This window comes from Mesorhizobium sp. CNPSo 4671 (assembly GCF_057784245.1).
In genome coordinates, this window is sequence record NZ_JBWLUW010000011.1 from 224151 (window position 1) to 338901 (window position 114751).

General features: G+C 64.2%; 107 protein-coding genes (2 of these 107 only partly in view). 49 read left to right on the plus strand and 58 right to left on the minus strand.

From position 1 onward, the window contains the following. Both AC04SF_RS27630 and AC04SF_RS27635 read right to left on the minus strand, forming a co-directional pair. Window positions 1-310: the 5' portion of a YciI family protein gene (locus AC04SF_RS27630; protein WP_488480352.1), read on the minus strand. The gene continues 65 nt to the left of window position 1, outside the view; only the first 310 of its 375 coding nucleotides appear in the window; its start codon is at window positions 308-310; its stop codon lies beyond the left edge, outside the window. A gap of 152 nt (window positions 311-462) precedes the next feature. After that, a complete protein-coding gene (locus AC04SF_RS27635) occupies window positions 463-1647 on the minus strand; it encodes a pyridoxal phosphate-dependent aminotransferase (protein WP_488480353.1) in 1185 nt (394 codons plus the stop codon). Window positions 1648-1730: 83 nt separating this feature from the next. On the opposite strand from AC04SF_RS27635, the gene AC04SF_RS27640 reads away from it, so the two are divergent. The 4 genes from AC04SF_RS27640 to denD all read left to right on the plus strand — a co-directional run bounded on the left by AC04SF_RS27640 (window position 1731) and on the right by denD (window position 4727). Further along, complete coding sequence (locus AC04SF_RS27640; RefSeq protein WP_096457841.1) at window positions 1731-2417, plus strand: GNAT family N-acetyltransferase; 687 nt, start codon at window positions 1731-1733, stop codon at window positions 2415-2417. 32 nt (window positions 2418-2449) lie between these two features. Next, window positions 2450-3445, plus strand: coding sequence for a cation diffusion facilitator family transporter (locus AC04SF_RS27645; RefSeq protein ID WP_488480354.1), 996 nt, complete (start codon window positions 2450-2452; stop codon window positions 3443-3445). A gap of 82 nt (window positions 3446-3527) precedes the next feature. After that, window positions 3528-3740 carry a hypothetical protein gene (locus tag AC04SF_RS27650; protein ID WP_140772773.1) on the plus strand — a complete coding sequence of 71 codons (213 nt, stop codon included), beginning with the start codon at window positions 3528-3530 and terminating at the stop codon, window positions 3738-3740. 12 nt (window positions 3741-3752) lie between these two features. After that, window positions 3753-4727 carry a D-erythronate dehydrogenase gene (gene denD / locus AC04SF_RS27655; protein ID WP_488480355.1) on the plus strand — a complete coding sequence of 325 codons (975 nt, stop codon included), beginning with the start codon at window positions 3753-3755 and terminating at the stop codon, window positions 4725-4727. 200 nt (window positions 4728-4927) lie between these two features. Here denD and AC04SF_RS27660 read toward each other — a convergent pair whose 3' ends face one another. From AC04SF_RS27660 to AC04SF_RS27675, 4 genes are all read right to left on the minus strand, one after another. Beyond that, the gene (locus AC04SF_RS27660) at window positions 4928-6157 is read right to left on the minus strand and encodes a nickel/cobalt transporter (RefSeq protein ID WP_488480356.1); all 1230 of its coding nucleotides are present in this window, start codon (window positions 6155-6157) and stop codon (window positions 4928-4930) included. Then, complete coding sequence (locus tag AC04SF_RS27665) at window positions 6154-6822, minus strand: DUF1007 family protein (RefSeq protein WP_488480357.1); 669 nt, start codon at window positions 6820-6822, stop codon at window positions 6154-6156. Before AC04SF_RS27665 ends, AC04SF_RS27660 begins: the two co-directional genes overlap by 4 nt. Before the next feature lie 142 nt (window positions 6823-6964). After that, complete coding sequence (locus tag AC04SF_RS27670) at window positions 6965-7864, minus strand: LysR family transcriptional regulator (protein ID WP_096449883.1); 900 nt, start codon at window positions 7862-7864, stop codon at window positions 6965-6967. A 3-nt stretch (window positions 7865-7867) separates the two neighbouring features. Continuing rightward, window positions 7868-9064, minus strand: coding sequence for an amidase (locus AC04SF_RS27675; RefSeq protein WP_488480358.1), 1197 nt, complete (start codon window positions 9062-9064; stop codon window positions 7868-7870). Between the two features lie 543 nt (window positions 9065-9607). On the opposite strand from AC04SF_RS27675, the gene odc2 reads away from it, so the two are divergent. Together odc2 and AC04SF_RS27685 are read left to right on the plus strand one after the other, a co-directional pair. Beyond that, window positions 9608-10741, plus strand: coding sequence for an ornithine/lysine decarboxylase (gene odc2, locus AC04SF_RS27680; RefSeq protein ID WP_010911321.1), 1134 nt, complete (start codon window positions 9608-9610; stop codon window positions 10739-10741). A gap of 98 nt (window positions 10742-10839) precedes the next feature. Next, complete coding sequence (locus AC04SF_RS27685) at window positions 10840-11412, plus strand: GNAT family N-acetyltransferase (protein ID WP_488480359.1); 573 nt, start codon at window positions 10840-10842, stop codon at window positions 11410-11412. On the opposite strand, the gene AC04SF_RS27690 is transcribed toward AC04SF_RS27685, so the two are convergent. The 5 genes from AC04SF_RS27690 to AC04SF_RS27710 form a co-directional block, all read right to left on the minus strand. Next, window positions 11380-12195, minus strand: coding sequence for a hypothetical protein (locus AC04SF_RS27690; protein ID WP_488480360.1), 816 nt, complete (start codon window positions 12193-12195; stop codon window positions 11380-11382). The two genes, AC04SF_RS27685 and AC04SF_RS27690, sit on opposite strands and share 33 nt — an antisense overlap. 283 nt (window positions 12196-12478) lie before the next feature. After that, window positions 12479-12763, minus strand: a complete 285-nt coding sequence (locus tag AC04SF_RS27695; RefSeq protein WP_019861010.1) for an SCP2 sterol-binding domain-containing protein — start codon at window positions 12761-12763, stop codon at window positions 12479-12481. Between the two features lie 195 nt (window positions 12764-12958). After that, a complete protein-coding gene (locus AC04SF_RS27700; RefSeq protein ID WP_488480361.1) occupies window positions 12959-13495 on the minus strand; it encodes a hypothetical protein in 537 nt (178 codons plus the stop codon). A 130-nt stretch (window positions 13496-13625) separates the two neighbouring features. Continuing rightward, window positions 13626-14051, minus strand: coding sequence for a hypothetical protein (locus tag AC04SF_RS27705; protein ID WP_096449872.1), 426 nt, complete (start codon window positions 14049-14051; stop codon window positions 13626-13628). 13 nt (window positions 14052-14064) lie between these two features. After that, window positions 14065-14676: a rod-binding protein gene (locus AC04SF_RS27710; protein WP_488480362.1), complete on the minus strand. Its 612-nt coding sequence runs from the start codon at window positions 14674-14676 to the stop codon at window positions 14065-14067. A 223-nt stretch (window positions 14677-14899) separates the two neighbouring features. On the opposite strand from AC04SF_RS27710, the gene greA reads away from it, so the two are divergent. Next, the gene (gene greA / locus AC04SF_RS27715; RefSeq protein ID WP_488480363.1) at window positions 14900-15382 is read left to right on the plus strand and encodes a transcription elongation factor GreA; all 483 of its coding nucleotides are present in this window, start codon (window positions 14900-14902) and stop codon (window positions 15380-15382) included. Between the two features lie 209 nt (window positions 15383-15591). On the opposite strand, the gene AC04SF_RS27720 is transcribed toward greA, so the two are convergent. Genes AC04SF_RS27720 through flhA form a run of 3 tightly spaced genes read right to left on the minus strand, consistent with a single transcriptional unit; the run spans window position 15592 to window position 18814 of the window. After that, the gene (locus AC04SF_RS27720; RefSeq protein ID WP_488480364.1) at window positions 15592-15975 is read right to left on the minus strand and encodes a hypothetical protein; all 384 of its coding nucleotides are present in this window, start codon (window positions 15973-15975) and stop codon (window positions 15592-15594) included. A 2-nt stretch (window positions 15976-15977) separates the two neighbouring features. Further along, window positions 15978-16730, minus strand: a complete 753-nt coding sequence (fliR, locus tag AC04SF_RS27725; protein WP_095199361.1) for a flagellar biosynthetic protein FliR — start codon at window positions 16728-16730, stop codon at window positions 15978-15980. Further along, window positions 16727-18814, minus strand: a complete 2088-nt coding sequence (gene flhA, locus AC04SF_RS27730; protein ID WP_202352809.1) for a flagellar biosynthesis protein FlhA — start codon at window positions 18812-18814, stop codon at window positions 16727-16729. Before flhA ends, fliR begins: the two co-directional genes overlap by 4 nt. A 117-nt stretch (window positions 18815-18931) precedes the next feature. Between flhA and AC04SF_RS27735 the strand changes: the two genes are divergently transcribed. The 9 genes from AC04SF_RS27735 to AC04SF_RS27775 all read left to right on the plus strand — a co-directional run bounded on the left by AC04SF_RS27735 (window position 18932) and on the right by AC04SF_RS27775 (window position 28353). Then, window positions 18932-19231 (plus strand): putative quinol monooxygenase, encoded by a 300-nt coding sequence (locus AC04SF_RS27735; RefSeq protein ID WP_488480365.1) that lies wholly within the window; start codon window positions 18932-18934, stop codon window positions 19229-19231. Window positions 19232-19944: 713 nt separating this feature from the next. Further along, window positions 19945-21726, plus strand: coding sequence for a chloride channel protein (locus AC04SF_RS27740; RefSeq protein WP_488480366.1), 1782 nt, complete (start codon window positions 19945-19947; stop codon window positions 21724-21726). A 168-nt stretch (window positions 21727-21894) separates the two neighbouring features. Next, window positions 21895-22554 carry a helix-turn-helix domain-containing protein gene (locus tag AC04SF_RS27745; protein WP_488480367.1) on the plus strand — a complete coding sequence of 220 codons (660 nt, stop codon included), beginning with the start codon at window positions 21895-21897 and terminating at the stop codon, window positions 22552-22554. A gap of 42 nt (window positions 22555-22596) precedes the next feature. Then, window positions 22597-23673 carry an extracellular solute-binding protein gene (locus AC04SF_RS27750; protein WP_488480368.1) on the plus strand — a complete coding sequence of 359 codons (1077 nt, stop codon included), beginning with the start codon at window positions 22597-22599 and terminating at the stop codon, window positions 23671-23673. A 22-nt stretch (window positions 23674-23695) separates the two neighbouring features. Beyond that, window positions 23696-24568 carry an ABC transporter permease gene (locus AC04SF_RS27755; RefSeq protein WP_488480369.1) on the plus strand — a complete coding sequence of 291 codons (873 nt, stop codon included), beginning with the start codon at window positions 23696-23698 and terminating at the stop codon, window positions 24566-24568. Further along, window positions 24568-25365 (plus strand): ABC transporter permease, encoded by a 798-nt coding sequence (locus AC04SF_RS27760; protein WP_488480370.1) that lies wholly within the window; start codon window positions 24568-24570, stop codon window positions 25363-25365. Before AC04SF_RS27755 ends, AC04SF_RS27760 begins: the two co-directional genes overlap by 1 nt. Continuing rightward, on the plus strand, window positions 25362-26477 hold the full coding sequence (locus AC04SF_RS27765; protein ID WP_488480371.1) for an ABC transporter ATP-binding protein: 1116 nt from the start codon (window positions 25362-25364) through the stop codon (window positions 26475-26477). The genes AC04SF_RS27760 and AC04SF_RS27765 overlap by 4 nt, the downstream gene beginning before the upstream one ends. Before the next feature lie 27 nt (window positions 26478-26504). After that, on the plus strand, window positions 26505-27890 hold the full coding sequence (locus AC04SF_RS27770; RefSeq protein ID WP_488480372.1) for an NAD(P)/FAD-dependent oxidoreductase: 1386 nt from the start codon (window positions 26505-26507) through the stop codon (window positions 27888-27890). Window positions 27891-27984: 94 nt separating this feature from the next. Then, window positions 27985-28353, plus strand: coding sequence for a cupin domain-containing protein (locus AC04SF_RS27775; protein WP_488480373.1), 369 nt, complete (start codon window positions 27985-27987; stop codon window positions 28351-28353). 24 nt (window positions 28354-28377) lie between these two features. Here AC04SF_RS27775 and AC04SF_RS27780 read toward each other — a convergent pair whose 3' ends face one another. From AC04SF_RS27780 to AC04SF_RS27935, 32 genes are all read right to left on the minus strand, one after another. After that, the gene (locus AC04SF_RS27780; RefSeq protein WP_096449845.1) at window positions 28378-30021 is read right to left on the minus strand and encodes an MFS transporter; all 1644 of its coding nucleotides are present in this window, start codon (window positions 30019-30021) and stop codon (window positions 28378-28380) included. A gap of 163 nt (window positions 30022-30184) precedes the next feature. After that, the gene (gene asnB / locus AC04SF_RS27785) at window positions 30185-32053 is read right to left on the minus strand and encodes an asparagine synthase (glutamine-hydrolyzing) (RefSeq protein ID WP_488480374.1); all 1869 of its coding nucleotides are present in this window, start codon (window positions 32051-32053) and stop codon (window positions 30185-30187) included. A gap of 176 nt (window positions 32054-32229) precedes the next feature. Then, the gene (gene fliQ / locus AC04SF_RS27790) at window positions 32230-32496 is read right to left on the minus strand and encodes a flagellar biosynthesis protein FliQ (RefSeq protein WP_023770466.1); all 267 of its coding nucleotides are present in this window, start codon (window positions 32494-32496) and stop codon (window positions 32230-32232) included. Window positions 32497-32509: 13 nt separating this feature from the next. Next, the gene (gene flgD, locus AC04SF_RS27795) at window positions 32510-32917 is read right to left on the minus strand and encodes a flagellar hook assembly protein FlgD (protein WP_202352822.1); all 408 of its coding nucleotides are present in this window, start codon (window positions 32915-32917) and stop codon (window positions 32510-32512) included. After that, window positions 32917-33360, minus strand: coding sequence for a flagellar biosynthesis repressor FlbT (gene flbT, locus AC04SF_RS27800; protein ID WP_096449841.1), 444 nt, complete (start codon window positions 33358-33360; stop codon window positions 32917-32919). Before flbT ends, flgD begins: the two co-directional genes overlap by 1 nt. Further along, window positions 33357-33704, minus strand: a complete 348-nt coding sequence (gene flaF, locus AC04SF_RS27805) for a flagellar biosynthesis regulator FlaF (RefSeq protein WP_095199346.1) — start codon at window positions 33702-33704, stop codon at window positions 33357-33359. Before flaF ends, flbT begins: the two co-directional genes overlap by 4 nt. 29 nt (window positions 33705-33733) lie before the next feature. Beyond that, window positions 33734-34777: a flagellar hook-associated family protein gene (locus tag AC04SF_RS27810; RefSeq protein WP_488480375.1), complete on the minus strand. Its 1044-nt coding sequence runs from the start codon at window positions 34775-34777 to the stop codon at window positions 33734-33736. A gap of 3 nt (window positions 34778-34780) precedes the next feature. Further along, complete coding sequence (flgK, locus tag AC04SF_RS27815; protein ID WP_488480376.1) at window positions 34781-36235, minus strand: flagellar hook-associated protein FlgK; 1455 nt, start codon at window positions 36233-36235, stop codon at window positions 34781-34783. 27 nt (window positions 36236-36262) lie between these two features. Continuing rightward, a complete protein-coding gene (locus tag AC04SF_RS27820; RefSeq protein ID WP_202352824.1) occupies window positions 36263-37522 on the minus strand; it encodes a flagellar hook protein FlgE in 1260 nt (419 codons plus the stop codon). A 79-nt stretch (window positions 37523-37601) separates the two neighbouring features. Further along, a complete protein-coding gene (locus tag AC04SF_RS27825; protein WP_488480377.1) occupies window positions 37602-38270 on the minus strand; it encodes a response regulator transcription factor in 669 nt (222 codons plus the stop codon). A 224-nt stretch (window positions 38271-38494) separates the two neighbouring features. Continuing rightward, window positions 38495-39082, minus strand: a complete 588-nt coding sequence (locus tag AC04SF_RS27830) for a transglycosylase SLT domain-containing protein (protein WP_488480469.1) — start codon at window positions 39080-39082, stop codon at window positions 38495-38497. Continuing rightward, window positions 39012-40385: a flagellar hook-length control protein FliK gene (gene fliK / locus AC04SF_RS27835; RefSeq protein WP_488480378.1), complete on the minus strand. Its 1374-nt coding sequence runs from the start codon at window positions 40383-40385 to the stop codon at window positions 39012-39014. The genes AC04SF_RS27830 and fliK overlap by 71 nt, the downstream gene beginning before the upstream one ends. Continuing rightward, window positions 40382-41752, minus strand: a complete 1371-nt coding sequence (locus AC04SF_RS27840) for a chemotaxis protein MotC (protein WP_488480379.1) — start codon at window positions 41750-41752, stop codon at window positions 40382-40384. The genes fliK and AC04SF_RS27840 overlap by 4 nt, the downstream gene beginning before the upstream one ends. Beyond that, a complete protein-coding gene (locus AC04SF_RS27845) occupies window positions 41749-43125 on the minus strand; it encodes a MotB family protein (RefSeq protein WP_488480380.1) in 1377 nt (458 codons plus the stop codon). Before AC04SF_RS27845 ends, AC04SF_RS27840 begins: the two co-directional genes overlap by 4 nt. After that, on the minus strand, window positions 43122-43742 hold the full coding sequence (locus tag AC04SF_RS27850) for a hypothetical protein (RefSeq protein ID WP_096449830.1): 621 nt from the start codon (window positions 43740-43742) through the stop codon (window positions 43122-43124). The genes AC04SF_RS27845 and AC04SF_RS27850 overlap by 4 nt, the downstream gene beginning before the upstream one ends. 3 nt (window positions 43743-43745) lie before the next feature. Continuing rightward, on the minus strand, window positions 43746-45266 hold the full coding sequence (gene fliF, locus AC04SF_RS27855) for a flagellar basal-body MS-ring/collar protein FliF (RefSeq protein ID WP_488480381.1): 1521 nt from the start codon (window positions 45264-45266) through the stop codon (window positions 43746-43748). 131 nt (window positions 45267-45397) lie between these two features. Next, a complete protein-coding gene (locus tag AC04SF_RS27860; protein ID WP_488480382.1) occupies window positions 45398-46468 on the minus strand; it encodes a flagellin N-terminal helical domain-containing protein in 1071 nt (356 codons plus the stop codon). A 277-nt stretch (window positions 46469-46745) separates the two neighbouring features. Continuing rightward, entirely contained in the window at window positions 46746-47738 is a 993-nt protein-coding gene (locus AC04SF_RS27865; RefSeq protein WP_096449824.1) for a flagellin N-terminal helical domain-containing protein, read from the minus strand. 245 nt (window positions 47739-47983) lie between these two features. Further along, entirely contained in the window at window positions 47984-48715 is a 732-nt protein-coding gene (fliP, locus tag AC04SF_RS27870) for a flagellar type III secretion system pore protein FliP (RefSeq protein ID WP_095199335.1), read from the minus strand. Beyond that, the gene (locus AC04SF_RS27875; protein WP_095199334.1) at window positions 48712-49206 is read right to left on the minus strand and encodes a flagellar basal body-associated FliL family protein; all 495 of its coding nucleotides are present in this window, start codon (window positions 49204-49206) and stop codon (window positions 48712-48714) included. The genes fliP and AC04SF_RS27875 overlap by 4 nt, the downstream gene beginning before the upstream one ends. A 20-nt stretch (window positions 49207-49226) precedes the next feature. Then, window positions 49227-49934, minus strand: coding sequence for a flagellar basal body L-ring protein FlgH (gene flgH / locus AC04SF_RS27880; protein ID WP_488480383.1), 708 nt, complete (start codon window positions 49932-49934; stop codon window positions 49227-49229). Continuing rightward, window positions 49931-50512 carry a MotE family protein gene (locus AC04SF_RS27885; RefSeq protein ID WP_488480384.1) on the minus strand — a complete coding sequence of 194 codons (582 nt, stop codon included), beginning with the start codon at window positions 50510-50512 and terminating at the stop codon, window positions 49931-49933. The genes flgH and AC04SF_RS27885 overlap by 4 nt, the downstream gene beginning before the upstream one ends. Before the next feature lie 3 nt (window positions 50513-50515). Further along, window positions 50516-51757, minus strand: coding sequence for a flagellar basal body P-ring protein FlgI (locus AC04SF_RS27890; RefSeq protein ID WP_095199332.1), 1242 nt, complete (start codon window positions 51755-51757; stop codon window positions 50516-50518). Beyond that, window positions 51754-52278 (minus strand): flagellar basal body P-ring formation chaperone FlgA, encoded by a 525-nt coding sequence (gene flgA, locus AC04SF_RS27895; RefSeq protein WP_488480385.1) that lies wholly within the window; start codon window positions 52276-52278, stop codon window positions 51754-51756. The genes AC04SF_RS27890 and flgA overlap by 4 nt, the downstream gene beginning before the upstream one ends. A gap of 6 nt (window positions 52279-52284) precedes the next feature. Next, window positions 52285-53073 (minus strand): flagellar basal-body rod protein FlgG, encoded by a 789-nt coding sequence (gene flgG / locus AC04SF_RS27900; protein WP_096449814.1) that lies wholly within the window; start codon window positions 53071-53073, stop codon window positions 52285-52287. 11 nt (window positions 53074-53084) lie between these two features. Further along, complete coding sequence (gene fliE / locus AC04SF_RS27905) at window positions 53085-53408, minus strand: flagellar hook-basal body complex protein FliE (RefSeq protein WP_172224748.1); 324 nt, start codon at window positions 53406-53408, stop codon at window positions 53085-53087. After that, the gene (flgC, locus tag AC04SF_RS27910) at window positions 53405-53821 is read right to left on the minus strand and encodes a flagellar basal body rod protein FlgC (RefSeq protein WP_027045477.1); all 417 of its coding nucleotides are present in this window, start codon (window positions 53819-53821) and stop codon (window positions 53405-53407) included. The genes fliE and flgC overlap by 4 nt, the downstream gene beginning before the upstream one ends. Before the next feature lies 1 nt (window position 53822). Further along, entirely contained in the window at window positions 53823-54203 is a 381-nt protein-coding gene (gene flgB, locus AC04SF_RS27915; RefSeq protein ID WP_096449812.1) for a flagellar basal body rod protein FlgB, read from the minus strand. A gap of 86 nt (window positions 54204-54289) precedes the next feature. Next, complete coding sequence (locus AC04SF_RS27920; protein WP_488480386.1) at window positions 54290-55126, minus strand: hypothetical protein; 837 nt, start codon at window positions 55124-55126, stop codon at window positions 54290-54292. Continuing rightward, window positions 55107-56507, minus strand: a complete 1401-nt coding sequence (gene fliI, locus AC04SF_RS27925) for a flagellar protein export ATPase FliI (protein ID WP_488480387.1) — start codon at window positions 56505-56507, stop codon at window positions 55107-55109. The genes AC04SF_RS27920 and fliI overlap by 20 nt, the downstream gene beginning before the upstream one ends. Window position 56508: 1 nt before the next feature. Beyond that, window positions 56509-57234, minus strand: a complete 726-nt coding sequence (gene flgF / locus AC04SF_RS27930) for a flagellar basal-body rod protein FlgF (RefSeq protein WP_096449806.1) — start codon at window positions 57232-57234, stop codon at window positions 56509-56511. 2 nt (window positions 57235-57236) lie between these two features. Continuing rightward, window positions 57237-58364, minus strand: coding sequence for a DUF1217 domain-containing protein (locus tag AC04SF_RS27935; RefSeq protein ID WP_488480388.1), 1128 nt, complete (start codon window positions 58362-58364; stop codon window positions 57237-57239). A gap of 156 nt (window positions 58365-58520) precedes the next feature. Between AC04SF_RS27935 and motA the strand changes: the two genes are divergently transcribed. The 6 genes from motA to AC04SF_RS27965 are packed head-to-tail and all read left to right on the plus strand — an operon-like array spanning window position 58521 to window position 63354. Beyond that, window positions 58521-59396 carry a flagellar motor stator protein MotA gene (gene motA / locus AC04SF_RS27940; protein ID WP_488480389.1) on the plus strand — a complete coding sequence of 292 codons (876 nt, stop codon included), beginning with the start codon at window positions 58521-58523 and terminating at the stop codon, window positions 59394-59396. A 32-nt stretch (window positions 59397-59428) separates the two neighbouring features. After that, entirely contained in the window at window positions 59429-60376 is a 948-nt protein-coding gene (locus tag AC04SF_RS27945) for a FliM/FliN family flagellar motor switch protein (protein ID WP_488480470.1), read from the plus strand. Between the two features lie 17 nt (window positions 60377-60393). After that, window positions 60394-60780: a flagellar motor switch protein FliN gene (gene fliN / locus AC04SF_RS27950; protein ID WP_015315922.1), complete on the plus strand. Its 387-nt coding sequence runs from the start codon at window positions 60394-60396 to the stop codon at window positions 60778-60780. 46 nt (window positions 60781-60826) lie between these two features. Then, window positions 60827-61837 (plus strand): flagellar motor switch protein FliG, encoded by a 1011-nt coding sequence (locus tag AC04SF_RS27955; RefSeq protein WP_488480390.1) that lies wholly within the window; start codon window positions 60827-60829, stop codon window positions 61835-61837. A 3-nt stretch (window positions 61838-61840) separates the two neighbouring features. Next, on the plus strand, window positions 61841-62923 hold the full coding sequence (flhB, locus tag AC04SF_RS27960; protein WP_488480391.1) for a flagellar biosynthesis protein FlhB: 1083 nt from the start codon (window positions 61841-61843) through the stop codon (window positions 62921-62923). Beyond that, window positions 62920-63354, plus strand: coding sequence for a hypothetical protein (locus tag AC04SF_RS27965; protein ID WP_488480392.1), 435 nt, complete (start codon window positions 62920-62922; stop codon window positions 63352-63354). Before flhB ends, AC04SF_RS27965 begins: the two co-directional genes overlap by 4 nt. A gap of 144 nt (window positions 63355-63498) precedes the next feature. Here the strand turns inward: AC04SF_RS27965 and AC04SF_RS27970 are convergent, their stop codons facing one another. Together AC04SF_RS27970 and AC04SF_RS27975 are read right to left on the minus strand one after the other, a co-directional pair. Next, window positions 63499-64269 carry a helix-turn-helix transcriptional regulator gene (locus tag AC04SF_RS27970; RefSeq protein WP_096449796.1) on the minus strand — a complete coding sequence of 257 codons (771 nt, stop codon included), beginning with the start codon at window positions 64267-64269 and terminating at the stop codon, window positions 63499-63501. Then, complete coding sequence (locus AC04SF_RS27975) at window positions 64266-64976, minus strand: helix-turn-helix transcriptional regulator (protein ID WP_096449794.1); 711 nt, start codon at window positions 64974-64976, stop codon at window positions 64266-64268. Before AC04SF_RS27975 ends, AC04SF_RS27970 begins: the two co-directional genes overlap by 4 nt. A gap of 506 nt (window positions 64977-65482) precedes the next feature. Here AC04SF_RS27975 and AC04SF_RS27980 point away from each other — a divergent pair. After that, window positions 65483-66676: a TMEM43 family protein gene (locus AC04SF_RS27980; protein WP_488480393.1), complete on the plus strand. Its 1194-nt coding sequence runs from the start codon at window positions 65483-65485 to the stop codon at window positions 66674-66676. A 65-nt stretch (window positions 66677-66741) separates the two neighbouring features. On the opposite strand, the gene AC04SF_RS27985 is transcribed toward AC04SF_RS27980, so the two are convergent. After that, the gene (locus AC04SF_RS27985; RefSeq protein ID WP_488480394.1) at window positions 66742-67773 is read right to left on the minus strand and encodes a histone deacetylase family protein; all 1032 of its coding nucleotides are present in this window, start codon (window positions 67771-67773) and stop codon (window positions 66742-66744) included. Between the two features lie 23 nt (window positions 67774-67796). After that, window positions 67797-68450 (minus strand): TetR/AcrR family transcriptional regulator, encoded by a 654-nt coding sequence (locus AC04SF_RS27990; protein ID WP_488480395.1) that lies wholly within the window; start codon window positions 68448-68450, stop codon window positions 67797-67799. Window positions 68451-68709: 259 nt separating this feature from the next. Here AC04SF_RS27990 and AC04SF_RS27995 point away from each other — a divergent pair, with 259 nt between their 5' ends. The 8 genes from AC04SF_RS27995 to AC04SF_RS28030 all read left to right on the plus strand — a co-directional run bounded on the left by AC04SF_RS27995 (window position 68710) and on the right by AC04SF_RS28030 (window position 79340). Further along, on the plus strand, window positions 68710-70404 hold the full coding sequence (locus tag AC04SF_RS27995; RefSeq protein ID WP_488480396.1) for an amidohydrolase: 1695 nt from the start codon (window positions 68710-68712) through the stop codon (window positions 70402-70404). 139 nt (window positions 70405-70543) lie between these two features. Further along, entirely contained in the window at window positions 70544-71638 is a 1095-nt protein-coding gene (locus tag AC04SF_RS28000; protein WP_096449784.1) for an ABC transporter ATP-binding protein, read from the plus strand. Next, the gene (locus AC04SF_RS28005) at window positions 71638-72558 is read left to right on the plus strand and encodes an ABC transporter permease (RefSeq protein WP_096449782.1); all 921 of its coding nucleotides are present in this window, start codon (window positions 71638-71640) and stop codon (window positions 72556-72558) included. Before AC04SF_RS28000 ends, AC04SF_RS28005 begins: the two co-directional genes overlap by 1 nt. Then, window positions 72551-73351 (plus strand): ABC transporter permease, encoded by an 801-nt coding sequence (locus AC04SF_RS28010; RefSeq protein WP_095199313.1) that lies wholly within the window; start codon window positions 72551-72553, stop codon window positions 73349-73351. The genes AC04SF_RS28005 and AC04SF_RS28010 overlap by 8 nt, the downstream gene beginning before the upstream one ends. Window positions 73352-73374: 23 nt before the next feature. After that, a complete protein-coding gene (locus AC04SF_RS28015; RefSeq protein ID WP_096449780.1) occupies window positions 73375-74409 on the plus strand; it encodes an ABC transporter substrate-binding protein in 1035 nt (344 codons plus the stop codon). 63 nt (window positions 74410-74472) lie between these two features. Next, window positions 74473-75669 carry a serine hydrolase domain-containing protein gene (locus AC04SF_RS28020; protein ID WP_488480397.1) on the plus strand — a complete coding sequence of 399 codons (1197 nt, stop codon included), beginning with the start codon at window positions 74473-74475 and terminating at the stop codon, window positions 75667-75669. A 35-nt stretch (window positions 75670-75704) separates the two neighbouring features. Continuing rightward, the gene (locus AC04SF_RS28025) at window positions 75705-76886 is read left to right on the plus strand and encodes a serine hydrolase domain-containing protein (RefSeq protein WP_488480398.1); all 1182 of its coding nucleotides are present in this window, start codon (window positions 75705-75707) and stop codon (window positions 76884-76886) included. Window positions 76887-77015: 129 nt separating this feature from the next. Further along, entirely contained in the window at window positions 77016-79340 is a 2325-nt protein-coding gene (locus AC04SF_RS28030) for a Tex family protein (RefSeq protein ID WP_488480399.1), read from the plus strand. Here the strand turns inward: AC04SF_RS28030 and AC04SF_RS28035 are convergent, their stop codons facing one another. Beyond that, window positions 79341-80252: a LysR family transcriptional regulator gene (locus tag AC04SF_RS28035; protein WP_488480400.1), complete on the minus strand. Its 912-nt coding sequence runs from the start codon at window positions 80250-80252 to the stop codon at window positions 79341-79343. 102 nt (window positions 80253-80354) lie between these two features. Between AC04SF_RS28035 and AC04SF_RS28040 the strand changes: the two genes are divergently transcribed. The 9 genes from AC04SF_RS28040 (at window position 80355) to amaB (ending at window position 94390) form a co-directional block, all read left to right on the plus strand. Further along, window positions 80355-81551, plus strand: a complete 1197-nt coding sequence (locus AC04SF_RS28040; RefSeq protein ID WP_488480401.1) for an acyl-CoA dehydrogenase — start codon at window positions 80355-80357, stop codon at window positions 81549-81551. 372 nt (window positions 81552-81923) lie between these two features. After that, window positions 81924-85283 carry a transglutaminase family protein gene (locus tag AC04SF_RS28045; RefSeq protein WP_488480402.1) on the plus strand — a complete coding sequence of 1120 codons (3360 nt, stop codon included), beginning with the start codon at window positions 81924-81926 and terminating at the stop codon, window positions 85281-85283. A 6-nt stretch (window positions 85284-85289) separates the two neighbouring features. Then, window positions 85290-87701 carry a circularly permuted type 2 ATP-grasp protein gene (locus AC04SF_RS28050; protein ID WP_488480403.1) on the plus strand — a complete coding sequence of 804 codons (2412 nt, stop codon included), beginning with the start codon at window positions 85290-85292 and terminating at the stop codon, window positions 87699-87701. 130 nt (window positions 87702-87831) lie between these two features. Next, window positions 87832-88716 carry a transglutaminase family protein gene (locus tag AC04SF_RS28055; protein ID WP_488480404.1) on the plus strand — a complete coding sequence of 295 codons (885 nt, stop codon included), beginning with the start codon at window positions 87832-87834 and terminating at the stop codon, window positions 88714-88716. A gap of 101 nt (window positions 88717-88817) precedes the next feature. Then, window positions 88818-89756, plus strand: coding sequence for a glycosyltransferase family 2 protein (locus AC04SF_RS28060; protein ID WP_488480405.1), 939 nt, complete (start codon window positions 88818-88820; stop codon window positions 89754-89756). A 102-nt stretch (window positions 89757-89858) separates the two neighbouring features. Next, window positions 89859-90950, plus strand: coding sequence for a DNA topoisomerase IB (locus tag AC04SF_RS28065; protein WP_488480406.1), 1092 nt, complete (start codon window positions 89859-89861; stop codon window positions 90948-90950). Window positions 90951-91048: 98 nt separating this feature from the next. Beyond that, on the plus strand, window positions 91049-91423 hold the full coding sequence (locus tag AC04SF_RS28070; RefSeq protein ID WP_095199302.1) for a YciI family protein: 375 nt from the start codon (window positions 91049-91051) through the stop codon (window positions 91421-91423). Continuing rightward, window positions 91420-92694, plus strand: a complete 1275-nt coding sequence (locus AC04SF_RS28075; RefSeq protein ID WP_096449758.1) for an RNA polymerase sigma factor — start codon at window positions 91420-91422, stop codon at window positions 92692-92694. The genes AC04SF_RS28070 and AC04SF_RS28075 overlap by 4 nt, the downstream gene beginning before the upstream one ends. Window positions 92695-92875: 181 nt before the next feature. Continuing rightward, complete coding sequence (gene amaB / locus AC04SF_RS28080) at window positions 92876-94390, plus strand: L-piperidine-6-carboxylate dehydrogenase (RefSeq protein ID WP_488480407.1); 1515 nt, start codon at window positions 92876-92878, stop codon at window positions 94388-94390. Between the two features lie 402 nt (window positions 94391-94792). On the opposite strand, the gene AC04SF_RS28085 is transcribed toward amaB, so the two are convergent. The 7 genes from AC04SF_RS28085 to AC04SF_RS28115 all read right to left on the minus strand — a co-directional run bounded on the left by AC04SF_RS28085 (window position 94793) and on the right by AC04SF_RS28115 (window position 106390). Beyond that, on the minus strand, window positions 94793-95659 hold the full coding sequence (locus AC04SF_RS28085; protein WP_488480408.1) for a hypothetical protein: 867 nt from the start codon (window positions 95657-95659) through the stop codon (window positions 94793-94795). Window positions 95660-95846: 187 nt separating this feature from the next. Further along, window positions 95847-96761 (minus strand): hypothetical protein, encoded by a 915-nt coding sequence (locus tag AC04SF_RS28090; protein WP_488480409.1) that lies wholly within the window; start codon window positions 96759-96761, stop codon window positions 95847-95849. Window positions 96762-97261: 500 nt separating this feature from the next. Then, window positions 97262-97636, minus strand: coding sequence for a hypothetical protein (locus AC04SF_RS28095; RefSeq protein WP_488480410.1), 375 nt, complete (start codon window positions 97634-97636; stop codon window positions 97262-97264). Window positions 97637-97658: 22 nt separating this feature from the next. Continuing rightward, window positions 97659-100943: an efflux RND transporter permease subunit gene (locus AC04SF_RS28100; protein WP_488480411.1), complete on the minus strand. Its 3285-nt coding sequence runs from the start codon at window positions 100941-100943 to the stop codon at window positions 97659-97661. Continuing rightward, window positions 100940-104074: an MdtB/MuxB family multidrug efflux RND transporter permease subunit gene (locus tag AC04SF_RS28105; protein WP_488480412.1), complete on the minus strand. Its 3135-nt coding sequence runs from the start codon at window positions 104072-104074 to the stop codon at window positions 100940-100942. Before AC04SF_RS28105 ends, AC04SF_RS28100 begins: the two co-directional genes overlap by 4 nt. Further along, window positions 104071-105489, minus strand: a complete 1419-nt coding sequence (locus AC04SF_RS28110) for an efflux RND transporter periplasmic adaptor subunit (protein WP_488480413.1) — start codon at window positions 105487-105489, stop codon at window positions 104071-104073. Before AC04SF_RS28110 ends, AC04SF_RS28105 begins: the two co-directional genes overlap by 4 nt. Before the next feature lie 142 nt (window positions 105490-105631). After that, window positions 105632-106390, minus strand: a complete 759-nt coding sequence (locus tag AC04SF_RS28115; protein ID WP_488480414.1) for an SDR family NAD(P)-dependent oxidoreductase — start codon at window positions 106388-106390, stop codon at window positions 105632-105634. A 154-nt stretch (window positions 106391-106544) separates the two neighbouring features. On the opposite strand from AC04SF_RS28115, the gene AC04SF_RS28120 reads away from it, so the two are divergent. The 9 genes from AC04SF_RS28120 to AC04SF_RS28160 form a co-directional block, all read left to right on the plus strand. After that, window positions 106545-107954, plus strand: coding sequence for an aldehyde dehydrogenase family protein (locus AC04SF_RS28120; RefSeq protein WP_488480415.1), 1410 nt, complete (start codon window positions 106545-106547; stop codon window positions 107952-107954). Between the two features lie 16 nt (window positions 107955-107970). After that, window positions 107971-108774 (plus strand): N-formylglutamate amidohydrolase, encoded by an 804-nt coding sequence (locus tag AC04SF_RS28125; protein WP_488480416.1) that lies wholly within the window; start codon window positions 107971-107973, stop codon window positions 108772-108774. 71 nt (window positions 108775-108845) lie between these two features. Next, window positions 108846-109430 (plus strand): helix-turn-helix domain-containing protein, encoded by a 585-nt coding sequence (locus AC04SF_RS28130; protein ID WP_488480417.1) that lies wholly within the window; start codon window positions 108846-108848, stop codon window positions 109428-109430. Window positions 109431-109588: 158 nt separating this feature from the next. Further along, window positions 109589-110314 (plus strand): ABC transporter ATP-binding protein, encoded by a 726-nt coding sequence (locus AC04SF_RS28135; RefSeq protein ID WP_488480418.1) that lies wholly within the window; start codon window positions 109589-109591, stop codon window positions 110312-110314. Between the two features lie 42 nt (window positions 110315-110356). Continuing rightward, entirely contained in the window at window positions 110357-111511 is a 1155-nt protein-coding gene (locus tag AC04SF_RS28140) for an ABC transporter substrate-binding protein (RefSeq protein ID WP_488480419.1), read from the plus strand. Between the two features lie 46 nt (window positions 111512-111557). Further along, on the plus strand, window positions 111558-112262 hold the full coding sequence (locus tag AC04SF_RS28145) for an ABC transporter ATP-binding protein (protein WP_488480420.1): 705 nt from the start codon (window positions 111558-111560) through the stop codon (window positions 112260-112262). 8 nt (window positions 112263-112270) lie between these two features. Next, window positions 112271-113170 carry a branched-chain amino acid ABC transporter permease gene (locus tag AC04SF_RS28150; protein ID WP_488480421.1) on the plus strand — a complete coding sequence of 300 codons (900 nt, stop codon included), beginning with the start codon at window positions 112271-112273 and terminating at the stop codon, window positions 113168-113170. Window positions 113171-113219: 49 nt separating this feature from the next. After that, window positions 113220-114305 carry a branched-chain amino acid ABC transporter permease gene (locus AC04SF_RS28155; RefSeq protein WP_488480422.1) on the plus strand — a complete coding sequence of 362 codons (1086 nt, stop codon included), beginning with the start codon at window positions 113220-113222 and terminating at the stop codon, window positions 114303-114305. A gap of 33 nt (window positions 114306-114338) precedes the next feature. After that, window positions 114339-114751, plus strand: the start of a protein-coding gene (locus tag AC04SF_RS28160; RefSeq protein WP_488480423.1) for a glutamine synthetase family protein. The gene runs 982 nt beyond the window's last position; the window shows 413 of its 1395 coding nt (coding positions 1-413); the start codon lies at window positions 114339-114341; its stop codon lies beyond the right edge, outside the window.

Here is a 114751-nt window from a genome sequence, read left to right on the forward strand (position 1 = left end):
TCGGATTGACGCGGCGAAGGTCGCGGGCGATGGCGATAGCCTCGTCCCGCGTGGCGCAGTCGACGACATAGAAGCCGAGCAACTGTTCCTTGGTCTCGGCGAAAGGACCGTCGATGATCACGCCATCGCCCGGGCCGCGCAAGGTGATGGCATCCTGCGTCGCCCCAAGACGCGCGGACGGTCCAAGCGTGCCGTCCTCATGAAGCCGGGTGTTGATCTTCAGGAGCTCAGCCATCAGTGCCGCATCTTCCTGCGGCGTCAGCGCCTTGATCGCATCTTCCACGTGATAGGCAAGAATTGCATAGAACATGTAAGGCACCCGCTTCGATCCTGATCCAGGGAAGCGTAGCCGTTCCCGACATGCACGCCCAGCCCTGGCCATGCGTCTCCGGACGGCTCATGACATCATCATTGCCGCCAGCCGCAATCTTCCGGAAAGAGGTCACCGGCCCGTTTTGAAACTCACTTGGCGAGGAACGCCCCGATCCGTTCCAGCGCGCGCAAGATGTTCTCCTCGGAGTTGGCGTAGGAGAGCCTGACATAGCCTTCGCCGAGAATGCCGAAATCAGGGCCGCCGATCAGCGCCACGCCGGCCTCGTCGAGCAGTGCCGAGGCGAGCTTCTTTGCCTTCCAGCCGGTCTTCGAGACATTGGGGAAGGCGTAGAACGCGCCCTTGGGGGTGATGCAGGAAATATTGGGCAGGGCGTTCAGACCCTCGACCACGACCTTCCTGCGGCGGTCGAAGGCGCGCATCATGGTGTCGACGTCGTCCTGCGGACCGTCGATGGCCGCGATACCGGCGAACTGGCTCGGCGCGTTGACGCAGGACCAGCAATTGACCGCCAGCTTGCGTACCTTGTCGTAGAGATGGGCGCCCTTGTCGCCGTTCGGCCAGATCGACCAGCCCATGCGCCAGCCGGTCATCGCCCAGGTCTTGGACCAGCCATTGAGCACGATCAGCCGGTCGCGGATCTCGGGATAGCCGAGCAGCGAGCAATGCGTCTCGCCGTCATAGGTCATGACGTCGTAGATCTCGTCGGAGAGGATCGCGACATCAGGGTGCTTCTCCAGCCCCTTGACCAGCTTTTCGATCTCGGCGCGCGGCGTCACACCGCCGGTCGGATTGGCCGGCGAGTTGAGGATCAAGAGCCTGGTCTTGGAGGTGATCAGCGCCAGCGTCTCCTCGGCCGAGAAGGCAAAGCCGTTCTCCTCGCGCATCGGCACCGGAATGGGGGCAGCACCGGTGAACTCGATCATGGAACGATAGATGGGAAAGCCGGGATCGGGATAGAGGATCTCGGCGCCGGGTTCGCCGAACATCAGGATCGCCGCAAACATGGTCGGCTTGCCGCCGGGCAGGATCATCACTGTCTCAGGCGACACTTCGACGCCGGTTGTGGTCAGCGTGCGCCGCACCACCGCCTCGCGCGTTGCCAGCAGCCCGTTGGCCGGCGTGTAGCCATGGTGGCCGTCACGCAGCGCCTTGATCGCGGCTTCGACGATGTGCTGCGGTGTCTTGAAGTCGGGTTGGCCGATGCCGAGATTGACGATGTCGCTGCCCTGTTGGGCGAGCGCCGTCGCCCGCGCCAGCACCGCGAAGGCATTTTCCTCGCCGAGACGGTCGAAGGCCGAAATCGTGTGGAGCATTTTTCCCGTCCGTGTGGTTCTTACTGTGGGGTTGCGTTTTTGTGAGCTTCGGCCCGCAAAAGTCAAACGGATTGGAGTGTTTGGTGTCGGAAAATCTCGCGAATTGGCAGCCGCGCCCGCGACCGGAGCGCAAGGCGATCGACGGCCGCTATGTCAGGCTTGAACCGCTGAGCGCCGCAAAGCACGGTGACGGGCTCTATGAGGCGTCTTCCGTGTCCGATGTCGGCGGCCGCTTCGCCTGGCTGCCCGACTATCCGCCGGAAACCCGCGCAGCCTTCCAGCCATGGCTGGACAAGGTGGAGGCCAGCGAGGATCCGCTGTTCTTCGCCATCATCGACAAGGCCAGCGGCAAGGTCGCCGGGCGCCAGACCCTGATGCGCATCGATCCCGCTTACGGCGTCATCGAGATCGGCAACATCTATTGGGGGCCGCTCATCTCGCGCAAGCCGGCGGCGACGGAAGCGCAGTTCCTGTTCATGAAATACATCTTCGACGAACTCGGCTACCGCCGCTACGAATGGAAATGCAACAACCGCAACGAGCCGTCGAAGCGGGCCGCCGAACGGTTCGGCTTCAAGTTCGAGGGCATTTTCCGCCAGCACCTGATCGTCAAGGGTGAAAACCGCGATACCGCATGGTATTCGATCATCGACAAGGAATGGCCGGCCCTGCGCAAGGCCTATGAAGCGTGGCTCGACCCCGCCAATTTCGACGACGCCGGTCAGCAGAAGCGACGGCTCGAGGATTGTCGCGCGGAATTCGGCGCTTAAGTCCGGCTTGGGGCGCATGACAGGAGCTGCCATTGGCGGACACCCACGACCATAGCGGGCATGATCACAATGGGCACGATCACGGCGCCGGCCATGTGCATGGTTCGACCGACAAGAAACGCGTGCTGATCGCCGCCTGCCTGACGGCGGGCTTCATGGTGGCGGAAGCGCTTGGCGGCCTCTTCACCGGGTCGCTGGCGCTGCTGGCCGATGCCGGCCACATGCTCGCCGACGCCATCGCGCTCAGCCTTGCCTGGTATGCCTTCCATCTTGCCGGACGTCCGGCGACCGGCCAGCTCACCTACGGTTTCGGCCGGGTCAAGACGCTGGTCGCCTACACCAACGGCATCGCCATCTTCGTCATCGCACTGTGGATCATCTACGAGGCCTGGGGGCGCCTGCTCACGCCGACGCCGGTGCTGGGCGGACCAATGCTGGTGGTGGCGATCCTCGGCCTGCTGGTCAATATCGGCTCCTTCCTGGTGCTGCATGGCGGCGACCGCGAGAGCCTCAACATGCGCGGCGCCATCCTGCATGTGTTGGGCGACTTGCTCGGCTCCGCGGCGGCGATCGTGGCTGCAGTGGTTATCCTGGTGACCGGCTGGACGCCGATCGACCCGATCCTGTCGGTGCTGGTCTCGCTGCTGATCCTGTCGACGGCGTGGTCGCTGATGCGCGCCGCCGCCCATGTGCTGCTCGAGGGCGTGCCGCCAAGCCTCGACCGGGATCTGGTTGCCAAGGACCTGGAAACGACGATCGCGGGCGTGCGTGAAGTGCACCACATGCATGTCTGGTCGCTAGATGGGTCAAGCAATATGGCGACGCTGCATGCCTGCCTCGATGAGGGCGTCGATGCGTATCAGGCGGTCAGCGCCATCAAGAAGCGGCTTGCCAGCGAGCACGGCATCAGCCATGCCACCGTGGAACCGGAATTCGGCCAATGCGCCGACGAGGCCGACGAACATGAACATGAACATGAACATGAGCATGAGCATGATGCGGCCCCGCATCACAGCCACCATCACTAAGCCCGGTCGATAACCGGCCCTGCCTCAGGAGTTGCATAGCTTTGAAAGCCAGCTTGACGAATGCCCGCTGCCCCGGTGCTGCGTGATGGACCGCGACACCAGGAACGCCGCTATCGCCGCGCTGTGGATCATGCTGCTGTTCGGCATTGCCGCTTTCTATCTGCCGACGGTGATGCTGGCACTCGGCAGTTTTTCGACCGTGCTCGCCGGCATCTTCGGCATTGTCTTCGTGCTGGCGTTTTTCCTCGTGTTCTGGCTGCGCGCGCGCAGCCAGCGCAAAAATCAGGGCAAGTAAGGGATATCTGACATGCGCATTCTGATCACTGGCGCCGCAGGCATGGTTGGCCGCAAGCTCATCGCCCGGCTGGCCAAGGACGGCACGTTGCGCGGCGAAAAGATCACCGCGCTCGATCTGCACGACATCGTGCCGCCGCAGGCGCCGGCCATGGACGGCGTCAGCATCAGCACCCATACCGGCGACCTTGCCGAGACAGGTGCCGCAGAGAGCCTGGTCGCGTCGCGGCCGGATGTCGTCTTCCATCTCGCGGGCATCGTGTCGGGCGAGGCGGAGGCCAATTTCGATCTCGGCTACCGCGTCAATCTCGACGGCACGCGCGCTTTGTTCGATGCCATTCGGCTGGCGGGCTTTGCGCCGCGCGTCGTCTTCACCTCGTCGATCGCCGTGTTCGGCGCGCCGTTCCCGGACGTCATCCCGGACGAGTTCCATCCGACGCCGCTGACCTCCTACGGCACGCAGAAGCAGATGAGCGAGGCGCTGCTCGCCGATTATTCCAGGCGCGGCTTCTTCGACGGCATCGGCATCCGCTTGCCGACGATCTGCGTGCGGCCCGGCAAGCCGAACAAGGCGGCCTCCGGCTTCTTCTCCGGCATCATCCGCGAGCCGTTGAGCGGGCAAGAAGCGATCCTGCCGGTGCCGCGCTCGGTCGTGCACACCCATGCCAGCCCGCGCTCGGCGGTGAATTTCCTGATCCATGCGGCAGGGATCGACGGTGCTGCCGTCGGTCCGCGCCGCAACCTGACGATGCCCGGTGTCGCCGTCACCGTCGGTGAGCAGATCGAGGCGCTGGAGCGCATTGCCGGAGCGAAGACGGCGGGACTGATCCGCGAGGTGCCGGACGAAACGATCTGGGCGATCGTCAAGGGCTGGCCGACCCGCTTCGAGGCGCGGAGGTCACGGGAGCTCGGCTTCAGCGCCGAGAAGAGTTTCGACGAGATCATCCGCGCCCATATCGAGGATGAGCTGGGCGGCAAGGTGTATTGATATTCAGGTGATGCCGGCCTGCGAACAGCTGATACCTGCGCTTCCCCGTTCTACTGCGTCGCAGTAGAACTGTGCTCACGTACTTTAAGTACGCTCCGCTCCGGTTCTCGGCATCAACCTAGTCTGGTCGCTTCGCGCCCGTCTTCGACTCCGGCACGGCCTGACCTGAATCTCAACACACCTTCGGGTGCCACTTATAGTCAAACGCTGCCCGTCAAACTCGCCGACAGCAGCAGCAATCCGAACAGGAAGACGAAGGCGGCGCCGCCGATCTCGACGATCGAGTGGATGCGGTTGCCCATGTGGCCGTCGCCGGCGAAATATACCGCCCAGTTCTTGGCGGTCACGGCAAGCGTTGCCAGCGCCGAGACGGTGATGGCGGTGCCCAGCGACATGGCCAGCACCGACAGCAGGCCGCCGAGCCAGAGCCCGTTGAGCAGGGCGAAGCTCAGCACGATCAGCGCGCCGGAGCAGGGGCGGATGCCGACGGCGGCCACCGCCGACCAGGCGGTGCGCCAGTCGAAGCGGTCGCCCGACAGCAGCGCCGGATCGGGTGCATGCGAGTGGCCGCAGGTTTCGCAGACCTCGCCCGCCGCGTGATCGTGATGTGCATGGTCATGATGCACATGATCGTGCGCGCCGTGGTCATGATCATGGTCATGGGCGCCATGGCCGTGATGGTCGTGCGAATGGTCGTGGTCATGCCCGTGCAGCGCGTGCGAATGGGCATGCGCCGAATGGCTGTGCGCGGCATGCGAATGGCCGGCGTGGGAATGACTCGCGTGAGAGTGGCCGGCATGCGAGTGGCCACCATGCGAGTGACCAGCGTGCGCCGCCGACAGGCTGTAAGCCGGCGCCCTGCCGAACAGGCGCAGGATGGATGGGCCGAGCTTGCGCCAGAGCAGCCAGGCGCCGAACAGGGTGACGAGGGCAAAGCTCATGATCTCCATGAACCAGGCCGCGTCGGTCATCGAGATGGTGGTGCCGCGCAGGACGAAATAGGCGAGCAGCATCACCGCGATCGCCGTCAGGCCCTGGAGCAGGGCCGAGACGAAGGACAACAGGACACCGCGCCGCAGCGCCACTTCATTGGCCACCATGTAGGACGAGATCACCGCTTTGCCGTGGCCGGGGCCGGCGGCATGGAAAATGCCATAGGCGAAGGACAGGCCGATGAGCACCCACAGCTTGCTGTTGTCCTCGCGCATCGCCTTCATCGCCGTCGCCAACGCGCGATAGAATTCCTGCTGTCTGAGGTTGATCCACATCAGGATGTGGGCGAACGGACCGGTGGTGGGCGCCATGCCGTCATTGACGCCGATGCCGAGCGAACTCTGGGCGTGCGCGACGTCAGTAAAATGCATCGCGGCAAAGGCGAGGGCCAACAGGCCGAATGCCAAACGCAGGGACGGTTTCGTCACCGGTTTCATCCTTCTGGCTGACAGGTCAGTTCGAGCTTGGTGGCAAAGATCTTGCTCATGTCGGTGCCCGTCGGGTCGTTGAAGAAGGCATCCGTCAGGGTCTTCTGGTTTTCCTTGATGGCCTCGTCCGGATCCGGACGGATCACCTTGCTGGTGCAATTCGACGGCAGGCCTGCAACCGTGATGTTGGAATCTTCGGTGAAGTCGATCGCCGTGTAGAAAGTCGGATCATAGACGCCGATGTCGATCGTTCCGGTCAGCTTGATCGGAACCTTGGGCTCGGACTCGAACAGGATGATCAGCTGGTCGTTGTCGAAATTGGCCATCAGATGCGGAGGCGGCACCATCGTCACATCCTTGCCGTTCTGCGTGACGAGCTGGAAATAGTTGAATTCGGCCAGAGAGGCATGAACCGTGTCGGCGACCTCCTTCAGCTCCTTGTCGTCAAGCTTCAGGTCGGAGTTCTTGTCGAACTCCATCATCACCGTACTCGAAAACAGGTCGTCGAAACGCCAGAGATGGCGCAGCGCTTTCACACTTTGGTGATCCGGGGACAGGATCACGTCGAGGCGGGCCTCGGCGAAGACGTGCGGATGCACGTAAGCCGGTCGCGTGGCGGCAAAGATCGCTGCCAGGGCCGAAGCCAATATGATGGCGTGCCGTTTGAGCTGCATTCCCGATCGCGATTCCCTTGGCTTTGGAGAGAAACCGAAAGTTACCAGAAAGGGGGCGAAATTGGGACCGCTCGTGCGCGTCACCCAAAAGTGCGCTGCGGTTCGGGACTATGCCGAGCAGGCAACAAGAGCCGGAGGCAGGTCAAGCGACCTCACGCGTCCTGAACCATTGCACCAGGAAGTCGACGAAAACGCGGACCTTGGCCGGCAGATAGCGGCGGTGCGGATAGACGGCAAAGATGCCGCCGCCGGACAGGATGCGGTCGTCGAGCACCGTCACCAGCTGACCGCTCTTGAGATCGGGCGCGGCGATGAAATCCGGCAGGATGCAAAATCCGAGCCCTGACAAGGCGGCGGCGCGCGCCGCCATCGGGCTGTTGACCTCGATCGGGCCCGACACGGCGACGCTCAGCTGATCATTGTTGTCGCCCTTGAACGCCCAGTTGTTCAGCCCGCGGCCATTGGTGTCGACGATGCAGGGCATGTGGCCGAGATCCTGCGGCCGCGTCGGCATGCCATGCTTGGCGATCAGCTCGGGCGAGGCACAGAGCCTTATCGAAAACGGCGCCAGGCGTCTCGCGATCAGCGACGAATTCTCCAGGCGCGAGATGCGCACTGCGAGGTCGAAGCCTTCCTCGACCAGGTCGACGAAGCGGTCGTCGAGCTGGATGTCGAGCACGATGTCGGGATGCTGCTTGGCGAAGTCGATCAGCGACTGGCCGATCGGTGCGTCGGCGAAAGTGCGTGGCGCTGACAGTTTGATCCGGCCGCGCACGTCGCCGGAGGATTCGCGCACGGCGTCCGCCAGGCTGTCGACCTCGCGCACGATCTCCGAGGCGCGCCGGTAATAGGTGTGGCCCGCCTCGGTCATCGAGAACTGGCGCGTGGTGCGGTTGAGCAGCAGCGCGCCGAGTTCGTCCTCCAGTTCGCGCACATATTTCGACAGCAGCGCCTTGGAACGGCCGATCTTGCGCGCCGCCGCCGAAAAGCCCTCGGCCTCGACGACGTCGATGAAGGCGCGCATGCGGGTCAGTGTGTCCATGGTTCAGGCCCTTTGTGCTGCGTCGAGAAGTTTTCGGCCGAGCCGTATCAGGGCAATGTCGCTGCCGGAAGGGCCAAGCAGCGACAGGCCGAACGGAGCGCCGGCGACCGAGCCGATGGGCAAGGTTATCTGTGGAAAGCCGGAGAGGCCGGCCAGGCACAGAAGATGCAGCGCCCGCTCGCGATAGGCCTGGAACTGCTCCGGCGTCGAGTCGACATAGGGCGCCGGGCCGGGCACCGTCGGCAGGACAAGGAAGCCGTCCTTGCCGAGCAGGGCGCCGAGTTCGCCGCGGAAGGTCAGGCGGCGCACTTTTTCGGCCTGCACTGTCCGGTCATCGACGGCACGGCCAAAGCCGAAACGCTCCTCGACCCCGGGTCCAAGGTCGCGCTCGCCGCTGATGATCCAGTCGCCATGCACGCCCCAGGCTTCCCTGGCCTGCAGCCGGCGAAAGCACCAGTAGAGTTCATCAGGGGAAGAGCTGAAGCGCATGGTTGACGTCGCCGGCGTGCCGAAAACCGCGCTCGCCAGTCCCTTCATGCCGGCATATTCGGCAATCGCGGGGCGGGCGACCATCTCGTCCAGCCAAGGGAGCGATATCGGGCGGTCCAGGGAATGCTGGTGCGGGTCGCGGCCAAGCAGCAGTTTGCCGACCGTCTCGTAGGTCTCGATGTCGTCGGCGAACCAGCCGAACGTGTCGAAGCTCGGCGCCAGCTTCATCGTGCCATCGAGCGAGATGCGGCCATGCGTGGTGCGCAGCCCGATCAGTCCGCAAAAGCTTGCCGGCGCGCGGATCGAGCCGCCGGTGTCGGAGCCGGTGGCGATGTCGGCCAGCCTGCCCGCCACCGCCGCCGCCGATCCGGATGACGAGCCGCCGGTGACGCGGTCGGGGGCCGCCGGGTTCACTGGAAACGGAAAATGCGCGTTCTGGCCAAACAGCGCGAAGGCCAGTTCGTCGGTCTGCGTCTTGCCGGCAAAGCGCGCGCCGGCATCGAGAATCGTCTGCACGGCGGGCGCGGTGCGCGAGGCGGCATGGCTTTCGGCGAATTTCCTGGAATTGCCGCAGCCGGTGCGGTAGCCGGCGACGTCGTAAATGTCCTTGACGGCCAGCCGCAGGCCGGCGAGCGGGCCGAGCTCGGCATGAGCCACCGGCATCTGGCGCAGATCGAGAAAGGCGTTGTAGGGGCCGTGCGTGCCTGTCATCGTTCGATATCCGGATACGGTCCTCCCAACATTGTTCGATGCCAGAAATTTTACAACCTTGGATACGATTTTTATTGATTGTGACGGCAACCAGCCATATATCGCGCTTGCCCAAAGTCGCACGTGCCTGTGGGTGTCCGCCGATCCTCGAATGGTGAGGGAAATCGGTAAGGTAACTGGAGCCAACCCCTCCAGTCGGTCTAGCGGCCAACCGCAAGCCCGAGGACACCTTGAAGCAACGACGGTGCGGGCCTTTCTGGTTCTCTGCCGGTTGTCCAAAGACCGGGGTTACTGAAGAGGCACACCTTCATTGCCGGCAGTGCGGAACGGGGTTCTCCCAATCCAAGCCAAGGCAGACAAAGCGGACCGAAGCCGGGCAAGGCCAAGGTTCATCGCCGCGAGACGGCGTTTCATGGTTCCGGGGTCTCCACCGGCTGGTTCCATGGAATTTTCGTCCCGCCTTTGTTTGACCGCGTGTTCGCGAGGCCGACAGCCCGCGTCCGCACCCTTGTGCGCGCCGAAAGGCGTGTTTGGAGAAACCCGATGGCTACCCAGCGCATCCTCGACTTCCTCGCCACCCGACGTCCGTCCGGCCCCTGCCTCGTCGTCGACCTCGATGTCGTGCGCGACAATTTCCGCGCCTTCGAGAAGGCGCTGCCCGATTCCAAGATCTACTATGCGGTGAAAGCAAACCCGGCGCCGGAAATCCTGCGCCTCCTTGCTGCGATGGGCTCGTCCTTCGACACCGCTTCCGTTGCCGAAGTCGAGATGGCGATGGACGCGGGTGCGCCCGCGGACCGCATCTCCTTCGGCAACACCATCAAGAAGGAGCGTGACATTGCACGCGCCTACCAGCTCGGCATTCGCCTGTTCGCGGTCGATTGCGTCGAGGAGGTCGAGAAGATCGCCCGCGTCGCTCCCGGTGCGCGCGTGTTCTGCCGCGTGCTGACCGATGGCGAGGGCGCCGAATGGCCGCTGTCGCGCAAGTTCGGCTGCGTGCCTGCCATGGCCGTCGACGTGCTGCGCCATGCCAAGGGCCTTGGCCTCGACGCCTATGGCGTGTCGTTCCATGTCGGCTCGCAGCAGACCGACCTGACCGCCTGGGACCGTGCGCTCGCCGACGCCAAGAAGGTGTTCGCGACGCTCGCCGAGGAAGGCATCGTCTTGAAGATGGTCAACATGGGTGGCGGTTTCCCGACGCGCTATTTGCGTGACGTGCCGGCGGCCCAGGCCTATGGCCAGGCGATCTTCTCGGCGCTGCGCAAGCATTTCGGCAATGCCATTCCGGAAACCATCATCGAGCCGGGTCGTGGCATGGTCGGCAATGCCGGCGTCATCAAGTCGGAAGTCGTGCTGATCTCGAAGAAGGCCGACAATGACAATGTGCGCTGGGTGTTTCTTGACATCGGCAAGTTCGGCGGTCTGGCCGAGACCATGGACGAGGCGATCCGCTATCCCCTCGTCACCCGCCATGACGGCTCGGAGACCGCGCCTTGCGTGCTCGCCGGTCCGACCTGCGATTCGGCCGACGTGATGTACGAGAAGACGCCGTATCCGCTGCCTCTGTCGCTGACCATCGGCGACGAGGTGCTGATCGAAGGCACCGGTGCCTACACGACCACCTACTCCGCGGTCGCGTTCAACGGCTTCGAGCCTCTCCGATCCTACGTGATCTGACGGTTCGGAAGAACCGATCAGATCATCCCAGGTGGGCGCCTGTCGCCCGCCCGGGTTCGCTTGTGGAACAGATCTCCGCTCGTGAAGGGATCGCGGAAATGGAAATGTCAGTTGAAATCGTAGCTCATGCGCCGGCCTTCGTCATGGTCGCCGAAACCGTTGCCGACGTCGTGGCACGCGAAGCCTTGCTCGATCGCGCCATGGGGCCGATGCGGCGGAGAAAATCGTCGGAGAAGCTGCGGCGCGGCCGCCGGCCCTCGGAAGGCCTGGCCTTCGTCGCGCGCGATGCGTCGGGCGGCGTTGCCGGTACGGTGCGGCTGTGGGATGTCAGGTTGGGCGAGGGCGGTTCGGCGGCGCTGCTGCTCGGCCCGCTCGCCGTCGATCCGTCGCTCAAGAACGCCGGCATCGGCTCGGCGCTGATGCGCCATGCCATTGCCGAGGCGGCGCGTCTCGGCCACGCGGCAATCCTGCTGGTCGGCGATGCGCCCTATTACGGACGCTTCGGCTTCTCCGCCGACAAGACGGGCCGGCTGGCGATGCCAGGCCCCTATGAGCGGCACCGCCTGCTGGCGCTGGAACTGGTGGACGGCGCGCTCGATGGCGTGCATGGCACGCTCAAGGCTTCCGGCCGCAAGCTGTCAGTTCCAGCCGAAGTGCAACGCGCTGGCTGAAACCAGCGCGGCGTACTCGGTCGCGACGGCACCCAGTGCTGTCACCGCCGGCGAACCGGCGCCTCCGAGACGGGCCAGATAGTCCTCGCCCTTGGGGGCCTTGTCCCAGTCGTTGCCGATGAAGCGGGCCGCTGCCGTGCCGGAATCCGATACTTCCGGCGCCGGCGGCCCGAACGCGGCTGCCGTGCGGTTGAGCCCATCCAGAAACGCGGCATTGTCGAGGCCGCTATAGGGCTTGCCGTTACCGTCCACGACATTGAGGAAGATCTGCTCGTCGCCAAAGGCGGTGTAACCGCCACCCAGGCCTTTTTCCACGGCATCGGCTTTTTCGAAGAAACGCTGTGCCACGGTGGCGTCGAGCGTATCCTGGGGGAAACGGACGGTGACGAAGCCAGTGCTGCCGCTGCTCTCGTCCAGTCGGGAGACGAGCACGCTGTGCTGGTGGAAAATGTAGCCGAAGGCAGCGGCCAGACGATCGGCGGTCGCGTCGTCGAGCGCGGCCTCGGTCTGCAGCGATGCGTTGGTCTTAAGGAGGTAGCCACCCGGTGTGACTTCCGTCTCAAGCACGGCCGGATCGACGCCTATGCTGGCGACAATCTTGGGCACGATTTTCTCAAGCACCTCAGCCGAAAACGCAGCCCGTTCAGCGTAGCCGGCCGTCTTCAGCTTTGGCAGGTCGAAGCCGAGGGAAGGTGTGGCCTCGTAGGAAATCAGGACACGTTCATCGGCGGCCGCGGCCGCCGTCACCGAAACCAGGGCAGCGATTAGCACCGCACGCGCCACTGCTTGAACACTATGGAAATTCATTACCGACCTCGCTGCTTTGCCGCTCTTCTGGAGCCGAGGTCAGACTAAATGGATGATTTCGCAATCAAAGGTATGAGCGGCTTGCGGTTCTCCGCCGCATGAACGTTTCGTGCCAAGATTGCCGGAGCCCGTGGAACGAAAGTGCCGTCTTGAAGACGGTGTTCCGATAAGGCCAAGCGCGTCCAAATGATGATGCGACGCGCTTCGGCCCTGTCTGATTTCATGTCTGTCCAAGCCGCCATACGGCTTGCGACAGCCATCAGCCGATCAGCTGGCTGAGCGCCATGGCCACCGTCATGTCGCCTTCGACTTTGATCTTGCCGGTCATGAACGCCATGGTCGGGTTCAGGTCGCCAGCGATCAGCGAGTCGAGATCGTCGAGCGAGAGCTTGATGGTGCAGTCGGTGGGGGCATCGGTGTTCGAAACGGTCGCGCCGTCGATGACGATGACGCCGTCGCCGCCGGTGTCGAACTTCACGGAACGATCGAACCCGCTGCTGGCCACGCGCGACTTGATCTTCTCGGCAATCTCCTGAACGCTCACGCTGTTCTCCCTGTCTCGTTGCACTTGTCTGGTTGCATCTGTCGCGGAGGGCATTTCCGACCGGCCGAAGCCCATGCTGCCTCTGAGGCGAATACAATCGCTGGCGCATATAGCTTTGGATTGACGTTTACGTCAACGCGAATTGCGGCGACTGGTTCCTATCGCCGCACCAGGCAATTTGTCGGGCACCGGTGGTCAGTGAGCCGGTGGCGCATCCGCTTCGGCCGGCTTGGCCGCCTCGGGCGCCGCGGTGGTGGCATCCTGCCGCCGGCGCAGCCAGTTGTCGCGGATCTCGTCCTTGCTCAGGAAATTGACCTGATCGATCAGAACCTCATGCACCAGGGTTGAGCCGACGCGGGCGTTGACGGTGTCGCGGATCGCGGCGCGGAAGGCATCGAGGTCGATCGTCGCCTTCTTGGTGAAGTCGATCTGGGGATTGGAATAGAGGTAGCTGTAGACCTGATCGGTGATGAGCGCCTCGGCCGGAATCGACAGTTTCTTTATCTGCTCCGGCTCGACGGTGTAGACGAGCTTGGCCAGGAAATAGCCACCGATCTTGGAGTCGCGGATCAGCGGCACCGAAATGACGTCGGTCTTGACATAATCCAGCCCGCCCAGCATCGGCTTGGGCTTCTCGCCGACGCCGCTTTCGCCGGCGGCCTGGAACGAATAGAACACCGCGCCGAGCGTGGCGGCGCAGACCCAGACCGCGATGGCGATGACCTTGATCATTCAGAACCCGAGCCCGACATCATCGCGCGCTAGAGCCTGTTCCATCCCGATTCAATCGGGATGGGGCTCTATCCCTTTGTTTGCGCATGATCTTTTCCAAAAACCGGCATCCACTTTTCGGGATCATGCTCTAACCCTTCATCCGGCCGAATTCGCCGGCGGAGTAGGTGCCGTCGGTTTCGGCGCGCTGGATGGCGCTGCGCAGCAGGCTGGCAACCTCGTTGACGGCGCTCAGATGCGCCAGGATCGCCGCCTCGTTCTTCGCCAGTTTCTGGCGTAGCCGGGTCAGGCCTTCGCGGTGCTGTTCGAGGAAATCGGCTTCGCTGCCGCCCTTCATGGCGCGAGTCAGTTCGTAGAGATAGCGGCTCTTGCGGGCGTTCGACGCCTTGAGGTCGTAGCCGGTATCGCGGCGGATGCCGGCGGTCTCTTCCTCGACCACCTCCTCGATGCGGCCGATGATGGCGGCAAGGTTTCCCGGCCGCGCGAACGGTATAGGAGCCTCCGACGCGGTGGTGCGCGCCGGCAGGTTGGCGGTGAATTCGGAAGAGTCGGCCATGGCGTTTCCCAGTCTAGATCTTGATGTCTGTTTTTATGGTTGTCTCGTCGCCGGTCATCGACCTGGCGGCCTTGCGCTGCAATTCCTGGACGAGCGAGGTGGACAGACGGGTTTGCTGATCGATCTCGGTCTTCTCCGGTCCGTTCGAGACCGGGCCGATCGGCACCTTGCGCTTGCCGTCCATATAGTGGTCGGCGAGCAGCGACTTGGCGATGCCGATGCCGCCGCGCTCGGCCATGACGTCGGCGACGCGCTCGGCGAGCTGCGATTTCCACATGTCGCCGGCGAGACCCGTGCCATAGACGCCCTCGGTGTCCTTGGGCAGCATATTCTGGATGAAGGTCTGCAGGACCATCGCCTCGAACTTCTTGAATTTCTTGGCCGGGTCGGCTGTCGCCGCCGCTTTGTCTGCCGTGGCGCGCGACAGGATCGAGCCGGCATCGACGGATGCCGCGGTATCGACCGAGAACGTGCCCGCCGCACCGCCCGCGCGCTTGGTCAGCGCGGCGCGGGCAGCCTCGATATCGATCGGATCGGCAGCTCGGGCGACATCCATCACGATGTCGCTGGGTGGAGAAATTGCCAAGAAAGTCCGCCTTTTGCCGGTTTTCCTTAGCCAGACCATGCCTCAACAAGCTTGTGGCAGGCTTGCGGGGAGGGGGAGGAATGCGGGGTGGGATCGGATATTCGCTTTGCGCCGTAAGGGTATGTGCCGAGGGGGCCGGTCTGGTGTTCAGGCCACTGCCGACAAATCCGCTTCTGCCAAAGCCTGCTGTTAAATTCTTGCAGCTTTATTGTCGGCCATGGGTTATCCGATTGCTGACAATGTTCCATACGGAGTCCGATCATTGAGCGTAGCATTTGCCAAGGAGGAGAGTGCCGAGGCCGCGTCGGAAACCATCCTGCCGGCTCGCCCCATCTCCGATCGGATCAACCTCGTTACGGAGGTGGGCTTCAAGATGCTGCTGGATGAGTTGGCTCGCGCCCAGCAGGCGCTCGAGGCCGCCAACATGCTGGGAGATGTCAACGAAAGGCGACGGCAGTCGGCCGTTCCGATTCGAGATACGCGCTACTATGCCGAGCGCGTCCGTTCGGCCCAGCTTATGCCTGCGCCAACGTCCAACGAAGTGATCGCCTTCGGCCACACCGTCACCTTCGAGCGTGATGATGGCCGCTCCCAGACCTTCCGCATCGTCGGCGAGGATGAGGCCAACCCGACTCAATCTTCCATATCGCACGGGTCGCCAGTTGCGATCGCGCTGATTGGCAAAACCGTTGGCGATGTCGTCCATGTAGGACAGCGTGAACTTGAGATCCTGTCCATTTCCTAAGTTGGACAGGGTGGTGAGACGATGCACGGGATTCGAGTTGTCGGCAGCCAGACAACAGCGGGGCCGGCTGTTGTCACTGGGTTCAACATCCAGTCGCGCATGGAACCCATTCTTGTTGGCGTCCAAATCGCGGGTGATGGGCGCGAACCAGTCATGCGCACTTCACCTAGGATGCCCCACTGAGGTTCATAACCAGAACACCCCCGCAGCTACTCTTCGTTCCGCTTCTGCGCGATCAGATCCAGCCGTTCGCGGTCGGAGCGTTCGCGTTCGTCGCGGTTGCGCACGTCCTTGTAGGCGCGTTCGACCATGTTGGTGCGCGCGTTCGCGGTGGCGATGAGCCCGGCCTCTTGCCTGGCGCTTTCCAGGCTCTTCTCCTGGCGCACCACCGCCTGGGCGATGCGGCGGTGATAGAGGTCGGGGAACAGGCCGGACAGCGAATTGTCCTGGTCGAAATGGCCGATCAATTCGCGGGCTTCGGCTTCCGCCGCGTTTGCCGCCGCGAGGAAGGTGGCGTGGCGGGTCTCGTGCAGCGCCTTTAGCTGTTCCTGCACCTTGACCAGTTTCTTCAGGCGGTCCTTGCGTGTGGTCATCGCTACCTCGCCAAAGTCAGGTCGACGAAGCCGTCGACGAACAGCGTCAGCATGGTGCCGATGGCGAAATAGAAGATGATCATGCCGCCGGCGATGACGAAGGGCTGGGAGATGAAATAGATCGGGATCTGCGGGGTCAGCTTGTTGACGAAGCCGATCGTCAGATTGACCAGAATGGCATAGGCGACGAACGGGCTGCCGAGACGGATGACCAGGAAGAAGGTATCCGACACGGTGTCGGTGATGTCGACGAGGGCCGCCTGCGGGTTGAAGAAGACGTTGACCGGCGCCACCGTGTAGGACGCCACCAGGGCGCGCACGATCTCGTGGTCGAAGTCGAAGACGAACAGCATCAGCAGCGCCGAAAACGAGATGATGGCGGCAAGGGCGGCCTGGGGTTCCGGCTCTTCGATCGCCGGTCCGCCGGAGCCGCCATAGCCGATCAGCATGGCGATCGCCGATCCCATGAAGCGTAGTGCCTCCATGTAGAGCCTGGTCATGGCGCCGATCAGCCCGCCGACCAGGAGTTCCGAGATGATCATCGGCACCAGGATCTGCGGGCGGGGATCGACGAAGGGAATGATGCGGTCCCACAGGAAGGCGAGCAGGCCGCCTGTGGCGGCGACCGCCACGAACAGCCTAACCTGCACCGGCACGCGAGCGCTGGACAGGCCAGGCATCAGCATGAAGCAGGCGCCGATGCGGCAGAAGGCGAGGAACGCCGCGATGACGACGCTCTGCGAGAGAACGCTCACGATATGGTCCCGAGCACCCTGATCTCGACGCCCTTGGCGATTTCGACATGGGAGAGCACCGGCAGCGTGGTGAACAAGCGCTCGATGATCATGCGCACATAGGGGCGGGCGTCGGGCGCCGTGACGAGGACGAAGCGCTCGCCGGCCTCGAGGAATTTCTTGATCGCCTTGGTGGCGTCCTGGCCGAATTCCTCGAGCTGGCGCGGATCGATGTCGAATTCGCGCACCTCGCCCTTGGCGTCGCGCTTGAGGCTTTGATGGAAGGCGAGATCCCAGCGGTTGCCGAGGCGCAGCACCTTGAGCACGCCGCCTTCCGAGAGGTCGCCGCAGATCTGCTGGGCCATGCGGATGCGGACATGTTCGACGATCTGCTCGGTGCGGCGCACATGCGGCGCGATCTCGGCGATGGCTTCGATGATCAGATGCAAATTGCGGATCGAGACGCGCTCGGCGAGCAGCAGTTTCAGCACCGCCTGCAGGCCGGGATAGGAGATGTGGGTGGTGCAGATCTCGTCGGCGAGCTTGCGGTATTCCTGGTCCTGGCGTTCGAGCAGCGCCTTCATGTCCTTGTAGGACAGAAGCTGCGGCAGGTTGTTGCGGATCACCTCGGAGAGATGGGTGAGCAGCACCGACATGTTGTCGGCGAAAGTGTAGTTCTCGCGCTTCAGATCCTCGGCGAAGGTTTCCATGACGGAATAGGCGCGCATGCCGAAGGCCGGCTCGCGGATCTCTTCGCCGGGGATTTCGGGCACCTCGCGGTTGCCGAGCAGCACCATGATCTCGCCGACGCGCATCGAATATTCGGCAACCACCGTGCCATGCACCTTGATCTGGTAGCTCTTCGGCGGGATGGCGAAATCGTCGGCAACGCGCACTTCCGGCACGACGAAGCCGTATTGCTGGGCGAATTTCTTGCGCATCTTGCCCATGCGGAAGACCAGCTCCTGATGGGACACCAGCAGCCGGGTGGACAGCTGCTTGCCGATCAGGAGTTCGATCTCGGCGGTGGCAAGCGAGGCCTTGACCGAGTTCTTCTCTTCCTCGGCCTTGGTCGCCTTTTCCTGGGTCTTCAGTGCCTCGGCAGCGGCGAGGACGCGGTTGGCGCGCAGCGGAATGATGTAGCCGAGGCCGGCCATGCCGCCGGCCAGTGCAAAGAAGGGGAACAGCGGCAGGCCGGGCATCAGGCCGAGCAGCACCAGCAGCGCCGCCGCCACGTAAAGCGCGCGCGGATGGGCGCCGAGCTGGCCGAACACGGCCTGGTTGGTCGAGCCGCGGGTGCCGCCCTTGGAAACCAGCAGGCCGGCGGCGAGCGAGACGATCAGCGCCGGAATCTGGGTGACGAGGCCGTCGCCGACCGACAGCTTGATGAACACATCGGCGGCCTCGCCCATGCCCATGCCGTGCCTGATGTAGCCGATGGCGATACCGCCGACGATGTTGATGGCGGTGATGATGAGGCCGGCGATGGCGTCGCCGCGCACGAATTTCGAGGCACCGTCCATCGAACCGAAGAACGAGCTTTCTTCTTCCAGTTCGCGGCGGCGCAATTGCGCGGTCTTGTCGTCGATCATGCCGGCGGAGAGATCGGCGTCGATCGACATCTGCTTGCCGGGGATGGCGTCGAGGGTGAAGCGGGCGCCGACTTCGGCGATACGCGTGGCGCCCTTGGTGATGACGATGAAGTTCACCACGATCAGGATCATGAAGACGATGAGGCCGATGACGAAGTCGCTGGCCATCACCAGCTTGGAGAAGCCTGCAATGACATAACCGGCGGCGTGCGTGCCCTCATTGCCATGCGACAGGATCATGCGCGTGGTGGCGATGTTGAGGGATAGCCGCAGCATGGTGGCGATGAGCAGCACGGTCGGGAAGGAGGAGAAATCGAGCGGCCGCTGGATCCACAGCGCCACCATCAGGATCAGCACCGAGAGCGCGATCGAGAAGGCGAGGCCGATGTCGATGAGAAAGGCCGGGATCGGCAGGAACAGCACGGCCAGGATGATGACGATGCCGAGCGCGAAGAAGACGTCGCGGCCATTCTTGGCCACCGCGCCGGGCTGGATGCTTTCGCTGATCGCCATTGAAGTCCTCGAACCATAGACTGTCGCGCATAGGACAGCCCGGCGAGGGTAGCTGGCCAAGCTTGCGCGAGGGTGGGAGAGTGGCCGAACTGAATACCTCGCAACAAAGGAAACCCCATGCTCTTGATCATCGGCACCATCCGCTTGCCGCCTGGCAGCTTCAAGGAGGCAAGGCCCGTGATGGAGCGTATGATCTCTGGCAGCCGCGCCGAAGACGGCTGCCTCGAATATTCCTATGCCCGGGATGTGCTCGATGACGGACTGATCCGGGTCACCGAGGTGTGGCGCGACAAGGCGGCGCTCGATGCGCATTTCCGCTCGCCGCACATCGCTGCATGGCGCTCAAGCTGGCCGGCGCTTGGCATCGGCGAGCGCAATCTTGTGCTCTATGAAGCCGGCGAACCCACGCCGACCTGATCAGCGGCTTCGGGTCCGCCGAGCCGCCCGGTGCTTCCACAAACCACAGCGAAGTCTACAGCCGCCGACTTGGCGCGGTGCCCATCAGATTGATCCCGCCGCGCTCCAAATGCTAAGAAGGCCTAGCAGGCATTGACCTGTCTGCAGGACCAACCTCCGCCATCGGTATCGTGGCAATCTTCATAGCTGCCGTAACACATATTCGTTGAATTACGGTACCAGGGATAACCGCCTGGGCAGCAGACGTCCTGCTGCGCGAGCTGAAGAAATTCTTCTGTCGGCCGGCTCTGTTGTTCCGCATTGCCACCGAGCAAAACAGACCTGGAGTATGAAATATCCTGCTTAACTGGCAGATCTATGCTTGAGATGCTCATTGCAGACGAACTCAAAAAAATCGTGCAAGCAGCTAACGAAAAGAACCCCCGCCCACTCATGTTCTCCTCCTTGAGGGAAATAGAGACGGACCCAAATACCACTTTTCATGCGGTGCGTCGATTGCGCGGGCAAACTGGAGCAAGGGCTGCGAATCCGTCGTCCGACTTTCGGGTGGCCGACTGACTTATGCCTTCTACGCTCGGGGATTGATCGAAAGAAGCCCTCTGAACCGTTCGAAAACGATCCTCACATCGGGCAGCCTGCATGGCGGTTGCCATGCAGTATCCCTGGGCGTATCAGCCTTCTCACGTCCCATTTGATATCGCCGAGCCGCCCGGGTGCTTTCCAGAAACCAGCCACAAGTCTACGCCCGCCGGCTGCGCGCGGTGCTTCTGAGATCCATTCCTCTGCTCGAGGCGCGCGGCATCGCCGTGGTCATCCTGGCCGGCGTCGTCGGCGTCATGGCGGGCATACTGGTGACCGCGATGAGCCAGATCGTGCAGGATTTGCATGGGCTGCTGTTCGGCGTTCAGCCCGGCGGCCGGCTGTCGGGCATGTTCTCGCTCGCCAATCCGGTGCAGGCGCTGATACCGGCGATCGGCGGCGCCCTGCTCGGGTTGACGGTGATCTGGCTGCGGTTGCGTAAATTCCGCACTCCGGTCGATCCGATCGAAGCCAACGCGCTCTATGGCGGGCGCATGTCGCTGACCGACACACTCATCATCGCCGGCCAGACGATGATCTCCAGCGGTTTCGGCGCCTCGGTCGGACTTGAAGCCGGCTATACACAGGTCGGCTCCGGCCTGGCATCGCGGCTGGCGCGCATCTTCAGGCTGCGCCGCAATGATGTCCGCATCCTGGTAGGCTGCGGCGCGGCCGGCGCCATCGCCGCCGCCTTCGACGCGCCGCTGACCGGCGCCTTCTACGGTTTCGAGCTGGTCATCGGCATCTACTCGGTCGCCAATGTCGCGCCGGTCATGACCGCTGCGATCTCGGCCTCGCTGACGGCGGAAATGTTTGGCGGCGTGCCGTTTCCGCTCGAGCTTTCAGGGCTGCCGCAACTGACCCCCAGCCAGTACGTGCCGTTCCTGCTGCTCGGGCTGCTGGGCGGCGCCGCCTCGATTGCCATCATGCAGCTGGTGACGCTGATCGAACGTGGTTTCAACAGGCTCTCGGTCGATGCCTCGCTGCGCCCCGTCATTGGCGGCGTCATCGTCGGCCTGCTGGGGCTGATCACGCCGCAGGTCCTGTCCAGCGGCCATGGCGCGCTGCACCGCGAATTCGCCATGAACTATGGTTTGACCGTGGTGGCGAGCGTCTTCGTGCTCAAGCTCGCGGCGTCAGCCATCTCGCTGGGCTCGGGCTTTCGCGGGGGCCTGTTCTTCGCGTCGCTGTTCCTCGGCGCGCTGCTCGGCAAGGCGTTCGCCGGCGTGATGGCGCTGGTCTCGCCGGCGACCGGCATCGACCCCTCGGTTGCCGCCGTCGTCGGCATGACCTCGCTTGCCGTCGGTGTCGTCGGCGGTCCGCTGACCATGACATTCCTGGCGCTGGAATCGACCCGCGACCTAACGCTCACCGGCGTCGTGCTGGCCGCCTCGATCATGGCGGCGATCCTGGTGCGCGAAACCTTCGGCTATTCGTTCTCGACCTGGCGCTTCCATCTGCGCGGCGAGACGATCCGTAGCGCCCACGATGTCGGCTGGATGCGCAGCCTCACCGTCGGCTCGATGATGCGCAAGGACATCAAGACCATCGATGCCTCGACGACGCTGGCGGATTTCCGCAAGCAAATCCCGCTCGGCTCGGCCCAGCGGGTCATCGCCGTCGACCCGGGCGATGAATATGTCGGCGTGCTGATCGTGGCCGAACTGCACAGCGATCCTGCCGGAGATGAGGTGCTGGTGCGCGATCTTGCCCAGTACAAGGATGCCGTCCTGGTGCCCAGCATGAACGTGCAGACCGCCGCCGAGACGTTCCAGCGCGCCGGCGCCGAGGAACTGGCGGTCGTCGAGGATTTCACCGACCACATCGTGCTCGGTCTGCTGACCGAGGGCCATCTGATGCGGCGCTATGCCGAGGAGCTCGAGAAGGCGCGCCGGGACCTCTCGGGCGAAGGGTAGGGGATTCTCCTCCACGTTCCCTTGTCGACCGGCAGGCACGGCCTGCTCCATGGACACACCCTCTGAGTTGAGCAAGCCGCCCGGATATTGGCGCGCTCCTGGCCCATGCGCGGCTTGCCAGATGTACAGTGGTACTGTACAGAATGTTAAGTGCGGTGAGGAGACGGCATGCGCAAGGGGTCCGACAAGGCTTCGATAAAGACGGTCGACGCACCGGCCGCGACCCATGCGCATCAGGTGCTGGGCATGCGCCTCAAGAGCCTTCGCCTCGCTCGCAGGCTGTCCTTGCGGGAGCTTGCGGAGGCGACCGGAACGAGCGCCAGTTTCATCAGCCAGCTCGAACGCGGCCTGACCGGGGCCAGCACCGCCTCGCTCAACCAGATGGCTTCGGCACTCGGCGTCAGCGTCGCCATGCTGTTCGAGGAAAGCACGGCACAAAACCATGGCGTCCTGAGGCGAAGCGAGCGGCCGAGCCTGCCGCCCAGCGACGGCTGCCGCAAGATGCTGTTGTCACGGCCGCCGCTGAGCGACATGGAAGTCTATGTCGGGGAATTCGACATTGGCGGCTCGACCGGGCCCGATCGCTACACCCATGGCGACGCGCACGAGATGCTCGTCGTGCTGCGCGGGGTCGTCGAGGTCTCGCTCGGCGAGGCGCGCCATGTGCTCGAGGAGGGCGACAGCATCGAATACACGACATCGACACCGCACCGCTCAGAGAACATCGGCAGTGGCCGAGCCGAAGTGATGTGGATCATCGCGCCGCCGACCTCGGTGCGCGCCGAGCTCGATCAATACACGGCCTGGAAACCGCTCGCGGCCAGGTAGGTTCGATCCAAAAACGCGGGCATGAATGGGAGAGTTAGTGTGATGTTTAAATCGAGATTTGCAGGCCTTGGCGCCATTCTGGCGCTTGGCGTTGTGGCCGGCGCGGCCTTTGCGCAGGAGAAGCCGGTGGCGGGCGAGGTGAAGGAAGGTTCGCTCAAGGGCAAGACGCTGACGTTCGTCTCCTATGGCGGCATCTACCAGGACGGCCAGGCGGCGGCGCTGAAGGAGTTCGTCGACAAGTCCGGCGTCAAGCTGCTCAATGACGGACCGACCGAGATCGCCAAGCTGCAGGCGCAGGTCGAGTCCGGTAATGTCACTTGGGACGTCGTCGATACCGACGACCTGCCGCCTTACGTCTATTGCGGCAAGCTGTTCCAGAAGCTGGATCTGACGAAGCTCGACGTCTCGAAAATCCCGGAAGGCCAGGTCGGCGAATGCTCGGTGCCGGCGATGAACTACGGCGTCGTGCTGATGTACAACAAGGAGAAGTATAAGGATAATCCGCCCAAGAGCTGGGCCGACTTCTTCGACACGGCAAAGTTCCCGGGCGTGCGCGGAATCGACGGCTCCGGCAGCCCGACGGGCGGCTTGCTAGAACAGGCGCTCAAGGTTGCCGGCGGCGACCCGAAGGCAATGACGGTGGCAGATATCGACAAGGCCATCGATGTGGTCCGCAAGCTCGGCCCCGATACCATCTTTTGGAAGACAGGTGCTGAATCGCAGCAGCTGGCGGAATCGGGCGAAGCCGACATGCTGATGATGTGGACCGGCCGCGCCATGACCGCGGTCAAGAACGGCGCCAAATACGCGCCGGCCTGGCAGGACTGGCTGGTGGTGATGGACCAGATGACGATCCCCGTCGGCGTCAAGGATACGGACGCGTCCTACGCGCTGATCAATGCCTATCTCGGCAAGCACGCACAGGAAGTCCTGGCGGAGAAGACATCCTACACGCCGATCAACAACGAGGCGCAGCCCAAGGTCGACGCTTCCGTCGCCGCCTTTCTGACCAACACGCCGGATCGCCAGAAGCAGGGCTACAAGCAGAATTTCAAGTTCTGGGTCCCGAACTTCGCGGTGGCGCAGGAGAAGTGGTCGGCGCTGATGGCCGGCAACTGAACCAGCGAATGAGAGGCAGATCGTGAGCGCGTCTGAGCTTCCCCCCCAACCCGCCGCCGATGCGCGGCCGGGACGGGCATGGCGGCCGTTCGCGCTCACGGCGCCGGCGCTGATCCTGCTTGTCGCGGTGATCGGCTATCCGCTGTTCACAATCGTTGTGCGCAGCCTGTCGGAGCCGGAATGGGGCGTGCAGAACTACGTCTGGTTCTTCGGCGCGCCCATCAATCTCACGGTACTACAGCGCACTTTCACCATCTCGGCCTGGGTGACGATCGTCTGCGTGATCTGCGCTTATCCCTATGCCTATCTGATGACCGCCGTCGGGCCGCGCGTGCGGCTCGTCCTTGTGCTCTGCGTACTCATCCCGTTCTGGGTGAGCGGGGTGGTGCGCACGCTCTCCTGGGTCATCCTGCTGCAGGACTCGGGCGTCATCAATTCGCTGCTGAGGTCGGCCGGTTTCGACGGCATAAGGCTGATCCGGACCCAGACCGGCGTGGTGATCGGCATGGCGCAGGTGCTTCTGCCCTTCATGATCCTGCCGCTCTATTCGGTAATGAAGGGCATCGACCTCAGGCTGATGCGGGCTGCGCAAAGCCTGGGTGCACGACCTTCGCGCGCGTTCTTCACCGTCTACCTGCCGCTGTCGCTGCCCGGCGTCTATGCCGGCGCCATCATCGTCTTCATCCTGGCGCTGGGCTTCTACATCACGCCGGCGCTGCTCGGCGGACCGCGCTCGACCATGTTGTCGACGCTGGTGCAGACGCAGGTGCTCAGCCTGCTGCAATGGGGTCGCGGCGGCGCCATGGGCGTGGTGCTGCTCGTCACCACCTTTGTGCTTCTGGCGCTTGCAGCACCCGTGATGCGTTCGCGGTACCGGGAAGCGGGGCGGCGCTGATGGAGATCAAGCCGCTCACCCGTGTGATCCTCGGCCTCGTCTGCCTGCTGGTGGCGATATGGCTGGTGGCGCCGACGCTGGTCGTCGTGCCGATGTCGTTCAACGAGAACAAGTCGCTCGCCTTTCCGCCGCAAGGCTTCTCCTGGCAGTGGTACCAGAACTTCTTCACCAATCCGGACTGGTCGTCGAGCTTCCTCAACTCGCTGAAGGTCGCCTCGGTGGTGGCGGTGCTGGCGACGGCGCTCGGTACGCTCGCGGCGTTCGGCCTCGACCGCATGAAGGCCGGGCCGGCCAATCTGTTGCGGATGCTGATGCTGACGCCGATGGTGGTGCCGGGCGTGGTGCTGGCCATCGGCATCTATGCCGTCTATCTCGATACCCACCTGGTCGGCACGCTGCTAGGCTTCGTGCTCGCCCACACCATCCTGGCGCTGCCCTTCGTGCTGATCGCGGTCTCGGCCAGCCTCGAAGTGTTCGACAGGCGCCTCGAGACGGCGGCGGCGAGCCTCGGCGCCGGAGCGCTGACCGCGTTCCGCACGGTGACGCTGCCGTTGATCCTGCCCGGCATCCTGTCCGGCCTGCTCTTTGCCTTCGCCACTTCGTTCGACGAGATCGTGGTGTCGCTGTTCATCACCAACCCCTATCTCAAGACCTTGCCGGTGCAGATCTTCTCCTCGATCACGCGCGATGCCGATCCGACGGTGGCCGCGGTCGGCACCATCCTGTTGTTCGCCACGACACTCCTGATCGGCGGCGGCATGCTTCTCCTTGGTCGCGAGCGGAAAGGACGTCAATGAACCCGAAAGCGGAAAATCGGGGCGCCGCGATCGACCTCGCCACCGTCAGCAAGGCCTATGGGACGTTCAAGGCGCTGGACGGTGTGTCGCTGCGCATCGAGCCCGGCGAGTTCATGACGCTGCTTGGCCCCAGCGGCTCGGGCAAGACGACGACGCTCAACGTGATTGCCGGCTTCACCGACGTAACCAGCGGCAGCCTGTTGGTCGGCGAGAAAAGCGTCGTCGGCGTGCCGGCGCACAAGCGCAACATCGGCGTGGTGTTCCAGCACTACGCGCTGTTCCCGCATATGAGCGTCGGCCGCAACGTCGCCTATCCGTTGACGCTGCGCGGCGTCGACCAGGCCACACGGCAAGCGCGCGTGGCCAGAGCGCTCGACATGGTCAAGATGGGCGACTTCGCGCATCGCTATCCCAGCGAGCTGTCGGGCGGCCAGCAGCAGCGGGTGGCGCTGGCCCGCGCCATCGTCTTCGACCCGCCGCTGCTATTGATGGACGAGCCGCTCGGCGCGCTCGACAAGAAGCTGCGCGAATGGCTGCAGCTCGAGATCAAGCGCATCCATCGCGAGCTCGGCACCACCTTCGTCTATGTGACGCACGACCAGGAAGAGGCGCTGGTTCTGTCGGATCGCATCGCCGTGTTCAATCGCGGGCGCATCGAGCAGGTCGGCACCGGCCGCCAGCTCTATGACGAACCGGCGACGCTGTTCGTCGGCCGCTTCATCGGCGACTCCACCGTGTTGCGTGGCGAGGCGCGAAGCGATGGCACGAGCACCGCGCTTACCATAGCCGGCGAGACGGTAACGGCATCGACGCGCATCAACGGGGATGCCAGGCCGGTGATGCTGCTGCGTCCCGAAAAGCTCGCCATCCGCCGACCCGGCCAAAATGCTGCCGATGGCGCCAACCGTCTGTCGGGGACGATCGCCGAGGCCATCTATCTCGGCTCGGAATCGAAATATGAAGTGAAGTTGGCCGATGGCTCCGCCGCAATCGTGCGCTCACCGCTGACCGGCGAAAGTTTTGGCCTGGGCGAACCAGTGGAGCTTTGCTTTCACGGTGCCGACGCCAAGCTGCTGGCCGACGACAGCACCGCCGACACCACGCTCACCTGATCCCGCTCCCCATCTGAAAGTCATCCCATGCAAGCCATGCGCAACGGCGACATATCGTTCTGGTATGCGGATATAGGAGGGGTTCCCACGCCCCGGCCGCCCTTATCAGGCGATATCGAGGTCGATGTCGCGATCGTCGGCGCCGGCTATACCGGGCTGTGGACCGCCTATTATCTGAAGAAGGCAAGGCCCTCGCTGCGCATCGCGCTGATCGAGCGAAAGTTTGCCGGCTTCGGCGCTTCGGGCCGCAATGGCGGCTGGCTGTCGGGTGGGTTCTCGTGGTCGCGTGAAAAATATCTCAAGACCTCGACCCGGCAAGGTGTCAGCGCCATGCAGGCGGCGATGGCGGGCTGCGTCGACGAGGTGATCAGGGTGGCGACAGAGGAGGGGATCGATGCCGATATCCGCCGCGTCGACAATCTGACGGTGGCCACCAACCCCGCGCAGCTCGAACGCGCGCGCGAAGAGTTTGAAACGATCCGCGCCTGGGATGTCGATCCGGACCGCGTCGAACTGCTGGATCAGGCGGCGACGCGGGCACGCATCAACATCCGCAATGTCATGGGTGGCTTCGTCGTCCACGGCCAGGCGCGGGTGCAGCCGGCCAAGCTGGTGCGCGGGCTTGCCGCCGCCGTCGAACGGCTGGGCGTGCCGATCTACGAACAGACGACGGTGACGGCCATCGCCAAGGGCAGCGTGACCACCGACCGCGGCATGGTGCGGGCGGAAACCATCATCCGCGCGACGGAGGGTTTTACAGCAGGCATCCCCGGCGAGGAACGGACCTGGCTGGCGCTCAACAGCGCGCAGATCGTCACCGAGCCGCTGTCGGAGGCGCTTTGGCGCCAGATCGGCTGGGAGGGTCACGAGCTTCTCGGCAACGCCGCCCACGCCTATTGCTATGCCCAGCGCACGCGCGAGGGGCGCATCACCATGGGTGGGCGCGGCGTGCCCTATCGCTACGGGTCGCGCACCGACGTCAACGGGCAGACGCAGCAGGCCACGATCGACCAGCTGCATCAGATCCTGACGACGTTGTTGCCGCAGACGGCGAACTGCCGCATCGAGCACGCCTGGTGCGGCGTGCTCGGCGTGCCGCGCGACTGGTGCACGACCGTCGGCCTCGATCCCGCGACCCGCATCGGCTGGGCCGGCGGCTATGTCGGGCTTGGCGTGTCGAGCTCCAATCTTTCGGGGCGCACGCTCGCCGACCTGATCCTTGGCCAGGACACGGAGTTGACGCGCCTGCCCTGGGTCAATCGCAAGGTCAGGCCATGGGAGCCGGAGCCGTTCCGGTGGCTCGGCGTGCATTCGATGTACCAGCTTTATCGCATCGCTGACGGGCGCGAGGCCGCCGGGCTTGCGCATACATCGAAACTGGCCGCGCTCGCCGACAGCATCACGGGCCACTGAAGCGGTTCAGCGTTCGCTGAACCGCTTCAGCAATTTGTCTTTACGCAATTCCGGACGGAAACCGCTGGACACTTTTCCTGGAATTGCTTTGTTCATGGAGACCAGTTTGATCGACCTTTCGACCTTCCACGACCTCGCCAAGGCCGATATCGGCGCGTTCTCGCCCAAGCCGACTTCCATCGAGGGAAATCAGGTGGAGGCGGTGCGCTCGTTCTTCCAGTCGCCGGACGGAACCGTCGATATCGGCATTTGGGAGTGCACGCCCGGCCGCTTCACTGCTGATCGCACCGGCTCGTCGGAGATATGCCATATCATCTCGGGGCGGGTGGAGGTGAGCCGCGCCGACGGCGAGATGCGCGAACTGGGGCCGGGCGACCTTCTCGTGCTGCCGCAGGGATGGAAGGGCGAATGGCGCATCCGCGAGACTACGCGCAAGCTCTACATGATCCAGTCGGCCGGCTGACAGCCTGCTATCAGCCAGACAGAATCAGTGCTCGATCGGCCCCTTGGCCATCACCAGCGCGGTGCCGGCGGTGGTCGGGCGCTCGATGACGCGGCGCACGCGCGGCGGTTCGTCGCCGCTGTGCAGCGCCCGCAAGCGATCACCGACCATGGCGTCGGCATGGGTGATGCGGCCGTTGTGCCTGACATATTCGAGCCAGGTCGGCGTGTGGTAGTGCTCGATCCAGATCGTCGGATTTTCGAGATCGCGCGCCAGCGTCCAATTGCGGGCGCCGTCGCGGCGGCGGATGCGGCCGCGCTCGGCCATGGTGGCGAGGAATTCCGCCTCGTCCTCGTGGCGGATGATGTATTCGATCATAATGGCGATGGGACCGCTGCGCGGCTTCAAGTCGAGCGCGAGATGCGGTTCCTTGAAGCGGTTGAGCGGGTCGAGGTTCAGCACCTGCTGCTGCGGCAGCGGCAGTAGTAGGCCGATGGCGCCGCCGGCCAGCATGGTGATGGCGGCGGCGATCAGCGCCGTCTCAGCGCCATGGGCATCGGCGACGACGCCCCAGATCCAGCTGCCGAGCGCGATGCCGCCGAAGGTGGCGGTCTGGTAGACCGACAGCACCCGGCCGACCACCCAGCGCGGCGTCGCCATCTGCACCGTGACGTTGAAGTGCGAGAGCGCGATCACCCAGCAGGCACCGCCGACCAGCAGGCCGAGCGAGGTCTGCCAGGCGTGATGGCTGAGCGCGGCATTGAAGGCGCAGACGGCGAAGCCGGCGAAGGCGCAGCGCACCATCGTCTCGCTGGACAGCAGTTGCCGCAGCCGCACACTGATCAGTGCTCCGCCGACGGCGCCGATGCCGAAGGAACCAAGCATGATGCCATAGGTCAAGGCGTCGCCCTTGACGACGTCGCGCGCGACGAGCGGCAGCAGCGCCAGCACGGCGCCGGCGCTGAAGCCGAAGGCCGCGCCCCGGACCAGCACCTTGCCGATATTGGGCGACATGGCGACATAGCGCAGGCCGGCCCCCATGGCCGCGCCCAGCGATTCGCGCGGCAAGGTCGATGCCGGCACGTCGCGCTTCCAGCGCGCCATCACGATGATGAGGCCGATATAGCTGACCGCGTTCGCCGCGAAGGCGGCCGCGGCACCGGCAGCCGCGACGATGATGCCGCCGATCGCCGGGCCGACGCTGCGTGTCAGGTTGAAACCCATGGAGTTCAGCGCAACGGCCGCGGGCACCTTGTTGCGGGGCACCATGTCGCCGACGGACGCCTGCCAGGACGGGCTGTTGAGCGCGGTGCCGCTGTCGATCAGGAAAGTGAAGGCGAGCAGCGTCCAGGGCGTGAGCAGATTGTAGTAGGTGAATACGGTCAGAAGCAGCGAAACGACCAGCATGAAGGTCTGCGCGACCAGCATCACCTTGCGTCGGTCGAAGCTGTCGGCGATGGCGCCGGCGACAAGCGCGAACAGCATGATCGGCAGAGTGGTCGAGGCCTGGACCAGGGCGACCTGATAGGGCGAAGTGGCGATCGTCGTCATCATCCAGGCGGCGCCGACGCCCTGGATCAGGCCACCGAAATTGGAAACGAGACTTGCGGCCCAGACGGCGCGGAAAATGCCATGCCGGAACGGCGCCAGCGCCGAAACGCCTTCGCTATCCGGTTTCTCGTCAATCATGGATGGGTTCCTGCCTCGGCGTGCTGATCCTTGCGGTTTCTCCGCATCGTTTGCCGAAACTATGGCATCGCGCCGCAAAGGGCGAACGTCATGCGCACAAGATCATGGTCCAACGAGGGGATAGAGGAGGGCCACGCCGGTATTGGCCCTGCGGGACATGGTTTCAGCGCGCGTCGTTGACCGCTACATGCAGCGCTTCGGTGAGGTGGCCGGTGGTCTGGCCGTCGGCGTGCAGGCGAAGGAAAAGCTCCATGCCGACCAGCCGCAGCCGCGACGGCTGGTCGCGCTTTGCCAGGTCGATCAGGTCCTCGACGGAAGCGGCCGGCCATTTCATGACATCGCGCAGCAAGCCTGCGCGCAGCAGACCCTCTGTGCCCGCTGTGAAGTTGGCCGATACCTGGAAGCCGTTCTTGCGAGCCGTCACGTTCTGAAGCGGAATGTGTCGTTCCGCGACTTTCTTCAAAAGCCATTTTCCTTGGCTATGGCGGTATTTGTGCCGCCTCGGCAGATGGATGGCGAAGCCGATCAGCCGGTTTTCAAGGAACGGCACCCTGAGCTCCACCGAAGCCGCCATACTGAGCCGGTCATGCCTGTTCAACAGGTCCTGCAAATGCGCATACAGGTCGTGAAGGCAGCAGCCCAGGAAGGCACGGTCGCTGAGGGATGCGACCGGTTCGAGCCGGTCGAAGATCTTGGTCTGAAGGAAATTCAATTCCGGCGACAGTGCCCTGAGCACGATGTTGCGGTCCCAGACATGGCCGCCGGCTATCGATGTCCGGAAGGGGGCATGGCGCTGGCGCTCGAACCTGCGGGCAAGCCGGGCCTTGGAGCGAAACAGCCGTCCCGGCCATGACCAGGGCCGCCACGGCCGCATGCTGGCTTCCTGCCAGTCGTAGCCACCAAAGAGCTCGTCGGCGCCTTCACCGGTCAACAGCACCTTGATGCCGTCGGCCCGGCATTGCTCGGCAAGCGCCAGCAGGCAGGCATGGCTTGCGTGCCAGCCATCGCTTTCCAGGTGCCAGATGGTCCTTGGCCAGAGTTCGAGGAACCGGTCCTTGTCGACGGGCACTCTGTTCAGCGGCACACCGGCATGGCGGGCGGTGCGTGCGGCGGCGTCGGCTTCGCTGTGACCCAGGCGCGGGTCGATGACATAGGCTGTCATTTCCGGCCGGAACCGTTTTGCCAGTGTCGTGACGAGACCGGAATCAACGCCGCCGCTGCAAGCCGCGGCCAGGCTGGTATCGGCAATGCAGTGCAGCCCGACACTGTCTTCGATCAGCGCTTCCAGCGACGCCATGTGTTCGGCGTCGGTGGCGGTGTCGCCGGCGATGCGGGCGGCGTCGAGTACATCGAGGACATGCCAGAAACAGCGCTTCTCGATGCCGGCGTCGGTGATCTTCCACAGGCCCGCCGGCGGCAGCCGCTCTATGCCCGCGAACAGGCTGGAACTGGAGTCGCGGCTCTGCCAAGCCAGCCGCAAGGTGATCTCGCGCGCATCGATGGCCCGTGCGACGCCGTCACAGGCAAGGATCGCCTTGTCTTCGGAGGCGAAGAGGATCCGCTCACTCGTCTCGGCCACCGACATCGGCTTGATGCCAAGGCGATCGCGCGCCAGCCAGAGCGTGGTGGCCCGTGCGTCGAAATAGGCCAAGGAAAACATGCCGTCGAACAGCGGAATGGCCTTGTCCGGCCCCCAGTGGTGCAAGGCTTCGAGGACCACTTCGGCATCCGAGACCGTACGGAACCGCCTGCCTTCAGCCTCAAGTGTCGTGCGCAGCGCCCGGTAATTGTAGACCTCGCCATTGTAGACCAGCACGCCTTGGCCACAGGCGGTGAGCATAGGCTCGCGCGCCTGCGCCGAGAGATCGATGATCGACAGCCGCCGGTGACCGAGCGCCAGCCGGCTGTCGTTCCAGCTGGCATGGTCGTCGGGGCCGCGATGCGCCAGTGCCTGCATCATGCGGCCGACATCGGCGAGATCGCCGCCGCCGATCGGGTTCCGCTTACGCCAGACGCCGGCTATGCCGCACATGGTCCGCCGGTCGGTCTGGGTTGGTTCAGGGGATTTCGACAGGCCATTGGGACAGAAGGATCGCCTGGCCGGGAGTGGCCTGCACGGCAATCTAGCCGGAACCGGGTCAACCGCAAGCGGGCCGCTGGTTTCGGGCAATTCCGGATGGAAGCCGCCGCACGCTCCCTCGCAGGGTGTCAGAATCCGTTCTGGATGCGCTCGAAGATGACGTTGGTGAAGGCCGAGATCTGGCCGCCGATGAACGGACCGGTCAGCGCCACCACCAACATGATGGCGACGATCTTCGGCACGAAGGTCAAGGTGATTTCCTGGATCTGCGTCAGCGCCTGGATGAGGGCGATACCGATGCCGACCGCCATGGCGACCAGCACCACCGGAGCGGACGCGGTCAGAACCGTCCACACCGCGTACTGGACGATGTCGAGTGCGTCGGCCTCGTTCATGTCAGAGGTTGGCCTAGCTTGCCGGCTTGATCGACACGCCTGCGCCGACGGGGACCTGCGTACCATCCTGCAGCACCGCGATCAGTCCGCTGCTGGAGAGCGTCACCGAAGCCACTGTACCGCTGGTCTTGCCATCGGCCGAGGTGATGTTGCGGCCGATAATCGCGTCGGCCTGCGACAACGCCGACGATGACATGATCTGGTCGAGCTTGGTGTTGGTCTGCACCGATTGCTCGACCTGCGAGAAGGTGGCGAGCTGGGCGACGTACTGCGTCGAATCCATCGGCTTGGTCGGATCCTGGTTCTTCATCTCGGCGATCAGAAGCTTCAGGAAGGACTGGTAGTCGACAGCGGTCTTGGAGGTCGACGTGGTGGTCGAATTGGCGCCAACCGGTATCGTCGTCGTCATGTCCACGGTCATTAGTAGCGTGCTCCCACGGCCAGTGGGCGCGGCGCGCCCGGAACATCGTCATTGCCGCCAAGCGCGCGGCGTTCGAGAGGATAGAGCGAACGGATCGCCTTCAAGGCCTCGTAGATATGATCCTCGCCGACCATGCGGTCGATCTGCTTCAGTGCACTGCAGATCTCGGCGTCCTCGAAACTGGCAATGAGCAGCGGCAGCGAGCGGCGGAACATTTCGCGGGCCTCATCGGCGCCAGCGGGATTGATCAGCATGACCTGCACGATGAAGTAGAGCTGCCTGAGCGGCGTCGATGCCTGGTCGGCCTGGATCACATGGCTTTCGAGCAGGAACTGCACGTCGTTCATCAGTTCAATGGTGACCTTGCGGTCGACGCGGATGACGGCGCCATTGATGTAGATCTTCTCGTTGGGCTTCAGCGATATCTTCAGCGTGTTGCTCATTGAATGCCGTCGCGGATGATCTGGGACACTTCGATCAGCCCTTCGAAATTGTTGGTGCGGCCCTGGCGGATGTCCTCCGCCTCGCGCAGCAGCCACAGGCCGATGGAAATCAGGTTGGCGCGCAATTCCTTGGGAAGCGCATTGTCGCTGGAGCCGAGATCCTCGACGAAGACGGTCCAGACGCGGTTGGTGAAATTCAGCGCCTCCACGGCCTCCATCGAATCCTGGCCGGCCGCGGCGGCGGCCGCCAGCATGTCGATCGAGCGGGTCAGGAGTTCGCGCTCACGGTCCTTGGCGTCTGAGACGGAGGTGCTTTGGACGTCGGCGTAGGAGAATTGGTACATCGTCGGCTCTACCGTTCCGCTGGGAGTTTTCAGGTCAGGTAATTCAACAGGCTGAGTTGCTGCAGGCGCGCTGTCAGAGCGAAGGACGTCTCGATATGCTGCGTCAGGTCCGCGACCTTGGTGGCGGCCGTGGCCGGATCGACGGCTTCGAGATCGAGGATATGGCGTTCGAACAGGTCGATCTGCGTCTTCATGCGGTCGCTGGCATCGGAGACGCGCTTCTGCACGATACCGGTTTCGGACTGAACCTGGGCGATGCCGCTCAGCGCCTCGCCGACCAGTGTCTGCGAGTGGCTGACGATGCTGTCCTTCGCCGCCTGGCTGATGTTGGTGGACATCAGGCTGGAGACCATTGCGGCGGCCATTGCAAGCTTCTTGATGCCGTCGCCGTTGGCGCTGGTCGACGTCTCGGTGGTTTCGTTGAGCGCGATGCGGCTGACGATCTGCTGGTCGGTGGCGTTCGACATGTTGGTCTGCCAGCCCGTGCCGAGGAACTGAGGCGTGACATAGTTGGTGATGAAATCGTCCATCTGGGCGGTGGTGATGTTGGCTGCGGCCGGATCACTGGGCGTGAAGCCGAATTTGGCGACGAAGGAGGCGTCGAAGGCGGCCTTGGCCGGTGAGCCGGCGGCGGTGAAATCGTTGATCGGCTTGACGTCGGTGTTGGTGCCGGCAAACAGATATTCGCCGTTGACGCTGGTGTTGAGGATCGAGGTGAGCTGCTGGATGGTCGTCTGGCCGGTCGATTGGGTCAGGCTGTCGGAGTTGTCGCCCGACGACGCGGTGGTCAGGGCGGACAGGAAGGTCTGCGCCACGCCGGAGAGCTGGCCGAGCGAGGTCTGGGTCGACGCAAGCCTTGCGGTGACCAGCCCGTTGGAATCGACGATGACGTTCAGCCGGTCGAGGTCGCGCTGGAAGGTGACGGACTGGGCGGTGCGTCCACCCAGTGCCAGGCCGACATCGGCGACCTTGCCGGTCGAGGATTCTTTCGTGGCTTTGACGAGGTCGGCCTGCATGCGCATCTGTTGATAGCGCATGGCGTTGGTGAGGGCGGCCGAGGAGACTGAGGTCATGGATTATCCCACCGCGTTCAACAGGGCCGTCATCATGTCGTCGACGGTCTTCATCATCCGGGCCGATGCCTGATAGGTATGTTCGAGGTCGAGCATCAGCGACATTTCCTGGTCGACATTGACGCCGGTCGCATTGGACAGCGCCTCGGAACTGCGCTGTGCCAGCGCTTCCTTGGCATCCGCGGCGGTCGAAGCCTGCTGGCGCATGCCCTGCAGCCAGCCGATCGAATTGGCGGCGTAGTCGGAAACGCTGGACGTTGCCGAAATCCCGGCGGCGGGGTCGAACGTCATCGGCTGGTCGAGCCGATCGCCGTAGGCAACAAGAAGGTTGGAATAGGAAGCGCCGCCGGTGGTGTTTGCGACGTAGGCAGCGCCGTTGGCGCCGCCGTCGCGCAGCAATGTCGGATTGCCGCCAGCGCTCGGATCCATCGCCGCGTTGATGCTGATCGTGCCGGCCAAGCCATTGACCAGCGTGCCCGCGGCCGGCACCGCCGGCGCGCCGGACCAGGTGAACAGGCCGGCGGCGTTGGGCATCGCGGGCGCGGTCTCTGCAAAGGCCGTGATCAGGCCGCGCGCGGTCTCGTCGAGCTGGCTCTGCATGGTCGAGGCGACGCCGTCGCGCAACTGCAGCAGGCCGGCGAGCTTGCCGCTGGCGGTGGTGTTGCCGCCGCTTCCCGCCGAGACCGGCACGTTGTCGATATAGACGGTGTTGCCGGCGGCTCCGGCGGCATAGCCAGCCGATGGCGTGAAGCTCACCGTGCGCGGTATCGTCTCGAACAGCGTGGTGCCGTCACCGGTGGTGATGACCATGTCATTGTCGCCACGCGTGAAGGTCGATATCGGAACGTAGTCCGCGATCTTCTTCAGCAGCGCGTCGCGCTGGTCGAGCGCGTCGGAAACATCGGTGCCGGAACGGGTGCCGGAAATGACCGCCTGGTTGGCGTCCTGGAACTGGCCGAGCAGCGAGTTGAGGTCCTTGACCGCCGTGTCGATCTGGCCGTCGGTCTGGGTTCGGAAATCCTGAATGGCCTGGGAGCCTTCGTTCAGGGAGCGCACGACCTGCTTGGCCGCGTCGATGACGCTGGAGCCGAGATTCTGGTTGGACGGCGAGGTGGCGTAGAGCTGCAGCGCCTGCTGCAGATTGGCGATGGCCGTCGAGGGCGAGGAGGCGTTGTCTACGCCGTTGACCGACACGTCCAGCTGATCCATGCCGCTGTAGAGCGCGTTCTGGCCGCTATAGGCCGACAAGGCGCTGAGATTCTGCCGGAACAGCAGGTCGTTGGTGACGCGCTGGATATCAATTGAACGCGCGCCGGGCGCCGTGCTGGTGACGACGCCGATGCGGCGCGCATAGTCCGGATTGGAGGCGTCAGAGACGTTGCGCGTGACGACGCTGGTCTGACGCGCGGTACTCATAAGCGCCGATTGGGCGATGCTCAATGCGGAAGATAACGACATGCTGGTCTTTCACGGGCCAGGCCCGGTTTATCTCTTCAGGTTGACAAGGACGTCCATCAGGTCGGAACCGGTCTGGAAGACTTTCGAATTGGCGGTGTAGCTGCGCTGCGCCGCGATCATGTCGGTCAATTCCTCGGCGATATCGACATTGGAATTTTCGAGCGCGCCGGAGATGATCGAACCGGCCTTGCCTTCATTGGCAAAGCCGACACGGACCGCGCCGGATTCGGTGCCTTGCGCGTAGACGTTGCCGGGGAGCGCCTTGAGCTGGTCCGGGCTCTGCACGTCGGCCAGCGGGATCTTGTAGAGCGGCTTGGTGGACCCGTCCTTGTACTGGGCGTAGATGGTGCCATCCTTGCTGATCTGCACCTTGTCGATGGTGCTCGGCGCGTTGCCGTTGACTTGCGCGTCGGTAACGGTGAAGCCGGTGCCGAGCTGGGTCAGTGTCGACAGGTCGAGGTTGAGGCTGGCGCCGCCCGGCACGGTAAAGGTAACGCCGGTGGTGGCGCCGGTCAGCTTGCCGGTGGTGGTGTCGAAGGTCAGGTTGGCCGTGCCGAGTGAGCCGCCGGCGGCGTAGGGGAACGATGTTCCGGCCGTGGCCTTCGACTGATCGAAGACCGACACTTCCCAGGTGCCGGTGCCGGTGTTGGTGAAATAGACGTCGAGCAGCTTCTTGTTGCCGAGATTGTCGTAGGCAACCATCGACGATTTCGAGGTGTATTGCGCGCCTGCCGAATTGGTGGAGGGCAGGTTGGCGGCGACGACCGGTGTCGCACCCGCCGGCAGATTGCCGCTGAAACTACCCGTGGTGCTCGGGGTCGCGGTCAATCCCTGGTCGGAGATGACAACCGGCTCCAGGCCTTCGAAACCGTTCACCGTCGCCGCCGGCACGCCATTGGCGAAGCTGTAGGCCATCAGCTGGAAGCCGGCCGCGTTGACCAGCCTGCCCTGTGCATCGGGAACGAAGGCGCCGGCACGGGTCAGGAAAGGAGTGCCGCTCGGGTCCTGGACGACGAAGAAGCCGTCACCGCTGACGGCGAGGTCGGAGACAGAGGTGGTGTATTGCAGCACGCCCGGATCGCTGACCGCCTGGCGGATCGTCGTGGTGACGCCGCCGGAATTGTAGGCGCCGCCCGTCGACGGCATGATCAGCGTCGAGAACTCGGCGGAGGATCGCTTGTAGCCGGTGGTGTCGGAATTGGCGATGTTGTCCGCTGTTGTCGACAGGCGGTTGGCCTGGGCGTTCATGCCGGAAACGCCGGTCCGCATCATTCCGTAGAGGCTCATCGAGATGTCTCCGCAATATCCATGCCACTGGCAGCGAGGCTACGCGTCCTGTCTTGCGCGAGGCTGGCGCGGTGCTGCATCAGAAGACGAGCCGGTAGCCGAGGAAGCGTTTGGAATCGATCGGGTCTGTGCCCAGCTTCTCGCGCAGTTTCTTGCGCAATTTGCTGATGTGGCTTTCCACCACGTTCTCTTCGACCTCTTCGTCGAAAATGCCGTAGATGGCGTTGAAGACCTGGGTCTTGGTGACGCGGCGGCCGCGGTTGCTCGCCAGATATTCGAGGATGCGGCGCTCGCGGCGCGGTAAGGGCAGCGGCTGGCCGTCGATCTCGGGGTCGCGGCCGTCCATGAAGATGCGCATGGCGCCGATCTCGGTGTAGGCAACATCCTCATGGGCGCGACGGCGGATGGCGGTGATGCGGGCCAGGATCTCGCGGATGTGGACCGGTTTGCGGATGACATCGTCGACGCCGCTCTCGAACAACCGCAGCGTGTTTTCCAGGGAATGCTGCTCGCTGAGCGCAATGACCGGAGCGCCGGTGCGGTCTCGGATCTGCCGCGGAGAGATGGCGCCGTCACGGCAGTCGCCGATCAGGAAGGCGCGCACCGAACGCAGATCGATGTCGGCGGCCGAGTTCACCCACTCGCCGAATTCGCCGGGCGCGAAGCCTGCGCAGGCGACGCCCTCGCGATCAAAAAGTGAATTGTATCCCTCAGTTACGAGCTCTCGCTCGTCAACGATCACGATCATCGGCCCCGCCTTCCGAATCAGCACATCTGCCCCGTGGAGAAAGGCGTAACCGCTGGCGAGAATCCTGAACAACCGTCATTTCTTGTAACTAGTTTCTTGGGAGTCTGGAATCGCGCCGGTTGCATTAGCGTGCAACCAGATATGCTTGGCGTGGCAAGTTCTGGGCAAGTCGAACCGGTAACCCCAGAGCAGCGCGGTGGGCGTATTAGAAGCAGAAAATACGCTTACGGGTTGCAGAAGGCGCGGGCGTTGGTTGTCCACTTGCCGAAACCGGTGGCGACCATGTTGGCAATCACCCGGCAGACATAGACCTTCTGCGCCGGGTCGTTGTCGGGACCGGCATGATAGCGGGCGACGGCCATTGACCAGGTTTCGTGGCGGGCATGGAGGCTGGCCAGGAAGCGCGCCGCGTAGTCGACGTTCTGGCGCGGGTCGAGCATATCCTCGACGCTGCGGAAATGCGCGGAATGATAGTGATGGTTGATCTGCATGCAGCCCAGATCGATCAGCGTCTTGCCCTCGCGCTGCGCATTGGCGAAGGTGGCAAGCGCTTCGGCCCGGCTCTTTGGGAAGACCGCTTTTCCTTCTATATTCAATGCATTAGGCTGAAGGCTGCCTTTGTTGCCGGTCTCGGTCAGGCCGACGGCATAAAGGATGCCGGCGGGCACGCCATAGCGATCGGCGGCGCGCAGGATCTCGGGCTCGCAGGGATTGGTGGCGGCAGCCGCGGCGTTGGCGAGGCTAGATAAACATATCGCCGCCAGCGCGCTCGCGAGAAGGCGAAGCGGCGCGGCCGAGTGCTTGCGCGTCATCATGGTTGCCCCTTGCGAACTGTTGGCCTGGTTGCTGACCGCCGGCTCCGCCGTTGCCGCCGCTGGAGTTCCCGGGCTGAAAGGCAGACTGCTCGCGGCCAGGTGCAGTGGTGAGAGTGGCGGTTGCATCCGTCCGGGTTGTAGCCGGAACAGCGACTGACGGTTGCATGATGGTGACCTTATCGACCTCGAAGCCCAGCCCGCGCAGCGACTTGACGATTGCTTCGCTGTCGCTGGAAAGCCGGCGGTAGGCGTCGTGTGTTTCGGGCTTGAGTTCAATCGAGAGTTGTTCTCCGGAGAGGCGAAGATGGGCCGTGACCATGCCCAGTTCGGCCGGGTGAAGTTCGATCTTCAACACATGTGTCGGAACGGCAACAGAGCCGGCCAGCTGGCTGGCCGCGGCGGCTGTCGAAAACGCCTGCTGAGGGCTAACATCGGCCGCTACGGCATTGATTACGTTGAGTGCTGCCTGACTGATCGGCGCCTGCGGCGGGGCAGGGAAGCTGCGCTCGGAAACCACGTCGACGCGCGGCTGCGCCGACAGCTGTTTTCCTGGCTCCGACCGCAGCGAGGACTGGACGTCGGCGATGGATTTCAGCTGCGGCGCCGCCTGCTTCGGTTCAACGCCCGGCACCTCGGCGGCCGCCGTCTCGGGTAGCAGGCTGGCGGCGATTGCATTGTCACGCCGTGGCGCGCCAGTGCCGGCGCTTGCGTCGCGGGCGGACTCAAGCGTCGTCAGCGGTCCGTCGACGAGCGAGACCCGCTCGGGCTTCGGCATCGGTTCGAGGTCGTCCTGCCCAGCGGCGGATATCGCCCGATAGGCCTTCGGCAGGACCTGCCCGCTGAGCGCCGGTTCCTGTCCGGCCTCGCTTGCATCGGCTGACTTGGCCGATGTCGAGAAATGGCGCAGATCATGAAACGCCATCAGCAGAGGCAAATGGTCGTCGAGCGGCGTTGCGCCGGCGTCGGTCGCCGGCGTTTCGGTATCGGTGTCCTCGTCCGCCCCAACGTCCTTGCCGTCCTTCGTGGACTTCGCAGCCGTCGATCCGGTCGGCGTGGTCCTGCCTTTGCCGGGCGGCAGCGGTTCGTCCTCGCCTGCCTGTGCCGCAAGACCGGCGGCTAGCTTGCTCCAACGCGCATCGCGCCCGCCGGCCTCGGTGGCCGGCTGCTTTTCCGCCTGGCTGGCGCCGTCATGCACCAGCCTGCCGAAACCGGCATCATCCTTCTTGCCGGGCGTAGCCGGCTGCTCCGCCGTGCGTGCGGCGGTAAATCCTGGCAGGGCCGGGCCGAGGCTGGGGGTCATTTCGGGGCGGCTCCAAGCATCTGGTCGATCAGGTCGAGCTGTCGACGGGTTTTCATCATGGCGGCGTCGGTCGGATCGGTGGTGTCGGGACCGGCAGAGCTTGCCGGCGCCGATGCCGGCAGGACCGCCGCCGAATCGGCTGAAGGCGCCGGCGCATTCGGGGCAGCGGCCGCAGTCCCACCGGACGGCGCGACGGCAGGCTGTTCGGCGACGGCACCCTCAACGGGCGGCAATCCGGCCTCGTCGGCGGCCTGCGCGGCGGCGACCTCGGGTTTGAGCTGCGGCGCAGCGTCGGCAGGCGCGGGACTTGCGGCTGGAAGGGAAGCAGGCGGCGCCACCACCTCACCGGCGATGGCCTGGGCGGCATCGAGCAGGGCACGGTCACCGTCCGACAGCTTGCTGCGGTCGATCTTGCCGAGCTTGGTGCGCACGTCCTCGATCGTGTCCGAAGTCACCGTGGACAGGCTGGAGTAAAGCTCGGCGCGCGGATCGCCCTGATTGGTGTTGCCATCGCGGCCGTGTTGGGCCCGAGCAGAAGCGAAGGCCGACAAGTCACTGAGGCCGTCGATCGCGGCGCGGCGGGCGATGCGCAGATAGATCACCTTCTCGCGCTCGGGATCCATCATCGCGGTGATATCGGCCAGCTTGTCCTGGCTGATCGACATGTGCAGCGTGATGACGCCGGAGACGAAGGAATCGGCGAATTGGCTGGCATAGGGCGAATAGAGGTAGCGCTCGACATACTGGGTGGAGGCAAGCGCGAACCGTACCGCGTCGCCTTGTGTCACGGCGATGCCGATCGAGCGCCGCAGGGCCGCCTCCTCGACCAATGTGCCAGGGCTGAGCAGCCTGGCCTCGTCGAGCAGCGTGAGCGCCGCCGCCGGCTGATCACCGGCAAGCAACGACCCTTTGACCAGGGCAAGGAACGCGCCGAGATCGGCGGGCAGTGTCATCGGATCGATCGGCCTCAGGGCTTCGATCGCTGCGCCGGGCCGACCGTTCAGATAATCGATCACACCCTTGGCGATGGCAAGGCTGCCCGGATCCGTGGTGGCGCGCGACACGGCCGCCTCGACGGTCACCGGATTGCCGCCGCTCATGCCGTAAACCAGCAGCGCGCGAAAATTCTTGGGGTCCTTGAAGTCCTCCGCATCCGCTTCGCGCAGGCGCGTATCGGTCATCTCCAGCAGCTTGGCCTGCATCGGCATGGCGGCGTGATCGCCGGCGGCGATGCGGTCCTGGACGAGCTGCAGCGAGCGCACCAGCTGGTAAGGCTGCAGCGTATCCTGGGCGAAGCCGGCCGACGGATATCCCGCGGCCAGCAGCAACAGGCCCATCAGCCGGCTGGTCACGGCCGCCCGCATCATCCGCCGCTCGTCATCAGGATCTCGATGCGGCGGTTGGCCGCCGACATGGGGTCGGCCGGATCCTTCGGCTGGCGGTCGGCGAAGCCGGCGACCTCGGTGATGCGGCGTTCGTCGACGCCGCCGCGCACGAGCATGTAGTAGGCGGAATGCGCACGCGCCGTTGACAGCCGCCAATTGTCGTAGCTTGCGCTGCGGAACGGGCGCGCATCGGTGTGGCCGTTGATGCTGATGGTGCCCTTCTGGCTGTTGACGATGCGGCCGATCTTTTCCATCGCCAGCACCAGTTCGCGGCTCGGCACCGCCGACCCGACTTCGAACATGCCGAAGTCGAGCTGATCGGTGATCGAGATGACGACGCCCTTGTCGGTGGCTTCGACCGAGACGCCGTCATGCAGCTTGTCGCCGGGCTTGAAGGCATCGGCCAGTTGCCGCTTGACGTCGGCCGCCGCCTTCACGGCAGCGGCGGTCGCCGGCTTTTCCGCGGCTTCAGGCGGGGTTGTCTCTTGCTCGGCTGCGGCGGCATCCGCCTTGGCGGCAGCCGGGGCCTTGCCGTCTCCAGCCTTGGCCTCATTAGCCTTGGTTTCGCTGGCTTTGGTTTCGCCGGCCTTGGCCATCGTCGCGGCGGCCTTGCCATCCGCGGCCAGGGGCTCGAGCGGGGCATCCTTGACGGGCGGCGCCGGTGGCACGGCCTTGACCTTGGCGACCTGCGTCTGCGCGGCCTTGTCACCTGATTTGAGCGGATCGCCCTCGATCTTGGGGCGCTGGGCACTCGCCTCGGCGGCGGGTGCCGCGACCTGCTGCGACCAGAAATCCGGCTCGAAAGGATCGCGGTAGGACGCGCCGCCGGAGGCGCCCGTCGCCGGACCGGCGTTCTGCGCGCCGCCGTCGCCCTTCTGGCTGACATTCTGCATGACGCCGGTGTCGGTGGCGATTTCGGAGAGCACCGCGTAAGGGTCGGCGAACAGATGCTCATCCGACTGCTCAGCCTTGTTCGGCTCCTGCTTGTCCTGCTTGCGGTTGGATGAGCCTGCCGCGCCGATGCCGTCCTGTCCGGACTTTTTTGTCGCCTCCTGCGGGTCGTCGGCCGTCATCCCGACCGCGCGCGGCCCATTGCCGAGATCCTCCAGCCCCTTGCGGCTCGACTCACGGTCGACGAGCTTGACCGGGTTGAAGTAGCTGGCGACGGCCGCCTTGGTCTGTTCGTTTGCGGCGTTGATCAGCCACATCACCAGGAAGAAGCACATCATCGCGGTCATGAAGTCGGCGAAGGCGATCTTCCAGACGCCACCGTGATGGGCTTCGTCGTGGTCGTCATGAGCCCGCCGCACGATGATGATCTCGTGCCTGCCGTGATCGGCCTCGGCGACACTCATGACAGAACCTCGGAAAGGGTTGCCGACCATTCGGCGATGCGGGTCTCGAACACGGCCTCGTCAATGGTCACCGTCAGGTCGAAGCCGGGCGCCTCGATGAAGTCGAGATTTGCAGCGCGCGGCCCAAGCGATGTCTTCAGCGTTTCGAACAGCGACAGCGGCCCACGGATTGCGATGCGCACCGCTTCACCATCGCCGACGGCCTCGCGAATTGCGCCGGCGAGCGCCTCGAGCGAGCGCTTCTGCAGATCGTCGCTGACAACGCCGCCGATGATGCGGGCGACCGTGGCGGCGACGAGGTCCGTCACGTGCGTCTCCATCGCGTCGATGCGCAGCGAGACCGCCTTGCCGATATCGCCGCCGAAGCTTTCGAGAAAGATCCTTGCTTCCTCGGCATTCGCCTGGCGCTCCGCTTCCAGCGCCGCGTCATGGGCAGCGACGAGCCGTTCCGCCAGCGCTGCCTCCGCCTGGGCAACCGCTTCGGCGATCAGTGTGCCGATATCGGCCTGCGGCGCGGGTGCTTCCTGTCTGTGCTCGGACGCGGCCTGGGGCTGGCTGACGCGCGGCGCGCGCGTACCGAAGTCAGGGAGAAGATCGAAAAGGGCTGCGGAGGCCATGGTTTACGCCGCGACTTCCTGGGCCGCCCATTTGCGCAGGATCTGCGCGGTGCGCTCCTCATTGAGGTCGACCATGCGGGCAAGCCGCTCTTGTGGCGCCGGCCTGATCTTCTGGCGAAGATCATCGAGCGGCGTGACGCCTGACCGCGAGCCGGGCAAGGCGGCGATGGCGGCCCCCGCATCGGCGGAAGCGGCTGCCTCCGGTGTCGGCAGCGAACGCTGGACTTCATCGAAATTGGGACCAGACAGAGCGGGCGTCGCTCTTGCCGTCAGCGCCGCCGCCATCGGCCGCAGGCCGAAGAAAGCCACCAGGAACACCACGACGATGAAAGCGCCGGCGTTGATCAGCGTGCCGGCGTGCTGGCCAATGGAATCCAGCATGCCGGCCTGCGGGATCGCCTCGCCGTCCAGCCCGTCGATGAATTCGACCGCCGAGACGTCGATGACGTCGCCGCGCTTGTCGTCGAAGCCGGTGGCGGAACTGACCATCTTCTGGATTTCGGCGACGCGCTTGGCGATCTGCTCCGGGGTCGCGTCCTTGCCCAGGATCGTCTTCAGCCGGTCCTGGTTGACGACGACGGCAATCGACATCTTGGTGACGGTGTAGCCGTTGGAGACGGTGGCGATCTTCTTGGAGTTGATCTCGTAATTGGTGATCTCTTCCTTGCGGTCGTTCGCCGAAGAGGTCTGCGGACCCTCGGTGCTGGTCGCCTGGGTCTCCGGCAGGTTCTGCTCGACGCTGGCCGGGGTCGAGGCCTGCTTCTGGTTGCTGTTCTCATTGGCGCGCACCGACTGCACCGAGCGTTCGACGCGCGACTCCGGATCGAAGATCGTCTCTTCGGTCTGGCGGGTGTCGGTGTTGACATCGGCCTTGACGCTGGCGCGGAAATTGTCGGGGCCGAGATAGGGGGTGAGCGCGCGGCGGATGTTGTCGCCGATCTGCGCCTCCACGGTCTGCTCGACGCCGAGCGTGCGGGCCGCGCTGGTGTTGGAGGGATCATCGCCGGCGGCCAGGAGGTTGCCGTTGGAATCGAGCACCGTCACCTTGTCGGCCGACAGGCCAGGCACGGCGGCGGCGACGAGATGGCGGATCGACTGGGCGCTCTTCTCGGCGTCGATGCCGGCATAGCGGATGACCACCGATGCGGAGGGCTGCTGTTCGTCGCGGCGGAAATTGGCGCGCTCGGACATGACGATGTGGACGCGCGCCGCCTTGATGCCTGAAATGGACTGGATGGTGCGGGCGATCTCGCCCTCCAATGCTCGCACCCGGGTGATCTGCTGCATGAACGAGGTCAGGCCCATCGCGCCGACATTATCGAACAGCTCGTAGCCGGCATTGGCGCTGGTCGGCAGACCCTTTTCGGCAAGCAGCATGCGCGCCTGCGCCGTGGGGCGGTTGAGGTAGACCGAGGCGATGCCGATGACGCCCATCACCAGAACGGCGATGCCCGCCAGCATGGCGAGGCGCTTCACACCAAAACCGCGGAGATTCGAGATGATGCTCTGGATCTGTTCCGGCACGATAGAGCGACTCCCAGCATGATTGTCCGCCGGAACACTAGCCCTCGAAGCTTGTGCGAAAATGAAATCGGGCCGCGCTTGCGGCGCGGCCCGAGAATTGGAGGAAGTTGTATCCGTCGGCTACGGCTGGATTAGCCGTTCTTGAACAGCGACAGGATCGACTGCGAGGAGCTGTTGGCGATCGACAGCGACTGGATGCCGAGTTGCTGCTGCACCTGCAGTGCCTGCAGGCGGGTCGATTCCTTGTTCATGTCGGCATCGACGAGCTGGCCGACACCGCGGTCGATGGAGTCCATCAGGCTCTGCGTGAAGGTCTTCTGCAGGTCGATGGAGCTCTTGGCAGCGCCGAGGATGGTGGCCTGGTCGGTCAGCTGGCTCATGACCTTGTCGATCTTGCCGATCATCTGGGTGATGATGTCGTCGGTCACGCCTGCTGCCGTGATGTCGAGATTGAAGGCGGAAACATTGTCGATCCTGGGGACCACCGCGCCCGCGGCCGTCTGGCCGGCGGTGTTGGCGGCGATGTCCGTAGCGCCGCCGGCGAGTGCGGTCGCATAGGCGTTGTCGTAAAGGGTCTGGGCGGCCGCTGTCGCGTAAACGGAAGTCTTGCGATCGAGCGTGCCCTGGTTCTTGACGGCGGTGGAGAGGCCGTTGTCGAACAGTTTCGTGCTCTCGACATTGATGTCGATCGTTCCGAGCGAGATGGCGCCCGACGAGGAGCGGTTGAAGGACGAGACGATCTTGGCGTCGGCCTGGACGCCGTCATTAGGGGCAGCGACCTGCGTTGACGTCACCGAAAGGTAATTCGAGCCCGAAAAGGTAGCGGCATCGGCAAAGGACTTCATCTGCGCCTGAAGCGTCGTGATTTCCGTCTGCGTCTTTGCCTTGGCGGCGTCCGTCTGGCCAACGGTGGAAAGCAGCTTGGTCTTGAGCTGGCCGATCGACGTCAGAACATTGTTCATGCCGGTATAGGCGGTGTCGACTTTCGAGGCGCCGAGGCCGAGCGCATCCTGCACGGTCGACAGCGCCTGGTTGTCTGAGCGCATCGTCGTGGCGATCGACCAGTAGGCGGCGTTGTCGGCGGCCTCGGAGACCCTGTAGCCCGTCGAGATCCGCGACTGTGTGTGCTCAAGCGATTTGTTGGTGGCGTTGAGGCTTTGAAGTGCAGTCAACGCCGCAGCGTTTGTCATGATGCTCGCCAAGAAACTCGCTCCTTTTTTCCAGGCCGGTCTTTCTCAAAAACCGGCATTGCCCTCGCGAGCCACTCGCCCGCCCATCGATTGGCGTTGTCCCGACCGGGCCGATTCGCCAATCCGTTGTAAGCTATGGTTAACCATGACTAGCGCGTTATGGTTAACGGCCTCTTAAAGGCTAGCTTTCGAGGGTTAAGAAACGAGGGTTGCGTGGGGCTGGAGCAAACGCAAAACGGGCCGCGCTTTTGGCGCGGCCCGTTTGTCCGATGTAGCCGCTCGAGAGCGATCAGCCGCGGAAGAGCGACAGGATCGACTGCGACGAGCCGTTGGCGATCGACAGCGCCTGGACGCCGAGCTGCTGCTGAACCTGCAGAGCCTGGAGGCGGGTCGATTCCTTGTTCATGTCGGCATCGACGAGCTGGCCAACGCCGCGATCGATGGAGTCCATCAGGCTCTGCGTGAAGGTCTTCTGCAGGTCGATGGAGCTCTTGGCGGCGCCGAGTTTGGTGGCGGCGGTCGTCATGTCCTTGAGCGCGGCATCGACGACGGTCATCATCTGCGAGATCTGGCTGTCGCTGGCGGCAGTGGTGCCCGAGAAGATCGACAGGCTGGCGACCGAATAGGTATCGGTGGCCGCAGCGGCAGCACCCAGGGTCGGAGCCGAAGCCGTGGCAGTCTCGGCGCCGGAGACGCCGAGCCGGTTGGCGTCGAGGATGCCCTTCGACGTCGCGGCCGTGCCGGCTTCATACAGCTTGATGCTTTCCACGTTGACGTCGATCGTCGAGATCGAAACCGCGCCGGCGGAGGTGCGGTTGAAGGCCGAAACAACCTTGACGTCCGCAGCGGTGGTGGCCGTCGCGCCGCTGTTTACGGACAGCATGTTGGTGCCGGAGAAGGTGGCGGAGTCGGCGTAACCCTTCAGCTGTGCCTGAAGGGCGGCGATTTCCACCTGGGTCTTTTCCTTGGCGGCGTCAGTCTGGCCGTAGGACGCGGTCAGCTTCTGCTGGATCGAGTTGATGGTGGTGATCGCGCTGTTCATGCCGGTGTAGGCGGTGTCGACCTTCGAGGCGCCGAGGCCGAGCGAGTCCGAAACGGTGGACATGGCCTGGTTGTCGGAGCGCATCGTGGTGGCGATCGACCAGTAGGCGGCGTTGTCCGAAGCCTGGGAAACGCGATAGCCCGTCGAGATGCGGGACTGGGTGGTGTCGAGGCTCTTCTGGGTGGCGTTAAGGCTCTGCAGCGCCGTCAAAGCGGCGGTGTTCGTCATGATACTGGCCATGGCTACTCGTACCTTGTTTTTACAGGTGTTTTTTTGACATACCGGTTTGTCCGGTATGACGGAGCGGCATCATGCCAATGACCGTTGCGTTTGGGTCACCCGCCATCTGCGAGCGACTATGGCGGCGAGTTCCTACCAAAGGCCTAAACTGGACGGTTAAGCAAAAATAATTGGAGAAAAAATCGACGCCTCGCGCACTGCGCGATCCTTGCGGGCAGTCGTCGCTTAGGGCCGAGGTGGCGAGGTCAGTTGAAGGATCGCACCAGGCTGCCGACGAGCAGGTTCCAGCCGTCGATCAGGACGAAGAAAAGGATCTTGAACGGCAGCGACACCACGGTGGGCGGCAGCATCATCATGCCCATCGCCATGGTGATGGTGGCGACGATCAGGTCGATGACCAGGAATGGCAGCACGATCAAGAAGCCGATCTCGAAGCCGCGGCGGATCTCGGAGATCATGAAGGCAGGAACCAGGATGCGCAGGTCGACCGTTTCTTTGGCAACGACCTGGCCGCGCTCGCGGGCGAGATCGGCGAAGAGGTCGAAGTCCTTGTCGCGCACATTGTGCAGCATGAAGGTGCGGAACGGGTCCGAGATCTTCTCGAAGGCCTCGGTCTGGCTGATCTGGTTGTCCATCAGCGGCTTGACGCCGGTGTTCCAGGCCTGATCGAAGGTCGGCGCCATGACATAGAAGGTCATGAACAGCGACAGCGAAATCAGGATGAGGTTTGCCGGCGTCGACTGCAGGCCGATGCCGGCGCGCAGGATCGAGAAGGCGATGACGAAACGGGTGAAGCTCGTCACCATGATCAGCAGGCCCGGCGCCACCGACAGCACGGTCAGCAAGCCGAACATCTGGATGATGTAGCCGACGGTGGTGCCGTCGGCCTTGCCGATGCCGCCAAGGTCCAGCTGCTGCGCCGCCGCGACGGAGGTGGCGGCGCCGATCAGCGCCGCGGCGAGAAGGAACTTCTTCATTCGAGCAGCAATGTCCTGATGAGAACCTGTTTTGCATGCCCCTGGCTGCGGATCGAGGCGCGTTCCTCGATATCGGCTTTCAGGTGCTGATAACCGCTGGCGCCCTCGACCTGATGCATCTTCAGCGTGCGCACGAAGGCCAGAAGGTCCTGATGGATGTCCTCCGTCATCGCCGGCGGCTGCGGCGCGTCGTAGACCACGGATACTTCCATCCTGATCCATGTGTCGGCGGGGGATGCAATGTTGGTGGTGATTGGCGCCAGCGCGACAAGTGTGGGCCCCATGCCAGGCTGTTGCGCGGCAGCGGGTTCGGTGACCTTGCCCTCATTTTCAGGCGCTGCTGGCACCGATGACGGCGCGCCGACGCCCTTGAGATAGCCGCCGGACATCCAGCCCATGCCGATGGCGGCGGCCGTCACCACCAGCAGCGCGGCGCCCTGGACGACAAGGGAAGGACCCTTGCGAGGCTGAAGCTGTTCGACATTGGCCACGGTGCTTTGTTCTCCAATCCCTAGAACGGAAGAACCTGGTCGAGAACCTGCTGGCCGTAGGCCGGCTGCTGGATCTCGGTGATGCGGCCGCGTCCACCGTAGGAGATGCGCGCTTCGGCGATGCGTTCGTAGGGGATCGTGTTCTCGGCGCCGATATCGGCCGGCCGCACGATGCCGGCGATGGTCAGCACCCTCAGTTCGGCATTGACGCGCACTTCCTGCGACCCCGTGATCATCAGATTGCCGTTAGGCAAGACATCGGTGACGATCGCCGCGACATTGAGCTCAAGCGTTTCCGATCGCTTGATCTCGCCATCGGCCGTTGTATCCGTGGCGGAGTTTAACGAGCCAGCCCCCTTGCCGGCGGTGCTCCACTTGTCCCACTGCGCGCTGAGGTCGAAGCCGAGCTTGCGGTTGGCGGTACGGCTCCTGTCATTCTGGTTCTTGAAATTGGCGCGGTCGTTGATCTTGATCTTGACGGTCAGGATGTCGCCCTGCGAGAGCGCCCGGGGATCGGTGAAGAGGCGGCTCTGGCGATCGTCCCACAGCGAGAATTTCTTCACCGGCGCCCGAGGTGGCTCGGGGTATTTGTAGAGGGCCGACGTGTTGCCGCCGTCGATGCCGGAACCGACCGGAGACATCGCCGGATCCTTGCCGACCTCCTTAAGATTGGTGCCGCAGCCGGACAGCGCTACGACCGCGCACAGGATGAGCATTCTGCGGATCATGACGGATCTACCCTTCGGGCTGCGCTGGCCATGATGCCGGTGAGCGTCGCCGCCGCCTTCTGGTCCATTTCGTTGAGAATGACACTGGCCTTGCGTGGATCGAGCTTCATCAGGATGGCCGCGGCCAGGTCGGCGTTGACGATCGCCAGGCGTTCGGCCGCCGCATCGGGCTTCATGCCGGCATAGATCTTGACGACGCCGTCCTCGGCCCGGGCTAGGAAGACTTCGCGCCGCTTCAGCCAGGTCTCGTATTCGGCCTTTTTGGCGTCCAGCGCCTTCATGCGCTCATCAATGCCGGCCTGCAGCTGCTTCAACTCCTCGGCCTGCAAGGCATAGCGGCGGTCGCGGGCGGCATCGGCGATGTTGGAGCAGAAGCGCTCGATCTCGCTTTGATCCGGCGCTTTCTCCCGCGTCAGTTGCTGCGGTGCCGCTGCGGGCTGCGCTCCGGGTAGAACCTGGCGAACGACATCCTCGCCGTGTGCACCGCCACTGGCAGCGGACATGGCCGTGAGAACCGCGGCCGCGAACAGCGTCGCGCGGCGTCTTTCATGGGGTGAGAGGGGAGGGATCATCGGCATCGCCTATTGGAGAACCAGATCGGCTTGCAGGGCGCCGGCCGACTTGATGCCTTGCAGGATGGCAATGATGCCGTCCGGCTTGACGCCGAGGCGGTTCAGGCCGGAAACGAGGGTTTGCAGGTCTGGCCCGTCGAGCACCGCGACGCGGCCATTGGGCCGGCTGGCGTCGATGGCGGTGAACGGCTCGACGGCGGTTTCGCCCTTGGAGAAGGGTTCGGGCTGCACGACACGCGGCGCTTCCGTTATGCGCACCGTCAGCGTGCCGTGGCTGATGGCGACGCGCGAGATCTTGACGTCGTTGCCGATGACGATGGTGCCGGTGCGCTCGTCGATGACGACGCGGGCCGGCGTATCGGATTCGACCACCAGGTTTTCGATCTCGGCATAGAAGCGCGCGGCCGAAACGCCCTTCGGCCTTCTGATCTGCACCGTGCGGGAATCGCGCTCTCCCGCCACGCGCATGCCGAAGCGCTGGCTGGTATAGTCGTTGATCGCGTCGGCGATGCGGATGGCGGTCGAAAAATCGGGATTGCGCAATTGCAGCGTCAGCGTCGACTGGTCGTCGAATTCGGCCTTCACCGAACGCTCGACAATGGCGCCGTTCGGCACCCGGCCGGCGGTCGGCACGCCTTGCGTCAACTGCTGGGCCTGACCCTGGGCGATGAAGCCGGAAACGATGACCGCACCCTGGCCGACGGCATAGATTTCGCCGTCCGCCGCCTTCAGCGGTGTCATGATCAGCGTGCCGCCGGCAAGCGAGGTGGCGTCGCCCATCGAGGAGACGTCGATGTCGATGCGGGCACCCGATTGCACATAGGGCGGCATGTTGGCGGTGACGATGACGGCGGCGACGTTCTTGGCGCGCGCGCTGCCGCCTTCGGTGGCGATGCCGAGATTTTCCAACATGGCGCGGATCGACTGCTCGGTGAACGGCGAATTGCGCAGGCTGTCGCCCGAGCCGGCGAGGCCGATGACCAGGCCGTAACCGACGAGCTGGTTGTCGCGCGAACTCTGCAGCTGGGCGATGTCCTTGATGCGCGAGGCGACCTGGCCAGGCGGCAGCGAGCTTGGCCCGGGCGAAACGCGGAACATGCGGGTGGTGGTGGCCGGATCATATTCCGGATCATTGTCGACGCCGCCATTCCTGGCAGCGAGTTCGCGCTTGGCCTTGGGCGTCAGGCCGTCGGCCAGGGCCGGCTGCAGGCCGAGCGTGGCCGCGAGCAGAAGGGCAAGCAGGCGCATCATGAAGCGCTGACCTGGATGGTTCCGTCGGCCATCACGGTGCCGGAGAGGATCTTGCCGCTGTCGCTGTTGCGAACCTTGATGAGGTCGCCGGCCGAGCCTGGCTGCAAGGTCACCGCGGTCGCGGATATCGTCAGTCCGCCGGCGATGAAGAAGACTTGCACGGCAGCACCCTGTTCGACCAGCCAGGCTTCGCGGATGGCGGTGGAGGGAATGTAACGGCCGGGCAGCAGCGTGCGCTTGGCGACCTTGCCCTGGAGTTCTTCGGCACGGGTCGCCATGGCGTCGGGCTTGTGCTTGCCCGGGATGAGGGTCACCTGCTTCAGGGCGGCAAGCTCGATGGTCTCGCCGGGATAGATGACACGGTTGGGGATCAGCACGACCTCGCCGGCAGGCTGATTGCTGGCGATCTGGGTTGCCGATTGATTTGCCGATTCCTGAGCGAAAGCCGGCATGCCGCCGGACACCAGCGCCAGGATCAGCGCGGTGCGGCGGAATGCGGAGCAGGAGATCGGCATGGCCATCATCCCTTACCTGATGTTCTTGGAAACGACGGAGGCCATGTCGTCGGCGGCCTGGATCACCTTGGAATTCATCTCATAGGCGCGCTGCGCCGAGATCAGCTCGGTGATTTCCTTGACCGGATCGACGTTGGAAGCCTCGAGGTAGCCTTGCTGGATGCTGGCGAAACCGGGATCGCCGGGTACGCCGACATTGGCCGGGCCGGATGCCGTGGTTTCCTGGAAGAGATTGTCGCCGAGCGGCGCCAGACCTGCCTCATTGGCGAAGTTGGCGATCTGAAGCTGGCCGAGGCTCTGCAAGGCGGTCTGGCCGTCGATGCGGGCAAAAACCTCGCCGGTCTTGTTGACGATGACCTCAACGGCATTAACCGGTACTGTGATGGCCGGAATGACATTGGCCCCATCCACCGTCACCAGCTGGCCGGTGGCGTTGGTGTTGAAGGCGCCGGCGCGGGTGTAGAGCGTGCCGCCATCGGCGCCCTCGATCTGGAACCAGCCCCTGCCGGTCAGCGCCATGTCGAAACTGTTGCCGGTGCTGGTCAGTTCGCCCTGGGTGTGCACGTTGCGCACGGCCGTCGTCTTGACGCCGAGGCCGATCGAAACGCCCTCCGGCACCAGCGAAGCGTTGGAGCGGTTGGGCACGCCTTGCGTGCGGTCGACCTGGTAGAGCAGGTCGGAGAATTCGGCGCGCGCCCGCTTGTAGCCGGTGGTGTTGATGTTGGCGATGTTGTTGGCGATGACTTCCAGATTTGTCTGCTGGGCATTCATGCCGGTGGCGGCGATGGCAAGTGCTTTCATGCCCTAACTCCTCAAATACCCATTCGACTGACTTCGAGATAGGCCGAGACGACCTTGTCGCGGATGGCGACGGCGGTCTGAAGCGCCTGCTGTGCGCTCATCACGGCATCGACGACCTGGCGGGTGTCGGCATCGCCCTTGAGCGCCTGGAGCGACACCTGCTCGGCATTCTGCAGCGTGTTGACGGTCTTGGAGGCGGCCTGGCTCACCGCTTCGGCGAAGGAGGTACCGAGATTGCCGGCTGTCGCCGGCGCGACACCGCCCTGAAGCAGGTCGGTCGCCGTATCGCCCAGCCCGGGCTTAAGGTTAAGCGCGCCGATGCCATTCACGATCATTGGTTCCTCATCAGGTCGATGGTCATTGAAATGAGGTCGCGCGCCTGCTTCACGACTTGCAGGTTGGCCTCGTAGGAGCGGTTGGCCTCGGTCATGTCGGCCATTTCGATCAGTACGTTGACATTGGGCATCTTGACGTAACCCTTCTCGTCGGCGGCCTCGTTGCCGGGCTGGAATTCGATGGGAAAGTCACTCGGATCGCGATCGATCGAGTTCACTTCAACCGTCGAACTGCCGGAGGCCCGGTCAAGCTCGGAGACGAAGCTGATGGTCTTGCGGCGATAGGGGTCGGCACCGGGCGTGGTGCCGGTCGACTGGGCATTGGCGAGATTTTCCGAAACCACGCGCAGGCGCTCGGATTGGGCGCCGAGGCCGGATGCTGCGACTTTCAGGGCTGCGGTCAGCGCGTCCATATCAGCTCTTCACCGCCATCATCATCATCGAGTGGAAGGCCTTGACGATCGCTGTGTTGAGCTCGAAGGAGCGGCGCACCTCGCCGGCCTTGAGAAGCTGGTCTTCAAGCACGACGGTGTTCTTGGACGGCATCACCACGCCGTCATCTTCCTGCGGCTTGATGGTGAAGCCGGCATTGGTCGCGGCGCTGCCGAGATGGCCGGCCTCGGTGGTCTGCAGCGACACCGCGGTGCGGTCGAGCACCTTATCGAAGGGCTCGACATCGTTTGCCGTGTAGCCCGGCGTGTTGGCGTTGGCGATGTTGCCGGCGATCGCCGACTGGCGCACGGAAAGCCATTGCGCTTGCTTGGCGGCGAGATCGAAAAGGGAAACAGGCTCCATGGGAATCTCCGGGCATGTGCCCAAAGACTAGGCCGCCAGTCTTGCGCGGACCTTGCGGGCGACCGCGAGGCCGTACCGTGACGGCCTTACCTGGAAAGCTGGATCACCTGGTTGGTGCTGGTCAGCATGACCCATTTGCCGTTGCGCTGCTCGATCGACGACACCGTGCTTGAATCCGGCAGCGTCGAGCCGCGCTGGACGATCCACAGGCCGGTGTCGTCCTCGATCATGGCGCGGCCGTTGGCGACATGGACCATGCGGAATTTCGCGACATCGGCCGGGAAGGGCTGGTCGCCGGGCGGCTGTGCCGGGGTGGCGTCATCCTGCACCGTTCCCGTGGCGAACAGGTCGATGCTGGTGTTGGGAAGGTCCTTGGCGGTCAGCGGCGCGCTGCGCGAGGCGACCACGCCGCCGCCCTCGCGTCCCGAATTGGTACCGGTGCCGCCAAACTTGATCGCCTGAACGCCGAACTGCTCCGGGTTGAAGAAGATATACCAGGGAAACAGCGCGCAGATCAGACCGAGCGTGACGCCGAGCGCGGCGATGACGAAGTCGCTGCGCCGGTCAGGCTTCTTGCTCAATTTTGGAAACTGCGCCTTAGGCGGTTGCGGCCATTCGGTGACCGGAAACAGGCCGTCGATCAGCGATTCGCGGCTTGCCTGCGTCATCTCGGCAGGCTCGACGCGGGGAACCGCATGCATGGCGGGCACGGCAGCCTGAGCCAGAACAGGCTCGGATCTGGGTAGAGCCGGCTTGGCGGCCCTGGCCAGAACAGCCGCGGTCTTGGCGGCTATGGCGCTGGCGGCCTTTGCCTTGGCGGCCCTCTCCTCCGCGGCCCGGGCTTCCTCGGCGGCGTTCGCCTCGGCGATCATCTCGTTCAGGATGCGCTCGGTGTACTGGCGTTCAGTCTCCTGATTCGGCATTCAGCTTTCCCTTGAGATGGCGGGCGAGATCGGAGAACGGATCGCTCGACGGGCGGTCCCTGGGCGATTGCGTCAGCGCCTCGTAGATCAGCGGCACCTGGCGCACGGCAATGTCGAGCTCGGCGTCGGCGCCGCCCTGATAGGCACCGAGCAGGCGGATGTCGCGCGTGTCCTCGAAGCGGGAGATCATCGACTTCAGCCGCGTCACCAAAGCCCGCTGTTCGACACTCCAGGCCTTGCCGGCAAGGCGCGATATGGACGACAGCGGATTGACCGGCGGATAGCGGCCCTGTTCGGCGATCGCGCGATCGAGCACGACATGGCCGTCGAGGATGCCGCGCACGGAATCGGCGACCGGATCGTTGTGGTCGTCGCCGTCGACCAGCACGGAAATGATGGCGGTGATCGAGCCCTTGCCCTCCACGCCCGGTCCGGCGCGCTCGAGCAGCTTGGGCAGTTCGGTGAAAACCGAGGCGGGATAGCCGCGGGCGACCGGCGGCTCGCCGGTTCCCGTCGCCACCTCGCGCAACGCATGGGCGAAGCGGGTGATCGAATCCAGCACCAGGAGCACGCGGTGGCCCTGGTCGCGAAAGTGCTCGGCGACGCGCATAGCGGTGTCGGGCGCGCGCCGGCGCATCATGGCGCTCTCGTCGCTGGTGGCGACGACGGCCACGGTCTTGGCCATGCTGTCGCCGATCGTGTCCTCGAGGAATTCGCGGACCTCGCGGCCGCGTTCGCCGATCAGCGCCACGACGACGGTGTCGAACGCGTCGGCGCCGGCGAGCATGGCGAGCAGCGTCGACTTGCCGACGCCCGAACCGGCAAACACGCCCATGCGCTGGCCGAAGCAAAGCGGCGTGAAGATGTCGATGACCCTGACGCCGGTCATGAAGGCGGTGCCGACGCGCTGCCGTGCCATGGCACCGGGCGTCGTGGCGCTGCCCGACAGGTCGTCGCCCCTGATCAGCGGCGGGCCGCCATCGATCGCCCGGGTGAGCGCGTCGATGGTGCGGCCGCGCCATGAGCCGTGCGGCGCCACCGCGAGCGGTCCCCGGCGGAACACTGCGTCGCCGATACCGGCATCGGCGCTGCGTTCGAAGGGGGCGACGACGACCTCGTCGCGGCTGATCTTGACGACCTCGCCGCGGCGCGCGCCAGCCTGGCCGCGCTGTTCGACCATGTCGCCCAGCCTGGCGAAATCGGAAAGGCCGCGCACCTTGTAGTGCGTGGGCGTGACTTCGGTGACGAGACCGCCACGCTTGACCAGTTCGTCGGCGTTGCTGAAACGCCTGATAACCCGTTCCAACGCGGCCAGACGATCCTCCGGCGCCGGCTGGGGCTGTCTTTCGGGTGCGCGGATGGAGGACCGGTCTAGCGACATGCTACGACTTCGAGCCGAGCGTCTTGATCGCCTCGTCGGTGGAGGAATCGGTCTGCCGCATCAGGGCGGCGGTGTTCTCGAAGGCGCGCTGGACCATGATCAGCCGGGTCATCTCCAGCACCGGATTGACGTTGGATTCCTCGACGAAGCCCTGGGCGATGCCGACATCGGAACGATCGGTGACCGGCTCGGGGGTGTGCGCCGGTACGATGCCGGAATTGCCGTAACGCACGAAATTCTCGCCCGGGTCGAAATTGTAGAGGCCGATCGAGCCGACGAGTTGATCGTTCTGGCGCAGCGAGCCGTCGGCGCCGGCCTTGGGCGGGCCGTTGCGGGGGTCGAGCTGGATCGGCGCGCCGCCGGCGTCGAGCACCGGATGGCCCTCGATCGACATCAGCTCGCCATTCTCGTTCATCGAGAAGCGGCCGTCGCGGGTCATGACGGTGCCGGCCGGCGTGTCGATGGCGAACCAGGCGTCGCCCTGGATGGCGAAATCGAACGGATTGCCGGTCTCGGTCAGGGGGCCATGGGCGCCCGAAAGATAGGTCTTGCCCGACGAGGCGAAGGACACCGATTTCTGCCCGGTGCCCGACACCATGTCCTCGAATTTCACGCCGGTGGCGCGAAAGCCGACCGTGTTGGCGTTGGCGACATTGTCAGCGATCGTGTCGAGCCGGCGCTCGAGCGCCATCTGCGCGGAAAGGGCGACGTAGAGACTGTCTTGCATGATCAGAACTTCAACTTCTGCATGGCCATCATCAGGTCGGTGGAAATACCCGACGTGACTGGTTTGGCGAAGAGGACGCTGATGGACGACACCGCGGTGGAGGTCGGGTTGTTGATCTCGTACATGCTGGTGAAGCGGGTCAGGAACTTGGTGAGCTTCGCGGGATCGGTGAAATCCGTGAGGTCGAGCTTCTGCTCGAACAACTGCGCCTGCTTGTCGATGTCGGCGGTAGCGAAGGAATCAGGCAGACCCAGCGCGGTGCGCACGACGCTTGCGAGGGCCGTGTCGGCCAGCACGTCGTACCAGCTGGTGATGTCGGGCGCCTTGCGCTGGAAATAGAGCGCCAGCCGCACGCCCTCATTGGTCTGGCCGGCATCCTCCTCAAGGGTCTGGCGCAGGTACTTATCGACGGTCGGCTGCTGCGCAGGATTGATGGTGGTGGCGTTCTCGCCATTGGCCTCGAAATTGAAGGCCAAAGCCAGTCCCGCGTAAGCTGGGTTTGTCTGCTTGTTGGCGACGCTGGCAGGGTCGCTCACCTTACTTTGCAGGACCTGCTTGATCAGGTCCTTGTCCTCGGTCGCCGAGTCGAGACCGTATGCGGCCAGGGCATAGGTGTAGAGCCGGCTGTTCGACATCAGGTCGTCGACGGACTTCACCTTGGTGATGTTGGCGAGGTAGTAGGTCGTCTCGCCCTTCACATAGTCGGAGTTCGGATCGAGGCCGGCGATTTGCGCCTGCGTCGCGTAATTCTTCGTCACCAGCTGCTGCGCCTTGTTGTAGATTGTGGCGTCGGCGCCGTTGGCGGCGAAATTGAAGGCGCTGACGAACTGTGCGTAGCGCTTGTCGGTCAGCTTGTTGGCGAAACTGTTGGAATCCGAAACGCCTTCCTTGAGCGCTTTGACCATGAAGGCCTTGGCGTAATCCATGTCCTCGAGCCCATAGGCCTTCATGGCATATTTGAACAGCCGGTCATTGTTGACGAAATCGTCGATCGATTTCACCTTGGTGATGTTGGCGAGATAATATTGGGTGTCGCGATCGACCGTCGGCTGCTGCTCGATGCGGTCGATAGACTTGGCGATGTCCTTGGTGATCAACTGATAGCTGGTAAAGGTACTGAGCAACGTCATGCCTCCGGCCGAAGCTTAATATCGCGACAATAACCTCACTTCCTTGCGCGAAACTGAATCGCCCGACATTCGGTTTGATGGCAGGCCCGATTCAAGCCTCACACAAGGCACGGGGACTATCCCTTGCAGCCGACGTGAAATGCGGAAGGACCTGCCGTGGGCATTCTCATTGGACTTGTGGTGACGCTTGGCTGCGTCCTTGGCGGCTTCATGGCCATGGGCGGGCATCTGCACGTGCTGGTCCAGCCCTGGGAAGCCGTGGTCATCTGCGGCGCTGCACTGGGTACCTTCCTGGTCGCCAACCCGATGAAGACGGTCAAGGATACCGGCAAGGGCATTATCGAGGCCTTCAAGCAGGCGGTGCCGAAGGAACAGGATTATCTGGAAACGCTCGGCGTGCTGCACAGCCTGATGCGCGAATTGCGTTCGAAGTCGCGCAGCGAGGTCGAGGCGCATATCGACAATCCAGAAGAATCAGCCATCTTCCAGGCCTTTCCGACGGTGCTCAAGAATCACGATCTGATGAATTTCATCTGCGACTACTGCCGTATCATCATCATCGGCAATGCCCGCTCGCATGAGATCGAGGCGCTGATGGATGAGGAGATCCAGACGATCCGCTCCGACAAGATGAAGGCCTATCACGCGCTGGTCGCGGTCGGCGACGGCCTGCCGGCGCTGGGCATCGTCGCCGCCGTGCTCGGCGTGGTCAAGGCGATGGGCGCACTCGACCAGTCGCCGGAAATCCTTGGCGGCCTGATCGGCGCGGCACTTGTCGGCACCTTCCTCGGCATCTTCCTGTCCTATGCCGTGGTTGGGCCCGTCGCCACCAAGATCAAGACGGTGCGCGAGAAGAAGAACCGCCTCTACATCATCGTCAAGCAGACGCTGCTCGCCTACATGAACGGTGCGCTGCCGCAGGTGGCGATCGAATTCGGTCGCAAGACCATCTCATCCTATGAGCGGCCGACCATCGACGCCGTCGAGCAGAGCACGATGAACACCGGCAGCGCCGAGAAGAAGGCCGCTTGAGCGATGCACGACAGATCGGTGCCGACACGGTCATGACCAGTCCAGGCAGCCCCGCGCAAGCGCGCTCGTTGATCATCGAGCGTCTGGTCGGCGACAGCGGCGAGGCCGACCAGGTCATCGATGCCGGCCGTGCCATGGCCGAGCGCGCCGTGCCGCTGCTGCAGAAGGGGCTCGCGAGCGAGCTTGGCGTTCCCGTGATCGTCGACCTTAGGGCCGTCGAAGTCAGCCGCGTCCCCGAGGCGCGCTCGCGCGCCGGCGATAATTTCGCCATGACAATCGTCGGCTCGCCGGCATCCTCGGATGCGATGACGCTCGTCATCGACACTGCCGCGATCGCGATCCTGGTCTCCACGCTGTTTGGCGGCGATCCGGATATGCCGGCGTCGCCGATCGAGCGCGACCTGTCGCAGATCGAGGCCGATGTCTCGACCATGGTGTTCCAGGAGGTGGCGCAGGCGCTGAACGGATCGGGGCGGCGCTCGCTCGACCTGCGGCTGCCGGTGCCGCGGGCCATGTCCGGCATCGAGGCCCGACGGCATGTGCTGCGCGACGGTGCTGCCATCCGCATCGTCCTTGGCATCTCGACGCCGGTCGACAGCGGCTCGATCACGGTGACGATGCCGCAGCGTGTCGTGCTTGCCGGCCGCGACGGCACAGCCAGCGTCAGCGAAGAGGACCACAGCACCAGTTGGCGCGCGCGCTTTTCGGAAGAGGTGATGCGCTCGACGGTGGCGCTCGAAGCCACCATGCCGCTGGCGCGGCTGACGCTCGGCGACCTCGCCAATCTCGAAGTGGGCCAAGTCATCGACTTCGACGAAACGGCGCAATCACGGGCACGCCTCAGCGCCCGCGGCCAGACGCTGTTCGTATGCGAGTTCGGCAAACTGGGGCAGAATTACACCGTCCGAATCAGGCATCCCTTCGATGCCGGGCAAGATTTCATCGATGGGCTCATGCCGGCCGGTGCCGGGCGCGCCTGAGCTTTTGGAGACGATTAATGGCCAAGACCAAAGTGGAAGCAGAGCTCGACCAGCCGGACGAGCAGCTCGATCGCGCCATCGAGGAATTGCGCGGGGTCCTGCACGAAGAAGAACAGCGCCCAGACGCGGCGTTCAGGGCCGCGGCAGGCGCCAATTCCAGCGTCATCATGAACATCCCCGTCGATGTCCAGATTATCCTCGGCAGCACCGAGATGGCGGTTGCCGACCTGATGGCGCTGCAGAAGGGCTCGACCGTGGCGCTCAACCGCCGCATCGGGGAACCGGTCGATGTCGTGGTCAACGGCCGCAAGATCGCGCGCGGCGAGATCACCGTGCTCGAAAGCGACCCCTCGCGCTTCGGCATCAGGCTGACTGAAATCATCGCCGGCACGAAGGGCGCCTAGACATGGCTGGTGGGGCTTGCCGGTTGCAGCGGAGGCGAGAGGCAGCATGACGCCGCTGACGACCCTGACGCGCGCGCAGAAGGCGGCCGCCATATTGGTGGCGATGGGCAAGCCGTCCGCCAGCCGCCTCCTGAAATTCTTCAAGCAGGAAGAGCTGAAGGCGCTGATCGAGGGCGCGCGGCTGCTCAGGACCATCCCGCAGAGCGATCTCGAGCGCATCGTCGCCGAATTCGAGGCCGAGTTCACCGAGGGTGCTGGCCTGCTCGATTCCGCCGACAGGATGGATACCATCCTCAACGAATCGCTGTCGCCCGAAGAGATGAGCGCCATCATGGGCAACAAGAAGCCGGAGGCGGCACCCGAAGGGCCGCCGCCGATATGGCCCGATCTCGAAAAGCTCGAACCTTCGCGGCTGGGTGCTTTCCTGGCCGGCGAACATCCGCAGACGGCGGCCATGGTGCTGTCAAAGCTGGCGCCGCAGGCGGCGGCGAGCGTGCTTTTGACGCTGACGAAGCCGATGCGCGGCGAAATCATCAAGCGCATGGTGACGATGGCCAATGTTCCGGCCGCCGCTACCAGGATCGTCGAGAACCGGCTGCGCGCCAGCGTGCTGGCGGAAACCTCGACCAAGGACACTTCGGCCGGGCAGGCGCGCGTCGCCAGCGTGCTCAACGAGCTGGACAAGCCGCTGCTCGAGGAGGTCATGCAGGACCTGGAAGCCGCCGGCACGCCCGACCTCGACGGTGTGCGAGCCCGCCTGTTTGCTTTCGACGATCTGCCGCTGCTCACCCAGAAGGCGCGCGTGCTTCTGTTCGACGGGCTGTCGACCGAGCTCGTCACGCTGGCGTTACGCGGCACGTCGGCGGCGCTCGCCGAAGCGGTGCTGTCGGCGATCGGCGCGCGGTCGCGCCGCATGATAGAAGCCGAACTCGGCCAAGGGTCGGAAGGCGTTCCCGCCGCCGACATACAGGCGGCGCGCAAGACCATCGTGACGACCACCATCCGGCTGTCGCGCGAAGGCGCATTCGAACTCCCCTCGTCGCAGAACGCTGCCTAAGGCATGTCCGACGCCACCGACAAGGATTCGAAAACCGAAGAGGCGACGGAAAAGAGGGTCCGCGACACCATCGAGCAGGGCAAGCTGCCCCATTCGAGGGAAACCGCGATCCTCGCTTCCTTCGTCGCCATACTGGTGTTCACCGTCTTCTATGCCAAGGACGCGGTCATCAACCTCGGCATGTTCCTGTCGATGTTCCTCGAGAAGCCCGAGGCCTGGCCGATGGACACCGAGACCGATGTCATTGAGCTCTACAAGATCGTCATGCTGGAAGTAGGCCGCGCCGTCGTCAGCCTGCTGGTGCTTTTGACCGTCGCCGGCATCGGCGCCTCGGTGCTCCAGAACATGCCGCAATTCGTCGGCGAGCGGATCAGGCCGCAACTTTCGCGCATTTCGATCACCAAGGGCTGGACCCGGATGTTCGGCGCCCAGGGCTGGGTCGAGTTCCTGAAATCCCTAGCCAAGGTCGGCTTCGCCATCGCTGTGCTGACCTTCACGCTGTCGGAGGATCACCGCAAGCTGCTTGCCGGAATGATCACCAATCCCGTCGCTTTCGGCCTCGTCATCCGCGGCATCGCGGTCGACATACTGGTGGCGATCGTCTTCGTCATGGGACTGATCGCGGCGATCGACATCGTCTGGTCGCGCTTCCACTGGAAGCAGGACCTGCGCATGAGCAAGCAGGAGGTCAAGGACGAATTCAAGCAGTCCGAGGGCGACCCGATCGTCAAGTCGCGGCTGCGCTCGCTGGCGCGCGACCGGGCGCGCAAGCGGATGATGACGGCGGTGCCGCGCGCGACGCTGATCATCGCCAACCCGACCCACTTCTCGATCGCGCTGAAATATGTGCGCGACGAGGATTCGGCACCGCTTGTGGTGGCCAAGGGGCAGGATCTGGTCGCGCTGAAAATCCGCGAGATCGCCAAGGAGCACAACATCCCGATCTTCGAGGACGTGGCGCTCGCCCGCTCCATGTACAAGCAAGTTTCGGTCGATAATGTGATCCCGTCGCAATTCTACCAGGCCGTCGCCGAACTGGTGCGGATCGTCTACTCGAAAAAGGCTGAGCGCAGACAGATTTCATGAACCGCCAACCGCACGCAAAATCCCGCGAGATCATCGTCGCCAGCGCCATCGAGCAAGTGGTCGGCGAACTGAGGCTGATCGATGTCGCCGACTACATCGCCTTCATCCGGCTGGAGCATTTCGCCTGCCTGTCGGACTTGGTCGATTCAGCGGTGGAGCTGTTCTTCATGCCCGGCACCCTCAGGCTCGGCCATGGCGGCGAGGCGCATGTCGACTGGAGCGGCAGCCCGCGCATCGTGCTCGATCTGGAATTGAGGCCACCCGGCGTGACTGTCTATTTCCAGCTGACGCTGAGCGAGGCCGGCAACTCGGTCGCGGTCAATTACGTGTCGTTCGAAAAGCCCGGCGAGGACCCCGAGCACAATACGGCACTACTGGAAGCGGTGATCGAACAGGCCCGGATACGCAAAGTCGAGCCGCTGGCGTTCTGAGGTCAGTCGATATTCAGGTGAGGCCGGCCTGCAAATGGCGGCTCCCTGCGCTTCCGGTGCTCACGTACCCAAAAGTACGCTCCGCTCCGGTTCTCGGAATCCACCATTTTCGGCTCGCCCTGACCTGAATCTCAACAGACCTCACTACTCGATCAAACCGAGCCGCAGCGCCTTGGCGACTGCCTGGTTGCGGTTGACGGCGTTGAGCTTCTGCGTCGACTGGGTCAGATACTGGTTGGCCGTGTGGACCGACAGCTTCAAGAGCCGCGCGATCTCCTCGCTGGTGTTGCCGTTGGCGGTCAGCTTCAGGCATTCGAGTTCGCGCTTGGAGATGGCGCGCATCTTGCCGGTGTCACCGGGACGGATACGCGCGACAGCGGCGAACAGGGAGAAGCAGCGGGCGTGGATTTCGTAGAGCGTATCCTGCGGCAGCGCGATCTCTGATCCCAGGAAGACGACGAGGCCGCACTGGCCGCGATCGGCGTGGACAGGAAAGGCGATGCCGCTGGTGCCGGGCGCCAGCGGCGCCATCTGCGCGGTCCAGGCGAGGTTGCCGAACATTTCGGCCATCGCCGCCATGCCGTCATCCGTCCACCAGCGTGGCTCGGTCGAGTTGTGGGTGTGGCGCACGATCTCCTCGCCATTGGCTCCCGAGATGAACTTGGTCGCCACGGCAATGCCGGGATAGTCGGAATCAAAGCACGGGACCAGCCGCGCCCGCTCCGGCGACGGGCTGACGAAGTACAGACCGAAGGCCGAGGCGTTGATGTCGACGGATATCCAGCGGCAGCGGCGAACGGCATCGGGAACGGTGACGGCATGATGCGTTTCGGAGCCAAGCGAGAAGGCGCCGAACGGGCTGCGCTGCTCGTTGAAAAGGGCCTCCGCGGCGTCCTTGATGTCGGCGTGTTTCAAATGATGCCACTCCTGATCGCCGTGGCGATGGCCATCGCACGGTTCGAGGCCGCGAATTTCTGGATGGCGTGGGTGATGTAGCTGTTGACGGTGTTGGAGGACACGCCAAGGATGACCGCGACCTCATCGGTGGTCTTGCCTTCCGAGACCCAGAACAGGCATTCGCGCTCACGGTCCGACAGCGGATCCTGCATCGCAGCCGCGGCGATCAGCTGCGGAATATGCGAGAGCGCGTAGCAGCATTTCAACTGCGCCCTCATCAGCGACGGCTGGTCGATCTGGCCGGCCGTCGCTGATGAGAACAGGGCAAACAGGCGCTGGCGGCCGACATTCAGCCTGAGCGAGTAGATTTCGGCATGGCCGAGCACGTCGAGAAGGCGGGCCTCTTCGCCGGAGACCAACCCGTCGGCATCGGGCGCTTCCGTGGCCACCAGTGGTCGCGGGCGGATGCCGGGCGCGACGGTGAGCGCGCCCTGGGCAAGGCTGGCGATCAGCCGCTTGCCGGTCAGTTCTATGGCGTCGAAGATCCAATTCGACGAGACGATGCGCGCGTCGTTGCGGTCCTGGTCGTGGACGATGGCGACCAGCATGTAGCTGTCGGCGCCGATCTCGGCGGTCAGCTCCATGAAGAAGCTGGTCAAATCACCGCGCGACGTCAGGCGCGAGCCCAATGTGTCGGATTGAAGAAGCGCGGCGGGACTGCTCATTCTTGTTGCTTTTGGCCGGAATCGTTTCTGCTGCCCGGATGCTGGAGGCCAGCCGCCGAACCCTAAAACGCGTTACTTTCACGAGACGCACACGAGGCGCGGCGCCGCGCCCAACCAGACGGAATCCATTTAGGGAACGCGAAGACATCCGCGTCTGGCGCCGGAACACTCCGGAACGTGAGACTTTGGGTGGTCGCCGCGCCCCCCGAGGACCGGCTGATTCGGGTCTAATCTACCCGCAGATGAATCCGACATCAAACGCGATTTGACAAAATCGAATCCGGTGGACTCGCGTGCGACTCAGAGGTCGATTTTCGTGGCTTTCGCGCGTGTGAAAATGCCGGGACTGTGCAAGCCGGCCATATCGGCGCTCTGTCCGTTGCGATAGATTCGCAAGTGCCGAAGGGGTGGGCACCTCCGGCAATGGAGTTCGTAGCTGCATTACGGCCGCGGTCGTCGCGGCGGTGCCATACGGGCTCCTGGCATCTTTGGTTTCGGGGGAAACGATGAGCGATTCATTTCGGGAAGTTACGTCAGTCTCGTGGTTCGGGCGGATCAAGCGCGCGGTTGGCGGTGTCATCTTCGGCCTGCTGCTGATCGTGCTGATGGTGATCGGGCTGTTCTGGAACGAGGGCCGCGCGGTGCAGACGGCGCGTTCGCTGGCCGAAGGCGCCGGTGCCGTGGTTTCGATCAACACCGACAGCGTCGATGCCGGCAATGACGGAAAGCTGGTGCATGTCAGTGGGCCGGTGACGGCCGATAGCGGCCTGTCTGATCCGGATTTCGGCATCGCCGCGCAAGGGCTGCGGCTGTCGCGCAGCGTCGAGATGTTTCAGTGGAAGGAAGAGTCCAAATCCGAGACCACCAAGAAGCTTGGCGGCGGCGAGGAAACGGAGACCACCTACAGCTATTCCAGGGTGTGGGACGACAAGCAGATCGACTCGTCGGACTTCAAGAAGCCGGACGGCCATCAGAACCCGCCAATGGCGATTCACAGCCGCGCCTTCCAGATTCCGCAGGGCAAGCTTGTTGCCTTCGATCTGGATACGCCGGTGCTGGATCGTATCGAGGGCGACAAGGACTACTCGCTGTCGGCCAATCAGACGGCGGCGATCAAGGCCGCCTATACCGGGACGAAGCCGCTCAGCATCGTCGATGGCAAGATCTATCTCGGCAGTGACAACACGACGCCCGCATTGGGCGACTACCGCATCGGCTACGAACTGGCGCCGCTCGGCGTGATCAGCATCGTCGCGCGCCAGGCCGGCAGCCGGTTCGAACCCTACCAGACGCGAGCCGGCGATGCGCTGCTGATGGTCGATACCGGCCTGGTGCCGGCCGACAAGATGTTCGCCGAGGCGGTGAGCGCCAACACGCTGATCACCTGGCTGCTGCGCGCCGGTGGCCTTTTGCTGCTGACGATCGGCTTTGCCCTGTTCCTCAGCCCGATCGGCGTCATCCTCGACGTCATCCCGTTCCTCGGCAGCATGGCGCGGATGGGAACAGGCGTCATCGCCTTCTTCCTGGCGATCCTGGTTGGCACGACGACGATCGCGATTGCCTGGTTCTGGTATCGGCCGGTGCTGGCGGCGGGCATACTGGCGGCCGGCGTCATCGCGGCGGCGGCGGTCTATTATCTCGGCCGCTCGCGCAAGGCGGCCGCACCAATGGCGACGCCAAGCGCCGGTGCCGCAACGTAGCTTGAAAAAAGGGCGGCTATGCCGCCCTTTTTTGCTCCGTGCCAGCCCTATACTCCCGGGCAGGCTTACCGGTCCTCGAAACCGGTCAGCACGCCGACGGCGTTGATGCCGATCTCCTCGACGGCGTAGCCGCCCTCCATGACGAACAGGGTCGGCAGGCCGAGCCTGGCGATGCGACGGCCGATCTTGGGATAGTCCGGGCTTTTCAGCTTGAACTGGCTGATTGGATCCTTCTCGAAAGTGTCGACGCCGAGCGAGACGATGACGATGTCGGGCGCGTAGGCGGCGAGCTTGCCACAGGCATCCTCCAGCGAGGCGCTCCAGGCGTCCCAGTCGGTGCCGAAGGGCATGGGATAGTTGATGTTGAAGCCTTCGCCGGCGCCGGCGCCGCGTTCATCGGCATGGCCGAGGAAGAACGGATACTCGACCATCGGATCGCCATGCAGGTTGAGGACCTGCACGTCGGCGCGGTCGTAGAAGATCTCCTGCGTGCCGTTGCCGTGGTGGTAGTCGACGTCGAGGATGGAGACCCGTTTGGCGCCCTGGTCAAGGAACCACTGCGCGGCGACCGCGGCGTTGTTGATGTAGCAATAGCCGCCCATGAAGCCGGCACCCGCGTGATGGCCGGGCGGACGGCAGAGCGCGAAGGCCGACCTCTCGCCGCCCTTGACCAGGCCGGCTGCGGTCAGCGCCACGTCATAGGATGATTTGATCGCGGCCCAAGTGCCTTCGACGAAGGTGGCGCCGGCATCGAAGGAATAGTAGCCGAGCAGCGCATCGACGCGCTTCGGCGGCACGTCGCCGCGCAGGCCGCGCGTCGGCCAGGTGAAGGGCATGGCCGTGCCCTCGTGACCGGAGGCCACCCATTGCGGCCAGACCGTCGGCAGGAAGTCGATGTAGTCCGATTTGTGGATGCGCTTGGCCGCGGCAAGATCGTGCTCGAGCGGCAGCACGATCGGACCGAGATTCTCGCTCTCGACCCGCGCCTTGATGAATTCGGCCCGCGAGGGTTTTTCAAAACCCGGCACGATGGCTGAGGTGACCAGTTCCATCTGGCCGGCATGGCCAGCATGAAGCGGCGAATAGACAGTCTTCATGAAGTTCCTCTCGAAATGCGAAATCAGTCCAGGTTGAGATAGGGGCTCACCAGGGCGAGCCACATGGCTTCGACATCGTCCTCGATGAGGTCGAATGTCCTGCGATCTCTCTTCAGTCCGACCAGCCGGCAGGCGTGCCCGACCTCCATCATCACCAGGCCGAGCCGTTTGGCGATCTTGTCTTCGAGAGTAGGATTCACATGCCGCAGCCAGGCGGCGTAGAGCGCGATGATCTGTTCGTCATATTCGTCCTGGATAGGCCTGAGATCGGCGTTGCCTGAAATGGCCTCGATCACCGGCATCAGGGTCGCGTTCTCGATATAGATACTGGACGTGTCGATGAAGAGCTTGCGCACTTCGCGCCTGAATTCCTCGCGGTTGGTGGGCCGCGGGACCTTGATGCGCTTCTCGATCACCTCGGGAAAGGAGGACAGCCAGCGCCGGGCGAGATCCAGAAGAATGGCCTCCTTGTTGGGAAAGTACTGGTAGACCGAACCGACCGACAGGCCGGCGCGCTGCGCGATGGCGAGCGTCGTCGGCGTCCTGGTCCCTTGCTCCCGCGTCAAGATCAGGGCCGCATCGAGAATCCGGTCGACCACCTTGCTCGACCGTTGCTGCCGAGGCTGCTTGCGCGGCTCGAGCGCTATCCTGGTTTTGCGGTCGAGACTGCGCTTCACTGCTCGATGTCCTCGTTCCCCGCCTGGTCCCAACACAGGCGCAGGGTGCCGTCCACAATACATTCTAAATTCCGCATGTTGACAAACGCGAATAATCAGTCGCATTCTTTATCCACGCTGTCCCCAGGGATAACAAGGGGAATTTCGGAGGCAGCGGACTGGCATCGTTTTTTGTTCCGTGGCGCCGCTCCGGTGGAGTGGCAGGTCGTTGAGCGCAGGGCTGTCGGTCTCAGTCGGTCATCAAAAGCGCGGAGTCGCGATGTCTGTTACGGGTGCGGGTCACAATGCGGATCTGATCGTCATCAACGGTCGTGTGCTGACCATGGACGATGGCAATCCCGTAGCCGAGGCCGTTGCCGTCAAGGACGGCGCCATCATGGCCGTTGGCAGCCGCGCCGCCATCGAAGAGCTCAAGGGGCCCGCCACAAAGGTGATCGACGCCAAGGGCGGTTCGGTCCTGCCCGGTTTCATCGAAGCCCATATGCATCTGTTCTCGGGAGGGGCCGAGCTCGCGCATCTTCAGCTTGGCGGTGTCCATGGCTTCGAAGCGCTGCAAAAGGCGATCCGAGACTATGCGTCGGCTAAGCCGAACGCGAAAATGCCGAACGCGAAAATGTTGGTCGGGCAGGGCGTCGACTACACCGTGCTCGGCAGCGAGCGGGTGACGCGTCACCATCTCGACGCCATTTTACCCGATCGCCCCTTCTGCATGGCCGCGCCCGATCACCACACAATGTGGGCCAACACCAAGGCGTTGGATATGGCCGGCATCCTGCATGGGCGCACTCTCGGTCCGGGCAATGAGATCGTCATGGGCGAGGATGGCCTGGCAGCGGGCGAACTGCGCGAGGGCGAAGCCTTCGGCCCGGTGCTCGACCTTGCCGGCGAAAGCCGGGTGCGGCTGGGGCTGGCGACCGGCGGCGAGCCGGATCCGATGCCGTCAGCGGCCGAGCGCGCCGCCGACCGCGACATCATGCGGCGCGGCCTCGCCTGGTGCGCGCGCCACGGCATCACCTCGATCCAGAACATGGACGGCAATCTCTACCAGCTCGAATTGCTGGCCGAAATCGAGGGCGAGGAAGGCTTGCCCTGCCGCGTGCAGATCCCCTTCCACTACAAGAATTTCATGACGCTCGACATGCTCGACAAGGCCTCCGTCATGACTGAGCGCTACAACAGCGAGTGGCTGTCTTCGGGCATGGTCAAGGTGTTTTACGACGGCGTGCTCGATTCCTGGACCGCTGTCATGGTCGAGCCCTATGCTGATCGTCCCGACTGGGTCGGCGAGCCGCTGTTCACGCCGCAACAGTTCATCGACCTGGCTGTCGCCGTTGACAAGCGTGGACTGCAGATCGCGGTCCACTCGATCGGCGACGGCGCGGTGCGCGCCGTGCTCGACGGCTATGAGGCGGCGCAAAAGGCCAATGGCAAGCGCGACAGCCGTCATCGCATCGAACATATCGAGGTCACCACCACATCGGACGTGCCGCGCTTTGCCGAACTTGGCGTCATCGCTTCGATGCAGCCGCCGCATCCGCCCGGCGCCATGGATTTCCCGCTGGAGCCGACCGTGTCGCGCATCGGGCCGGCCCGCTGGCCGCTGAGCTACGCCTGGCGCACCCTGAAGAATGCCGGTGCGCATGTCGTCTTCGCTTCGGACTGGCCGGTGTCGCCGATCGATCCGATCCTGGGCATTCAGGCTGCATTGATGCGCAAACCATGGGCAGCAAGCGATCCGGACCAGAGTTTTTCGCTGCAGGAATCGATCGCCGCCTACACGGTCGAGGGCGCTTACGCGGAATTCGCCGAGCACTGCAAGGGCACGCTGAAATCAGGCTATATGGCCGATCTGGTAGTTCTGTCTAATGACATTGAGAAGACGGCGCCGGCCGATCTGCACAAGGTGCGGCCGGTGACGACGATTTGCGGCGGCAAGGTCACCTATCAGGCCTGACAATGGCATGAGGCTTGCCGGCTAAAGACGGACTGAACTGTGATTCAATGCCGGGCTTGCCAACCTACCGGGCGTGTGGTCACATCGAACAGGGGAACAGCTCCGCCAGCAAGAGCGGGGTCAACAGTGAGGCGTAATCGTGCCGGACAAACCGGATCGGAATGCGATTGAAGTAGTAAACGTCAGTAAAATTTTCGGATCGGGTGAAGGGCAGGTCGCTGCCCTAGACAAGGTCTCGGTATCCATTCGCGAGAACGAGTTCTTCACGCTGCTGGGACCGTCCGGTTGCGGCAAGACCACCCTGTTGCGGCTGATCGCCGGCTTCGACTTTCCAACCGCCGGTGAAATCCTGCTCTACGGCCAGGACATCGCGCCATTGCCGCCCTTCAAGCGGCCGGTCAACACCGTCTTCCAGTCCTATGCGCTGTTCCCGCACATGACGGTGGCCGACAATATCGGCTTCGGCCTGGAGATGCTGGGCAAGCCCAAGGCCGAGATCAAGGCGCGCGTCGCCGAGATGCTCAAGCTGGTCAAGATGGAAGCGCTGGCCGGCCGCCGCACGGCTCAGATTTCGGGAGGCCAGCAGCAGCGCGTGGCGTTGGCCCGGGCGCTCGCGCCGCAGCCGAAAGTGCTGTTGCTCGACGAACCGCTCTCGGCACTCGACTACAAGCTGCGCAAGGAGATGCAGATCGAGTTGAAGCGGCTGCAGCATGAGACCGGCATCACCTTCATCTTCGTCACCCATGACCAGGAAGAAGCGCTGACCATGTCGGACCGCATCGCGGTGATGTCGTCGGGCAAGATCCTGCAGGTCGGCTCGCCCTGGGATATCTACGACAAGCCGGCGGAACGCTTCGTCGCCGACTTCATCGGCGAAACCAATTTCCTCACCGCCGCCATATCGGGTACCGGCAACGGCAAGGCGCGCGCGACGCTCAAATCCGGCACGACCATCGAGGCAACCGTTGCCGAAGGCTTCCAGCCGAAGGACAACGCCACCGTGGTGGTGCGGCCCGAGCATGCCAAGCTGACCAAGGACAAGGGCGACCTGTCGGGCACGGTCGAGAACATCGTCTATTTCGGCACCGACACGCATATCCATGTCCAGCTCGACAGCGGCGAGGCCTTCACCGTGCGCCAGCAAAACACGCGGACCGCGGGCTGCGGTTTCGAGCGCGGCGACAAGGTCGGCATCCTGATCGGCAATGACGCCGCGCAAGTGCTGAGGGACTGATGGCCACCGCGGAAGAAGTCGCCAAGGCCGCGGAACGGCGTGATGTCCGTGACCGCTGGCTGTTGTCAGCGCCAGCGCTGCTGGTCATCCTGCTCGCCGCGACCGGGCCGTTGCTGATCGTGCTCGTCTACTCGTTCCTGACGCCCGGCGCCTATGGCGACGTGAAATGGCAGTTCTCGCCCGACGCCTGGACATCGGTGTTCCTGGAACGCGACATTTTCGACGACACGCTTTCGCTCGCGGCGGCGCATGTCACCATCTTCTGGCGCTCGATCAAACTCGCCATAGTGACGACGCTGGCGACCTTGGCGCTCGGTTTCCCGACCGCCTACTTCATGGCCACGCGCAGCGAGAAGACCAGGGATCTCTGGCTGTTCCTGATCACCATCCCGTTCTGGACCAACCTCCTGATCCGGACCTTTGCGGTGCTGCAGATCATCCGCAACGAAGGCATCATCAACACGATCCTGCTCAAACTCGGCATCATCTCGGCGCCGATCCAGATCCTCTACACCGACACGGCGATCCTGATCGGCATGGCCTATGTCTACCTGCCGCTGATGGTGCTGCCGATCTATGCCAGCATGGAGAAGCTCGATTTTCGCCTGGTCGAGGCGGGCTATGACCTCTACGCGACGCGCTTCAAGGTGCTGCGCAAGATCATTTTCCCGCTGGTCAAACCCGGCGTCATCGCCGGCTCGATCCTGGTCTTCATTCCCGCGCTGGGCGCCTATGTGACGCCGAGCGTGCTTGGCGGCGGCAAGAACATGATGCTGTCCAACCTGATCGAATTGCAGTTCGGGCAGGGCCGCAACTGGCCGCTTGGCTCGGCGCTGTCGATTACGGTGATGATCATCGTCATGGTGGCGCTGCTGGCCTATGTGCGCAATGCCGGAAAGTCGGGGGTGCGGCATGGCTAGCAACTTCTCCATCAAGCACCAACCGGGCTTCACGACGATCGCGGCGACCTGTTTCGTCGTGCTCTACCTGCCGATCGTGGTGCTGGTGATCTATGCCTTCAACGCGGCGACCTCGACCTCCGAATGGGGCGGCTTTTCGCTGAAATGGTTCCAGTCGGCATACCAGAACACTCAGGTCATCGACGCGACGCTGCGCTCGTTCCAGATCGGCTCCATCGCGGCGGTGCTGTCGACGATCTTTGCCACCATGGCCGCGCTCGCCACCACGCGCACCGCCTCCTATCCCGGCCTCACCTTCAAATACGCGGCGATCAACCAGCCGCTGATGGTACCCGAGATCGTCACCGGCGTGGCGCTGCTGATCTTCTTTTCGCGCATCAAGATCTTCACCGGCTATTCCGGCATCGGCTACCTGGTCGCCGCGCATACGGCGTTCTGCATTCCGTTCGCCTATCTGCCGATCCGGGCGCGGCTGGAGAATATGGACCTGACGCTAGAGCGCGCCGCCGCCGATCTCTACGCCACACCGTGGAAGACTTTCCGACGCATCACGCTGCCGCTTTTGTGGCCCGGCATCCTCGCCGGCCTGATGCTGGCCTTCGTCATCTCGCTTGATGATGTGGTCATCACCGAGTTCGTCAAATCGGGCGGCCAGGACACGCTGCCCACCTACATGCTCGGCCAGATCCGCCGCGGCATCACACCCGAGATCAACGCGATATCGACCGCTTTCCTGCTGCTTTCGGTCGCGATCGTCACGTTGTTTTTCTTCGTCAGCAGGAAACGAGACTGAAACCGATAATGGGAGTTAGAACGATGAACTGGAAGACAACAGCGAGCGCCATGGGATTGGCGCTGCTCGCTTCGACGGGCTTGGCCCGTGCCGAAGGCGTGCTCAACATCTACAATTGGGGCAACTACACCAGCCCCGACGTGATCAAGAAGTTCGAGGACAAATACAACATCAAGGTGACCATCACCGACTACGATTCCAACGACACCGCGCTCGCCAAGGTCCGCCAGGGCGGCACCGGCTTCGACATCGCCGTGCCGTCGCAGACCTATGTGCCGATCTGGATCAAGGAAGGTCTCGTGCTCGAAACCGATCCGGGCAAGATGGAGAACTTCAAGAACGTCGCGCCGGAATGGGCCAATCCCGACTTCGACCCCGGCCGCAAATATTCGGTGCCGTGGGCGCTGGGCACCGTCGGCGTCGTCGTCAACACCGATACCTACAAGGGACCGGCCGACAGCTGGGGTATCATCTTCAACACGCCGGACGAGTTGAAGGGCAAGGTCAATGTCGTTCCCGAGATGAATGACGTCATCTTCGCGGCGATCAAATATGTCGGCGGTCAGCAGTGCACCGACGACAAGGCGGTGCTGAAGAAGGTGCGCGACACGCTGGTCGCGGCCAAGCCGAACTGGATCGCGATGGAGTACAACACCATCGAGAAGATGGGCGCCGGCGACTTCAAGGCCACCAGCGACTGGAACGGTTCGGCGCTGCGCCAGCGGCTGGCCAATCCGGCCATCCACTACAATTATCCGAAGGAAGGCTACGGCCTGTGGAGTGATAACGTCGTCGTTCTGAAGGAAGCCAAGAACGTCGAAAACGCCAAGCTGTTCCAGAACTTCATCATGGATCCGGAAAACGCTGCCGGCCTCTCGGCCTTCCACCGCTACGCCAACGCCATCACTGGCTCGGACAAATACATGCCGGCCGACATGAAGGATGCGCCGGAGGTCGTCATTCCGGCGGACGCCAAGCCGAAAGGCGAATTCCAGAAGATGTGCGCGCCGGAAATCCAGGACATCTACACCAAGATCTGGACCGAACTGCAGAAGTAATCGCTGCATGCCAGACCCGGCGGCATACGCCGCCGGGTCTTTTCTTTCCGGGAATGGCCTTTCATGGACTCCTATCGCAACAGCGACCCGCGGCCGCCGATCATGCAGGGCTCGCCGCCGGCCATGGTGCCGCCAAGGCTCGACTGGGACCGGCCGCCATGGAACCGCTGGGCGTTCCAGCACATCAGGGAAATTCTGCCGACCGCCGAAGTCTGGCGCGGCAATGGCCACCGCCATCGTCTCGAACGCGCCGAGGTCGATCTCGATGCTCTGGCGGTCGAGGACAGCGAGGGCAGGCCCTCGACGCTCGCCGGATTGCTCGACGAGACCTATACGGATGGTTTCCTAGTGCTCAAGAACGGCAAGGTCGCCTATGAGCGCTATTTCAACGGTATGGACGAGCGCACGCTGCATCTGTCGCAATCGATGGCCAAGTCGATCACCGGTTCGGTGTTCGGCATATTGGCCGGGCGCGGCCTGATCGATCCGGCCAGGCCGGTCACCGACTATCTGCCGGAACTCGGCGCCACCGGCTGGGCCGGCGCCAGCGTCCAGCATGTGCTCGACATGACGACGGGCGTGCGTTTCTCCGAAGAATACACCGACCGCTATTCCGATATCGGACAGGTCGATGTCGCGACCGGCTGGAAGCCGGTGCCGCCGGGCAGCGATCCGGACTTTCGCTGGCCCTCGCATATGTTCGAGCTGATCCTGAGCTTGAAGGACACGATCCGGCCGCATGGCGCCCAGTTCCAATACCGCTCGATCGAGACCGATGTGCTTGCCTTCCTCATGGAGCGAGTGACCGGCAAGCGGCTGGCGCAGTTGGTGTCGGAAGAACTCTGGCAAAAGCTCGGCGCCGACGAAAGCGCCTGCTTCACCGTCGACAGCGCCGGCTATGCGCTGGCCGATGGTGGCTTCAACGCGACCCTGCGCGACTATGGCCGCTTCGGCCAGCTGATCCTCGACAATGGCGGCGGCATCGTGCCGGCCGACTGGATCGAGGCGACACGCAATGGCAGGCATGGGCCGGACTTCAGTCCCAGCCTGCCCGAGGGCAGCTACCGCAACCAGTTCTGGATCGAGGACGCGCGCTCGCGTGCGCTGATGTGCCGGGGCGTGTTCGGGCAGATGATCCATATCGACTGGAACACAGGAATGGTCGTGGTGAAGCTTTCGACCTGGCCGGATTTCAGCAATCTCGCCTATTCCACGGCGACGCTGAAGGCGGTGCACGCCATCGCCGCCGCACTGCTCTAAGCCGCCCCACAAGAAACGACCTGGAAGGAAACGCCATGACCGGCAAGACCGCGTTCGAGACCCGCTACGGCTTCGCCCGCAACCAGGTGCTGCTTTCCAACTGGCGGGAAAACCCGTTCAATCGATGGTCGTTCCAGAACCTTGGCGAACTGGTGCCGACGGCACGCGTGGCCGCGGCTGCAGGTGGTGTCGAAGCACCCGTGCGGGATATGGGCGGCCTGCTCGGCGAAAAGGTTTCGGTGGCCAGTTCGCCGGAGACGGTGGCCGAATTCCTCGTGCGCTCCAGCACCGACGCGCTGACGGTGATGAAGGGCGGCAAGGTGGTCGGCGACTGGTTCGCGCCGCATATGGATTTCGGCGCCCGCCACATCATCTTCTCGATCAGCAAGTCGGTGACCGCGATCATCGCCGGCATACTGGAAGGCGAGGGGGTGTTCGATCCGGAAGCGCCGGTGACGCAATACATTCCCGAAGCTGCTGGTTCTGCCTATGGCGACGCGAGTGCGCGCCATGTGCTCGACATGAGCGTCAGCCTCGATTTCGAGGAGGCCTATCTTGATCCGGAAAGCGCCTTCGCCCGCTACCGCCGCGCCACGTTGTGGAACCCTGGTGGCGGTACGGAAAGCCTGCGCGAATTCATCCTGACCCTGCAGCGGCTTGCTGAGCCGCATGGCCAGACCTTCCGCTACCGTTCGCCCAATTCCGACCTGCTCGGCCTGCTGCTTGAACGCGCGTCCGGCCAGCGCTTCACCGATCTGATGCGCGAGAAATTGTGGCTGCCGCTTGGCACCGTCAGCGAGGCTTCGATCGGCGTCGACATGGAAGGCACGGCGCGCACCGCCGGCGGCATTTCGGTGACGCCGCGCGACCTGGCGCGCGTCGGCGAGATGATGCGGCAAGGCGGCACAGTCGATGGCCGCCGCATCGTGCCGGAGGCCTGGGTGCGCGACACGGTCAGCACCGGGGGCAGTGCGGAGGCCTGGCAGCGCGGAACGATGGCTTTCTTGTTCCCGAAAGGCCGCTACCGCAACAAATGGTATCAGACCGGACACGAGAACGGTGCCTATTGCGGCATCGGCATCCATGGCCAATGGCTTTATGTCGACCCGAGGACGGAAGTCGTCATCGCCAAGATGTCGTCGCAGCCGGTGCCGGTCGACGATCCGCTCGATGCCGAGATTGTGGCGTTCTTCGAAGCGTTGAGCCAACGGGTCTGAACCGCCCGGCACGGTTCCGTTGCCGCATGCTTTCCTGTGGACCGCCCGCGACGGTTGAAAACGTCGCGGTTGGCGGGGCTGACATCTACGCCTATGGTCGCCGCTCTTTTTGATGAGAGCAGGAACGACATGGCATCCGACATCAAGCGCATCGCAGCCATCATCGCGGCAGAGATCAAGGCGCGGCCGGAACAAGCGGCGGCGGCGATCGAATTGCTCGACGAGGGCGCGACGGTGCCGTTCGTGGCGCGCTACCGCAAGGAGGTGACCGGCGGGCTGGACGACACGCAGCTGCGGGACCTTGCCGAGCGGCTCGCCTATCTGCGCGAGCTCGACGCCCGCCGCGACACCATCCTCGGCTCGATCCGCGAACAGGGCAAGCTGACCGAGGAACTGGAAACCAAGATCGCGGCCGCCGCCACCAAGGCGGAACTCGAAGACATCTACCTGCCCTACAAGCCGAAGCGCCGCACCAAGGCCGAGATCGCCCGCGAGCGTGGATTGGGGCCGCTGGCGGAGGCCATCCTTGCCAACCGCTCACTGGTGCCTGCCGAGGCGGCGCTGGCCTATATCACCGAGGAGGTGGCCGACGTCAAAGCCGCACTTGAAGGCGCGCGCGACATCCTGTCGGAGCAGTTCGCCGAGAATGCCGATCTAGTCGGCAAATTGCGCACCTACATGAAGGACCGCGCCTTCATGCGCGCCCGGGTGGTCGACGGCAAGCAGGAGGCCGGCGCGAAATTCTCCGACTATTTCGACCACGTCGAACGCTGGGCCAACGTGCCGAGCCATCGTGCGCTGGCGATGCTGCGCGGCCGCAACGAAGAGGTGCTGTCGCTCGACATCGAGGTCGATGCCGACGATGCGTCGCCGGTGAAACCGGTCGAACGGATGATCGCCAACGCCTATGCCATTGGTGCCAGCCTGCCAGGCGACCGCTGGCTGATGGAGGTCGCCGGCTGGACCTGGCGCATCAAGCTTTCGCTGCACCTGACGCTCGACCTGATGCGCGATCTGCGCGAACGAGCTGAGGAAGAGGCGATCCATGTCTTTGCCCGCAATCTCAAGGACCTGCTGCTCGCGGCGCCGGCCGGTTCTCGGCCGACGATGGGGCTCGACCCCGGTATCCGCACCGGCGTCAAGGTCGCGGTGGTCGACGGCACCGGCAAGCTGGTGGCAACGACGACGGTCTATCCGTTCCCGCCGAAGAACGATGTACGCGGCACGCAGGCGGAACTCGCCAAGCTCGTCCGCCTGCATAAGGTCGAGCTGATTTCGATCGGCAACGGCACCGGCAGCCGCGAGACGGAGAAGCTGGTGGCGGACATGCTGTCCGACATGCCTTCCGATGGCGGACCGAAGCCGCTCAAGGTGATCGTCAGTGAAGCCGGCGCCTCGGTCTATTCGGCATCGGCAACGGCGGCAGCGGAATTTCCCGGCCTCGACGTGTCGTTGCGCGGCGCGGTGTCGATCGCGCGGCGCCTGCAGGATCCGCTGGCCGAACTGGTCAAGATCGAACCGAAATCGATCGGCGTCGGCCAGTACCAGCACGATGTCGACCAGTACCGGCTCGGCCGCTCGCTGGAGGCGGTGGTCGAGGACGCGGTCAACGCGGTAGGCGTCGATCTCAACACCGCTTCGGCGCCGCTGCTGGCCCGCGTTTCCGGCCTCGGCGCATCGCTCGCCGACGCCATCGTCGCGCATCGCGATGCGACCGGCCCTTTCGCCAGCCGCAAGGATCTGCTCAAGGTGCCGCGGCTTGGGCCGCGCGCCTTCGAACAATCCGCCGGCTTCCTGCGTATCGCCAATGGCAGCGAGCCGCTCGATGCCTCGTCGGTGCATCCGGAAGCCTATGGCGTGGCCAAGAAGATCGTCGCCGCTTGCGGGCGCGATGTCCGCTCGCTAATGGGCGACAGCGCTGCGCTGAAAGCGCTCGATCCGCGCGTCTTCGTCGATGAGCGTTTCGGCTTGCCGACGGTGCGCGACATCTTGGCCGAACTGGAAAAGCCCGGCCGCGACCCGCGTCCCGGCTTCAAGACCGCGACCTTCGCCGACGGCGTCGACGACATCAAGGATTTGAAGCCCGGCATGCTCTTGGAAGGCACCGTCACCAATGTCGCCGCCTTCGGCGCCTTCGTCGATATCGGCGTCCACCAGGACGGGCTGGTGCATGTCTCGCAATTGGCCGACCGTTTCATCAAGGATGCGCATGAGGTGGTCAAGGCCGGTGACGTGGTGAAGGTGCGCGTCGTCGACGTCGACATCAAACGCAAACGTATCGCGCTCTCCATGCGCAAGGATGGCGGCGATGGCGGCGCATCCAAAGGCGGGCCGCGGGACAATGGCGGCGGCAGACCGGCGCCGCGCTCGCCAGCACCGCAACGCCAGCCGGAACGGCCGGCCCAGCAAGGCGCGTTCGGCGCTGCGCTGGCGGATGCGCTGAAGCGGAAGTAGCTACCACGCCAGAACGGTCGGCTCCTTCTCAATTTGGCTCACCAGCCAGTCACGAAAACTGGCGACGGGCGGGTGGCCGCGTTTGTCGTGCGGGACGACGAAGTAATAGGCGCTGCGGCTTTGCATGGGCTGGCCGGGGGCGGGCACCAACTGGCCGCGCTGCAATTCGCCCGCGATGAGCAGCAGCGGCAACAGCGCCACGCCAAGCCCGGCCATGCAGGCCTGGGCGGCGGTTCCGAACTGTTCGAACTGCATGCCCGGTCCGGTTGGCGCGCTCAGGCCCTGGTGCTCGAACCATTCGGTCCAGGCGCCGGGTCGTGTCGCCATGTGCAGCAGCGGCAGGCGGCCGATATCGGCAGGCGTGGCGATGGCGCGGCCGGCGAGGAATGCGGGCGACACCACGGGCGCCACCGTCTCGCGCACCAGGAGCGTCGAGTCCGCCTCCGGCCAGTCCGGCAGGCCGTAATGGATGGCGGCATCCAGCCTCTCCCTGGCGAAGTCGAAGCGGCCGACACGGGTGACGAAGTTGATGGTGATGTCGGGATTGTTCTCGACGAAATCAGGGATCATCGGCATCAGCCAGCGTGTGCCGAAGGTCGGCAAAATGGCGAGGTTCAGGATGCCACTATGCCGATTGCTCATCAATCCAAGAGCCGCATCGCGCAATTGACCTAAGGCCGAACGCACCGCCTCGGCATAGATTTCGCCTGCGGTCGACAGCCGGACATTGCGGCTGTCGCGCTCGAACAGCCGGCGGCCGAACTGGTCTTCGAGCAGCCTGATCTGCCGACTGACCGCGCCCTGGGTCAGGTCGAGCTCCTGCGCGGCGGCGGTGAAGGACCCAAGCCGGGCCACCGCCTCGAAGGCGGCAAGGGCGCTGATGTTGGGCAGGAGGCGGCGCTGGACACTCATGATCCATTCCTAACGCTCATTGATCCGTGAGGCAATTTCGTTTGATTTTTTGAGACAGCAGGCCGATAAGCCGGGCTTCACCTGTTTGAGGACCGAGAAGCCATGGCCGCCGACAAGAATGCATTCGTCTGGGAAGACCCGTTCCTGATCGAGGACCAGCTTTCGGAAGAAGAGCGCATGGTGCGTGACGGCGCGGCGGCCTTTGCCGCCGACAAGCTCGCGCCACGCATCGAGGACGCCTATCTCAACGAAACTTTCGACACCGCGATCTTTCGCGAGATGGGCGATGCCGGCCTGCTCGGGATCAATATCCCTGAGGAGTTTGGCGGGCTCGGCGCCAATTATGTGACCTACGGGCTGGTCGCACGCGAGGTTGAACGTGTCGATTCCGGCTATCGCTCGATGATGTCGGTGCAGTCGTCGCTGGTGATGTATCCGATCTACGCTTATGGCTCGGACGAACAGCGCAAGAAATATCTGCCCAAGCTCGCCAGCGGCGAGTGGATCGGGTGTTTCGGCCTGACCGAGCCGGACGCCGGCTCCGACCCGGGCGGCATGAAGACACGCGCCGAAAAGACTGCCAACGGCTACAGGCTCTCCGGCTCCAAGATGTGGATTTCCAACGCGCCGGTCGCTGACGTGTTCGTCGTCTGGGCGAAGCTGAAGGGCGAGAACGGCAAGGATGAGATCCGCGGTTTCGTGCTGGAAAAAGGCATGAAGGGACTGTCGGCGCCGAAGATCGGCGGCAAGCTGTCGCTGCGCGCATCGATCACCGGCGAGGTGGTGATGGAAGGCGTCGAGGTCGGCGAGGACGCGCTGCTGCCCAACGCCAAGGGCCTTGGCGGCCCGTTCGGCTGCCTCAACCGGGCGCGCTACGGCATCTCCTGGGGTTCGATGGGGGCGGCGGAAGATTGCTGGCACCGCGCCCGCCAGTATGGCCTCGACCGCAAGCAGTTCGGCAAGCCGCTCGCCGGCACGCAGCTTTACCAGAAGAAGCTCGCCGACATGCAGACCGAGATCGCGCTCGGGCTGCAGGCATCGTTGCGCGTCGGGCGGCTGCTCGATGAAGGCAAGATGGCGCCGGAGATGATCTCGATCGTCAAGCGCAACAATTGCGGCAAGGCGCTCGACATCGCCCGCCAGGCCCGTGACATGCATGGCGGCAACGGCATCCAGATCGGCTACCACGTCATGCGCCACGCGCAGAATCTGGAGACCGTCAACACCTATGAAGGCACGCACGACGTGCACGCGCTGATCCTGGGACGGGCGCAGACGGGAATTCAGGCGTTCTTCTAGGCCTTACGTTTCGTCATCCTCGGGCGGAGCAGGAGCGAAGCGACGTCGCGGAGACCCGAGGATCCATGCCGGGACTCAGAAGCGCTGCTACGGTGCGGAATTCGACTCAGCTGCACACTTCGATAGACGTCACGGAATGGATCCCAGGGTCTCCGCGACGCCGCTGCGCGGCTGCTTCGCCCAGGGATGACGAAGACGCGGAGGCCCTCACTAATCGCAGAGGCTGGAGGCTGGTAGAACCAGTCGCCAAGCGCGGTTGCCCAGTCCTTAGCTGCTTAAATTAGGTGCACCGCAACATCTGTGCTTGGAGAATGGCCGGCAGATGTGTCAGGGTTCGGCGAATTCAGTTGAAACGCCGATCTCCGGGGCCCCATGGCAATTCTGGCAGCCGTCTACCATCTGACCCATTACAAATATGACCGGCCGGTGGTGCTCGGGCCTCAGATCATCAGGCTGCAGCCGGCACCGCATTCCCGTACCAAGGTGCTCAGCCATTCGCTCAAGGTCGAGCCGGCGAACCACTTTGTCAATTTGCAGCAGGACCCTTACGGCAACTTCCTCGCCCGCTTCGTCTTTCCCGAGCCGGTGAGCGAGCTGAAGATCGAAGTCGACCTCGTCGCCGACATGACGGTCTACAATCCGTTCGATTTCTTCGTCGAGCCGTCGGCCGAGACGTTCCCGTTCGAATATCCGGAAGAAATCCGCGACGATCTCGCCATCTACCGGACGCCGGAACCGGCGGGGCCGCTGCTGTCGGCCTTCCTGAGAACCATCGACACCAGCGCGAAAAACACCGTCAATTTCCTCGTCGACCTCAATGCGCGCCTGCAGCGCGAGATTGCCTACATCGTACGCATGGAGACCGGCGTGTTTTCGCCGGAAGAAACGCTCGCCGCCGGCAAGGGCTCTTGCCGCGATTCAAGCTGGCTGCTGGTGCAGATCCTGCGCAATCTCGGCATCGCCGCGCGTTTCGTGTCAGGCTATCTGATCCAACTCAAGCCCGACCTCATCGCGCTCGACGGTCCGGCCGGCACGTCGGTCGATTTCACCGACCTGCACGCCTGGTGCGAGGTCTATCTGCCGGGTGCCGGCTGGATCGGGTTCGACCCGACCTCCGGTCTGCTCACCGGCGAGAGCCACGTGCCGCTGGCCGCGACACCGCATTTCCGCAATGCGGCGCCCATTTCCGGCATGGCGAGCTTCGCCAATGTCGAGTTCGGCTTCGAGATGCGCGTCGACCGCATCGCCGAACATCCGCGCATCACCAAGCCATTCTCGGATGAAAGCTGGCGGGCGCTCGATGCGCTCGGCAACAAGGTCGATGCGGCACTTGGCGCTGGAGACGTGCGGCTGACGATGGGCGGCGAGCCGACCTTCGTTTCGATCGACGATTTCGAATCCGCCGAATGGAACACCGCCGCCGTCGGGCCGACCAAGCGCGAAAAGGCCGATGCGCTGATCCGCAGGCTGCGCGAGCGCTTCGCGCCGGGCGGTTTCCTCCACTATGGCCAAGGCAAATGGTATCCCGGCGAGAGCCTGCCGCGCTGGACCTTCTCGCTCTACTGGCGCGCCGACGGCCAGCCGGTGTGGAGCGATCCGTCGCTGATCGCGCGGGAGAAAAGCTCGGCCAATATCGGCCCACAGCAGGCCGAAAGCCTGCTGACAGCGATCGCTGGCGAGCTTGGCATCGACAAGACCATGGTCAGCGAAGCCTATGAGGATCCGGCCGAATGGCTGCTCAAGGAAGGCAAGCTGCCCGAAAATGTCGATCCGTCCAATTCCAAGCTGGAAGACCCGGAAGAGCGCAGCCGCATGGCGCGCGTGTTCGAGCGCGGGCTGACCAAGCCGTCCGGCTACGTGCTGCCGGTGCAGCGCTGGAACAGCCAGGCGTCGGGACCGCGCTGGCGTTCGGAAAAATGGAAGACACGGCGCGGCCGGCTGTTCCTGGTGCCGGGCGATTCACCGGTTGGCTATCGCTTGCCGTTGGGCACGCTGCCCTATGTGCCGCCGGCCCAGTTCCCCTACATCGTGCCGGTCGATCCGTCGCTGCCGCGCGGCCCATTGCCGGCGCGCGAGGCGATCTTGCCCACTGCGGCCCCGGCCGAGCTGGAAGGCGCCGACGAAATGGCACGCCGCCAGCAGGCGGTGTCCTTCACCGCCGCGACCGGCCAGCAGGACCGGGTCGAGCAGGAGATCACCGAGATCGGCGGCGCGGTGCGCACCGCGCTCTCCGTTGAGCCGCGCGACGGAAGGCTTTGCGTGTTCATGCCGCCGGTCGAGGCGCTGGAGGATTATCTCGAACTGGTCGCCGCCGCCGAGAATGCGGCAAAGGCGATCGGTCTGCCCGTCCATATCGAGGGTTATGGCCCGCCGCATGATCCGCGCCTCAATGTCATCCGTGTGGCGCCCGATCCGGGCGTCATCGAGGTCAACATCCATCCGGCTTCCAACTGGCAGGATTGCGTGGCGACAACCACGGCGATCTATGAGGAAGCACGGTTGACGCGGCTTGGCGCCGACAAATTCATGATCGACGGCCGTCACACCGGCACCGGCGGCGGCAATCATGTCGTCGTCGGTGGTGCTACGCCCAATGACAGCCCGTTCCTGCGCCGACCCGATCTGTTGAAGAGCCTGGTGCTGCAATGGCAGCGGCATCCGTCGCTATCCTACCTGTTCTCCGGCCTGTTCATCGGCCCGACCAGCCAGGCGCCGCGCTTCGACGAAGCGCGTCACGATTCGCTCTACGAGCTTGAAATAGCCATGGCGCAGGTGCCGCATCCGGACCAGGGCGCGGCACCCTTGCCGTGGCTGGTCGACCGGCTGTTCCGCAACCTTTTGACCGACGTCACCGGCAACACGCACCGCTCGGAAATCTGCATCGACAAGCTGTTCTCGCCGGACGGGCCGACCGGCCGGCTCGGCCTGGTCGAGTTCCGCGGCTTCGAAATGCCGCCCAATGCACGCATGAGCCTTGCGCAGCAATTGCTTGTCAGGGCGATCATCGCCCGTGCGTGGAAGAACCCGCTCGACGGCCGCTTCGTGCGCTGGGGCACGTCGCTGCATGACCGGTTCATGCTGCCGCATCATGTCTGGGCGGATTTTCTCGACGTGCTCGACGACCTCAAGCTCAACGGCTTCGAGTTCCGTCCCGAATGGTTCGACGCGCAGCTCGAATTCCGTTTCCCGTTCTGCGGCGAGGTCCAGCACGCCGGTATCAAGCTGGAACTGCGGCAGGCGCTGGAGCCGTGGCATGTCATGGGCGAGCAAGGCGCGATCGGTGGCACCGTGCGTTTCGTCGATTCCTCGGTCGAGCGGCTTCAGGTCAGGACTGAAGGCCTCAACCCGGAGCGCCATGCCATCGTCTGCAACGGCCGTATCGTGCCGATGAAGGTCACCGACAACCGTGAGGTCGCGGTGGCGGGCGTGCGCTTCAAGGCCTGGCAGCCGGCTTCGGGCCTGCATCCGGCGCTACCGGTCAACACGCCGCTGGTGTTCGACATCTATGACCGCTGGTCGGGGCGGGCGGTCGGCGGCTGCGTCTACCATGTCGCGCATCCCGGCGGCCGCAACTACGACACCTTCCCGGTCAATGGCAACGAGGCGGAAGCACGGCGGCTCGCCCGCTTCGAACCGCGCGGCCACACACCCTCTGGCTATGTGCTGCGCGAGGAACAACCGGCGGAAGATTTCCCGATGACCCTTGACCTCAGGCGGCCGGCAAGACTCTGATCAGCGATGGCAAAGGGGAATCACAAGAGGGTACGCGGTAAGCCGCAAACCCACAGCCTGCTGGAACACTACCAGCCGATCGACGGCGTCGTCGACGAGATGGTCGACGCCGCAGGCAACCCCCGTCCGGTCTGGAAGCATTTTATCGAGGCACTCGACGATCTCGGTGCCGAGAAGCTCGGCCAGCGTTTTGCCCGCGCCGACCAGTATCTGCGCGATGCCGGCGTCTACTACCGGGTCTACGACAAGGCCGGCGCCAATGAGCGCGAATGGCCGCTGGCGCATGTACCGCTGCTCATCGAAGACGCCGAATGGGCAGCGATCAGCGCCGGGCTGGTGCAGCGGGCCGAGCTGTTCGAGGAAACCATCGCCGATATCTATGGCCCGAACCGGCTGATCGAAAAAGGCATCCTGCCGGCGGGGTTGATCGCGGCCAGCCCCGAATATTTGCGGCCTGTCGTGGGCACCACGCCGGCCGGCGGCCATTACCTGCATTTCTGTGCCTTCGAGCTCGGCCGCGGGCCTGACGGGCAGTGGTGGGTGTTGGGCGACCGCACACAGGCGCCGTCCGGCGCCGGCTTTGCGCTCGAGAACCGCGTCGCCACGACGCGCGCGCTCTCCGATATCTATGGCGAGATGCATGTGCACCGCCTTGCCGGCTTCTTCCGTCGCTTCCGCGATGCGCTGATCGGCATGGCCAGGGAAAGCGAAGGCCGCGTCGCCATATTGACGCCGGGGCCGCTCAACGAAACCTATTACGAACACGCCTACATCGCCCGCTATCTCGGCATCATGCTGCTCGAAGGGGAGGACCTGACCGTTTCCGGCGGCAGGCTGATGGTGCGCACGGTTTCCGGCCTGATGCCGATCAGCGTGCTCTGGCGGCGGCTCGACGCCGCCTTCGCCGATCCGCTCGAATTGCGCTCGGATTCGCAGATCGGCACGCCGGGGCTGGTCGAGGCGATCCGCCAGGGGGCGGTGGCGACCGTCAATGCGCTGGGCTCGGGCCTGATGGAAACGCGGGCGCTGCTTGCTTTCCTGCCCAAGATCGCGCGCGAATTGCGCGGCGAGGAGCTGCTGCTGCCGAGTGTCGCGACATGGTGGTGCGGGCAAGCGACCGAACGCGCCCATGTGCTTGCCAATATCGACCGCATGGTGGTCGGCCCGGCGCTTTCGACGAGACTTGCCTTCGAGGATGATGGCCAGACCACGCTCGGCTCGGCGCTGTCGGCCGGAGAACGGGCGGAACTGGTGGCACGCATCGAACGCGATGGCGGCGCCTTTGTCGGCCAGGAAGCGGTGACGCTGTCAACGACACCGGTCTTTGTCGGCGGCTGGCTGGAGCCACGGCCAGCGAGCCTGCGCGTCTACCTGGCGCGCACGCCCGAGGGCTGGACGGTGATGCCGGGCGGCTTCGCCCGCGTCGGCCTGTCGCTCGACCCGACGGCGATCGCCATGCAGCGCGGCGGCCAGGCGGCGGACGTCTGGGTGGTCAGCGACAAGCCGGTGGAGCGCGAGACGCTGCTGCCGCAAGAGGGTGACAGTTTTACGCGCACCAGGCCGGGCAGCCTGCCCAGCCGCGCGGCGGAAAACCTGACCTGGCTCGGCCGCTATATCGAGCGTTCGGAAGACACGGTGCGTATCCTGCGCGCCTATCATGTGCGGCTGGCCGAGACCTCTGACCCCGACATGCCGTTGCTCGCCGACATCAGGGACTATCTCGAACCGTTCGGCATCGATGTCGAGACGGCGATCCCGCTGGGGCTGATAGGCACGCTCGACAGTGCCGTCTACAGCGCCGGCCAGATCCGCGACCGCTTCTCGCCCGATGGTTGGCTGGCGCTGAAGGACCTGTCGAAGACCATCCACCAGTTCGCCACGACGGTGGCGCCGGGGGATGACGCGACACGGGCAATGACGGTGATCCTGCGCAAACTCGCCGGCTTTTCTGGCCTGCTGCACGAGAACATGTACCGCTTCGCCGGCTGGCGCTTCCTCGAAATCGGCCGGCGGCTGGAGCGCGGCATCCAGATAGCCCGTACGCTCGCCCGGCTGACCAGTCCCAAGGCGCCGGACGGCGCGCTCGACATGATGCTGGAGATCGGCGACAGCGTCATGACCCATCGCCGGCAATATCCGGTGCAGGCCGGCCGGCGCACGGTGATCGATCTCCTGGCGCTCGATCCGCTCAATCCGCGCTCGATCCTGTTCCAGTTGGAAAGGCTGAAGGCCGAGATCGGCCTTTTGCCGTCGGTCGGGGGCGAGGGGCACATGTCGCCGGCAGCTAAGGAGATCCTGCAGCTCAACACGGCCATCGCCATCAAGGAGCCTTCGGACATGACGGCAAAGGCGCTGGACGAACTCGCTTTTGAAATCGGAGGCCTCTACAACAGCCTCGCCAAGGCCTATTTCGGCTAGAGCAACTCCAGGAAAAGTGTGAAACGGTTTTCCGTCCGGAATTGCGTCAAAACAAAGAGTTAGGCAGGTTCCGCAAAAGTGTCGCGCGGTTTTGCGACAAGAGCCTGCGGCAAAACAAGAAAAGTAGTCTATGCTTTACGACATCAGGCTTCATCTCCATTACGATTATGCAGCGGCGGCGGGCGGCGGCCGCCACCAGATCCGCGTGCTGCCGTCGACGATATCAGGCGTGCAGCGGGTTATCGCCGCATCCCTGTCCTTCGCGCCGGCGCCCAATGAACGGTCGGACTTCTCCGATTTCTTCGGCAACAACGTCACCTCGATCGCCTTTCGCGACGCGCATGATGCGCTCGACATAAGGATGAGCGCCCGCGTTTCCGTGTCACGGCCGGAGCCCGGGCTCGACGTCTCGCCCGATATCGGGCGGCTGCGGCAGGAACTGGCTGCGGTGCGGTCGTTGGCGTCTGCCTCGCCGCACCACTTTCTGGCGGGAAGCGCTCACTCCGGCATCGATGCGGCGATCACCACCTACGCACGAGACAGCATCGCCGGCTCGGCCGCCGGCACGGCAATGAACCTATGCAACCGTATTCATCGCGATTTCACCTATGACGGTGACGCAACCACAGTGCGGACCCGGGCCAGCGATGCGTTCAAACTGAAGCGCGGTGTCTGCCAGGACTTCTCGCACATCATGATTGCCGGGCTGCGCGGGCTCGGCATTCCGGCCGGCTATGTCAGCGGCTTCCTGCGCACCATCCCGCCCAAGGGCAAGCCCCGACTGGAAGGCGCTGATGCCATGCATGCCTGGGTCAAGGTCTGGTGCGGGCGTGACGCCGGCTGGCAGGAATTCGATCCGACCAACGGCATGCGGGCCAGCAACGACCACATCACTGTCGGCTACGGCCGTGACTATTCCGATGTCGCGCCGATCGTCGGCGTGCTGAAAACCACTGGCGGACAGGTCGGCGAACAGGCTGTCGACGTCATTCCCGTCGCGCTCGAAAGGGTGTGAAAACGGGACCTGTCCACGCCAGGTGGTGCACTGGTATCATTCGGCATGAACAAAGATGACTTCTCAAATGGTGAAGTGGCAGGTGGGCGCGGGGTTTGGTCTTGAAAGCGGTCAGCGTCGTCATCCCTGCCCACAATGCGGCGAAAACCATCGCTACAACGCTGGCGTCCCTCGCCAGCGAGGCCGGGATTATCGGCGAGATTCTGCTCGTCGATGATGCCTCGATAGACGGTACGGCTGCCGCCGCGCTGCAGGCTGCGGCGAAATTGTCTCTGCCGCTGCGTGTGCTGCCGGCCAATTGTCGCGATGCCGGTGGCGCGCGCAACATTGCGCTGGCGCAGGTGCTGTACCCCTGGGTGTACCTCATCGACGCCGACGACCTGCATCTTGAGAGCGGCTTGCGCGCGTTGCTCCAGCAGGCAGATCGCCAGCCAAAAGCCGACATGATCGTTGGCGCTTACCGGCGTCGGGTGAATGGCCAGGACCGCCAGATCAAGGTGCCGAACGGATATCAGGCCGGCTGCCTGGCAAACGCTGCGGCCTATGTGAAAGGCGACATTCGCTCCGTCGCAGTGGGCAGTGTGCTTGCTTCGCGACACCTCATCGGCCAAACGCGGTTTCCGGTCGGGCTGGCCTATGACGAGGACACATTGTTTTGGGCGCGGCTGATGAGCACGGCGTCGCTGGCCATGATCGAGCAGCCTGTGATGGTCTACGACGTCTCGCCGATGCGCTCCGACGATCGTTTTACGATCAACCCGGTGCGGCGCTTCCTTGATTGGCGCCGGGAACTGCGCACGCTCACCGATTGCAACATCCCGGTCTCGGCGCTCAAGACCAGGGAGGGGCTTGTCGCCCTCAAGATCGCCCGCGTCCACTATGCGCGCGGCGGCCTGGCCATGGCCGCGCGCTTCCTGGCGGTGGCCGCGGCCGCGCCGAAGCGGCGGTCGGAGGCCTGGCGCTGCCTGCGTTACAGGCTCAAGCTCGCGGTGCGACGCCGGCTGTCGGCTCCACTGAACCAAATGCAGGGCGCGCTGTAACCTGCCAGCCGCCAACACCTTCGGGATCGCCCGCTTTTCAGACGGTGTGTGGAACCAGCAGTCGGCCAATAGCTTATCTACGCATATTTGCGTGGAGCTTGCATGCTGCAGAGATCCGGATTGCCGCACGGCCGGTCAACCGACGGGGACGCTGCGCCGAAGAACGGGGCGCAAAGCTCGGCCAGGGATGCCGCACTCACCTATGTCAGCGATGCCGAGCCCGGTATCCGCCGGCTGAGGACCGGCAAAGGATTTTCTTACACGGGCCCGGACGGGAAGGCGGTCTCGGATGCCGCCAGGGCGCGTATCGAGGCGATCGTCATTCCGCCGGCCTGGACGGATGTCTGGATTTCGCCCGATGCCAATGGGCATATACAGGCGACCGGAAGGGATCAGCGGGGGCGCAAGCAATATCGCTATCATCCACAATGGGCCGAGGAGCGCGACGGCGCCAAATATTCGAGCCTCGTTGCTTTTGCTGAAAGCTTGGCCGACCTGCGGCGCACGATAGACAGTGATTTGCGCCGCCACGGCCTGCCGTTTGAGCGTGTCGTCGCCGCGGTCGTCTGGCTGCTCGACAACACGATGATCCGCGTCGGCAACGCCGCCTATGCGCGCGACAATAAGAGCTTCGGCCTGACGACATTGCGCGACCGCCATGTCGACATCAAGGGGTCGAGCCTGCGTTTTGCCTTCAAGGGCAAGTCCGGCAAGGAATGGAAATTGAAGCTGGTCGACCGCCGCATCGCCGGGATCGTGCGGGGCGCGCAGGATCTGCCGGGCCAGAAGCTGTTCCAGTATCTCGACGAGGACGGCAACAGGCGCCCGGTCCGCTCCGACGACGTCAACCGCTATATCAGGGACGCCGCCGGCGATGCGTTCAGCTCCAAGCATTTCCGCACCTGGGGCGGCACCATCCACGCCGCGTCACTTTTTGCGCAAACGGACCTGCCCGAAAGCCAGTCACAGCAAAAGCGGATAATGAACAGTGTCATCGACAGAGTGGCCGAGCGGCTGGGCAACACCCGTGCGGTCTGCCGCAAATGCTATATCCATCCGCAGGTTTTCGAGGCCTGGTCGCAGGGACGGTTGCTGACCGAAATGACGGAGGCCAACAAGCGCAAGCGGTCCATAGAAGGTCTCGATGACGAGGAAGCGCTCGTGTTGAGATGGTTGAAAACGCACGAAGGGTGACACGCAACAATTGGCGGTCGCCATGTCAGATTTTTTTATCGACGCCGTGTCGGGATCAGTCTTACTGTTTCGTCCTTTGATACAGAAAAGGACGAACCATGCTCTACGCCATCCTCTGTTATGCCTCCGAAGACGTCGTCAGCTCGTGGAGCAAGGCACAGGATGACGAGGTTATGGCCAATCTCCTCAACGTTCAGGATAAGTACGCCAAGGCCGGCCGGCTTGGTCCGGTGGCCCGGCTTTTGCCAACGACGGCAGCGACGACGCTGCGGAAGGTCAAGGGCGAATCGGTGGTCATCGACGGGCCATTCGCCGAGACCAAGGAGCAGTTCCTCGGTTTTTATACGCTGGAATGCGCCGATCTCGACGAGGCCGTCGAATTCGCCCGCGAGCTCTCCGAGGTCAACCCGAGCGGCGGCTCCTATGAGATCCGGCCAGTCTCGGTGTTCAATCCCACCAAGGTGGCCGTATGACCGAACTTGCCTGGATCAGCTCGGCGATCAGTTCTGCCCGCCCGCAGGCGATGGGCGCGCTGCTGCGCTATTTCCGCGATCTCGATACGGCGGAGGAAGCTTTCCAGGATGCCTGTCTCAGGGCGTTGAAGAACTGGCCGCAGAACGGGCCGCCGCGCGATCCGGCGGCCTGGCTGATCTTCGTCGGCCGCAACAGCGGCATCGATGCGGTGCGCAAGCGCGCCAAGCAGGCGCCGATGCCGGAAGAGGACCAGATTTCCGATCTGGAAGATGCCGAGAGCGATATTGCCGAGCGGCTGGACGGGGCGCATTATCGCGACGACATTTTGCGGCTGCTGTTCATCTGCTGTCACCCCGATCTGCCGGCAACGCAGCAGATCGCGGTCGCGCTGCGCATCGTCTCCGGTCTCACCGTCAAGCAGATCGCCCGGGCCTTCCTGGTCGGCGAGAGCGCCATGGAGCAGCGCATCACCCGCGCCAAGGCGCGGATTGCCGACGCCGGCGTGCCGTTCGAGACGCCGGGCGCTGTCGAGCGCTCGGAACGGCTCGCGGCTGTCGCGGCCATGGTCTACCTGATCTTCAACGAAGGCTATTCGACCAACAGCGGCGAGGCGCCGGCCCGCGCGCCGCTGTGCGAAGAGGCGATCCGGCTCGCCCGGCTGTTGCTGCGTCTGTTCCAGACCGAGCCGGAGATCATGGGGCTGACGGCGCTGCTTTTGCTGCAGCATGCACGCGCCCCCGCCCGCTTCGACGAGAACGGTGAGATCGTCTTGCTTGAGGACCAGGATCGCAGCCTGTGGACCCGCAAGATGATCGACGAAGGGCTGGCGCTGGTCGACAAGGCATTGCGCCATCGCAAACCTGGTCCATACCAGGTGCAGGCGGCAATTGCCGCGCTGCATGCGCGGGCAGAGAAGGCCGAGGACACCGACTGGGTGGAGATCGACCTGCTCTATGGCCTGCTCGAACAGATGCAGCCGTCGCCTGTCATCACGCTCAATCGCGCGGTGGCGGTCTCCAAGGTGCGCGGCCCGGAAGCCGCGCTTGCCATGGTCGAGCCGCTGGAAGACAGGCTTTCCGGCTATTTCCACTTCTTCGGCCTCAAGGGCGGGCTGCTGATGCAGCTCGACCGGGGTGAGGAGGCGCGGGTCGCCTTCGACCGCGCCATCGCGCTTGCCAACACGGCAGCGGAAGCGGCCCATATCCGCATGCATATCGACCGGCTGATGAAAGACGGCGCCGTGCGCGCGCCGGCGAAAAAGGCCAACTGAGCAGCATCCGCCTGTCTGGCTCAATCGTGTCGCCCGGCCTTGGACCATGTCGGGGTGGCGATTTTCTCCTGAAACGAGTAAGGCCACGCCATGACTGCGCCAGAAGTGCCTTTCGGCACGCGGGCGACATGGCGCGAGGCTTTGACCCGACGCCCTATTACGGGATCTGAAAGGGATAAAAATGACCATAGCAAAGGAAACGGCCGAGCTTCTGGCGAAACTGGGTGTGGCCAAGGACACGTTGGTTGGCGGCGACCTGATCGTGCGCAGCCCGGTGACGGGCGAAGAGGTTGCCGCACTGAAGACGATCTCGCCGGCCGATGCGGCCAAGACCATCGATGCCGCGTACAAGGCCTTCCAGTCCTGGCGGCTGGTGCCGGGCCCGAAGCGCGGCGAACTGGTGCGGCTGCTCGGCGAGGAATTGCGTGCGCACAAGGCCGAGCTTGGCCGGCTGGTGTCGATCGAGGTCGGCAAGATCCCATCCGAGGGCCTTGGCGAAGTGCAAGAGATGATCGACATCTGCGATTTCGCCGTCGGCCTGTCCCGGCAATTGTACGGTCTGACCATCGCCACCGAGCGTCCGGGTCATCGCATGATGGAAACCTGGCATCCGCTCGGCGTCGTCGGCGTCATTTCGGCCTTCAACTTCCCGGTCGCGGTGTGGTCGTGGAATGCCGCACTGGCGCTGGTCTGCGGTGACGCGGTGGTGTGGAAGCCATCGGAGAAGACGCCGCTGACCGCACTTGCCTGCGAGGCGATCTTCAAGCGGGCCGTGAAGCGTTTCGGCGCCGACGCACCGCAGGGCCTGGCGCCGGTGCTGATCGGCGACCGTGCCGTCGGCGAAATCCTGGTCGACCACCCCAAGGTGCCGCTGGTCTCGGCCACCGGCTCGACCCGCATGGGCCGGGATGTCGGCCCGCGCCTGGCCAAGCGTTTTGCCCGCGCCGTGCTGGAGCTCGGCGGCAACAATGCCGGCATCGTCTGCCCGACCGCGGATCTCGACATGGCGCTGCGCGCCATCGCCTTCGGCGCCATGGGCACGGCCGGCCAGCGCTGCACGACGCTGCGGCGCCTGTTCGTGCATGAGAGCGTGTACGATGCCTTGGTGCCGCGGCTGAAGAAGGCCTATCAGAGCGTGTCGGTCGGCAATCCGCTGGAGACGTCGTCGCTGGTCGGGCCGCTGATCGACAAGGCGGCGTTCGACGCCATGCAGAAGGCACTGAAGGAAGCCACCGCCCATGGCGGCAAGGTGACCGGCGGCACGCGGGTCGAGAACGGCCACCCGGATGCCTATTATGTGCATCCGGCCTTGGTCGAGATGCCGAAACAGGTCTCGCCGGTGACGGAAGAGACCTTCGCACCGATCCTCTATGTGATGAAATATTCGGATTTCGACGCCGTGCTCGACGAGCACAATGCGGTCGGCGCGGGCCTTTCTTCGTCGATCTTCACCCGCGATCTGCAGGAATCCGAGCGGTTCCTTGGCGTCGACGGTTCGGACTGCGGCATCGCCAACGTCAATATCGGCACGTCGGGAGCCGAGATCGGCGGTGCTTTCGGCGGCGAAAAAGAAACCGGCGGCGGCCGTGAGAGCGGCTCCGATGCGTGGAAGGCCTATATGCGGCGCGCCACCAACACGGTGAATTATTCGAAGGCGCTGCCGCTTGCCCAGGGCGTCTCGTTCGACATCGAGTGAGAACGCCGAGGTCTGCCTCCGGTCAGTGTCGATCAGGCTCGTCGAGCGTCAATCGACACAGGTGGAGGGCGTACAGGCCGCAGTAACGCTGGACAATTTCTGATGCTTGTCCAGCGTCGGCTTCTCGTAACGTCTCTTCATGTGGGTCCTCTCCGGTATGTATGTCGCGCCAACGCCTAACCCTCGCGGGGAGGCGGAGGCGCCTCGACGATCAAGTCGCGCAGGTCGACGGCGTGCAGAGCGCCGTAATGCTGGACAGCTTCTGACGCTTGTCCAGCGTCGGCTTTTCGTAACGCTTTTTCATGCAGGTCCCTCTCCAATCGTAGTGCCGCGCATGGCGACAACTGAAGCTAGCGGCCGTCGCGGATTCGTGCATCCCCCACACGGGGGATGCCGCACCGGTCAGTGGTCTGTCGTCGAAGCAAAGGCTTCGGTGAAGGCGGCATCCATAATGGCCAGTTTCACGGCCTGAGCGGTCATGTATTCCTGGTAGAAATCGGGCGACATCCACATCACCGAATTGCCGCGTTGGCCGAGCCAACCGATGCTACCGAGGTCCTCGGCATCGCGCAGCTTGCGCGCCAGATGGGTTCGAGACAGTTTCAGCCATCTGGCGAAATCACCGATCGACACGATACCCGTCGGGATTCGATCCAGGCCGGCATGATCCGGATCGACGCCCGCTATCAGCCAGTCCATGACGACGCCGCCATTGTTGAGCCAGGTGAACAGGGAAAAGGTCTGCTTGGGCTCGCGCACCGGATTGGACGAGAGCAGGCCATCGGCAATCCGTGGCTGCACCATGGCGAGTGCGTCCGGCCGGGTCAGGAAAAGGGCCAGGCGGTTCGCACCGTCGAGACTGTCCAGCGTGTGCAGATGCGCCATCAGCCAGAGGGTCACCGGCTCCAGCGAGGCCACCGACGGCTGCAGGGGGCGGATGCGGCCGTCTTGTGTCGCCGGCGCATACTCGATGAAACCGTAGTGCAGCATTTCCTTGATGAAGGCGTCGGCGGTGTTGCGGCTGGCCACGGCATGCTGCCGGATCACGTCGATGAAACGCGCCGCTGTCAGTTCCTTGCGATAGTCGTCAGGCTCGCGCCTGAAATACAGGGCAAGGCCGATATGGGCCATCAGCCAGCGTTGCTGCGTGGCGAACACCGAGGAAAGCCGCGGGTTCGTCTCATAGGTCTGGTTCATCGCCTGCGCCTGGACGCGAACATAGCGATGCAATGCCCGATGAGCGGCAATTTCTTCCAATGTGAGCGCCATTCTCCCCCGCCTGCGATAAGCCCCTTGTCGCGAAGACGCGAAAACCACATTTTCAGCCTTCGCAGTTCGTGTCCAGACGCCGGCCGTCAATAGTGAGTGAATGTGTACAGTGGGTGTTTCGACTTAATTCCAGACGGAAATCCGCTTCACGATCTTCCCCGAAATTTGCCCTTGTGCGCGGCGCTGCTCAGCCACCGCCTTGCGATGGCGGAAAACAGGCTTCGAACGCGCTGTCGACGACGGCCAGCTTGGCGGCCTGGACGGTCATGTATTCCTCATAGAAGCCGTGTGACACCCACATCACCGAATGGCCACGCTGGCCGAGCCAGCCAATGCTGCCGAGTTCCTCGGCGGTGCGCAGTTTGCGGCCGAGATGGGTCCGCGACAGTTTGAGCCATTTGGCGAAGTCGCCGATCGAAACCACACTGGTCGGAATCCGCTCCAGGCCGGCATGGTCGGGATCGATGCCGGACATCAGCCAATCCATGACGATGCCGCCATTGTTGAGCCAGATGAACAGGGAAAAGGTCTGGTTGGGTTCGCGCACCGGCTTGGAGGCAAGCAGGCCGTCAGCGATCAGCGGCTGCAGCGTGGCAAGCATATCGGGCCGGTCGAGGTACCTGGCCAGCCGGTCGCCGCCATCGACATGGTCAAGCGTGCGCAGATGGGCGATTACCCAGCCGGTGAATCTCTCGATTGTGGCCGCCGTCGGTTGCAGGGGATGCGTGCGGCCGTCGCCGCCCGCCACATACTCGGCGATGTGGTAGTGCAGCATTTCCTTGATGAAAGCGTCGGCGGTGTTGCGGCTGGCCACCGCGTTCTTGTGCACGACCTCGATGAAACGCGAGACTGTCAGTTCCTTGCGGCGGTCGTTCGGATCGCGCCGGAAGTGCATGGCAAGACCGACATGGGCCATCAGCCAGCGCTGCTGCGTGGCAAAGATGGAAGCCAGTCGCGGGGTTTCCTCATAGATGCGGATCAGGGACTGTGACTGTTCCTGAACGTAGCGGTGCAAGGCCGGATGGGCCGCTATGTTTTCCAGTTTCAGCGCGGCTCTCCCGATCTCTTGAATCAACTCGCATCGCGAATTTGCGTTCCCCATTTTCCAGCCTTCAACACTTGTGTCCAGACGTACCAATTACGAAGAACAGGGCCAGCCGAGATACGGATCCACGGCGACAGGTTCACGTCTGCTAACTGATTGCCATGGCTTGGAAAAATCCTCCCAATCACAGTCAGTCGAACGAGCGCCCGTTGGATTGATCTTCCAACGCGGCAAACTCGAACGATATCACCTATGTCGGTGCGGGCTTCATCGCAAGCCGCCAGTACAGGGGCTTTCAAGCTATGCACTGGTGCTGGCGGGCCGGTGACGGCCTTCTTCACCGGCCAGCCGGTGGATGGCAACGCGCACGCTGGTCGAGGATCTTCGGCTTGGCGGCTTGGCGGCTTGGCCTTCGGCCAAGGCATGGCCGAAACCGCTTCCACCCGCGCAATCGGCTCGGTCCGGCAGGCTCCTGCCTTGCTCGTTCGCAAGGCTCGATGGAAAAACGGCGCCCCGGGAATCTGTCCGAGGCGCCGTGCGATCATGATCAGCCCGCGTCAGCCGTTCGGGTAATAACCGCCATCGGCGCCGTCGCCGATGTAGGTGCCGCCGCCTGAATCGGTTTGCAGTTGCTGATCCAGCTTCTCGATCTGGCCGAGCAAGCTCCGATATGCGCCGCCACCCGTGGCCGAGCGATGGATGCTGTCAGCCTGCATCATCAGATCGTGCTCTTGCTCAGAGGTGATCGCCTTCGCATACATGGCCTCGACGATTCCCTGCTTGACGCCCTGCAACTGGTCCAGGACCGCCCTTGCCTCGACGGACATGCCGCCCGGTTCGACCCTGTGGCGATGCACCGCGTAGGCACTCGATAACGGTACCGCCGCCAGAAGCGATGCGATTGCTATGATCTTCGGTGTGAATCTGCGCATGGCTGATCGGCGGAGAGCCGGCTCACTCTCCAGCTTGCACGCTTGGCTGCCAGGGGTACCGTGCCCGTGAACGCAACTGCCGGCACCAGCGACCGAAACGGTCGACGTAGATGTAGATGACCGGCGTCGTGTAGAGGGTCAGGATCTGGCTCAGGATCAGCCCGCCGACGATGGCGATGCCGAGCGGCTGGCGCAGTTCCGCGCCTTCGCCAAGGCCGATCGCCAGCGGCACGGCGCCGAACAGCGCCGCCATGGTCGTCATCATGATCGGGCGGAAGCGCAGCAGGCATGCCTGGTAGATGGCGTCATGCGCCGATCTGCCCTCGTTGCGCTCCGCGGCCAGCGCGAAGTCGATCATCATGATCGCGTTCTTCTTGACGATGCCGATCAGCAGGATGATGCCGATCAGCGCCATGATTGAGAATTCGATGTTGACCAGGGTCAGTGCCAGCAAGGCGCCGACGCCGGCCGACGGCAAGGTCGACAGAATGGTCAGCGGATGGGCGTAGCTTTCGTAGAGAATGCCGAGCACGACATAGACGGCAATCAGCGCGGCAAGGATCAGCAGCGGCTGGTCGGAGAGCGAGTCCTGGAAGACGCGCGCCGTGCCCTGGAAACTGCCATGGATCGTGGTCGGCATGCCGATCCGGTCGGCGGCCGCGTTGATCGCCGCGACACCTTCGCTGAGCGCGACGCCCGGCGCCAGGTTGAACGACAGTGTCGTGGCGACGAACAGGCCCTGGTGGTTGACCGAAAGCGGCGTGCTGCCGGGACCGTAATGCGCGACGGCCGACAGCGGCACCATGGTCTCGGCTCCGGTGCTGACCGCCGAACCGGTCGAGGCTGCCGTCCTGCCGGTGCTGGTGATAGAATTGTTGGCCTGGTTGCGCGCGGCGTCGGCGGCGACCGATTGGGCGCTGGTGGACTTGCCTGATACAGCGAACGTGCCGGCCACCGCATTGCTCGACTGCGATCCACCAACCGATCCGCCCGATGTGCTGACATAGACTTTTTTCAACGCATCGGGGTTTTGCGAGTATTGCGGCGCCACCTCCATGATCACGTGGTACTGGTTGCGCTGGACATAGATGGTGGACACCTGGCGCTGGCCGAAGGCGTCGTAGAGCGTGTTGTCGATCTCACTGGCTGATATGCCGAGGCGTGTCGCCGTATCGCGGTCGATGGTGACGTCGGCTTCCAGGCCCTTGTTCTGCTGGTCGGAGTTGACGTCGGTGAGCCTGGGTTCGGTTTGCAGCGCAGCCGCCAGTTTCGGCGCCCACTCCGCCAGATCGTCGAAACTGTCGCCTTGCAGGGTGTACTGGTACTGCGCATTCGATTGCCGCCCGCCGACGCGTATATCCTGCACTGCCTGCAGGAAGAGCGTGGCACCCGGCACCACAGCCAGTTTGGGCCGCAGCCTGGCGATGACCTGGTCGGCGGAGATCTTGCGCTCGGCAAGCGGTTTCAGCGACACGAACATGGAACCGGAATTGGTCTGGCCGCCGCCGGTGAAGGCGACAGCGGCATCGACGGCCGGATCCTTGCTGACGATGCCGGCGAACTGGGTGAGCTTCTGCGACATCGACTGGAAGGAGGTTGCCTGGTCGGCCTGGATCGAGCCGGTCAGCCGTCCCGTGTCCTGCTGCGGGAAGAAGCCTTTTGGGATGGTGACATAGAGGTAGCCATTGAGGCAGAGCGTTGCCGCCAGCACCGCCATGATCAGCAGCGGATTGGCCAGTGCCCAGGACAGCGATCGGCGGTAGAAACCCAGCATGCCCTCGAAGATGCGCTCGCTGAAGCGGTAGAGCCGGCCGTGTTCACGCTGTCCCTCGGAGCGAAGCAGGATCGAGCACATCATCGGCGTGGTGGTCAGCGAGATGACGAGCGAGACCAGGATCGCCGCCGACAGCGTGATGGCGAATTCGCGGAACAGCCGTCCGACGATGCCGCCCATCAGCAGGATCGGGATGAAGACGGCGATCAGCGACAGGCTCATCGACAGCACGGTGAACCCGACCTCCTGGGAGCCCTTGATCGCCGCCTCTATGCGGCCCATGCCGGAAGCGGTGTGGCGGGCGATATTTTCGAGCACGACGATGGCGTCGTCAACGACGAAGCCGGTGGCCACCGTCATCGCCATCAGCGACAGATTGTCGATGCTGAAGCCCATCAGGTACATGGCGCCCAGCGTGCCGACCAGGGATACGGGCACGGCCACGATCGGCACCAGCGCCGAGCGCACGTCGCGCAGGAAGGCGAAGACGACGAGGATCACCAGGCCGATGGCGATCATCAGCGTTTGCGCGACCTCGCTCAGCGAGGCGCGGATTGTGGTCGAGCGGTCGACCGCCAGCGACAGGTCGATGGCCGGCGAGATCGAGGCGCGCAGCGTCGGCAGCAGCGCCTTCACCCGGTCCACCGTCGCGATGATGTTGGCGTTGGGCGAGCGGTTGAGGATGATCAGCACGCCCGGCTTGCCATTGGCGAGACCGGCATTGCGGATGTTCTCGACGGAATCATTGACCTGGCCGACATCGGAAAGCCGGACCGGCGCGCCGTTGCGGTAGGCGACGATCAGCGAGCGGTAGGCGTCCGCCTGGTTGGCCTGGTCGTTGGCGTAGATCTGGTAGCGCTGGTCGCCGACATCGATGGCGCCCTTGGGGCTGTGGGCGTTGGCCGAGGCGAGTGCGGCGCGCACATCCTCCAGCCCGATGCCGTAATCATAGAGCACCTGCGGGTTGAGTTCGACGCGCACCGCCGGCAGCGAGCTGCCGCCAACCGACACCTCGCCAATGCCGTCGACCTGCGAGAGCTTTTGCGCCAGCACGGTGCTGGCAGCATCGAAGAGCTGGCCCTTGGACAAAGTGTCCGATGTCATCGACAGGATGAGGATCGGGGCGTCGGCGGGATTGACCTTGCGATAGGTCGGGTTGGAGCGCAGGCTGGATGGCAGGTCGGCGCGCGCGGCGTTGATCGCCGCCTGGACGTCACGCGCGGCGCCGTCAATGTCGCGGTCCAGCCCGAACTGCAAGGTGATGCGGGTGCTGCCGACGCTGCTCGACGAGGTCATTTCGTTGACATCGGCGATCTCGCCGAGATGCCGCTCGAGCGGGCTGGCAACGGTGTTCGCCACCACCTGGGGGCTGGCGCCCGGCAGCGAGGCCGATACCGAGATGACGGGGTAGTCGACCGCCGGCAGCGGCGCTACCGGTAATTGCGGAAACGCCACCAGCCCGGCCGCCAGCAGACCGAAGGTCAGCAGCGTCGTCGCCACCGGCCGCCGGATGAAGGGAACCGACAGGTTCATGGCCTGGCGTCCGCGCCAGGGGCGCGGGGAAGATTGGGGGCACGGGCAAGGTTGGGCTCGATGCCGCGCAGACGGGCGGCGAGGCGGTCGAACCAGAGATAGATCACCGGCGTGGTGAACAGCGTCAGCAACTGGCTGAGCAGCAGGCCGCCGACGATGGAGACGCCCAGGGGATGGCGCAGTTCCGAGCCGACGCCGGTGCCGAGCATCAGCGGCAAGGCGCCGAGCATCGCCGCCAGCGTCGTCATCAGGATCGGGCGGAAGCGCAGCAGGCAGGCCTGGTGGATCGCCTCGCGCGGCGTCTTGCCTTCATGGCGCTGCGCGTCGAGCGCGAAGTCGATCATCATGATGGCGTTCTTCTTGACCACGCCGATCAGGAGGATGATGCCGATAATTGAGATGATGGTCAGGTCCTGCCCGGCGATCATCAGCGCCAGCAGCGCGCCGATGCCGGCCGAAGGCAGCGTCGACAGGATGGTGATCGGGTGGATGAAGCTCTCATAGAGCACGCCGAGCACGATATAGACCGTCACCACCGCCGCCAGGATCAGGAACAGCGTGTTGTCGAGCGAAGCCTGGAAGGCGCGCGCCGCGCCCTGGAAACTGGTGATGATGCTGAGCGGCATGCCGATGTCGGCCTGCGCCTGCTCGATCGCGGTGACCGCCTCGCCAAGCGACGCGCCTGGCGCCAGGTTGAACGACACGGTGGTGGCGGGGAATTGCCCCATATGGGTGATCTGCAGCGGCGTGGTGGCGACATGGGTGGTCGCCACCACCGACAGCGGCACCGGGGCGCCACCCGTCGACGAGGGCAGGTAGACGGAGGAGAGCGCCTTTAGCGAATTCTGTTCGGACGGAGCGGCCTCGAGAATGACGCGGGACTGGCTTGATGTGGTGTAGATGGTCGAGACCATGCGCTGGCCGAAAGCGTCGTAGAGCGCGTTGTCGACGGTCGCCGGCGTGATGCCGAAACGGGCGGCCTGGTCGCGGTCGATGTCGACAAAGACGGCAAGGCCGCTGTTCGACAGGTCGCTGGCTACATCGGCGAGCTGCGGCAACGCGTTCAGCCTGGCGAGCAGTTTCGGCGTCCATTCTCCCAGCTCGTCGGCATTGGCGTCCTGGAGCACGAATTGATACTGGGTGCGGCTAACCTGGCCGTCGATGGTCAGGTCCTGCACCGGCTGCATGTAGAGCGTCACATCGGCCATCGAAGCGGCTTCCTGTTTCAGGCGGACGATGACGTGCGTGATATCAGCGGTACGTTTCTCATGCGGCTTGAGGTTGATCAGGATGCGGCCGACATTCATCGTGGTGTTGGTGCCGTCGACGCCGATGAAGGACGAAAGGCTGTCGACATCGGGATCCCTAAGGATGATGGCGGCCAGCTGCTGCTGGCGGTCCGCCATGGCGGCATAGGAAATCGACTGCGGCGCCTCTGATATGGCCTGGATGACGCCAGTGTCCTGCACCGGGAAGAAACCCTTGGGAATGACCACATAGAGGACCGCCGTCAGCACCAAGGTCGCCGCCGCCACCACGAGCATCAGCGTCTGCCGGTCGAGCACCCAGGTCAGTGCCCGGCCATAGCCGCGGATCACCCAGTCGAAGAAGTCGCGGCTGGCGCGCTGCAGGGCGTTCTCGCGCACCGCCGACAAGGGTTTCAGCAACTTGGCGCAGGCCATCGGCACCAGCGTCAGCGACACCACGGCGGAGATCAGGATGGTGGTGGCAAGCGTGATGGAGAATTCGCGGAACAGCCTGCCGACGACATCGCCCATGAACAGAAGCGGGATCAGCACCGCGATCAGCGACACGGTGAGCGAGATGATGGTGAAGCCGATCTGCTGCGAGCCTTTCAGCGCCGCCTGCAGCGGCGTCGCGCCCTCCTCGACATAGCGGGCGACGTTCTCGATGACGACAATGGCGTCGTCGACGACGAAGCCGGTGGCAATGGTCAGCGCCATCAGCGACAGGTTGTCGAGGCTGAAGCCGAACAGGTACATGACGCCCAGCGTGCCGACCAGCGACAGGGGCACCGACAGGCTCGGGATCAGCGTGGCGCGCGCGCTGCGCAGGAAGACGAAAATGACCAGCACGACGAGGATGATCGACAGGGTCAGCTCGTATTCGACGTCGCGCACGGAGGCGCGGATGGTCGTGGTGCGGTCGGTCAGAACCTTGACGTCGACGGCGTTCGGCAGCGAGGCCTGGAGCTGCGGCAGCAGCGCCTTGATGCGGTCGACCACGTCGATGACGTTGGCGCCGGGCTGGCGCTGGATGTTGAGGATGATCGCCGGCGTGCTGTTCATCCAGGCGGCCAGCCGATTGTTCTCGGTGGCGTCGACCACATCGGCCACATCGCTCAGCCGCACCGGGGCGCCGTTCTTGTAGGCGACGATCAGCGAGCGGTATTCTTCGGCGCTCTTCAGCTGGTCGTTGGCGTTGATGGTGTAGGCGCGCGACGGTCCGTCGAGATTGCCCTTCGGCGTGTTGACGTTGGCGCTGCCCAAAGTGGTGCGCAGATCGTCGAGATTGAGGCCATAGGCGGCGAGCTTGCGCGGATCGGCCTGGACCCGCACGGCAGGCCGCTGGCCGCCGCTGAGGCTGACCAGGCCGACGCCCGGCAACTGCGAGATCTTCTGCGCCAGCCTGGTGTCCGCAAGCTGCTGCACGTCGCGCAGTGGCATGGTCGCCGAGGTTAGGCCGAGCGTCAGCACCGGGGCGTCGGCCGGATTGACCTTGGCGTAGATCGGCGGCGCCGGCAGGTCGGCCGGCAAAAGATTGCCGGCGGCGTTGATGGCGGCCTGCACCTCCTGCTCGGCGACATCGAGCGAGATCGCCAGGCTGAACTGCAGCGTGATGACCGAGGAGCCGGCCGAACTGACGGAGTTCATCTGGTTGAGGTTGGCGATCTGGCCGAGCTGGACCTCCAGCGGCGCCGTGACCGAGGACGTCATGACGTCAGGGCTGGCGCCGGGATAGAAGGTCTGCACCTGGATGGTGGGATAGTCGACCTCGGGCAGGGCCGAGACGGGCAGATAGCGGTAGGCCAGCAGGCCGGACAGCACGATGGCGACCATGAACAGCGACGTCGCCACCGGCCGCAGGATGAAGGCGCGCGACGGGCTCATTGCTGCTGCCCGGACTCCGCGTGACGGTGCTTGTGGCCCTGATGCTTGCGGGCCGTGCCATCCGGCGCCTGTCCGTCTGACGTTTCCGCATTTGGCGTCTGCCCATTCGGCGTCTGTCCGTCCGAAGTCTGTCCATCCGATGGGGCTGCTGCCTGTGGCGAGGTCTGGGCTGATGTCTGCGCCGGCGTCTGGCCCGCCGCCGGGGTTGGCGCCGTCGCCCGAGGCTGTGCCGGTGCCTGGCCGTCCTGCTGAAGGTTGATATGGGCGCCGTCGCGGAGCTTGTCGGCGCCGTCGACGACGACGCGGTCGCCGGGGTTCAGGCCGGCGAGGATCTCGACGCGTTCGCCATTGGCAACGCCAAGCGTGACCTTGCGCACGGCGACCGTGCTGTCGGGATTGACCAGATAGACGAAGGTGCCGGGCAGGCCGCGCTGGATCGCGGCGATCGGGGCGATCGCCACGTCCTTGTGCTCGTCGACGAGAAGCGTGACGTTGACGAACTGGTTCGGATAGAGGACGCGCGCCTCATTGGCGAAACCCGCCCGCAGCTTGATGGTGCCGGTGCTCGGGTCGATCTGGCTGTCGAAGGTCTCGAGCTGGCCGTCGGCGAGCTTCTTGGCTCCGGCGCGGTCGAAGGCCGTGGTGGGCAGCGTGGCGCCCTGCTGCATGCGTTGCGCGATCGCGGGCAACTCATCCTCGGGCACGGTGAACAGCACGCTGATCGGCTGGACTTGCGTGATGATGACGATGCCGTTGGCATCGCCAGGGGTCACGTAGTTGCCCTCGTCGATCTGGCGCAGGCCGGCGCGTCCGTCGACCGGAGAGAGGATGCGGCAATAGTCGAGATTGAGCGTGGCGGTCTGTATCATCGCCTGGTCGACCTGGACGGAGCCCTGGTCCTGCGCGACCAGTGCGACCTGCGCGTCGAGGGTCTGCGGTGTCGCCGTCCCCTGGGCCACCAGCTTCTGGTCGCGGACGAGGTCGAGCCCAGCATCCTTCAGCATGGCCTGATCGCGCACCAGCTGGCCCTGGGCCTGGGCGAGCGCGGCCTGGAAGGGGCGGGGATCGATCTCGGCCAGCAGGTCGCCCTTCTTGACGTCCTGGCCCTCCTTGAAATTGACCTGGATGAGCGGGCCGGTAACCTGCGACTTGACGGTGACGGTGGAGAGCGAGGTCACCGTGCCAAGCGCATTGAGGGTGACGTCTATCGTACCCTTTTCGATGGCGGCGGCGCCGATCGTCGTCGGCTGCGCGCCGCGTCTACCGCCGGGCTGCCTGGCCTCGACATGCGGACGCTGATAGAGGTAGGCGCCGGTTGCGGCGACAACGGCAATGAAGATCAGCCACGGAATCCAGCCACGCGAACGGCGTGGCGCGACGATCGCCTGCAGGGGCATTTCCAATTGCTGATCCATGGCGGCATCTCTCACCCCCATCGACCAATATGGCCGAAACGACCCCAAGTCGAATTAACAGTTGGACAGGTTTGGCCTGCCCCTGCCGGCCGCTCAATCGCCCCGAATTGCTGCCGGGTTGGCCAGCTGCGACCTAGCATTGCTACATGCGCATCAACAGGCCGCCGTCGACGGCAAGCTCGATGCCGGTGATGTAGCTCGCGGCGTCGGAGAGCAGGAACAGGGCGGCGTTGGCCATGTCCTGCGGCGTGCCGATGCGTCCGAGTGGTGTGTACTCGGCCACGGCCGAGCGCTTCTCCTCGGTGTCCCAGCGCGCTTGCAGCGGGGTCAGCGCCATGCCGGGGCAGATGGCGTTGGAGCGGATGCGCTCGCCGGCAAGCTGCATTGCCAGCGATTTGGAGAGCGCGCAGACGCCTGCCTTCGAAGCCTGGTAGGCGTCTTGCGGTTTCGGGTCGCCACGATACCACTGGATGGTGGAGAAATGCACCATGGCGCCGCCGCGCCCGCCGGCGCGCATATGCGGAACGACCGAGCGTGCGGTGTGGACGAAGGATTTCAGGTTGATCCTGAAGACCTCGTCCCAGACGTCGAGGTCCATCTCGAGCGCCGACTTGTCGCGGCCGAACCACAGCACGCCGGCGACATTGGCGAGATAGTCGATACCGCCGCGTTCACGGCCCGCCGTGCCGACGACCTGCTCGACGAAGGCGGCGTCGGTGAGGTCGCCTTGGGCAAAGGTGAGCCTGTCGTCATAGGCGGCCAGCGATGCCGGGCGGGCCTTGACGTCGATGGCGGTGACGGAGGCGCCGGCATCGAGCAGGGCCAGCGTGATCGCCTCGCCCATGCCGCCGCCGGCGCCGGCGACGACCGCATGTCTGCCAGTGAAATCATAGACGATCATCTCAACCCCCTGATGTGCTGCCGCCAATGCGCGATGTCGGGACAATAGGGGCGGATAAAAGTTCCATCAAGCGGTATTAGAAAAAATTTGCCAAAATGGAAAATCGCGATATCGTGCGCTGAATGACCTCTCATCTCGGATGGATTTCACGACCATGAACCTGCATTCCGGCGCGCGGACCTTTTCCGTGACTTCTCCCGTCGACGACTCGACCTACACGACGCGCGCCTATGCGGACGGGGCAGCCATCGAGACCGCGCTGAGCCGGGCACGTGCCGCGCTGCCGTCGTGGCGGCGCACGCCACTGGCCGAGCGGCTGGTGATCCTGCTGCGCTTCGGCGAGGAGATGAAAGCGCGGGCAGCGCCGCTGGCCGAAATGGTGGCGTGGCAGATCGGCCGGCCGCTGTGGCAGGCCGACGAGACGCCGCGTCTGGCGCTGGTCGGACAACTGCTTGCCGACGTCGCGCCGGAGACGCTGGCCGACGTGCCGTACCCTTCGGACGAAAACATCCGCCGCTATGCGCGGCCGACCGCCGGCGGCCTGCATCTGTCGATCTGCGCCTGGAACTACCCGACCGCCATGCTCGGCTATCTCGTCACCGCACCGCTCGCCGCCGGCAATGTCGTGATCTTCAAACATTCGCCGCAGACACCGCTGATCGCCGAAGTGGCCGAGGAAGCCTTTCGCGCTGCCGGTGGCCCGGAAGGCGTGTTCCAGAGCCTGCATCTCGACCATGCCGATGCCGGGAAGCTGATTGGGTCGGGCGCCTTCAAAGCGGTGAATTTCATTGGCTCGGTCAATGGCGGAAGACGCGTCCATGCCGCTGCCGCCGGGACGTTCACGCAGGTGCATCTCGAACTCGGCGGCAAGGATCCGACCTATATCAGGGCCGATGCCGATCTCGAGGCGACGATCCCGCAGATCGCCGAGGGCAGCTATTCCAATGCCGGCCAGTCCTGCTGCTCGGTCGAGCGAATCTATGTCGACAAGGCGATCCATGACCGCTTCGTCGAAGCGCTGGTCGCGGAGACCGCGAAATGGACCGTCGGTCATCCCTTTGACGAGAAGCCGATGGTCGGCCCGGTGGTGCGGGCAAGTGCCGCCGACACCATTCGTGGCCTAACCGACAGCGCGGTGCGGGCAGGGGCGCGGCGTCTGATGCCGCAGGAGGGTGCGCTCAAGGCCTCCGGTCTCGGCGCCGCCTATGTCGCGCCGGAGGTGCTGGTCGGGGTCGACCACGGCATGCAGATCATGCGCGACGAGTTGTTCGGGCCGGTGGCCTGTGTCCAATCGGTCGGTAGCGACGACGAGGCGATCCGGCTGATGAACGACAGCGATTTCGGGCTGAGCGCGTCAATCTGGACGCAGGATATAGAGCGCGGCGTGACGCTGCTCGACGAGGTCGAGGCCGGCACGGTCTATCTCAACCGTTGCGACCATGCCGACCTGCATCTGCCCTGGGGCGGCATCAAAAATTCCGGCCTCGGCCGCACCAATGGCCGCGCCGGGCTGGCGGAGGCGACAGCGGCGAAGGCCTACCATGTCCGCTCCGTTATCGGTTGATCCGGAGCCTGGCGCGATGAACGCTGCGAGCCTTGCAGGGCTTGACGATGCAGCCATCGCCGCGCTGGCCGCCGCCAGTGTCGAGCGGCTGCACATCGACGCCGCCAGCCCCTATCTGCTGATCGCCGAGCACGCCGGCAATGTCGTGCCGGCGCCCTGGCACGATCTTGGTTTGGCAGAACCCTATCTCGGCACGCATTTCGCCGTCGACATCGGCATCGATGCCTTGACGCGCCGGCTGTCGCGGACACTGCGGGCACCAGCGGTGGTCGCGCATTATTCGCGACTGTTCCTCGACTACAACAGGCCGGCCGGCGAGTGGGATTTCATGCGCCCTGACCTCGGCGGCATTCCAGTGCCCGGCAATTTCGCGCCGGATGCGACCGATGTCAGGCTGCGCAAACGCATCGCCTGGGCGCCGGTCGAACAGGCAATCATTGAGGCCGCCGCTGGCCGGCAGGCGCTGGTCTCGGTGCATTCCTTCACCCCGGTGATGGCTGGCGTCAGGCGCAATGTCGACATCGGCGTGTTATGGCGGGAGCCGTCTCCGTTCGTCACCTCGGTGCTGAAGACGCTTGGCGCGCAGGGCGCCGAGGCTGGGTTGAAGATCGGCGACAATGAACCCTACGATTGGCGCCAGGCGATCGGCTACACGCTGAACCGGCATGGGCTGGAGCAGGGCCGGCCTTGCCTCTATCTCGAAGTGCGCAACGAACTGCTTTCCGATCCGGAAACATTCGAGCGCGTCAGCCGCACGCTCGAGACCGTCTTTGCCACCGTCGCGATGTCGCTATGGCCGAAACCAGCCGTAGCCGTCTAAAAGCTGGACGCCCCAAGGCGGCGCCGCTAGAGCTTGTCGAATTGGAAACACGGCAGCCAAGGGCGTGGGCGATGCAAGGCAATGTGGGCAGCAAGATCCGCGACGCGCGCAAGGAGCAGAACATCACGCTGCGCGATCTCAGCGAACGCTCCGGCCTTTCGGTGTCACAGCTGTCGAAACTCGAGAACGGCAAGGCCCGGCTGACGGTCGATGTCGCGCTGATGATCGCCGGCGTGCTGCACGTGCCGGTGGCGTCCTTCCTGTTCAGCCCGAAGCCCGGCCTGCAGGCGCGCCGCTCGATCACGCGCGCCGGCAGCGGCATCCTGCATCAGGGCAACGCCATGGAATTCGAGGTCCTGTGCAGCGATTTCCGCGACAAGACCAACATTTTCTGGCGCGTGACGCTGCGGGCGCGAAGTTTTGAGGAGAATGGCGGCTGGCGCAGCCATTCGGGCGAAGAGTTCATTCATGTGCTCAGCGGCAGCCTGGAACTGCACACGATCCACTATGACCCGACGGTGCTGCAGCCGGGCGACAGCATCCTGTTCGACGGCGAAATGCAGCACGCCTATATTGCGCTCGGCGACGAGCCTGTGGTGATGCTGATGTCCAACACCGTGCCGCGCGACGGGCTGCCGGCCGGCGCGGGATCGTGACCCAAGCCTTGGCCGGAATCCGGCTCTGAAATCCCGACGCTTCAAGAATATTTTCTAAAATGGAAAAAAATACTTGTTATGGAAAAGTCGGAGGTCTAGCATCCAATTGACCGGCCGACAGGAGAAATAGCCATCGGCCGGGATGGGAGATGTGACCGATGCTGTCGGTTGAGGCAGTCAGCAAGACCTTTGGCGGCGTGCAGGCATTGCGCAACGCTTCGCTGTCCTGCGAGGCCGGCGAAATCCTCGGCCTGATAGGCCCCAACGGTGCCGGCAAGTCCACTCTGGTCAATGCCATCTCCGGCGTGCTCAAACCCGACACCGGCAGCGTCCGGCTGGCAGGCCAGGAGATCACCGGCCATGGTCCCGAGCACTGCGCCCGGGCGGGGGTCGCCCGCACCTTCCAGACCATCCGACTGTTCAAGGATTTGACCGTCCGCCAGAATGTCGAGGTCGCGCATATCACTTGCCGGGCGGTTCGGCCCGATGCGGCGGCGCGCATCGGCATCGAGCAGCTGCTCGCCCAGTATCAGCTTGATGGTTTCGCCGACGTTCCGGCGGGCACGCTCTCCTATGGCAGCCAACGCCGGCTTGAAATCGCCCGCGCGCTGGCGTTGGGGCCATCGCTGCTTTTGCTCGACGAGCCGGCGGCGGGCCTCAACGAGGGCGAGTCCGAGACATTGGCTGTGGCGATCGAAGGCATCCGCCGCGATGTCGGCTGCGCCACCATCGTCATCGACCACGACCTGCGCTTCATCAACCGGCTGTGCGACCGACTCTGTGTCATGGACCAGGGCCAGGTGATCGCCTCCGGACAGACCGAGGAGGTGTGGCGCGATCCGCGCGTCATCGAGGTTTATGTCGGGCAGTCCGCCACATCGTGACGGCGCCCTGAACGAGAACAACAAGGGAGAAGGAGGGGTTCGATGGAAAAGATGATTTTGGGGGCCGCGGTCGTCGCGGCCGGGCTTTTGCAGGTGGCACATGCCGGTGCCGCCGATTTGAAGATCGGGCTCGCCGTGGCGATGACCGGAACCTATGCGCCCTACAGCGAAGCCGAAGGCGCGCGCTGCATGGCCGACAAGCTGAACAAGGTGGCGGCCGCTGGCGATCCCAAGGTTGAGCTGATGATCGAGGACAACAGGTCCGATCCGCAGCTCTCGGTGTCGCTCGGCCAGAAATTCCTCGACGCCGGCGCGCAGATCATCACCGGCGTGCCGTTTCCCGATGCGCTGATCCCGACCGCGCAGATCGCGGCACCCTATGGCGCCACCGTGTTTTCGGCGCCGAACACGCAGCTCGAAATGCAGCAGGCCGGGCTCGACAATTTCATCGCCGGCGCGGTGCCGGATCCGATCAATGCGGCGGCCACCGCCAATGCGCTTTACGGCAAAGGCGCGCGCAGCGTGGCGCTGATGGTCTCGCCCGATGCCGGCTCCTATTCGGAAAAACTGCCGGAATGGTTCGGCGAGGTGTTCGAGCATCTCGGCGGCAAGGTGGTCGGCAAGTTCAACTATTCCTGGGGCACCACGGACTGGTCGCCGCAGATCGCCAGCATCAAGGCGCTGCCGCAGAAGCCGGATGCCATCCATATTTGCGGTGTGCTGCCCGACGTCGGCATCTTCATCCGCCAGCTGCGCGCCAATGGCTATGATGGCTGGGTCGCCGGCTGCGATGCCTTCGACGACAAGTCGCTGGAGGGTACTGTCGGTGATCCGGCCTCGCTGGAGAAGGTGATGTTCGCCACCCATGGCGCGACCGGCATCGACAGCCCGATCGACAAGTTCCTCGCCCAGTGCAAGGCCGACGGCTACAAGATCAACGGCATCTTCGACGCGCTCGGCGCCGACATGGTGCAGATCAGTTTCGAGGCGGCCAAGAAATCCGGCACCGTCGAACCTGCCGCCTTGCGCGAGGCGATCCGCGCGCCGGGCGGCTATCCCGGCACCACCGCGCCGGTCATCTCCTTCGCCGAGAAGAAGGGCTATCCCGTTAAAGCCGTGCCGGTGATGGGCTTCTCCAACGGCAAGCGGGTGCTGATCACCGACACGCAGCCGACCTTCGTTCCGGCGCTGAACTGAGGCAGGCAGGTCAAATGATGATGGATCGAGCCTGGCAGACCCCGCCGTGTTGACAGTCGACAATCTGGTCGTCCGCTACGGCGCGGTGAGCGCGGTGCGCGACCTCAGCATGAAGGTCGGGCGGGGCGAACTCGTCGCCCTGCTCGGACCCAATGGTGCCGGCAAGAGTTCGACCATCAATGCGCTGACCGGCCTGGTCACGCCGGCCTCCGGCCGCATCGTTCTCGACGGCCAGGACATTTCGCGTGTCCGCACCGAGGACCGGATCCGCGCCGGGCTGACCTCGACGCCGGAGGGCCGGCACATCTTCGCCAATCTGACGGTCGGCGAGAACCTGCGGCTCGGTGCCGCGACACGGCGCGACCCAAAGGGCGTGCGTGGGGATATAGAGCGCTTCCTGGCGCTGTTTCCGGTGCTGTCCGAACGCTACGGGCAAGCGGCCGGCACGCTGTCCGGCGGCGAGCAGCAGATGCTTGCCATCGCAAGGTCGCTGATGTCGCGGCCGAAGCTCTTGCTGCTCGACGAGCCGTCGCTCGGGCTTGCGCCAAAGATCGTCGTGCAGATCTTCGATTTCATCGGCGAGCTCAAGCGCGAAGGGCTGACGCTGCTGGTGGTCGAGCAGAACGCCAAGCAGGCGCTGCGTTTCGCCGACCGCGTCTATGTCGTCAGCGCCGGCACGCTGCGCTATGAGGGCCCGCCTGCCGAGCTGGCCGACGAACACGGCCTCTTCAACCTCTATATTGGCGGGTAGGCGGCGACATGGACTATGCCTTGCAGCAGCTTCTCAACGCGCTCGCCTTCGGCGCGGAATATTCGCTGGTCGCGCTCGGCCTGGCGGTGGTGTTCTCCATCATGGGCCTGGTCAATTTCGCGCATGGCGAGATCATCGGCGTCTCGGCCTACAGCGTGTTCCTGGCGGCGGCTCTTGGGCTGACCTCGCCATTCGTGGCGGTGCTGCTTGCGGTCGCTGCCGCCGCTTTGGCGGCCGTCGCCTTCGAGCGGGTGGCGTTCCGGCCGGTGCGCTACGCGCCGACGACGACCGGGCTGCTCACCGCCTTCGGCGTCTCGATCGTCGTGCAGAACCTGTTCATGTTGTTGATCTCGCCCAAGCCGCAATCGGTCTCGATCCTAAACGGGCTGAACCAGATGTGGTTCTTCGGCCCGTTCGCGGTGTCGTCGCTGCAGGTGATGGAACTCATCGTCTCCGGCCTGACCATTCTTGCGCTCGTGCTCTTCCTCAACCGCTCGACGCTGGGTCTCGCCATCCGCGCGGCGTCGCGTGATTTCGCCACGGTGCGGCTGATGGGCATCAGGGCGAACCGGGTGATCGCCACTGCCTTCGCCATCTCGGGTGCGCTCGCCGGCATCGCCGCCGTCTTCATCATCGCGCGGCGCGGCAGCGTCTCGCCCGATCTCGGTTTCGGCCTGGTGCTGAAGGCCTTCGTCGCCTGCGTCATCGGCGGCTTCGGCTCGCTGGCGGGGGCTGCGGCCGGCGGCATGCTGCTCGGCTTCATCGAGGTCGGCCTGCTGGTCGCCTTGCCGCAGGAATATGGGGGCTTCAAGGATGCGCTCACCTACGTGATCATCGTCGCGCTGCTGGTCTACCGGCCGGAAGGCCTGCTCGGCCAGCGGGTCGAGCTTGGCGACAAGGAGATTTGAAGTGGGGGAGATTTGAAGTGGGGGAGATTTGAAGTGGGGGAGATCTAGGGTGTCGCAAGCCGTGGAAAACACCGCACCTGCCGTCGCCGCTGCGGTGCGGCCGAGCAGCGCCCTGACGCGCTCGCTGATCGGCGGGCTGGTGACGTCGCTGCCGGTGCTGGCGATCGGGCTGGCGATCCTGAATTTCGCGCCGACCTACTACACCTATCTGGCGCTCGGCGCCTTCGTGAACCTGATCGTCGTCGTCGGCCTGCAGGTGTTCATGGGCAACTCCAACATCGCCAATCTCGGCCACAGCGCCTTTGTCGGTCTCGGCGCCTATGGCGTCGCCATCCTGTCGACACCGCTGGCGATGAAGAAGCTGTCGATCCCCAATGCGCCGTTCGGCTTCGCCACGCTGCAGCTGGATCCGGTGTCGTCGGCGCTCATCGCGCTCATCGTGGTCGGCATCATCGCCGCCGTCAGCGGCAAGGTGATCAGCCGGCTGTCAGGCGTCGCCGCGACCATCGTCAGCCTGGCGCTGTTGATCATCGTCCATTCGGTGTTCCTCAACTGGACCGATCTGTTCAAGGGCAACCAGGCCTTCTTCGGCATTCCGAAGGTGGTCGGTCTGCCCTGGATGCTGGTGTTTTCGGTGGTGGTGATCGTGCTGGCGCGGCTGTTCAAGGACAGCCGCTGGGGCCTGCAATTGAGGGCCAGCGCGCAGAGCCCGCAAGCGGCGGCAGCACTCGGAATCGACGCGAAAAAGCTGCGGCTGATGTCCTGGGTGCTGTCGGCGCTGATCTGCGGTCTCGCCGGTGTGCTCTATGCCTATTTCGCCGGCACGATCAGCCCGAAACTGTTCTATTTCCAAATGATCTTCAACACGCTGGCGATGCTGATCCTGGGCGGCATGGCGACGGTGACGGGCGCGGTGACCGGCGTGATCATGCTTTCGATCGGGCTCGAATTCATCCGCAGCATCGAATCCGGGGTGACGATCGGCAGCATCCAGTTGCCGCAATTGCTCGGCCTGTCCGGCGTGGCGCTGGGCGTCGTCATTGTGCTGTGCATGGCGTTCCGGCCAAGCGGCATCAGCGGCCGCTACGAGCTCGACGAACTGTTGTCGCGATTTTTGCGGCGCAACGCGAAATAGCGGCGCCCGGCATTTCTTGGTGGAGGACTGAAAGTGGAATTTGAGGACAAGGCTGCGGCCTACGCGCCCCAGCTCGAGGCGCTGCAGAAGAAACTCGCGGCGGACGGGGTCGAGTTCATCGAGGTCCATACGGTCGACACGTCGGGCGCATTCCGCTCGAAGATCGCGCCGCTGAAACTGTCGACCTATGGCGAATCGATCAACGCCATCCTCTATTGCGTCACCCATGGCGACGGCCAGCCGATGGGCGATGTCGCGTTTGCTTCGCCGAGCGCCAATGAGGAGAACGGCTTTCCCAACATCAAGGGCATCATCGATCCGGCGACCGTGGTGCGGCATGGCTGGAAGCCGAAATTCGCCTCCGGCATCACGCGCTCCTACATGCTCGACGGCGCCGTCTGCCCGTTCGATCCGCGCGGCGTGCTGGCACGCGTCGAGGAGCGCGC

Excerpts from the sequence above, each read along its gene's own strand:
- AC04SF_RS27635 (WP_488480353.1), bottom strand. The coding sequence starts at position 1,647 with ATGCTCCACACGATTTCGGCCTTCGACCGTCTCGGCGAGGAAAATGCC.
- denD (WP_488480355.1), top strand. The coding sequence starts at position 3,753 with ATGCGCATTCTGATCACTGGCGCCGCAGGCATGGTTGGCCGCAAGCTC.
- AC04SF_RS27660 (WP_488480356.1), bottom strand. The coding sequence starts at position 6,157 with ATGAAACCGGTGACGAAACCGTCCCTGCGTTTGGCATTCGGCCTGTTG.
- AC04SF_RS27665 (WP_488480357.1), bottom strand. The coding sequence starts at position 6,822 with ATGCAGCTCAAACGGCACGCCATCATATTGGCTTCGGCCCTGGCAGCG.
- AC04SF_RS27670 (WP_096449883.1), bottom strand. The coding sequence starts at position 7,864 with ATGGACACACTGACCCGCATGCGCGCCTTCATCGACGTCGTCGAGGCC.
- AC04SF_RS27675 (WP_488480358.1), bottom strand. The coding sequence starts at position 9,064 with ATGACAGGCACGCACGGCCCCTACAACGCCTTTCTCGATCTGCGCCAG.
- odc2 (WP_010911321.1), top strand. The coding sequence starts at position 9,608 with ATGGCTACCCAGCGCATCCTCGACTTCCTCGCCACCCGACGTCCGTCC.
- AC04SF_RS27685 (WP_488480359.1), top strand. The coding sequence starts at position 10,840 with ATGGAAATGTCAGTTGAAATCGTAGCTCATGCGCCGGCCTTCGTCATG.
- AC04SF_RS27700 (WP_488480361.1), bottom strand. The coding sequence starts at position 13,495 with ATGATCAAGGTCATCGCCATCGCGGTCTGGGTCTGCGCCGCCACGCTC.
- AC04SF_RS27705 (WP_096449872.1), bottom strand. The coding sequence starts at position 14,051 with ATGGCCGACTCTTCCGAATTCACCGCCAACCTGCCGGCGCGCACCACC.
- AC04SF_RS27710 (WP_488480362.1), bottom strand. The coding sequence starts at position 14,676 with ATGGTCTGGCTAAGGAAAACCGGCAAAAGGCGGACTTTCTTGGCAATT.
- AC04SF_RS27720 (WP_488480364.1), bottom strand. The coding sequence starts at position 15,975 with ATGACCACACGCAAGGACCGCCTGAAGAAACTGGTCAAGGTGCAGGAA.
- flhA (WP_202352809.1), bottom strand. The coding sequence starts at position 18,814 with ATGGCGATCAGCGAAAGCATCCAGCCCGGCGCGGTGGCCAAGAATGGC.
- AC04SF_RS27735 (WP_488480365.1), top strand. The coding sequence starts at position 18,932 with ATGCTCTTGATCATCGGCACCATCCGCTTGCCGCCTGGCAGCTTCAAG.
- AC04SF_RS27745 (WP_488480367.1), top strand. The coding sequence starts at position 21,895 with ATGCGCAAGGGGTCCGACAAGGCTTCGATAAAGACGGTCGACGCACCG.
- AC04SF_RS27750 (WP_488480368.1), top strand. The coding sequence starts at position 22,597 with ATGTTTAAATCGAGATTTGCAGGCCTTGGCGCCATTCTGGCGCTTGGC.
- AC04SF_RS27760 (WP_488480370.1), top strand. The coding sequence starts at position 24,568 with ATGGAGATCAAGCCGCTCACCCGTGTGATCCTCGGCCTCGTCTGCCTG.
- AC04SF_RS27765 (WP_488480371.1), top strand. The coding sequence starts at position 25,362 with ATGAACCCGAAAGCGGAAAATCGGGGCGCCGCGATCGACCTCGCCACC.
- AC04SF_RS27770 (WP_488480372.1), top strand. The coding sequence starts at position 26,505 with ATGCAAGCCATGCGCAACGGCGACATATCGTTCTGGTATGCGGATATA.
- AC04SF_RS27775 (WP_488480373.1), top strand. The coding sequence starts at position 27,985 with ATGGAGACCAGTTTGATCGACCTTTCGACCTTCCACGACCTCGCCAAG.
- AC04SF_RS27780 (WP_096449845.1), bottom strand. The coding sequence starts at position 30,021 with ATGATTGACGAGAAACCGGATAGCGAAGGCGTTTCGGCGCTGGCGCCG.
- asnB (WP_488480374.1), bottom strand. The coding sequence starts at position 32,053 with ATGTGCGGCATAGCCGGCGTCTGGCGTAAGCGGAACCCGATCGGCGGC.
- fliQ (WP_023770466.1), bottom strand. The coding sequence starts at position 32,496 with ATGAACGAGGCCGACGCACTCGACATCGTCCAGTACGCGGTGTGGACG.
- flgD (WP_202352822.1), bottom strand. The coding sequence starts at position 32,917 with ATGACCGTGGACATGACGACGACGATACCGGTTGGCGCCAATTCGACC.
- flbT (WP_096449841.1), bottom strand. The coding sequence starts at position 33,360 with ATGAGCAACACGCTGAAGATATCGCTGAAGCCCAACGAGAAGATCTAC.
- flaF (WP_095199346.1), bottom strand. The coding sequence starts at position 33,704 with ATGTACCAATTCTCCTACGCCGACGTCCAAAGCACCTCCGTCTCAGAC.
- AC04SF_RS27810 (WP_488480375.1), bottom strand. The coding sequence starts at position 34,777 with ATGACCTCAGTCTCCTCGGCCGCCCTCACCAACGCCATGCGCTATCAA.
- flgK (WP_488480376.1), bottom strand. The coding sequence starts at position 36,235 with ATGTCGTTATCTTCCGCATTGAGCATCGCCCAATCGGCGCTTATGAGT.
- AC04SF_RS27820 (WP_202352824.1), bottom strand. The coding sequence starts at position 37,522 with ATGAGCCTCTACGGAATGATGCGGACCGGCGTTTCCGGCATGAACGCC.
- AC04SF_RS27825 (WP_488480377.1), bottom strand. The coding sequence starts at position 38,270 with ATGATCGTGATCGTTGACGAGCGAGAGCTCGTAACTGAGGGATACAAT.
- AC04SF_RS27830 (WP_488480469.1), bottom strand. The coding sequence starts at position 39,082 with ATGACGCGCAAGCACTCGGCCGCGCCGCTTCGCCTTCTCGCGAGCGCG.
- fliK (WP_488480378.1), bottom strand. The coding sequence starts at position 40,385 with ATGACCCCCAGCCTCGGCCCGGCCCTGCCAGGATTTACCGCCGCACGC.
- AC04SF_RS27840 (WP_488480379.1), bottom strand. The coding sequence starts at position 41,752 with ATGATGCGGGCGGCCGTGACCAGCCGGCTGATGGGCCTGTTGCTGCTG.
- AC04SF_RS27845 (WP_488480380.1), bottom strand. The coding sequence starts at position 43,125 with ATGAGTGTCGCCGAGGCCGATCACGGCAGGCACGAGATCATCATCGTG.
- AC04SF_RS27850 (WP_096449830.1), bottom strand. The coding sequence starts at position 43,742 with ATGGCCTCCGCAGCCCTTTTCGATCTTCTCCCTGACTTCGGTACGCGC.
- AC04SF_RS27865 (WP_096449824.1), bottom strand. The coding sequence starts at position 47,738 with ATGGCCAGTATCATGACGAACACCGCCGCTTTGACGGCGCTGCAGAGC.
- fliP (WP_095199335.1), bottom strand. The coding sequence starts at position 48,715 with ATGAAGAAGTTCCTTCTCGCCGCGGCGCTGATCGGCGCCGCCACCTCC.
- flgH (WP_488480383.1), bottom strand. The coding sequence starts at position 49,934 with ATGATCCGCAGAATGCTCATCCTGTGCGCGGTCGTAGCGCTGTCCGGC.
- AC04SF_RS27885 (WP_488480384.1), bottom strand. The coding sequence starts at position 50,512 with ATGCCGATGATCCCTCCCCTCTCACCCCATGAAAGACGCCGCGCGACG.
- AC04SF_RS27890 (WP_095199332.1), bottom strand. The coding sequence starts at position 51,757 with ATGATGCGCCTGCTTGCCCTTCTGCTCGCGGCCACGCTCGGCCTGCAG.
- flgA (WP_488480385.1), bottom strand. The coding sequence starts at position 52,278 with ATGGCCATGCCGATCTCCTGCTCCGCATTCCGCCGCACCGCGCTGATC.
- flgG (WP_096449814.1), bottom strand. The coding sequence starts at position 53,073 with ATGAAAGCACTTGCCATCGCCGCCACCGGCATGAATGCCCAGCAGACA.
- fliE (WP_172224748.1), bottom strand. The coding sequence starts at position 53,408 with ATGATCGTGAATGGCATCGGCGCGCTTAACCTTAAGCCCGGGCTGGGC.
- flgC (WP_027045477.1), bottom strand. The coding sequence starts at position 53,821 with ATGGACGCGCTGACCGCAGCCCTGAAAGTCGCAGCATCCGGCCTCGGC.
- flgB (WP_096449812.1), bottom strand. The coding sequence starts at position 54,203 with ATGGAGCCTGTTTCCCTTTTCGATCTCGCCGCCAAGCAAGCGCAATGG.
- AC04SF_RS27920 (WP_488480386.1), bottom strand. The coding sequence starts at position 55,126 with ATGCCGAATCAGGAGACTGAACGCCAGTACACCGAGCGCATCCTGAAC.
- fliI (WP_488480387.1), bottom strand. The coding sequence starts at position 56,507 with ATGTCGCTAGACCGGTCCTCCATCCGCGCACCCGAAAGACAGCCCCAG.
- flgF (WP_096449806.1), bottom strand. The coding sequence starts at position 57,234 with ATGCAAGACAGTCTCTACGTCGCCCTTTCCGCGCAGATGGCGCTCGAG.
- AC04SF_RS27935 (WP_488480388.1), bottom strand. The coding sequence starts at position 58,364 with ATGACGTTGCTCAGTACCTTTACCAGCTATCAGTTGATCACCAAGGAC.
- AC04SF_RS27945 (WP_488480470.1), top strand. The coding sequence starts at position 59,429 with ATGACCAGTCCAGGCAGCCCCGCGCAAGCGCGCTCGTTGATCATCGAG.
- fliN (WP_015315922.1), top strand. The coding sequence starts at position 60,394 with ATGGCCAAGACCAAAGTGGAAGCAGAGCTCGACCAGCCGGACGAGCAG.
- AC04SF_RS27955 (WP_488480390.1), top strand. The coding sequence starts at position 60,827 with ATGACGCCGCTGACGACCCTGACGCGCGCGCAGAAGGCGGCCGCCATA.
- flhB (WP_488480391.1), top strand. The coding sequence starts at position 61,841 with ATGTCCGACGCCACCGACAAGGATTCGAAAACCGAAGAGGCGACGGAA.
- AC04SF_RS27965 (WP_488480392.1), top strand. The coding sequence starts at position 62,920 with ATGAACCGCCAACCGCACGCAAAATCCCGCGAGATCATCGTCGCCAGC.
- AC04SF_RS27975 (WP_096449794.1), bottom strand. The coding sequence starts at position 64,976 with ATGAGCAGTCCCGCCGCGCTTCTTCAATCCGACACATTGGGCTCGCGC.
- AC04SF_RS27980 (WP_488480393.1), top strand. The coding sequence starts at position 65,483 with ATGAGCGATTCATTTCGGGAAGTTACGTCAGTCTCGTGGTTCGGGCGG.
- AC04SF_RS27985 (WP_488480394.1), bottom strand. The coding sequence starts at position 67,773 with ATGAAGACTGTCTATTCGCCGCTTCATGCTGGCCATGCCGGCCAGATG.
- AC04SF_RS27995 (WP_488480396.1), top strand. The coding sequence starts at position 68,710 with ATGTCTGTTACGGGTGCGGGTCACAATGCGGATCTGATCGTCATCAAC.
- AC04SF_RS28005 (WP_096449782.1), top strand. The coding sequence starts at position 71,638 with ATGGCCACCGCGGAAGAAGTCGCCAAGGCCGCGGAACGGCGTGATGTC.
- AC04SF_RS28010 (WP_095199313.1), top strand. The coding sequence starts at position 72,551 with ATGGCTAGCAACTTCTCCATCAAGCACCAACCGGGCTTCACGACGATC.
- AC04SF_RS28015 (WP_096449780.1), top strand. The coding sequence starts at position 73,375 with ATGAACTGGAAGACAACAGCGAGCGCCATGGGATTGGCGCTGCTCGCT.
- AC04SF_RS28020 (WP_488480397.1), top strand. The coding sequence starts at position 74,473 with ATGGACTCCTATCGCAACAGCGACCCGCGGCCGCCGATCATGCAGGGC.
- AC04SF_RS28025 (WP_488480398.1), top strand. The coding sequence starts at position 75,705 with ATGACCGGCAAGACCGCGTTCGAGACCCGCTACGGCTTCGCCCGCAAC.
- AC04SF_RS28030 (WP_488480399.1), top strand. The coding sequence starts at position 77,016 with ATGGCATCCGACATCAAGCGCATCGCAGCCATCATCGCGGCAGAGATC.
- AC04SF_RS28035 (WP_488480400.1), bottom strand. The coding sequence starts at position 80,252 with ATGAGTGTCCAGCGCCGCCTCCTGCCCAACATCAGCGCCCTTGCCGCC.
- AC04SF_RS28040 (WP_488480401.1), top strand. The coding sequence starts at position 80,355 with ATGGCCGCCGACAAGAATGCATTCGTCTGGGAAGACCCGTTCCTGATC.
- AC04SF_RS28045 (WP_488480402.1), top strand. The coding sequence starts at position 81,924 with ATGGCAATTCTGGCAGCCGTCTACCATCTGACCCATTACAAATATGAC.
- AC04SF_RS28050 (WP_488480403.1), top strand. The coding sequence starts at position 85,290 with ATGGCAAAGGGGAATCACAAGAGGGTACGCGGTAAGCCGCAAACCCAC.
- AC04SF_RS28055 (WP_488480404.1), top strand. The coding sequence starts at position 87,832 with ATGCTTTACGACATCAGGCTTCATCTCCATTACGATTATGCAGCGGCG.
- AC04SF_RS28065 (WP_488480406.1), top strand. The coding sequence starts at position 89,859 with ATGCTGCAGAGATCCGGATTGCCGCACGGCCGGTCAACCGACGGGGAC.
- AC04SF_RS28070 (WP_095199302.1), top strand. The coding sequence starts at position 91,049 with ATGCTCTACGCCATCCTCTGTTATGCCTCCGAAGACGTCGTCAGCTCG.
- AC04SF_RS28075 (WP_096449758.1), top strand. The coding sequence starts at position 91,420 with ATGACCGAACTTGCCTGGATCAGCTCGGCGATCAGTTCTGCCCGCCCG.
- amaB (WP_488480407.1), top strand. The coding sequence starts at position 92,876 with ATGACCATAGCAAAGGAAACGGCCGAGCTTCTGGCGAAACTGGGTGTG.
- AC04SF_RS28085 (WP_488480408.1), bottom strand. The coding sequence starts at position 95,659 with ATGGCGCTCACATTGGAAGAAATTGCCGCTCATCGGGCATTGCATCGC.
- AC04SF_RS28090 (WP_488480409.1), bottom strand. The coding sequence starts at position 96,761 with ATGGGGAACGCAAATTCGCGATGCGAGTTGATTCAAGAGATCGGGAGA.
- AC04SF_RS28095 (WP_488480410.1), bottom strand. The coding sequence starts at position 97,636 with ATGCGCAGATTCACACCGAAGATCATAGCAATCGCATCGCTTCTGGCG.
- AC04SF_RS28100 (WP_488480411.1), bottom strand. The coding sequence starts at position 100,943 with ATGAACCTGTCGGTTCCCTTCATCCGGCGGCCGGTGGCGACGACGCTG.
- AC04SF_RS28105 (WP_488480412.1), bottom strand. The coding sequence starts at position 104,074 with ATGAGCCCGTCGCGCGCCTTCATCCTGCGGCCGGTGGCGACGTCGCTG.
- AC04SF_RS28110 (WP_488480413.1), bottom strand. The coding sequence starts at position 105,489 with ATGGATCAGCAATTGGAAATGCCCCTGCAGGCGATCGTCGCGCCACGC.
- AC04SF_RS28115 (WP_488480414.1), bottom strand. The coding sequence starts at position 106,390 with ATGATCGTCTATGATTTCACTGGCAGACATGCGGTCGTCGCCGGCGCC.
- AC04SF_RS28120 (WP_488480415.1), top strand. The coding sequence starts at position 106,545 with ATGAACCTGCATTCCGGCGCGCGGACCTTTTCCGTGACTTCTCCCGTC.
- AC04SF_RS28125 (WP_488480416.1), top strand. The coding sequence starts at position 107,971 with ATGAACGCTGCGAGCCTTGCAGGGCTTGACGATGCAGCCATCGCCGCG.
- AC04SF_RS28130 (WP_488480417.1), top strand. The coding sequence starts at position 108,846 with ATGCAAGGCAATGTGGGCAGCAAGATCCGCGACGCGCGCAAGGAGCAG.
- AC04SF_RS28135 (WP_488480418.1), top strand. The coding sequence starts at position 109,589 with ATGCTGTCGGTTGAGGCAGTCAGCAAGACCTTTGGCGGCGTGCAGGCA.
- AC04SF_RS28140 (WP_488480419.1), top strand. The coding sequence starts at position 110,357 with ATGGAAAAGATGATTTTGGGGGCCGCGGTCGTCGCGGCCGGGCTTTTG.
- AC04SF_RS28150 (WP_488480421.1), top strand. The coding sequence starts at position 112,271 with ATGGACTATGCCTTGCAGCAGCTTCTCAACGCGCTCGCCTTCGGCGCG.